Below are 114,007 nucleotides of genomic sequence, written 5' to 3' on the forward strand. Positions count from 1 at the left end.
CGTCAGCGCGACGGCCAGTGCCGAGCCGCCGATCGCGAGTCCCATCCAGGTGTCACCCATGCCTCCTCCGGAATGCGAGGCCGGTGCGGCGCGCGTGCCGCGACGCAGTGGCCGGAGCGCGGGCGCACACGGCCCGCCGCATGCGCGGCGAACCTGCGTCCGTGATCGGTCACCGCGCGCCTGGCGCGCCGCCCCGGCGCTGGATACAGCGGGAGCACGGCCCGGACACGCGCGAACGCCGCCCGGGCCGCCGCGCGTCAGTGCATGTGCTGCCCGCCGTTGATCGCGATGTTCGAGCCCGTCACGAAGCCGGCCTCCTCCGAGCACAGAAACGCGATCAGCGCCGCGACTTCCTCGGGTTGACCGAGCCGTCCCACCGGAATCTGCGGGAGGATCTTCGTATCGAGGATGTCCTGCGGGATCGCCGTCACCATTTTCGTCGCGAGATAGCCCGGCGATACCGTATTCACCGTCACGCCCTTGCGCGCGATCTCGAGCGCGAGCGATTTCGTGAAGCCGTGCATGCCGGCCTTCGCGGCCGCGTAGTTGGTCTGGCCGACCGAGCCCTTCGAGCCGTTCACCGACGCGATGTTGACGATGCGTCCCCAGCCGCGCTCCACCATCCCGTCGCAAACCGGCTTCGTCATGTTGAACACGGAATCGAGGTTGGTGCGAATCACCGCATCCCAGTTGACCTTGTCGAGCTTGCGCAGCGTCATGTCGCGCGTGATGCCCGCGTTGTTCACCAGGATGTCGACCGGGCCGACGTCCCGGACGATCTTCTCGATGCACTGCTGGCACGAATCGTGATCGGCCACGTCCACCGGATACGCGTGGAATTCGCGGCCGGCCGCGTGCATCTCGGTAAGCCAGCGATCGGCACCGGTATTGTTCGGCGAATACGTGACGACGACCCGGTGCCCGGCATCGTTCAACCGGATGCTGATCGCTTCGCCGAGACCGCCCATCCCACCTGTCACAACTGCAATTCGCTTAGTCATCCTATGAGTTACCGACAAAAAAAGTAGTCAATGTTGCGGGGCGACGGCATGGCACATGCTGCCACCCCACCGCTGCGATGCGCTGGCGCCCGCAACGCAGGCACGGCGCACCGGAACATCACGCATGTTGTCGACTGCTTGTTCTGCGCGAAGATTGCTGAGCACGCGTGCGGTACTGGCCGGCGCCGCACGCGTGCTATATCGTCAGACCCGGCTCAACCGCGTTCGACCGCGAGCGCGACGCCCATCCCGCCGCCGATGCACAGCGACGCCAGCCCGCGCTTCGCGTCGCGCTTGACCATCTCGTGCAGCAATGTCACCAGGATCCGGCAGCCCGATGCGCCGATCGGGTGACCGATCGCGATCGCCCCGCCGTTCACGTTCACCTTCGACGTGTCCCAGCCCATCTGCTTGTGCACCGCCAGCGCCTGCGCCGCGAATGCCTCGTTGATTTCCATCAGGTCCAGGTCGCCCGGCGTCCACCCCGCACGCTCCAGGCAGCGGCGCGATGCCGGCACCGGACCCATGCCCATCACGCTCGGATCCACGCCCGCGTTCGCGTACGCCTTGATCCGCGCAAGCGGCGTCAGCCCGAGCGCCGCCGCCTTCTGCGCCGACATCACCAGCACCGCCGCCGCCCCGTCGTTCAGCCCCGACGCGTTCGCCGCCGTCACCGAGCCATCCTTCGAGAACGCCGGCTTCAGCCCCGCCAGCGATTCCGCCGTCACGCCGTGGCGCACGAACTCGTCGGTCGCGAACTGCAGCGGCTCGCCCTTGCGTTGCGGAATCGACACCGGCACGATCTCCGCGTCGAAGCGGCCGGCCTTTTGCGCAGCTTCCGCCTTGTTCTGCGACAGCGCCGCGAATGCGTCCTGCTCCTCGCGCGTGATCCCGTATTCCTTCGCGACGTTCTCCGCCGTGATGCCCATGTGGTACTGGTTGTACACGTCCCACAGGCCGTCGACGATCATCGTGTCGACCAGCTTCGCATCGCCCATCCGGAATCCGTCGCGCGAGCCCGGCAGCACGTGCGGCGCCGCGCTCATGTTCTCCTGGCCGCCCGCGATCACGATGTCCGCGTCGCCCGCCATGATCGCGTTCGCCGCCAGCATCACGGCCTTCAGGCCCGAGCCGCACACCTTGTTGATCGTCATGCCCGGCACCGCGTTCGGCAGGCCGGCCTTGATCAGCGACTGCCGCGCCGGGTTCTGCCCCGAGCCCGCCGCCAGCACCTGCCCCATGATCACTTCGCTCACCTGCTCGGGCTTCACGCCCGAACGCTCCAGCACCGCGCGAATCACCGTCGCGCCCAGCTCCGGTGCCGCGATCTTCGCGAGCGAGCCGCCGAATTTGCCGACTGCGGTTCGCGCGGCCGATACGATCACTACGTCCGTCATGTTCTCTTCCTGCATTGAAATCAGTGGGTCGATCCGTATTGCGGGCCGGTTCGGCGCGGCGGCCGACGACGGCGCGTGAGCGCCGCGCGGCCAGCGATGCGGCCGCGCGTTCACGCGCTCATGCGCGCCGCGCATCCGGCCGCCCCGACCGTGTCCGGGCACGCAGCGACGAGCCGGAGGTACACCGAACGCCACGCGGCACACGCGGCAGCCGGCGCCCGCCGGCGCCGCTCAATCAGTGTCGCGCCTGCGCGCGACACGCGCTCATGCAGCCGATTCGCGTGAAGCGGCGTCCTTGCGAGCGGCGGCGGCGGTCTGCTTGGCACCGCGTGCCGTCGTTTCGCTGACCGCGTCGAAGCCACTTTGCGCGGCCTCGATCGCCTGCCCCGTCGCGGCACGCACGGAGTCGGCCGCGGCCGTCGCCGTGGACAGCGCCGAATTCAGCGCGGCGACCACTGCGCCCGAGCCCGCCGGCGCATGCTTCGTCAGTTCGCCGACCACTTCCTTCACGCGCTTGTCGTTCTGCTCGTACTGAGCCTGGGCAACCTTCGCCCACTCGGCCTGCGTCGACACCGCAATATCGAACAGATGGCGACCGTATGCGACGGCCTTGCCTGCGGCTTCCTGCGGTGCGGCGACTTGCTGCGCGAAGCCCGCAGCCGGGTTGTTCGCGCTGAACGCGTTCTTCAGCTTGTCCTCGTATTCCTCGAGCGCCGTCTTGGCCGCTTGCAGGTTCAGTTCGACGACTGCTTCGAAACCATTAATGGCCGGACGGGCAATCGCGAACCACGCGGCGATTCCGGACTGGTAATCGGCAGCGAATTTTTCGGGGGCAAATACGGACATCGGGCACGCTCCTGTTGGCAATGCGAGAGACGACGTAAAGAAAATGGAAGCCGGATCGAGGGTCCGCCTCCTTATTCACAACCCGCAGATGCTATTGACTGCGATCAGTTGAGGATGGCCATTTTAGAGGGATTAATTGTCAATAAAGTTGCATTAATACTAGGTAAAAACCCTTATCAGTCGAAATGACCGCGCCACGATGGCGTTTTCAGCCAATGGGGCCGCGTCGCAACGCCTTGCCCGGAAAAGGTTTTTACTTTTTTACAGCATAACCGACGCGGCCAGCCGCAACATTTACCCCGTCATTATTCCCGTTATTAGAAAAAGGGTAACCATTGAGGATGGACTGCTTTTCCGATGTAATCGTTTTTCCAGATTTACTGTGAAATCGTTACCGGGATTATTAATGACGATTTCAATAATCAGAACAATTGCCGGACGCGATCACGGCGATCTCACCCGATCAATTCGCGATGCAGCGCACGAAACTCCTGCGCGAGTTTGTGCGCCGGCTCGAGATGGATCACCGGCGTCGACTGCTGATGCGACTCGCGGATCTTCACCGACGCCGACAGCCGCGACGCCAGTACCGGAAGCCCTTCCTCGACGAGTTCGTCGACCAGGCGCTGCGGCAGGCTCGCGCGTGGCTGGAACTGGTTGATGACGATCCCTTCGATCTCGAGTGCCGCATTGTGGTCCTGCTGGATTTCCTTCACGTTCTCGAGCAGCGTGTACAGCGCGCGGCGCGAGAAATCGTCGCAGTCGAACGGAATCAGGCAGCGTTCGACCGCGATCAGCGCCGAGCGTGTGTAGAAGTTCAGCGCGGGCGGCGTGTCGATGTAGACGGCATCGTAGGTGTCGAGCTCGTTGAGCGCGTCGCGCAGCTTGTAGATCTTGTAGCGCGACTCGAGCTTGCCGTGCAGCGTGTCGAGGTCCGGATGCGCGGGCATCACGTCGAGCCCGTCGAACGGCGTCGGATGGATGAACGATGCGACGTCGACCGGCCGGAAGTTGAACGTCAGCGCGGTCTCGAAGAATTCCGCGACGCCGGGGTGGGCGTCGCTCGCGCGGTCGCCGAGCAGGTAGCGTGTGGAATTCGCTTGCGCGTCGAGGTCGATGACAAGCGTGCGCAGCCCTTCGCTCGCGCTGATCGCCGCCAGGTTGCAGACGATCGTCGATTTGCCCACACCGCCCTTCTGGTTGAATACGACCCGCCGCATGGTGTCTCCTTCGATCGAAACGTCGAAAGAACGAGCTTAGCCGGTCAATCGTGGCGACCGCGTGACATGCATCAGATAGTGGGCACAGGTCCTGACACATGACGATCCGGGCACGCTCGATCGCCACGGTAGGTCCTGGCCGACACGAATGCCGACGCGCGGCCCGCCTGCCAGGTTCGCGGGCGGCGCCATGCCGGCGTCGATCCTGCAGAACAGCCCGTCGAGCCGCGGGGCGATGAGTCGTGGGCGCACCAGCCACGGCCCCCCCGGAGCGCGGGCGCAAACGGAAAAAAGCCCGAAGGTCCGTGCCAAGCGGCTGGCTTGACTCGGACATTCGGGCCCATTCCGGTGCGGGATGCCGACGTTCCGTCAGAACGGGATATCGTCGTCCATCTCGTCGAAACCGCCGCCTGCCGGCGCGCTCGGACGGCTCTGACCACCGCCTGCACCGCCGCGCGGCGCGCCGCCGGCACGGCCGCCGCCACCACCGCCGCGCTCCATCTGTTCGCCGCCGCGGCCGCCGCCACCACCGTAGCCGCCGCCATAACCGCCTTCGTCACCGCCGCCACCGCCGCCGCCCGAACCGCCGCGGCCGCCGAGCATCTGCATCTGGTCTGCGACGATTTCGGTCGAATAGCGATCCTGGCCGTCCTGGCCCTGCCACTTGCGCGTGCGGATACGGCCTTCGATATAGACCGACGAACCCTTCTTCAGGTATTCGCTGACGATTTCGGCGAGACGGCCGAAAAACGCGACGCGGTGCCACTCGGTCATTTCCTTGAAATCGCCGCTTGCCTTGTCCTTGTAGCGATCGGTCGTCGCGAGACGGATGTTCGCAACCGCGTCGCCGCTCGGCAGGTAACGGACTTCAGGATCGGCGCCGAGATTGCCGACGAGGATGACCTTGTTGACGGATGCCATGTGTTTCTCCAGTAAATTCGATGCCGGGCCGCCCGCGAATGTCGTCGGAGCAGCCCGCCGGGCAAGCCGGCGAGCGCCGCCGGTTGCCTGCCCGAAAAGAGGGTTCAGGCCTTGCGCGGCGGCGCTTTCATGCTGGCCGCGATTATAAGCCACGCTGCCACGAGCCCGGAGCACGCATAGAAAACGGTGTTCGCGCCGCCGTGCTTCAGCAGCCAGCCGCCCGCGATGCCGCCGAGCGCGAGCCCGATCGATTGCGTGGTGTTGTAGACGCCCGTGGCCGCGCCCTTGCGCGAACCGGGCGCGAGCTTCGACACGAGCGACGGCTGCGATGCTTCCAGGATGTTGAAGCCGAGGAAGTACACGAACAGGATCGCCGCCACAATCAGGATGGTATGCGGTGCGCTGCCGAGCAACAATTGACCAATCAGGATAGCCAGAATGCCGCCGAGCAGCACCGGCTTCATCTTGCCCCGTTTTTCCGCGACGATGATCGCCGGGACCATCATCACGAACGCGAGCCCCATCACCGGCAGGTAGACCTTCCAGTGCGCGGCGACCGGCAACCCGCCGTCGACCAGCAGGCGCGGCACGACGAGGAACAGCGCCGTCTGTGTCGCATGCAGCACCAGCACGCCGAAGTTCAGGCGCAGCAGCTCGCCGTTGTGCAGCACCTCGCCGAACGGCGCCGGCACGTGCACGGGCTTCGCCGCATCGGGCACGATCCACATCACGACGCCGATCGCGAGGATCGACAGCACGCCGACGATCGCGAACAGCCCGCTCATCCCGACCCAGTGGAACACGATCGGCGCGCCGACGATCGCGACCGCGAACGACACGCCGATCGAGCCGCCGACCATCGCCATTGCCTTCGTGCGGTTCTGCTCGGAGGTCAGGTCGGCAATGAACGCGAGCACCGCGGACGACACGGCGCCCATGCCCTGGATCACGCGGCCGACGATGATCCACGTGATGTCGTGCGCGAACGCGGCGACGAAGCTGCCGAGCGCGAAGATCAGGAGGCCGGTGGCGATCACGGGCTTGCGGCCGAACTTGTCGGACGCCCACCCGTAGAAGATGTACAGCAGCGACTGCGTGACGCCGTAGGCCCCGAGCGCGATGCCGACGAGCAGCACGTTGTCGCCGCCCGGGATGGTTTTCGCATAGACCGAGAACACCGGCATGATCATGAACAGGCCGAGCATGCGCAGCGCGAAGATCGCCGCGAGCGACGTGGTCGCGCGCAGTTCGGGCGCGCTCATGCGGGAAGACGTGGCGGACGGATTGGACATCGGGAATGAATTTCGAATGATCGGAATGTCCGCCCGGCGGCGGGCGGCGGAAGATCAGGGCCACCGGCCCGGCAGGCCTGGCTGGCAGGTTCCGGAACCGCTTTCCGGGACGTCTCGCAGGCTGCCTGCGGGCCGCCTCGAGCCGTGCGGCGCGGCCGCTTCCCCGGCGTGGACACCGCCTTGCTGCCAGCTGCTGCAAAGGCTGGGGCCCCCAACGACGGCCTCGAAAAGCCGTTATAGTAGCAGGTTTGGTTCCCTCCATTTTCGCCAGGTTCATGGAACAGATCCGTATCCGTGGGGCACGCACCCACAACCTGAAAAACGTCAATCTCGACCTGCCGCGCCACAAGCTGATCGTGATTACCGGGTTGTCCGGGTCGGGCAAGTCGTCGCTCGCGTTCGACACCCTTTATGCCGAAGGCCAGCGCCGCTACGTCGAAAGCCTGTCCGCGTATGCCCGCCAGTTCCTGCAACTGATGGAGAAACCCGACGTCGACCTGATCGAGGGCCTGTCGCCCGCGATCTCGATCGAGCAGAAGGCGACGTCCCACAACCCGCGTTCGACCGTCGGCACGGTCACCGAAATCCACGACTACCTGCGACTTTTGTTCGCACGTGTCGGCACGCCGTATTGCCCCGACCACGACATCCCGCTCGAGGCGCAGAGCGTGTCGCAGATGGTCGACGCGGCGCTCGCGCTGCCCGAGGAAACCAAGCTGATGATCCTCGCGCCCGTCGTCGCGAACCGCAAGGGCGAGCACGCAGAGCTGTTCGAGGACATGCAGGCGCAGGGTTTCGTCCGCTTTCGCGTGCGCTCGGGCGGCGGCACCGCGAACGAGGGCGTCGCGAAGATCTTCGAGGTCGAGTCGCTGCCGAAGCTCAAGAAGAACGACAAGCACACGATCGACGTCGTCGTCGACCGGCTGAAGGTACGCCCGGACATGAAGCAGCGGCTCGCCGAATCGTTCGAGACCGCGCTGCGCCTCGCCGACGGCCGTGCGATCGCGCTGGAGATGGACACCGACCGCGAGCACCTGTTCAGCTCGAAGTTCGCGTGCCCGATCTGCTCGTACTCGCTGCAGGAGCTCGAGCCGCGCCTGTTCTCGTTCAACAACCCGATGGGCGCGTGCCCGGAATGCGACGGCCTCGGCCAGATCACGTTCTTCGATCCGAAGCGGGTCGTCGCGCACCCGTCGCTGTCGCTCGCGGCCGGCGCCGTGAAGGGCTGGGACCGCCGCAACCAGTTCTACTTCCAGATGCTGCAGAGTCTGGCGGCGTTCTACGAATTCGACATCGACGCCGCGTTCGAGGACCTGCCGGAGAAGATTCGCAAGGTGCTGCTGTTCGGCTCGGGCAAGCAGACGATCCCGTTCTCGTACATCAACGAGCGCGGCCGCACGACGATCCGCGAGCACGTGTTCGAAGGGATCATCCCGAACCTGGAGCGCCGCTACCGCGAAACCGATTCGGTCGCGGTGCGCGAGGAACTCGCGAAATACCAGAACAACCAGCCGTGCCCGTCGTGCGACGGCACGCGGCTGCGCCGCGAGGCGCGCCACGTGCGGGTCGGCACCGGCGACTACGCGCGCGGCATCTATGAGATCAGCGGCTGGCCGCTGCGCGACGCGCTCGGCTATTTCGACGGCCTGTCGCTCGACGGCGCGAAACGCGAGATCGCCGACAAGGTGATCAAGGAAATCGTCGCGCGCCTGACCTTCCTGAACAACGTCGGCCTCGACTACCTGTCGCTCGAGCGCAGCGCCGAAACGCTGTCGGGCGGCGAGGCGCAGCGGATCCGGCTCGCATCGCAGATCGGCTCGGGCCTGACCGGCGTGATGTACGTGCTCGACGAGCCGTCGATCGGCCTGCACCAGCGCGACAACGACCGCCTGATCGCGACGCTCAAGCATCTGCGCGACCTCGGCAACTCGGTGATCGTCGTCGAACACGACGAGGACATGATCCGCACGGCCGACTACGTCGTCGACATGGGCCCCGGCGCGGGCGAGCACGGCGGCGTGGTGGTCGCCGAAGGCACGCCGAAGCAGGTGCAGTCGAATCCGCAGTCGCTGACGGGCCAGTATCTGGTCGGCAAGCGCACGATCGAGTATCCGGACGAGCGCATCGCCCCCGATCCGGAGCGGATGCTGCGCATCGTCGACGCGCACGGCAACAACCTGAAGCACGTCGATCTCGAGCTGCCGGTCGGCCTGTTGACCTGCATCACCGGCGTGTCGGGTTCCGGCAAGTCGACGCTGATCAACGACACGCTGTACCACGCGGTCGCGCGCCACCTGTACGGCTCGTCGGCCGAGCCCGCGCCGCATGAGGCGATCGAAGGCCTCGAGCACTTCGACAAGGTGATCAACGTCGACCAGTCGCCGATCGGCCGCACGCCGCGCTCGAACCCGGCCACCTATACCGGCCTGTTCACGCCGATCCGCGAGCTGTTCTCGGGTGTGCCGACCGCGAAGGAGCGCGGCTACGATCCGGGCCGCTTCTCGTTCAACGTGAAGGGCGGCCGCTGCGAGTCGTGCCAGGGCGACGGCGTGCTGAAGGTCGAGATGCACTTCCTGCCGGACGTCTACGTGCCGTGCGACGTATGCCACGGCAAGCGCTACAACCGCGAAACGCTCGAAGTGCAGTACAAGGGCAAGAACATCAGCGAAGTGCTCGACATGACGGTCGAGCACGCGTACGAATTCTTCAGCGCGGTGCCGGTTATCGCCCGCAAGCTGAAGACGCTGCTCGACGTCGGCCTCGGCTACATCCGCCTCGGCCAGTCGGCCACGACGCTGTCGGGCGGCGAGGCGCAGCGCGTGAAGCTGTCGCTGGAGCTGTCGAAGCGCGACACAGGCCGCACGCTGTACATCCTCGACGAGCCGACCACCGGCCTGCACTTCCACGACATCGCGCTGCTGCTCGAAGTGATCCACCGGCTGCGCGACCAGGGCAACACCGTCGTGATCATCGAGCACAACCTCGACGTCATCAAGACGGCCGACTGGGTGATCGACCTCGGCCCCGAAGGTGGTGCCGGCGGTGGCCAAATCATCGCGCAGGGCACGCCCGAGCAAATCGCGAAGACCAAGGCGAGCTTCACCGGCAAGTATCTCGCGCCGCTGCTCAAGCGTCCGACCCGCAAGGCGGCGGCCGGCTGACACTTTCCGTTCCCGCGCGCGGCTGCCAGCCGCGCGCGTCCGGCGCCCGCGGCGGCGGCGGCCTCATCGTTTTCCCTTCTGCGGTTTTCCCTTCTGCGTATACACCACGAGCCAAACAGCCCCGTGGCGGACCATAATGGCAGCTATACTTTACGGTCGTAAGGTTCGCCGTCCGCACCAATCCGGTGCGGCACCGGGCGGCCGCCGTCCTGCCGCCCACCGCGCGGCGCGACACACGAACGACAGGAATCCACGATGGAGAAGCAACAAGAGTCGCGCGACGCGCAGAACCGCGAGCCGCACCTGCGCAGCGTGCGGCTGACGAGCGACTTCAGCCTGCCGAAGTTGTCGGCGATCGAGGTCGCCAGCTATCTGTTCGCCCTCGTCGCAATGGTGCTCGTCATCGAACTCAAGCTGCTGGGCGGGCTGCTGGCCGGCATGCTGGTCTATCAGCTGATCCACACGATCGCGCCTGTAATCGAACGCCACACCACGAGCATGCGCGCGCGCTGGGTCGCCGTCGTGCTGCTGTCGGTCGCGATCGTCGGCGGGCTCACCGGCCTGACGATCGGCATCATCGAGCACTTCGAGCACACGGTACCGAACCTGCAGAGCCTGCTCGACCAGCTGATGCAGATCGTCGAGCAGACCCGCGCACGCACGCCGTCCTGGATCGCGAGCGTGCTGCCGGTCGACGTCGAACAGATGAAGGCCAAGGCGGCGCTGCTGATGCACTCGCACATGGACCAGCTCCAGCAAGGCGGCAAGAGCGTCGCGCGCGGCTTCGGCCACGTGCTGTTCGGGATGATCATCGGCGCGATGATCGCGATCGGCGTCGAGCACGGCAAGGTGCGCCGGCCGCTGTCGACCGCGCTCGTCACGCGCGTGTCGCGCTTCGCCGAATCGTTCCGCCGGATCGTGTTCGCGCAGATCAAGATCTCGGCGATCAACGCCGCGTTCACCGGCATCTACCTGCTCGTCGCGCTGCCGATCTTCCACCAGCGGCTGCCGCTATCGAAGACGCTCGTGCTCGTCACGTTCATCGTCGGCCTGCTGCCGGTGATCGGCAACCTGATCTCGAACACGCTGATCGTCGCGGTGTCGCTGTCGGTCAGCATGGGCACCGCGATCGCATCGCTCGCGTTCCTCATCGTGATCCACAAGTTCGAATACTTCCTGAACGCGAAGATCATCGGTGGCCAAATCGAGTCGCGCGCATGGGAGCTGCTGCTCGCAATGCTGATCATGGAAGCCGCATTCGGGCTGCCGGGCGTGATCGCAGCGCCGATCTTCTATGCGTACCTGAAGCGCGAGCTGTACATGCTGCGGCTGATCTGACGACCACGCCGTCCGCGTCGCCCATCACTCAATAAAAAACGCCGCGTCTCGTGAAGAGCGCGGCGTTTTCGTTTGCGGCAATCGCCGATCAGCGGAACACGACTGTCTTGGTGCCGTTCAGCACGATCCGGTGCTCGACGTGCCACTTCACGGCGCGCGCGAGCGTCACGCACTCGACGTCGCGGCCGATCGCGGTGAGCTGGTCGGGCGTCATGCTGTGGTCGACGCGCTCGACTTCCTGCTCGATGATCGGACCTTCGTCGAGATCGGTCGTCACGTAGTGCGCAGTCGCGCCGATCAGCTTCACGCCGCGGTCAAACGCCTGGTAGTACGGCTTCGCGCCCTTGAAGCTCGGCAGGAACGAATGGTGGATGTTGATCGCCCGGCCGGCGAGCTGCTCGCACATGTTCGGCGACAGGATCTGCATGTAGCGCGCGAGCACGACGAGATCGGCCTGGTGTTCGTCGATCACTTCGAGCACGCGCGCTTCTTGCGCGGCCTTCGCCGCATCGGACGAACCGCCGACGAGCGGGAAGTGATGGAACGGGATGTTGTAGCTTGCGGCGAGCTGGTAGAACTCCTTGTGGTTCGATACGATCGCCGGGATCTCGATCGGCAGCTGGCCGGTGCGGTAGCGGAACAGCAGGTCGTTCAGGCAGTGGCCGATCTTCGACACCATGATCACGACGCGCGGCTTCACGGCCGCGTCGTGCATCTCCCAGCGCATCGCGAACTGCTCGGCGAGCGGCGCGAATTCGTGGCGAAGCGTGTCGAGCGCCGACGCGGCATCCGCGCCGCCGCCGTCCTGCACGAAGTGCACGCGCATGAAGAACTCGCCGGTGCGGCTGTCGCCGAACTGCGCCGAATCGAGGATGTTGTTGGCGCGTTCGAACAGGAAACCCGAGACCGCGTGGACGATGCCGTGCCGGTCGGGGCACGACAGTTTCAAGATAAAGCTGTGATCGGTCGGCATGACCGCTACTCCCTTCGTTTCGGTATTCGTCAAATAGGCCGTTCGTCCGGCCGCGCTCGAGCGCCGGCCCGGACCGGCATGCTGCGCGTCACGCGGCCGGCGCGAACAGCGCGTCGATGCCCGCCGCGTCGGCCGCCGAAAGCCAGCGATGGCGCAGCAGCGTGTCGAGCATCGCGAGGCTCGCGTCCATCGTCGCGCGGCCTTCGCGCAGCCAGCCGATCACCTCGGGCACGCCGGCCAGCAGGTGCTCGGCCACTTCGCCGTCCTGGTTGTGCGGCGCGAAGTCGCGCGGCAGCGGCAGGTCGTACACGAAGATCAGTTCGGACTGCGTGCCTTCCGGCAGCGAGCACAGCACCTGCACAGTCCGGCCCGCGATCGCGCGCGCCGCCAGTTCGGCCGGCATGCCGGCCTCTTCCCAGCATTCCTTCGTGAGCGTCTCGTGAACGCCCAGGCCCCAGCCGATGCCGCCCGCGACGACGTTGTCGAGCATGCCGGGATCGGTGGCCTTGGTCGCGCTGCGGCGGCCGAGCCACATCCGCGGCACGACCGGCTCGCCCGGCGCAACCGCATATTCTACGATGCCGTTCAGGTGCACCGCGTAGGTCTGCGTACCGAAGAAGCGCGACGCGGCGCGTTCGATATACGCGAGCGGCGGATCGTCGAAGCGGTTGCGGATCGCGTAGATCTCGTCGCGCCAGCCCGGAATCGCGCCTTCGGCCGCCAGCGCGCCGATCGCGCTCGCGAGGGCCATGCTGCGCGCGTCGACCGTGTCGTAACGCGCCGACAGCACGACGCGCGCGTCGGTCAGCTCGAACACGTCCGGCCAACGGGCGAGCTTCACGACGTCCTGGCGGCGCACCCAGCCGACCGGCTCGCCGGCGATCTCGAAACGCAGGTGCGCGGCCGGATCGAAGCGGCGCGCGGCCGCGATGCACGGAAAGGTCATCGGGCTCAGTCCTTTAGTGCGACGCGGATGCCGATCGCGATGAAGGTCGCGCCGGCGATCCGGTCGAGCCACACGCCGGCCTTCGGGCGGCGCTTCAGCCATGTGCCGATGGCACCCGCGCCGACGCCGAACAGCGAGAACACCACGGCCGTCTGCAACATGAACAGCGCGCCGAGCTCGAACATCTGCAGCGTCACGCCCTGCACGCCGTGCGGATCGACGAACTGCGGCAGGAACACGACGAAGAACAGCGTGACCTTTGGGTTCATCAGGTTGCCGATCACGCTCTGCCGGAAGATCGCGCCAAGCGGCTGCGGCGGCCGCTCGTGCGCGTTCGCGAGCCCGTGGCTGCGCAACGCCTTGATGCCGATCCAAACGAGGTACGCGGCGCCCGCGAGTTTCAGCGTCTGGAACGCGACGGGCGACGAGCGCAGCACGGCCGCGACGCCGAGCGCCGCGAGCGTCGTATGGAACAGGATCCCGGCCGTGAAGCCAAGCGCGGCCACGAAGCCGGCCGCACGGCCCTGCGAGATGCCGCGCGCGAGCACCTGCAGGTTGTCCGGCCCCGGCGCGAACGTGATCGCGACCGACGTGGCGAGAAACAGCATGAAGTTGGGCATCGTGACCTCGCGGCGTGGGCCGGCGTCCAGTGGTTCAGTGGCCGGCGAACTCGGTGACGGTATAGACGGGCAGCCCCGCGTTGCGCAGCAGCGTCGAGCCGCCAAGATCGGGCAGATCGATGATCGCCGCGCCTTCGACGACGACCGCGCCGAGCCGCTGCAGCAGGTTGCGCCCCGCCATCATCGTGCCGCCGGTCGCGATCAGGTCGTCCATGATGATCACGCGGTCGCCGGGGCGGCACGCGTCTTCGTGGATCTCGACGGTCGCGCTGCCGTATTCGAGGTCGTACGACTCCGAGCACGTCTTGTACGGCAGCTTGCCGACCTTGCGGATCGGCACGAAGCCGACGCTCAGCTCGTACGCGACGATCGGCGCGATGATGAAGCCGCGCGCATCGAGCCCCGCGACGTAGTCGAGCTTCGCATCGACATAGCGTTCGACGAACAGGTCGACGAGGATGCGCAGCGCCTTCGGACTCTGCAGCAGCGTCGTGATGTCGCGGAACATCACGCCCGGCTGCGGCCAGTCGGGCACGGTGCGGATCTGGTTGTGGATGAAGGCGACCGGATCGAGCGGTGCGCCCGACGACGAATGCGGCATGAAACTCTCCGAAAAAAACGGTGCGCGAAGATCGGGCACCGTTTCAAGTAAATACGGGTCGGGTTATCGAATCGCGACTCAGGCGACCGCGGCCGGCGGCTCGCGCCGATGCCGCGACAGCCGCTCCTCCGCGAGCGCGAGCGCTTCGGGCAGCCCGCGCAGCACGACGATGTCGCTTGCGCGCAGCTTGGTCTGCGGATCGGGTTCGACGCCGCGGATCCCGTGCCGGCGGATCGCCGTGACTTCCAGCCCGAGCGCATACAGCCCGAGTTCTTCCAGCGAGCGCCCGACCGCGTCCGCGCGCGCATCGACCGGCACCGATTGTAGCCGCACCTGCTCGTGATCGTCGTCGTCCGCATCGTCCGCGCCGCGGAAATAGCCGCGCAGCAGGCTGTAGCGCTCGTCGCGCATCTCCTCGACGCGCCGCACGACCTTGCGCATCGGCACGCCGACCAGCACCAGCGTGTGCGACGCGAGCATCAGGCTGCCCTCGACGATCTCCGGAATCACCTCGGTCGCGCCGGCCGCCAGCAGCTTCTCGAGATCGGCGTCGTCGACCGTGCGGACGATCGCCGGCAGCGTCGGCTCCAGTTCGTGCACGTGGTGCAGCACGCGCAGCGCGGACGGCGTGTTCGCGTACGTGATCGCGACGGCTGCCGCGCGATGGATGCCGGCCGCGAGCAGCGACTCGCGGCGCGCCGCGTCGCCGAACACGACCGACTCGCCGGCCGTCGCGGCCGCGCTCACGCGATCGGGGTCGAGGTCCAGCGCGACGTACGAAATGCCTTCCTGCTCGAGCATGCGCGCCAGGTTCTGCCCCGCGCGGCCGTAGCCGCAGATGATCACGTGGCCGCGCTGCTTGAGGCTTTGCGTCGCGATCCGGGTCATCTGCAGCGACTGCTGCATCCATTCCGTGGACGACAGCCGCATCACGATCCGGTCGGCGTTCTGGATCAGGAACGGCGCGGCGAGCATCGACAGCAGCATCGACGCGAGGATCGCCTGCAGCAGCGTCGAATCGACGAGATGCCGATCGAGGATCAGGTTCAGCAGCACGAAGCCGAATTCGCCGGCCTGCGCGAGGCCGATGCCGGTGCGCATCGCGACGCCCGGCGTCGCGCCGAACAGCCGCGCGAGCCCCGCGATCATCGTCCCCTTGAACAGGATCTGCCCGACGAAGAAGCCGAGCACGAGCAACGGGTGCTCCCAGATCACGCGCGGATCGAGCAGCATCCCCGTCGTCACGAAGAACAGGCCGAGCAGCACGTCGCGGAACGGCTTGATGTCCTCTTCCACCTGGTGGCGGAACGGCGTCTCGGAGATCAGCATCCCCGCGATGAACGCGCCCAGCGCGAGCGACAGGCCGAAGCGGTCGGTAATGAACGCGGCGCCGAGCGTGACCAGCAGCAGGTTCAGCACGAACAGCTCCTGCGAGCGGCGCCGCGCGACGACGTTGAGCCAGCGCGTCATGAAGCGCTGCCCGACGATCAGCAGCAGCGCCAGCGCGATCACGATCTTGACCGCCGCGAAACCCAGCGTGAGCGCGAGGTCCTTCGACGACTCGGCGCCGAACGCGGCGATCACGATCAGCAGCGGCACCACGGCCAGATCCTGGAACAGCAGCACGCCGAAGATGTTGCGGCCGTGCGCCGTCTCGATCTCGAGCCGCTCGGCGAGCATCTTCGACACGATCGCCGTCGACGACATCGCGAGCGCGCCGCCGAGCGCGATGCAGCCCTGCCACGTGATGTGCACCCAGCGCTCGAACAGCAGACCAAGCGCGAGCGCGAGCACGAGCGTCGCGACCACCTGCAGGAGGCCCAGCCCGAACACGAGCCGCTGCATCGCCCTCAGCTTCGCGAGCGAGAATTCGAGGCCGATCGAGAACATCAGGAACACCACGCCGAATTCCGCGAGATGCTCGGCCCGCTCCAGATCCGCGGCGACGCCGAACGCGTGCGGGCCGACCAGGATGCCGACGGTCAGGTAGCCGAGCATCGGCGGCAGGTTCAACGAGCGAAATACGACGACGCCCACCACCGAGGCCAGCAGCAGCAGCAGGGTCATTTCGAGCGGGGAAATCACGGGCGAAGCGTCCTCGTTCGTCGGTGCCACGGCAATGCGGGCGCGGGTGGTGGCGGTGGGCAAGCGACATCGGACAAGTCCGAAGGCGCGGCGCGGCGAACAAACGCCTTTGCTATACTCCGCGCATGATAGCGAAAATCAATGATGATCGGGCGCTCGCGCTCGCCCGCGACGTGCTCGACATCGAGGCGGACGCCGTGCGCGCGCTGCGCGACCAGCTCGACGGCGACTTCGTCCAGGCCGTCGCGCTGCTGCTCGGCTGCCGCGGCCGCGTCGTGGTATCCGGCATCGGCAAATCGGGGCATATCGCCCGCAAGATCGCGGCCACGCTCGCGAGCACCGGCACCCCGGCCTTCTTCGTCCACCCGGCCGAGGCCAGCCACGGCGACCTCGGCATGGTCACGTCGGACGACGTCTTCATCGGCATCTCCTATTCCGGCGAGTCGGAAGAACTCGTCGCGATCCTGCCGCTCGTGAAGCGGATCGGCGCGAAGCTGATCGCGATCACGGGCCGTGCGGAATCGAGCCTCGGCACGCTCGCCGACGTGAACCTGAACGCCGCGGTCTCGAAGGAAGCCTGCCCGCTGAACCTCGCCCCCACCGCGAGCACGACCGCCGCGCTCGCGCTCGGCGACGCGCTCGCCGTCGCGGTGCTCGACGCGCGCGGCTTCGGCTCCGAGGATTTCGCGCGCTCGCATCCGGGCGGCGCGCTCGGCCGGCGCCTGCTCACCCACGTGCGCGACGTGATGCGCTCGGGCGACGACATTCCGCGCGTCGGGCTCGACGCGACGCTGTCGGACGCGCTGTTCCAGATCACCGCGAAGCGGCTGGGCATGACCGCCGTGGTCAACGCCGACGGCCGCGTGGCCGGCATCTTCACCGACGGCGACCTGCGCCGCGTGCTCGCACGCGACGGCGATTTCCGCACGCTGCCGATCGTCGACGTGATGACGCGCGAACCGCGGACGATCGGCCCCGATCATCTCGCGGTCGAGGCTGTGGAACTGATGGAGCGCCACCGGATCAACCAGATGCTGGTGGTCGATGCCGACGGCGTGCTGATCGGCGCGCTGAACATGCACGACCTGTTTTCGAAGAAGGTGATCTGATGAGCGCAGCGTTGACTGCGGCCGAACGCGCGAGCCGCGTGAAGCTGATGATTTTCGACGTCGACGGCGTGCTGACCGACGGCGGCCTGCTGTTTACCGCCGCCGGCGACGCGATGAAGTCGTTCAATTCGCTCGATGGCCACGGTGTGAAGCTGCTCGGCGAGGCAGGCATCGCGACCGCGATCATCACCGGCCGCCGCTCGGAAATCGTCGCGGCGCGCGCGAAGGAAATGAAGATCGCGCATCTGTTCCAGGGCGTCGAGAACAAGCTCGCCGTGTTCGGCGACCTGATCGCGTCGCTCGGCATCACCGCCGACGCCTGCGGCTACATGGGCGACGACTGGCCCGACCTGCCGGTGATGCTCCGCTGCGGCTTCGCGACGGCACCGGCCAACGCGCATCCCGAGGTGATCGCCCGCGCACACTGGGTGGCCGAGGCCCGCGGCGGCCATGGCGCGGTGCGCGAAGCCTGCGACGCGATCCTGCGCGCGCAGCGCCGCTACGACGCGCTGCTCGCCGCCGCCTGCGGAGCCTGACGAATGAACACGCATTTCCGCTGGACCCAGCTGCTGCCGCTCGTCGCGGTCGCCGCGCTCGCGGGCATCACGTGGTGGCTGCTGCAGGCAACGCTGCCGCCGCCCGGCGAGGGAACCGTGCAGCCGAAGCGCCACACGCCCGACTATTTCGCGGACAACTTCTCGGTCACCGAGCTCGACCAGACGGGCACGACGCAGTATCGGCTGACGGCCGCGAAGCTGGTCCATTACGAAGACACCGAAAACAGCGACCTGACCGATCCGGCCATGCGCGCATTCCAGCCCGGCAAGCCGGTCGTGACGACCACCGCGAAGCGCGGCACCGTCAACGGCGACGTGTCCATCGTCGATTTGTACGACGACGCGCGCATCCTGCGCGTGGCCGGCGGCGGCGATCCGCAGATGCAGGCCGATTCCCAGCATTTCCGGATCTTCGTCAATGACGATGTGATCCAGACCGAAAAGCCGGTTAAACTTCAGCGCGGCCTGTCGCTCGTCAACGCGACCGACGGCATGAAGTACAACAACGTCACCCGGGTCATCGAGCTTTACGGCAACGTGCGCGGCACGATCGCCGCGGCGGACACGTCCGGCGGCTCGAAAGGTCAATCCAGGTGACGCATCCCTCACGTGACTGCATGAACGAACCGTTCCCTCGACAGAATTCCGGCGGCGCTGCGCGCGCCGTCCGCGCCGCGCTCGCCGCGACGCTCGTGGCGCTCCCGCTCGTCGGGCTGGCGCCGCTCGCCCATGCCGAGAAGGCCGACCAGAACAAGCCGATCAACGTCGAGGCGGACAACCTGACCTATGACGACCTGAAGCAGGTGACGGTCGCGACCGGCAACGTCGTGATCACGAAAGGCACGATCATCATCAAAGGCGACCGCGTCGAAGTGCGCCAGGATCCCGAAGGCTATCAGTACGCGACGTCGTTCGGCAGCGGCAAGAAGCACGCGACGTTCCGCCAGAAGCGCGAAGGTCTCGACGAATACATCGACGGCGACGCCGAGCGCATCGACTACGACGGCAAGCAGGACCTCACGACGCTGACGACCGCCGCGACCGTGCGCCGCCTGCAGGGCACCTCGACGATCGCCGACACCGTGCACGGCAGCGTGATCACGTACGACGGCCAGCGCGACTTCTACACCGCGAAGGGCGGCAAGGACGTCGCCGCGCCGGGCAACCCGAATGGCCGCGTGCGCGCGATGCTGTCGCCGAAGAACGGCGGCCCCGGGCAGCTGAACGGCGCGCCGGCGAAGCTGTCGCCGTCGACCACGATCCAGGGAGCGCCGGGCCAATGAACGCGCTTCCGAACCGCCAGCCGGCCGGCACGACGAGCTCGCTCGTCGTCCGCAACCTGAAGAAACGCTACGGCTCGCGCACGGTCGTCAAGGACGTGTCGCTCGACGTGAAGAGCGGCGAAGTCGTCGGCCTGCTCGGCCCGAACGGCGCCGGCAAGACGACGTCGTTCTACATGATCGTCGGCCTCGTGCCGACGGATGCAGGCGAGATCTCGCTGAACGGCAGCTCGATCAGCCTGCTGCCGATCCACAAGCGTGCGTCGCTCGGCCTGTCGTACCTGCCGCAGGAAGCGTCGGTGTTCCGCAAGCTGACCGTCGAGGAAAACATCCGCGCGGTGCTCGAACTGCAGCATGGCGAAGACGGCAAGCGGCTGTCGAAGGACGCCATCGCGTCGCGCACCGAGGCGCTGCTCGACGAGTTGCAGATCGGCCACCTGCGCGAAAACCCGGCGCTGTCGCTGTCGGGCGGCGAACGCCGTCGCGTCGAAATCGCGCGCGCGCTGGCGACCAACCCGAACTTCATCCTGCTCGACGAACCGTTCGCCGGCGTCGACCCGATCGCGGTGCTCGAGATCCAGAAGATCGTCAAGTTCCTGAAGCAGCGCAACATCGGCGTGTTGATTACCGATCACAACGTCCGCGAAACGCTCGGCATCTGCGACCACGCATACATCATCAGCGACGGTTCGGTGCTCGCCGCCGGCGCGCCGAGCGAAATCATCGAAAACGAAAGCGTGCGCCGCGTGTACCTCGGCGAACACTTCCGCATGTAACTCCCCGTGGCTGGCCGGCGCCCGGCATCGCCGGGCGGGGCCGAGCCCGCGTACGCCGCACGGCGGCCCCCTGCCTGCGGCCGTGCGCCGCGCCGCGCGTAATCGCGGATGGCTCAAGGCGCCTGGGTCGTGGCAAACTGCCGGTATGACTCCCTCTCTGCCATGAAAGCCAGCCTTCAACTCCGCCTGTCGCAACACCTGGCACTGACACCGCAACTGCAGCAGTCGATCCGGCTCCTGCAGCTGTCGACGCTCGAACTGCAGCAGGAAGTCGCGATGGCCGTCGCGCAGAATCCGCTGCTCGAGAACGATGACGAATGGATCGCGAGCCCGCTGCGTGTCGCGGCGGACGGATCGCTGATCGCGCAGACGCCTCCCGGCCAGAACACCGAGCCGGGCGCCGCGAACGGCAGCAGCCAGTCGGGCGATCGCGCCGAGCGCGACGAGCCGGCCGCCGCCGACGAATACGACAGCTACGCATCGGGCGACGCCGGCGACGGCCCGCAATGGAATCTCGACGAGTTCGGCCGCTCGAGCGGCGCATCGGACGACGACGACCTCCCGCCGCTGCAGGTGCAGGAAGCCGCGACGTCGCTGCGCGACCACCTGTCCGCGCAATTGCGCGTCACGCAGGCCGGCCCGCGAGATCGCGCGCTCGTGATGTTCCTGATCGAATCGCTCGACGACGACGGCTACCTGACCGCCTCCCTCGACGAAGTCCTCGCCGATCTGCCGCCCGAGCTGGAAGTCGACTGCGACGAACTGAACGCGGCGCTCGCGCTGCTGCACAGCTTCGACCCGGCGGGGGTCGGGGCCCGCTCGGCGTCCGAATGCCTGAAGCTGCAGTTGCTGCGCCTCGATCCGTCCCCCACTCGCACGCTCGCGCTGGAGATCGTGTCGCAGCATCTCGAACTGCTCGCCGCCCGCGACTTCACGCGGTTGCGCAAGCATCTGAAGGCGAGCGACGACGCGCTGCGCGATGCGCATGCGCTGATCCGTTCGCTGGAGCCGTTCCCCGGCGCCGCGTACGGCAAGGCCGAGGCCGACTACGTCGTGCCCGACATCATCGTGAAGAAGGCCGGCCAGGGCTGGCTCGCGGAACTCAATCCGGAAGTGATGCCGCGCCTGCGGATCAACAACCTGTACGCGAACATCCTGCGCAACAGCCGCGGCGATCCGTCGGCCGGATCGTTGAAACAGCAGCTCCAGGAAGCACGCTGGCTGATCAAGAACATCCAGCAGCGATTCGACACGATCCTGCGTGTCGCGCAGGCTATTGTCGAGCGTCAGAAGAATTTCTTTGCGCACGGTGAAATTGCCATGCGCCCCTTGGTTTTGCGGGAAATAGCTGATACGCTGGGCCTACACGAGTCGACTGTCAGCCGTGTGACAACTGGCAAGTACATGCTGACCCCGTTCGGGACGCTTGAATTTAAGTACTTCTTCGGATCACACGTTTCGACCGACACCGGAGGCGCCGCATCGTCGACCGCCATCCGAGCCCTGATCAAGCAACTGATAGGAGCTGAAGACCCAAAATCGCCACTTTCGGACAGCCGCATTGCCGAGCTGCTGGCAGAACAGGGATTCGTGGTCGCGCGCCGCACGGTTGCCAAGTATCGCGAAGCCCTCAAGATCCCGGCAGTGAATCTGCGCAAGTCTCTTTAAGCCTGCTGCCTGCCCGGCGGCAGGCGTGTTCCGGCCACCGCGCATACGGGGAACAGGCCGGGCGACTTGTCCGCGAATTTGCCGCGACCTGCGGCAGGAGCAAGTCGACCGGAGCGCCGCCTCGATGCGGCCGGGTGGTCACTCGCTTGGAGAAGCACTATGAACCTGAAGATCAGTGGACATCATCTCGAAGTCACGCCTGCAATTCGCGAATACGTGATCACCAAGCTGGACCGGGTGCTACGGCATAGCGATCAGGTGATCGATGGCACTGTGATCCTCTCGGTCGACAATCACAAGGAAAAGGACAAGCAGCAGCGCGCGGAAATCAATCTGCATCTGAAGGGCAAGGACATCTTCGTCGAAAGCGCGAACGGCAACCTGTACGCTGCGATCGATCTGCTGATCGACAAGCTGGATCGCCAGGTCGTCAAGCACATGGAGCGTCTGCAGACCCATGCGCACGACCCGATCAAGCTGCAGCCGTCGATCGACCAGATCGAACTGCCGCCGCAATAACGTTCACCGCAATACACACGCCGCCCGGTTCGCCGGGCGTTTTTTTTGTGTCCGAGCGGCAGTGGTGCGACCGGTCCGTCCATGCCACGCCACGCACGCGGCTGTGCTCTATAATGTTCCGGTTATCGCCGGGGGGCGTTGGGTGCTGTAGCTGCTGCCTTGCAGGTTTCCGATGCCTAACGCCTTGATATCGCCGAACATGGAAAATCAGTCTGCCGCCGCAAGGAGACCCCAGGCCGCCCAATCGCCTGCCAACATGAATCGCCTAGCCAAAATCCTGCCCATAGAGAACGTCGTCATCGACCTCTCCGTCACCAGCAAGAAACGCGTCTTCGAACAAGCCGGGCTGATCTTCGAGAATCAGAACGGCATCGCCCGCAGCACCGTCACGGACAACCTGTTCGCGCGCGAGCGCCTCGGCTCGACCGGGCTCGGCGAAGGCGTCGCGATTCCGCACGGGCGCATCAAGGGGCTCAAGCACCCGCTCGCCGCGTTCGTGCGGCTGGCCGACGCGATCCCGTTCGAAGCCCCCGACGGCCAGCCCGTCGGTCTCCTGATTTTCCTGCTCGTCCCCGAGCAAGCCACCCAGCAGCACCTCGAGATCCTGTCGGAAATCGCGCAACTACTGTCCGATCGCGATGCGCGCGAGCGTCTGCACAACGAAACGGATATCGCCGAGTTGCATCGCCTGCTCACTCAGTGGCAACCTTGAGTTGATCCGGGCGGAATTTTTCCGGTACGACGCGGCACGCGCCGCCGTCCAGGGCCGCCCGGCATGGCGACGTCCGTCGCCGCACGCCTGCACACCGGCCCATTGGAGTGACGAGAGTCATGGATACGTCCAGCATCAACGCCCAGAGCATCTTCGACGACAACGCGGCCACGCTGAAGCTGAGCTGGCTGACGGGGCATGAAGGCTGGGAGCGCGGGTTTTCGGCCGACACCGTCGGCAACGCAACGTCGAGCGCCGACCTCGTCGGCCACCTGAACCTGATCCACCCGAACCGGATCCAGGTGCTTGGCGAAGCCGAAATCGACTACTACCAGCGGCAAACCGACGAAGACCGTTCGCGCCACATGGCCGAGCTGATTGCCCTCGAGCCGCCGTTCCTCGTCGTCGCAGGCGGCGCCGCGGCGCCGCCCGAACTCGTGCTGCGCTGCACGCGCTCGTCCACGCCGCTGTTCACGACGCCGATGTCGGCCGCGGCCGTCATCGACAGCCTGCGACTCTACATGTCGCGCATCCTCGCGCCGCGCGCGACGCTGCACGGCGTGTTCCTCGACATCCTCGGGATGGGCGTGCTGCTCACCGGCGACTCCGGGCTCGGCAAGAGCGAACTCGGCCTCGAACTCATCAGCCGCGGCCACGGCCTCGTCGCCGACGACGCCGTCGACTTCGTCCGACTTGGCCCCGATTTCGTCGAAGGACGCTGCCCGCCGCTGCTGCAGAACCTGCTCGAAGTGCGCGGCCTCGGCCTGCTCGACATCAAGACGATCTTTGGTGAAACCGCGGTGCGCCGGAAAATGAAGCTGAAGCTGATCGTCCAGCTCGTGCGCCGCCCGGACGGCGAATTCCAGCGGCTGCCGCTGGAAAGCCAGACGGTCGACGTGCTCGGCCTGCCGATCAGCAAGGTCACGATCCAGGTGGCGGCCGGCCGCAACCTCGCGGTGCTCGTCGAGGCGGCCGTGCGGAACACGATCCTGCAGTTGCGCGGAATCGACACGTTGCGCGACTTCATGGATCGGCAACGGCTCGCGATGCAGGATCCCGACAGTCAGTTCCCCGGCAAGCTCGTGTAACGCCTCCGTGCCGGCCTCGCAGCGCCGACGCGTCGAGCCGGTGCTATGATGAAACGTCAGGATTCTCTGCTTCCCATGCGCATCGTCCTCATCACCGGCATCTCCGGCTCAGGCAAGTCCGTCGCGCTGAACGCGCTCGAAGACGCAGGCTACTACTGCGTCGACAACCTGCCGCCGCACGTGCTTCCCGAACTCGCCCGCTACCTGGCCGACGGCGGCCAGCACCGGCTCGCGGTCGCGATCGACGCGCGTTCGAGCGCGTCGCTGGACGAAATGCCCGGCCTGATCCGCGCGCTGTCGCTCGAGCACGATGTCCGCGTGCTGTTCCTCAACGCGAGCACGCAGGCGCTGATCCAGCGCTTCTCCGAAACGCGCCGGCGCCACCCCCTGTCCGGCTCGCCGTCGCATGACGCGAACGTCGGGCTGCTGTCGTCGCTCGAGGAAGCGATCGAGCGCGAACGCGAACTGGTCGCACCGCTCGCCGAATTCGGCCACCAGATCGATACCAGCACGCTGCGCGCGAACGTGCTGCGCACGTGGGTCAAGCGCTTCATCGAACAGAAGAACAACGACCTGATGGTGATGTTCGAGTCGTTCGGCTTCAAGCGCGGCGTGCCGCTCGATGCCGACCTGATGTTCGACGTGCGCGCGCTGCCGAACCCGTACTACGACCATGAGCTGCGCCCGCTCACCGGGCTGGACCAGCCGGTCATCGCCTTTCTCGACGCACTGCCGATCGTCCATCAGATGATCGACGACATCCATGCGTTCCTGACGAAATGGCTGCCGCACTTTCGCGAAGACAACCGCAGCTACCTGACCGTCGCCATCGGCTGCACGGGCGGTCAGCATCGCTCGGTGTTCATCGCGGAAACGCTCGCCGCGCGCCTCGCGCACGATGCGAACGTAATCGTGCGGCATCGTGACGCGCCCGTGGATGTCGACGCGTCGTCGCGGCTCGTCACCGAGGTCGAACGACCTTAGCGACACCGCCCTCTTGCCGGTGCGCCATGTCCACGCTATCGACCACCCTGATCGACCTGCCGCTGTTTCCGCTGCATACGGTGCTGTTCCCCGGTGGCTGGCTGCCGCTCAAGGTGTTCGAGGCGCGCTATCTCGACATGGCGCGCGCATGCCTGCGCGACGATGCGCCGTTCGGCGTGTGCCTGTTGAAGAGCGGCCCCGAAGTCGCGCAGGACGGTGCCGTGTCGGTGCCCGAGACGATCGGCTGCATGGCACGCATCACCGAGTGCGACACCGGCGAATTCGGCATGCTGTACCTGCAGGCGATCGGCACGCAGCGATTCGAGCTGCTGTCTTATCGCGTCGAAGGCAATGGACTGCTGGTCGGGATCGCGGAGCCGCTGCCCGACGACATCCCGCTCGAAGGCGAACAGGCGCTCGCGCAATTCGGCTCATGCGCGGAGGTGCTCGAGCGCATCATCGAGGCACTGAAGAAATCCGAACCGGACAAGATGCCGTTCGCCGAACCGTTTCGCCTCGACGACCCGAGCTGGGTTTCGAACCGCCTCGCTGAACTGCTGCCGCTCGACCTGCGTGCACGGCAGAAACTGATGGAATTTCCGGACGTCGGCGCGCGGATCGATGCCGTGCACCACGTGCTCGACCGGCATGGATGGCTGTAAGCCACGGCCGCCGACGCGCATCGCGGCGGCGTCGCCGAGCGAATCATCCCCGCGGGCAAGGTGAGCGCGACGATCCGGCGCTTCCGTGAGCGCGGTCCGCACCGCGCCCATCCCCTTTCTTCCTTCTTTACAGCAGCGGCCCGCTCAACGCATCGAGCAGCTTGCGCACGGGCGCCGGCACGCCGTACGCATCGAGCGCCGCTAGCGGCACCCACGCCGTCTCGGCATCCTGCGCGTGCGCGAGCGGCAGCTTGCCGGTCGCCACATCACTCAGCCGCGGCTCGATCTCGAGCCGGAAATGCGTGAACGTGTGCGTGAACGGCGCAAGCGGCACCGGGCCGCCACCGCCGAAGCCGCGAGCGAGTTCTGCGAGTGCCGCGTCGCCGTCTGCCTGCGGCAGGCACCACAGGCCGCCCCAGATGCCGGCCGGCGGACGCCGTTCGAGCAGCACGGCGTCGCCGTCGCGCAGCACGAGCATCCAGGTCCTGCGCGTCGGCACGGCCTTCTTCGGCCGCGCGGCAGGCAGTTCGCGCTGCCGGCCCGTCGATTGCGCGACGCAGTCGCCCGCGAACGGGCAGCGCGCGCAATCCGGCTTGCCGCGCACGCAAAGCGTCGCGCCGAGATCCATCAGTCCCTGCGTATAGGCACTCACGTCGGCCGCGTTCGCGGCATCCGGCAGCAGCGACTCCGCAAGCGCCCACATGTCGTTCTCGACGCGCTTCTCGCCCGGAAAACCTTCGACGCCGAACACCCGCGCCAGCACGCGCTTCACGTTGCCGTCGAGAATCGTCGCGCGCGCCCCGTACGCGAACGATGCGATCGCCGCGGCCGTCGAACGGCCGATGCCCGGCAGTTCGGCGAGCGCTTCCGGCGTCGACGGAAACACGCCGCCATGCTCGGCGACGACGACCTGTGCGCAGCGATGCAGGTTGCGGGCGCGCGAGTAGTAGCCGAGCCCGGCCCATAGCGCCATCACGTCGTCGGACGGCGCGGCCGCGAGCGCGGCGACGTCGGGAAAGCGCTCGAGAAAGCGCGCGTAATACGGGACGACGGTCGAGACCTGCGTCTGCTGCAGCATGATTTCCGACAGCCAGATCCAGTAAGGATCGCGGGTGTTCTGCCACGGCAGGTCGTGGCGGCCGTGCACGCGCTGCCAGGCAATCAGGCGCGTGGCGAACGTGCGATGCAGCGGGGTGACGGGGAACGGAGCGGGAGCAATGCGGGGCGGCTTCAAGTGTTCGAATCTTTGGAAAGAGGTTGCAGCGCGCGACTCAACGCTGGCAGGTCGGGCAGAAATAGGTCGAGCGCTGCCCCTGCACGATCTGGCGGATCGGCGTGCCACATGTGCGGCAAGGCAGCCCCGCCCGGTCATAGACGAAGCAGTCGAGCTGGAAATAGCCGCTTTCGCCGTTACTGCCGACGAAATCGCGCAGCGTGCTGCCGCCGCGCTCGATCGCGTCGGCGAGGGTCCCGCGCACCGCGTCGGCCAGCCGCTCGTAGCGCGGCAGCGACACCTTGCCGGCGGCGGTCGTCGGTCGGATGCCCGCGCGAAACAGGCTCTCCGACGCATAGATGTTGCCGACGCCGACGACCATGTCGCCGGCGAGCAGCGCCTGCTTGACCGACACCGTGCGGCCGCGCGTGCGCGCGTGCAGCAGCGCACCGGTGAACGCCGGCGAGAACGGCTCGACGCCGAGGCTCGCGAGCAGCGGATGCGCATGCACGTCACCCGCCTCGCGCGGGTGCCACAGCACCGCGCCGAAACGGCGCGGATCGCGGAACCGCAGCACGAATTCGTCGAAGATCCAGTCGATGTGATCGTGTTTCGCGGCGACCGGCACGCCGGCCGCAGGCAGCACGCGCAGCGTGCCCGTCATCCCGAGATGGACGATGAACCAGCCCGCGTCGACCTCGAACAGCAGATACTTGCCGCGACGCTCGACGGCGAGCACCTCGCGCGCGCGCAATTGCTCGGCGAGCCCCGCCGGCACGGGCCAGCGCAGCATCGCGGTACGGACGTCGACACGCTCGACGCGGCGGCCCGCGACAAAGGGCTCGATGCCCCGGCGCGTGACTTCGACTTCTGGCAACTCTGGCATGTTCTGCGGGTCTTAAGCTGGATTCACGATCGTGCGTGTATTGTAGCGAGCGCGTTACAATCGGTTGAAACATCGAACGGATTTCCATGACCCTGCCCTCGAAGCTGCTTCTGAAGCGCCCCGCCGCCGTGCGCGGCGCCCGCGCCTTCCCGGTCCGCCGTGCGCTCGGCGCCGCGCTGTTCGCCGCGTGGACCCTCACCGCCTTCCCGGCTCACGCGCAGGATCCGGCATCGGACGACGCGGAGCCGCAGGGCGCGTTCGAGCACGTTATGCCGGACGAAAAGAAGGATCTCCCCGGTGTCCCGCTGACGAGCCAGATCGTCTACCAGGTGCTGGCCGCCGAGGTTGCGCTCCAGCGCAACCAACCGGCGCCGGCCTACCAGACCTACCTCGCGCTCGCCCGCGACACGCGCGATCCGCGCATGGCGCAGCGTGCGACCGAGATCGCGCTCGGTGCGCAAAGCCCGGCCGATGCGCTGTCCGCGGCCAATCTGTGGCGCCAGTACGCGCCCGATTCGAACCGTGCATCGCAAGTCGACGCCGCGCTGCTCGTGCTTGCCGGCAAGCCGGCCGACGCACAGCCGATGCTCGCGCGCGAACTGGCCCGCGCGACCGGCGAAACGCGCGGCCCCGCGATCCTCGCGCTGCAGGCACTGCTGGTGCGCGGCGCCGACCGCGTCGGCGGTCTCGCGGTGCTGAAGGACATGCTGAAGAACGACATGAACCGCCCCGAGGCGCAACTCGCGATCGCGCGGCAGCAACTCGCGGTCGACGACAAGGAAGGCGCCGCGCAGTCGCTGAAGCAGGCGCTGCAGATCCGCCCCGACTATCTGCCCGCGGCGCTGATGCTGTCGCAGATGGGGCCCGCCGAGCGCGCGACCGGCATCGCGTCGTTCGAGAAATATGTTCAGCAGAATCCGAAGTCGCGCGATGCGCGCCTCGCGCTGTCGCAGCTCTATCTCGCCGACGACCGCCTCGACGACGCGCAGAAGCAGTTCGAGACGATGCGCAAGCTCGACTCGAAGGATCCGACACCGCTGATGGCGCTCGCGCTGATCAAGATCCAGCAGAAAAAGCTCGACGACGCGAGCGCGTACCTGAAACAGTACGTACAACTCGGCGACAAGCAGCCGAACCTCGACGTCGGCCAGGGCTACATCTACCTCGCGCAGATCTCGATCGAGCAGGGTAACGACGCGCAGGCATCGCAATGGCTCGACAAGGTCGACCAGACGAGCCAGCACTACCTGCCCGCCCAGATCACGCGTGCGCAGCTGCTGCAGAAACAGGGCAAGACCGACGAGGCGCGCAAGGTGCTCGACAATCTGCCGATCAGCGATCCGCGCGATGCGGCCGTGGTCGCACGCACGGATGCATCGATCCTGTTCACCGCGAAGCGCTATTCGGAAGCCGAGGCTCGGCTCGCGCAGGCGGTCCAGGATTTTCCGGACGATCCCGACCTGCGCTACGACTACGCAATGGCGGCCGAGAAGACCGGCCACTACGCGGCGATGGAAAAGCAGCTGCGCGAGCTGATCCGCACGCAGCCCGACAATCCGCAGGCGTACAACGCGCTCGGCTATTCGCTGGCCGATCGCAACCAGCGCCTGCCCGAGGCCAGCAAGCTGATCGACAAGGCACTGTCGCTCGCGCCGAACGACGCCTACATCATGGACAGCCTCGGCTGGGTGAAGTACCGGATGGGCGACACGGCCGGCGCGGCGAAAGTGCTGCGGCGCGCGTACGAGCTGCAGCCGAACGCCGAGATCGGCGCGCACCTCGGCGAAGTGCTGTGGAAGAGCGGCGCGCAGGACGACGCGCGCATCGCGTGGCGTGCCGCGCAGAAGCTCGAACCCGACAACGACACGCTCGTGCAGACGCTCAAGCGCCTGCAGGTCAACGGCCTGTGATGCGGATGTTCCCGATGCTTTCCCCGTCTTCCCGCGCGCTGCGCACGTTGGCCGCGGCCGGCGCCGCGCTCGCGCTCGTCGGTTGCGCGAGCACGCCGCCTTCGGCGAATACGCCGTCGGGCGCCGTGCTGCAGACGGCCGCGACACACGCGTACCACGGCCGCTTCGCGGTGCAGTACAGCGACCGCCTCGGCCGACCGCAGAACGTGTACGGCAACTTCGACTGGCAGGAACACGGCGATGACGTATCGCTCGAACTGCGCAGCCCGCTCGGCCAGACGCTCGCAGTCGTGAAATCGACGCCGCAGGCCGCATCGCTCGAACTGCCGAACCGCCAGCCGCAATACGCGACGGACGTCGGCGAACTGATGCAGAACGCGCTTGGCTTCTCGCTGCCGCTGGCCGGTCTGCGCTATTGGCTGCTGCCGACGCCCGCGCCCGCAACGCCGGCGCAGACGGTGCGCGACCCGGCGGACACGACGCACGTCAAGCAGATCCGCCAGGACGGCTGGACGATCGACTATCTCGCCTACGCGGACGCACCGGCCACCGGCGTCAAACGCGTCAACCTCGTGCGCGCGACGCCGCCGCTCGACATCAAGCTCGTGCTCGACCAGTAAGCACGTGAACCTAGCCCCGACATACGCATGACCGATTCGACCCGCTCGCTGCGCAACTGCCTTGCGCCCGCGAAACTCAACCTGTTCCTGCACATCACCGGCCGTCGACCGAACGGCTATCACGATCTGCAGAGCGTGTTCCAGCTGCTGAACTGGGGCGATACGCTGCACTTCACGCTGCGCGACGACGGTCGCGTCGCACGCGTCACAGACGTGCCGGGCGTGCCCGAGGAAAGCGATCTCGTCGTGCGCGCGGCCAACCTGTTGAAAACGCACACGGGCACCACGGCCGGCGTCGACATCGAGATCGACAAGCGCCTGCCGATGGGCGCGGGCCTCGGCGGCGGCAGCTCCGACGCGGCGACGACGCTGCTCGCGCTGAATCGTCTGTGGCAACTCGATCTGCCGCGCGCGGAACTGCAGTCGCTCGCAGTGAAACTCGGCGCGGACGTCCCGTTTTTTGTTTTTGGAAAAAATGCATTCGCCGAGGGTATCGGAGAAGAATTAGCTGAGGTAGAATTGCCGACTCGCTGGTTCTTGGTCGTGACGCCGCGAGTTCATGTCCCCACCGCTGAAATTTTTTCAGACGAGTTGTTGACAAGAGATACGAAGCGAGTCACAATTACGGACTTTCTTGCACAGCAAAGCAGCGATGCGGGATGGCCAGACAGCTTCGGCCGAAACGACATGCAGCAAGTTGTGACAAGTAAGTACGCGGAAGTTGCGCAGGTGGTCAAATGGTTGTATAATATGACCCCCGCGAGGATGACCGGCTCCGGAGCAAGCGTGTTTGCAGCGTTTCATAGCAGGCACGAGGCAGAAGCGGCGCAAGCCAAGCTGCCCACCGGTTGGAACGGTGCAGTTGCCGAGAGCCTGAACGAGCATCCGCTCTTCGCTTTCGCGTCATGAAGTTTTGCTTTATCGGATGGCCTACGAGTCCGGTAAAGTTATCAGTTGAGTGTAGGGGAGTCGCCAAGTTGGTCAAGGCACCGGATTTTGATTCCGGCATGCGAGGGTTCGAGTCCTTCCTCCCCTGCCAAAAATTTTCCCGCATTTCCCGCCTAAGCCTGAAGCAGGTGCACGATGAGCAGCCACAGCCATGATGGCTTGATGGTCTTTACTGGCAACGCGAATCCCGCGCTCGCCCAGGAAGTCGTCAATATCCTTGGAATCCCCCTCGGCAAAGCAATGGTCAGCCGTTTCTCCGACGGCGAGATCCAGGTCGAGATCCAGGAAAACGTGCGCGGCAAGGACGTCTTCGTCCTGCAATCCACGTGCGCGCCGACGAACGACAACCTGATGGAACTGATGATCATGGTCGACGCGCTCAAGCGCGCGTCCGCCGGCCGGATCACTGCTGCCATCCCCTACTTCGGCTATGCCCGCCAGGACCGTCGCCCGCGTTCGGCGCGCGTCGCGATCTCGGCGAAGGTCATCGCGAACATGCTGGAAATCGCCGGCGTCGAGCGGATCATCACGATGGATCTGCACGCCGACCAGATTCAAGGCTTCTTCGACATCCCGGTCGACAACATCTACGCAACGCCGATCCTGCTGGGCGACCTGCGCAAGCAGAACTACTCGGATCTGCTCGTCGTGTCGCCGGACGTCGGCGGCGTGGTCCGTGCCCGGGCACTTGCGAAGCAGCTCAACTGCGATCTCGCGATCATCGACAAGCGTCGCCCGAAGGCGAACGTCGCCGAAGTGATGAACATCATCGGTGAAGTCGAAGGCCGCACCTGCGTGATCATGGACGACATGGTCGATACGGCCGGCACGCTCTGCAAGGCAGCGCAAGTGCTGAAGGATCGCGGTGCGAAGCAGGTGTTCGCGTACGCGACGCACCCGGTTCTGTCGGGCGGCGCCGCCGAGCGTATCGCCGCGTCGGCACTCGACGAGCTGGTCGTCACCGATACGATCCCGCTGTCGGCCGAATCGCTGGCCTGCTCGAAGATCCGCTCGCTGACGAGCGCGAGCCTGCTGGCCGAAACGTTCTCGCGCATTCGCCGCGGCGATTCGGTGATGTCGCTGTTCGCGGAATCCTGATCGCGGAACGACACGATATAGCATGCGCGGAAAGCGAAGCGGCAACGCTTCGCTTTTTGCACAATCGGACGGGATAGACGAAACCCCGTCCGTTTCATCGGGGGCCGCCATTTCGCCGGCCCCGTTTTACTGCCTGGTCGCGGGCAGCTAATGGAGAATCACATGAAAGTCGTCGCTTTCGAGCGCCAACAGCAAGGTACGGGTGCGAGCCGCCGCCTGCGCAACGCCGGTAAGACCACGGGTATCGTCTACGGTGGCGAAGCAGCCCCGCAAAAGATCGAACTGGATCACAACGCGCTGTGGCATGCACTGAAGAAGGAAGCCTTCCACTCGTCGATCCTCGACCTGGAAATCGCTGGCCAGTCGCAACAGGTTCTGCTGCGCGACGTGCAATACCACCCGTTCAAGCAACTCGTGCTGCACGTGGACTTCCAGCGCGTCGACGCGAAGAAGAAGCTGCACACGAAGGTGCCGCTGCACTTCCTGAACGCTGAAGTCAGCCCGGCAGTGAAGCTGTCGAGCGCAGTCGTCTCGCACGTCACGACGGAAATCGAAGTCGAGTGCCTGCCGTCGGCTCTGCCGGAGTTCCTCGAAGTCGATCTGTCGAAGATCGAAGCAGGTCAGTCGCTGCACGCGAAGGACATCGCACTGCCGAAGGGCGTGACGCTGGTCGCGCACGTCGACGCGGAAAACCCGGTTGTCGCATCGGCGACGGTCCCGGCTGGCGCCGTGTCGGACGCAGCAGGCGAAGGCGAAACGCCGGCTGCCTAAGCGGCCGCCTACGCGCCCGTTCGATCCGTTTCAAGAAACGGTCGACCCAACCCGCCGCGGCTTGCCCGGCGGGTTTTTCTTTTTTGCGCCCAGGCGGGCGCTGCCGCCTACGAAACGTCATGATCAAACTGATCGTCGGCCTCGGCAATCCCGGGGCGGAATACACCGCGACGCGCCACAACGCCGGCTTCTGGCTGATCGACCAGCTCGCCCGCGAAGCCGGCGCGACGCTGCGCGACGAGCGCCGCTTCCATGGCTTCTACGCGAAAGCGCGCCTGCACGGCGAGGAAGTCCACCTGCTCGAGCCGCAAACCTACATGAACCGCTCCGGCCAGTCGGTCGTCGCGCTCGCGAGTTTCTTCAAGATCCTGCCCGACCAGATCCTCGTCGCACACGACGAACTCGATCTGCCGCCCGGCACGGTGAAGCTGAAGCTCGGCGGTGGCAGCGGCGGCCACAACGGCCTGAAGGACATCACCGCGCATCTGGCGTCGCAGCAGTATTGGCGCCTGCGCATCGGCATCGGCCATCCGCGCGACCTGATCCCGGAAGGCGCGCGCGCCGGTGCGAAGCCCGACGTCGCGAACTTCGTGCTGAAGCCGCCGCGCCGCGAGGAGCAGGACGTGATCGACGCATCGATCGAGCGCGCGCTCGCCGTGATGCCGATGGTCGTCAAGGGCGAACTCGACCGCGCGACGATGCAGCTGCATCGCAACTGAATCCGCACCGCACCGGCATGGTGCAACGTGCCGTCCGGCGACGCCGGGCGGCGTCTGCGTCGTGCGCAATCGCGCACCGCAACGTCCACATGCGGTAATCTGGTCGCTTTTGCCCGTCAGGAGCCAAGCGGTGAGCCGTTACTGGAGCGACGTCGTTCAGCAACTCGTGCCTTACGTGCCGGGCGAACAGCCCGCGCTCGCACATCCCGTCAAGCTGAACACCAACGAGAATCCCTATCCGCCTTCGCCGCGTGTCGTCGCGGCGATCACACGCGAACTCGGCGACACCGGCGACACGCTGCGCCGCTATCCCGACCCGCTCGCGCGCGCACTGCGCGAGACGGTCGCGGCCCATCATCGCATCAAGCCCGAACAGGTCTTCGTCGGCAACGGCTCCGACGAGGTGCTCGCGCACGCATTCCAGGCACTGCTCAAACATGACCGGCCGCTGCGCTTTCCCGACATCTCGTACAGCTTCTACCCGACCTACGCGCGCCTGTACGGCGTAGACACCGCGGTCGTGCCGCTCGCGGACGACTTCTCGATCCGGGTCGAAGACTATCTCGACGATGCCGGCGGCGTGCTGTTTCCGAACCCGAACGCGCCGACCGGGCGCGCGCTGCCGCTCGCGGACATCGAACGCATCGCGGCCGCAAACCCGTCGTCGGTCGTGTTGATCGACGAGGCGTACGTCGATTTCGGCGCGCAATCCGCGATCACGCTGATCGACCGCTATCCGAACCTGCTCGTCGTGCACACGACGTCGAAGGCGCGCTCGCTGGCGGGCATGCGCGTCGGCTTCGCGTTTGGTGATTCGGCGTTGATCGATGCCTTGAATCGCGTGAAGGACAGCTTCAATTCCTATCCGCTCGACCGGCTCGCGCAGGTCGCCGCGCAGGCGGCATACGAAGACGCCGACTACTTCGATGCAACCTGCCGGCGCGTGATCGACAGCCGTACGCGGCTCATGCACGCGCTCGAGTCACTCGGTTTCGACGTCGTGCCGTCGGCCGCGAACTTCGTGTTCGCGCGCCATCCCGCGCACGATGCGGGCACGATCGCGGCAAAGCTGAAGGATCGGGAAATTTTCGTACGGCACTTCCGGGCGCCGCGCATCGATCAGCATTTGCGCATCACCGTCGGCACCGACGCCGAATGCGACGCGCTCGTCGCGGCATTGCGCGACCTGATCGGCTGAAGCAAAGGGGGAAGGTGAAGTGGAACCGGCGCCACGCGGCGCCGGCCGGGCAATTCGTGATGTCGCGGCGATACACGCGCGACACCGAACGGTCACTGCGCGTCGTCGCCCTTCGCGGCGGTCAACGCGTGATACTTCGCCATCAACTGCGCGTGCGATTCTTCATGCTGCGGATCGCGCGGAATGCATTCGACCGGACACACCTGCTGGCACTGCGGCTCGTCGAAATGGCCGACGCACTCGGTGCACTTGTTCGGGTCGATCACGTAGATATCCGGGCCCATCGAAATCGCGCCGTTCGGGCACTCGGGCTCGCACACGTCGCAATTGATGCACTCGTCGGTAATCATCAAAGACATACTGATCTCACTTCTTCAGGCCATCGGCCGGCTTCGCAACGCAACCGGCCGACGCCGCGTCACGCGGCCGGGCCTCCCATCGCGGCGACTTTCTCGGTCAGCCACTTCTCGACGGACGGGAACACGAACTTGCTGACATCGCCGCCCAACTGCGCGATTTCGCGCACGATCGTCCCCGAAATGAACTGATACTGGTCGGACGGTGTCATGAACATCGTCTCGACGTCGGGCAGCAGATAGCGATTCATCCCCGCCATCTGGAACTCATATTCGAAATCGGACACGGCACGCAGGCCGCGCACGATCACGCGCGCGTCGTTGGTGCGGACGAAGTCCTTCAACAGGCCCTTGAAACCCATCACCTTTACGTTCGGATAATGGCCGAGCACCTCGTTCGCAATCTTCAGACGTTCTTCCAGCGAGAAAAACGGCTTCTTCGCGCGGCTGTCGGCCACACCGACCACCAGCGTATCAAAAATGCTCGACGCACGCCGCACGAGGTCTTCGTGCCCGCGCGTCAGCGGATCGAACGTACCGGGATACACGGCGACTACCATGTCGCTCCTCCTGTCATCACGCAAACGGGGTGGCAGCCGTGCGATGCACACGCCGCTGCCGAGATGGGCATGCGTCGCCTTTGCGGCGCGCCGCCTCGTATGGAACGCGCATTATTCATCATTTTCGCGCCGCAGCAAATGATAGTGAACCGCACCCGCCTTGCCGTGCTTCACCACCTGCCAACCGGCCAGCGCTTCGTGCGCGGCCGGGTCGAGCTCCGCGCCCGTCTCGACGTACAGCGCGCCATCCGGCGCGACGAGCGGCGCTGCCAGCTCGATCGCGCGATCGAGCACGGCCGGCTCACCAAACGGCGGATCCAGGAACACGACGTCGAACGCGCCCGGGGTCAGCCCGGCTGCGAGCCGCAGCGCGTCGGCTTCCGCGACCTCGACCGCGCGTGCGCCGAGCTTGTCCTTGATCGCGCGCAGTTGCTGCGCCGCGCGCGGGTGGCGCTCGACCATCACGACGCTCGTCGCGCCGCGCGACGCGGCCTCGAAACCGAGCGCGCCGGTGCCCGCGAACAGGTCGAGGCAGCGCCGGCCGTCGAGATCCTGGCCGAGCCAGTTGAACAGCGTCTCGCGTACGCGATCGGGCGTCGGCCGCAGGCCGTCGAGATCGAGCACGGCGAGCGGCGTGCGCTTCCAGTCACCGCCGATGATGCGGATCGTGTGCGGCTTGCCGCGGCCAGGGGTGGCCGTCGGGCGGCCGGAAGAGGAACGGGACATACGGAATATCGACAACGGGGGGACCGGGTGCGCAGGAGGGCGCACCGCCAAACAGGCGCACGTTACCACAGCGGCGGCACCGGCTGACGCGAGTGCGTCGCCGCACTGATAAAATGCACGGTTTCGGCCGCCGTGCGCACGCACGACGGCCCCTTCGGCGCTCCGCCCTGGCGGCGCCCGCCCTCTTCCCGACGTCAGACCATGTTCAGCTTCTTCAAACGATTCAAGAAAACGCAGGAGCCCGACTCCGCGGAATCGAAATCGATCGATGCGCCGCAACCGGACGAACCGTCCGCCGCGCCCGCCGCCGACGCGCGCCAGGCGATGGAAGCGCCGCAAGCCCCCGCGCAACCGCAGCCGGCCGCGCCGGCCGTCGTGATGACGGTCACGCCGACCAACGACGGCAGCGACGAAGTCGTCGAAGCGGTCGAGATCGTCCCGCCGCCGACGCAGGACGCCGCCGCGAAGAAATCGTGGCTCGCGCGCCTGAAGTCCGGGCTCGCGAAGACGGGCTCGAGCATCACCGGCGTGTTCGTCAATACGAAGATCGACGAGGATCTGTACGAGGAGCTCGAAACCGCGCTGCTGATGTCCGACGCCGGTGTCGATGCGACCGAGTACCTGCTCGGCGCGCTGCGCGAGAAGGTGCGCGCGGGCCGGCTGACCGATCCGCAGCAGGTAAAGGGCGCGCTGCACGACCTGCTCGTCGAGCTGCTGAAGCCGCTCGAGAAATCGCTGATGCTTGGCCGCGCGCAGCCGCTCGTGATGATGATCACGGGTGTGAACGGCGCGGGCAAGACCACCAGCATCGGCAAGCTCGCGAAGCACCTGCAAAGCTTCGACCAGTCGGTGCTGCTGGCCGCGGGCGACACGTTCCGCGCGGCCGCGCGCGAACAGTTGGCCGTCTGGGGTGAGCGCAACAACGTGACGGTCGTCCAGCAGGAAAGCGGCGACCCGGCCGCGGTGATCTTCGATGCGGTCAGCGCCGCGCGCGCGCGCAGGATCGACGTGATGATGGCCGACACCGCCGGCCGCCTGCCGACGCAGCTGCACCTGATGGAAGAGCTGAAGAAGGTGAAACGCGTGATCTCGAAGGCGCACGATGGCGCACCGCATGAGGTGCTGCTCGTGATCGACGCGAACACGGGCCAGAACGCGCTCACGCAGGTGAAGGCATTCGACGATGCGCTCGGCCTCACGGGCCTGATCGTCACGAAGCTCGACGGCACTGCGAAGGGCGGCATTCTCGCCGCGATCGCGCGGCAGCGCCCGGTGCCCGTCTACTTCATCGGCGTCGGCGAGAAGGTCGAGGACCTGCAGCCGTTCAGCGCAGTGGAATTCGCGGACGCGCTGCTCGGCTGAACGCAGCCGGCCCGCACCGCAACGGGGCGCCTTCTGGCGCCCTTTTTCATGCGTGTCCGGAAGCCGTCAGCCGGCGGCTGCCTGCGACACGACGTCATTCGGCATCGGGCTGCACGCCGGGCTCGGCGGCCTTGAACGCGTCGAGCGTCGACGCATGATCGGCGATCCGCTGGATCGTCGGAAAGCGCGTCGTGTCGATCGAGAAACGGTTCGCGTTGAACACCTGCGGCACGATGCAGATATCGGCGAGCGTCGGCGTGTCGCCGAAGCACAGCTTGCCGGTGCGCGGATCGTTCGCGAGGCGCGTCTCGAGCGATGCGAAACCTGCCTCGATCCAGTGCCTGTACCAGTCGTTCTTCGCTTCCTCGGACACCTTCAGCGTGTGCTTCAGGTATTTGAGCACGCGCAGGTTGTTGAGCGGATGGATCTCGCACGCGATCTGCAGCGCGATCGCCCGCACGTATGCGCGGTCGACCGGCTGCGTCGGCAACAGTGCCGGTTCGGGATGCGTTTCCTCGAGATATTCGATGATCGCGAGCGATTGCTGCAGCGTGGCGTCGCCGTCGATCAGCGACGGCACGACCGCATCCGGATTCACCGCGCGGTAGGCGTCCTTCAATTGCTCGCCGCCGTCGCGCAGCATGTGCACGGGAACCGTGTCGTACGGTAGCTGCTTCAGGTTCAGGGCGATCCGCACGCGGTACGACGCGGAACTGCGGAAATAGCTGTAGAGCTTCATGGGATGTCTCTCTGTGTCGTATTCGGTCGGCATCGGCGTGCGCGGCGCACGCGGCCCCGCCGGGAACCCGAGTTTAGCGCGCCGCGCCGCGTCGGCGCGCGCGGCTTACTTTGGCGAGCCGCGCCCGTGCGATACTCGGGGCATTCCTCACCGCTCACCGCGCGACCCGATGCCGCCCGCCCGCCCCACGCCCCGATGACCGCTCCCCACGACTCCGCAGCCTCGCCGTTCCCTTGCGCCCGCTTCATCAAGGAAATCGGCCGCGGCCCGCACGGCGCACGCGCGCTGTCCGCCGAAGACACGTTCGAGCTCTATCGCGCGATGCTCGACGCGCGCGTGTCGGACGTCGAACTCGGCGCGATCCTGATCGCCTATCGGCTGAAGGGTGAAAGCGCCGACGAACTGGCCGCGATGCTCGCCGCCGCACAGGCGTCGTTCGAACCCGTGCACGTGCAGGACGCCGCATTCCGCCCGGTGTCGATCCCGAGCTACAACGGCGCGCGCAAGCAGCCGAACCTGGTGCCGCTGCTCGCGTTGCTTCTCGCGCGTGAAGGCGTGCCGGTGCTCGTGCACGGCGTCGAGCGCGATCCGGGCCGCGTGACGAGCGCGGAGATCTTCTCTGCGCTGTCGATCGCGCCGTCGACATCGCACGACGCGATCGAGGACACGCTCGCGGAACGCCGCGTCGCGTTCGCGCCCATCGATGCGCTGGCGCCGCGCATCGCGCGTCTGCTGTCGCTGCGCGGCGTGCTCGGCGTGCGCAACTCGACGCACACGCTCGTGAAGATCCTGCAACCGTTCGCGCCGGCCGGGCTGCGGCTCGTCAACTACACGCATCCGCCGTACCGCGACAGCCTCGCGCAACTGTTCCGCGATCATCCGGACGCCGCACTCGGCGGCGCGCTGCTCGCGCGCGGCACCGAAGGCGAAGCGGTGGCCGACACGCGGCGCCAGGTGCAGGTCGACTGGCTGCACGACGGCGTGTGCGACACGCTGATCGAGCCCGAGCGCTCGTCGAGCGACGCGCCGCCCGTCGCGCTGCCCGAATCGCGCGACGCGGCAACCACAGCCGCGTGGACGGATGCCGTGCTGCGCGGTGAAATTCCAGTACCCGACACGCTTGCGCGGCAGGTCGCGACGATCGTGCGGATCGCCCGGCTCGCACCGTGATCGTGCATCCCGGCCCGGCACGCTGCCGCGTCGGGCTTTGAACCGACCATTTGACACGCGCACGCATCCTGGCATAGAGTTGTCGCCATGCGTTCCTTTCCGAACACCCTCCGAATTACCTCCGGCCGCCTAGCGCGGTCGCTATCGCTACGACTAGCCTAAGGCTGTCTTAGCGCCGTGTGCTGTCCGCACGGTCCCTCCCAGCAGTTCCTCGCAGCACCCTTCTCGCAGTTTTTGCAACCCGAAGTCGTCAGCATTCGTCCGTCTATCCGTCGGCCGATTCGCGAAGATCATCCGCATCCGCAGCGCGTTTGCCGCGCCACGGTGCGAGGCAGCGCCACCCGTCGCCCATGCCGCCCGTCTTCGCTCGCGACTTGAGACCCGAGGTCCAGAAGATGAAGCGCAACCCGCAAGACAAGTACCGTCCGTTCGAACCCGTCCGCATCAATGGCCGCCGCTGGCCGACCCGCACCATCGAGCGTGCGCCGGTCTGGATGAGCACCGACCTGCGCGACGGCAACCAGTCGCTGATCGAGCCGATGAGCATCGAACAGAAGCTGGAATTCTTCGACATGCTGGTCGCGATCGGTTTCAAGGAGATCGAAGTCGGTTTTCCGTCGGCGTCGCAAACCGACTTCGATTTCGTCCGCAAGCTGATCGACGACAAGCGCATTCCCGACGACGTGACGATCGAAGTGCTCGTGCAGTCGCGCGAAGACCTGATCGCGCGCACCTTTGATGCGCTCGAAGGCGTGCCGCGCGCGATCGTGCACCTGTATAACGCGATCTGCCCGTCGTTCCGGCGCATCGTGTTCGGGATGTCGAAGGACGACGTGAAGGCGCTTGCCGTCGAGGGTACGCGACTCATCAAGGAACACGCGGCGGCCCGCCCGGACACGCACTGGACCTACCAGTACTCGCCGGAAACCTTCAGCATGACCGAGCTGACGTTCGCGCGCGAAGTGTGCGATGCGGTCGCACAGGCGTGGCGGCCGACCCGCGATCACAAGATGATCGTCAACCTGCCGGCGACCGTCGAGGCCGCGAGCCCGAACGTGTTCGCCGACCAGATCGAGTGGATGGACCGCAACCTCGCCTATCGTGACAGCATCGTGCTGTCCGTGCATCCGCACAACGATCGCGGCACCGCGGTCGCTGCCGCCGAACTCGCACTGCTCGCGGGCGCCGATCGCATCGAAGGCTGTCTGTTCGGCAACGGCGAGCGCACCGGCAACGTCGATCTCGTCACGCTCGCGCTGAATCTCTATACGCAGGGCATCGATCCGGGCCTCGATTTCTCCGACATCGACGCGGTGCGCCGCGTGGTCGAGCGCTGCAACCAGATTCCGGTGCATCCGCGCCATCCGTACGCGGGCGACCTCGTGTTCACCGCGTTCTCGGGCTCGCACCAGGATGCGATCCGCAAGGGCTTCGCGCAGCAGCGCCCCGACGCGGTGTGGGAAGTGCCGTACCTGCCCATCGACCCGGCCGACCTCGGCCGCAGCTATGACGCGGTCATTCGCGTGAACAGCCAGTCCGGCAAGGGCGGCGCGACGTTCCTGCTCGAACGCGGGATGGGCTTCACGCCGACGCGGCGCGTGCAGATCGAATTCAGCCACGCGGTGCAGACGCTCGCCGATGCATCCGGTGAGGAAGTGACCGGCGACGCGATCTGCGCGCTGTTCGCCCGCGAATTCTTCGAGACCGACGGCCCGGCCGCGCGCCACGGCGACGCCGCACGCTGGCAGAACCGCGACATCGCGGGCACGCCGCCCACCGGTGCGTCACCCGAAGACATCGTGCAACGTACCGCCGCGGCCTTCGCGACGGCGGCCGGCGCGACGATCGACGTCGCCTCGTGCGAACACACGCGCACGACGGATGGGCGAATCGCCGTATCGGTCGGCTGCCGGGTCGGCGATGCGCCGCTGCGGCACGGCGTCGGAGTGCATGCCGACGCGGCGAGCGCCGCGCTCGATGCGGTCGTCAGCGCGATCAACCGCTCGGCCTGGCAGTGCGCCGACCGCCGTGCGGCGGCCTGACCGGCAGGTTTTCGTTTCCCGGTTCTAACGTCAGCGAGCGGTGCGTGACCGCTCGTGCGCCGCGCAATCCGCGCCGCACGGGCAATAAAAAAGCGGCCCAGGAGGCCGCTTCGGTCGGGACATGAAAAGGAGCGCGACGCGCGCTCATGTCTCGGTCGCGCACCGCGTCGCCTGCCACGCCAGCAGGCGCCACTGCCCCTGCTCATGGGTATGGACGGCGGTATAGGCGATCGGAAATACCAGCCCGCCGTTGTTCGTTTCCATCTCGATCAGCGCGCGCCCGGTGACGACGCAGGTTGCGTCGCCGACGGGCAGCAGGTCTTGCGACTGGATTTCGATCTGGCGATAGCGACGGCGGCCAGCGACGATGGCGTCGATGAACTGCTGCTTGGTTTCGCGTTTGCCGTTGGTGTGCACGAAGAACACTTTGTCCGACAATTGCGCGTCGAGCGCCTCGCCGTCCCCGTCGACCATCGCCCGGAACCGATCGCGCTCGAGTGCGCGAATCGCATCGACCACCTTCGCCATCGCCTGACTCCTCGGCAACGCGCCCGCCGTGCGCGGGCGTGCGGATCAGAAGTTGTACTGCACGTAGAACTGGTGGAAATTTATACCAGGATTCGGCTCTTTGATACCCGCGTTAGACACATGTTGAAAACGGTAGCCGAGCTGGTACTGTTGCCGTTCTCCGAACTGGGCACCGACACCGACGACGTCCACGAACTGGAACGACGTCGCCAGCGACAGCTTGTTGGAGATCGTCGGGGAAGTCAGGAAGCGGATGCCGGCACCGGCCTCGACGAACGGACGCACCTGGCCGGCGCTCTTGATGAAGCGGAACATCGGCGTCGCACCGAATTCGCCGATGTTGCCGTGAACATTGCCGCCCGTGTGCCAGTAGCTGGCGTGGCCTTCCATCACGAACGCGAAGTGCCAGCCGCCGATTTCCCACCAGTTCCAGCCCGGGTCCCACACGACGCCGAGATCGGCCTTGTCGATCCCGTGGCGATCCGAAAACCCGCCGCCCGCCTGGATTCCCCATCGATCCGCGAACGCGGCACCCGATCCGCCCAGCAGCGACGCCGCCAGCAGCGCATGCAGCGCCAGCCGACTACGGGACCGGCAATTCTTCTTATTGTTCATCAGACACTCCAACTTTGTGGGTTGAATGGGGCCTTGCCGCAACGGCCGGGCCCGAGCGAACTGAATGGTATGGTAAAGGACTTTTCGGATCGGCATCACGAAGCGAAATTGTTTGCTTCCAAAACTACAAAAATCGAAATCGTCTACCGATTACTATCAGAAACAACAGCTTACGGAACTTCCTCCAGCCAGCCCTGTCGCAAATTAGACTATCGATTCGACAAGTTCGATAGAGCATGGGGAACTTGGATGCCCGCGCCCCCTCTAAGGAATTAGCACTCGGATTACGGGAGTGCTAAGATGGACCCCGGAATCTCATCCGAGATCAAGGGTTTGTCCCTGATTCCAAAGGAGTTTTTTAGTGAGCCACGCCCTGACCCTTCCGAACACGCTGAGCCCGACGCCGGCCAAGGCCGAATCGGCAGGCTCGCTGGCGCTCGCGACTCAATCGATGTTGCCGGGCCAGCTTGGCAACATCGACGCGTATATCCAGGCCGTCAACCGGATCCCGCTCCTGACCGCCGAAGAGGAACGCCAGTACGCGACCGAATTCCGCGAAGACAACAACCTCGACTCGGCACGCCGCCTCGTGCTGTCGCACCTGCGCCTGGTCGTGTCGATCGCGCGCAACTATCTTGGCTACGGCCTGCCGCACGGCGATCTGATCCAGGAAGGCAACATCGGCCTGATGAAGGCTGTGAAGCGTTTCGACCCGGCGCAAAATGTGCGCCTGGTGTCGTATGCGATCCACTGGATCAAGGCCGAGATCCACGAATACATCCTGCGCAACTGGCGGATGGTGAAGGTCGCGACGACGAAGGCGCAGCGCAAGCTGTTCTTCAACCTGCGCAGCCACAAGAAGAGCATGCAGGCGATGACGCCCGAGGAAATCGACGGCCTCGCGCAGGAACTCAACGTCAAGCGCGAAGACGTGACCGAGATGGAAACGCGTCTGTCGGGCGGTGACATCGCGCTCGAAGGCCAGGTGGAAGACGGCGAGGAGTCGTACGCGCCGATCGCCTACCTGGCCGATTCGCACAACGAGCCTACCGCCGTGCTCGCCGCGCGTCAGCGCGACATGCTGCAGACGGACGGCATTGCACAGGCGCTCGAGGCGCTCGATGCGCGCAGCCGCCGGATCATCGAGGCGCGCTGGCTGAACGTCGACGACGACGGTTCGGGCGGCTCGACGCTGCACGATCTCGCGGCCGAGTTCGGCGTATCGGCGGAACGCATCCGCCAGATCGAAGCGAGCGCCATGAAGAAGATGCGCACGGCACTCGCCGAGTACGCCTGACTTCGCGATTTAGAGCGCTTCACCCAAAACCGCTGCCCGACCGGCAGCGGTTTTTTTTCGTCTGTCGTTTGGCTTCGATCATCTCTTATTAATCGACCTTATTGATCGGGTATCGCGCGAATTCCGGCCCCTTCCGCACAACCTTGATCTGCCTCAAGTTTCGACACGCGCTTCGCGACGGTCTGCCGCAGCGCAGCACTCGGCATCGGAAAGCCGGCATTTTAAAATTGGCATGTCGGCTTAAAAGGATTAAAACAGCTTAACTGCCGTCATAAATCCGACGTAGAGTCGCCCCAAAACCGATGTAAATCGATTCAGGATAATCGCCTTGATCTCGATCAATAAAGAGCCTGTGCCGCCTCCCCCGCAGGCCGCCGGCAGGATCGGCTGGCGCGCGCGCATTGCAGCGTGGGCCCGCGGACCAACCCTCGCCCGCGACATCACGCTGGTGCTGATCGTCAAGCTGATTCTCTTGATGTCGCTCAAATACGCATTCTTCAATCATCCGCAGGCTAAGCACATGTCGCTGCCGCCTGCCGCCGTCGCCGAGAAGCTGCTCTCGGTCCCGGCGCCTGCATCCACCGAGGGAGACCACCATGATAAGTAGCGAAGTCGTCGATCTGTCACGTCTGCAGTTCGGCATCACGGCGCTCTACCACTTCCTGTTCGTGCCACTGACGCTCGGGCTGTCCTGGCTGCTCGTCATCATGGAAGCCGTCTACGTGATGACCGGCAAGCAGGTCTACAAGGACATGACCCAGTTCTGGGGCAAGTTGTTCGGCATCAACTTTGCGATGGGCGTGACGACCGGCATCACGCTCGAATTCCAGTTCGGCACGAACTGGTCGTACTACTCGCACTACGTCGGCGACATCTTCGGTGTGCCGCTCGCGGTCGAAGGCCTGATGGCGTTCTTCCTCGAATCGACGTTCGTCGGCCTGTTCTTCTTCGGCTGGAACCGACTGTCGAAGGTCAAGCACCTGATCGTCACGTTCCTCGTCGCGCTGGGCTCGAACCTGTCCGCGCTTTGGATCCTCGTCGCGAACGGCTGGATGAACAATCCGGTCGGCGCAGAGTTCAACTACCAGACGATGCGCATGGAGATGACAAGCCTGTTCGACGTGCTGTTCAACCCGGTCGCCCAGGTGAAGTTCGTGCACACGGTATCGGCCGGCTACGTGTCGGCGGCGATGTTCGTGCTCGGCGTGTCGTCGTGGTATCTGCTGAAGAAACGCGACGTCGACTTCGCGCTGCGCTCGTTCGCGGTCGCGGCCGGCTTCGGCCTCGCGGCGACGCTCTGCGTGATCGTGCTCGGCGACGAATCGGGCTATACGACCGGCGAAGTGCAGAAGATGAAGCTCGCCGCGATCGAGTCCGAATGGGAAACGCAGCCGGCACCGGCATCGTTCACGCTGATCGGCATCCCGAACCAGGAAGAGCAGCGCACCGACTACGCGATCAAGATCCCGTACGCGCTCGGCCTGATCGCGACGCGCTCGATCGACGAACCGGTGATCGGCCTGCGCGAGCTCGCGAAGCACAGCGAGGAGCATATCCAGAGCGGGATGGTGGCCTACGGCGCACTGCAGAAGATCAAGCAGGGCGACACGAGCGAGGCGACCCGCGCATTGTTCGACCAGCACAAGCAGTATCTCGGCTACGGGCTGATGCTCAAGCAGTTCACGCCGAACGTGACCGACGCGACGCCCGACCAGATCAAGGCCGCCGCGAAGAAGACGATCCCGCCGGTCGCGCCCGTGTTCTTCTCGTTCCGGATCATGGTCGCCCTCGGCTTCCTGTTCGTCGCGACGTTCGTTGCCGCGTTCTGGTTCTGCGCGCGCCGCGAACTGCTGCAGGACAACCGCCGCTGGTTCCTGCGCTATGCGTTGTGGGCGATCCCGCTGCCGTGGATCGCGATCGAATTCGGCTGGATCGTCGCCGAGCTCGGCCGCCAGCCGTGGACGATCGCCGGCGTGCTGCCGACGCACCTGTCCGCGTCGAGCCTGCAGCCGAGCGACCTGTACCTGAGTCTCGCCGGCTTCGTCCTGTTCTATACCGCGCTGTTCGTCATCGAAATCAAGCTGATGTTCAAGTACGCGCGCCTCGGCCCGTCGTCGCTGCATACCGGCCGCTATCACCACGAACTCGCCGCAGCCAGCGAGCGTGCCGCGGTTTGAGCACGCATCCGCAACGGAACAAGGAATCGCTATGGACTACGCAACTCTCAAGCTGATCTGGTGGCTGCTCGTCGGCGTGCTGCTGATCGGCTTCGCCGTCACCGACGGCTTCGACATGGGCGCGACCGCGCTGCTGCCGTTCCTCGGCAAGACCGACGAGGAACGCCGCATCATCGTCAACACGGTCGGCGCGACATGGGAAGGCAACCAGGTGTGGCTGATCACGGCCGGCGGCGCAATGTTCGCCGCCTGGCCGCTCGTCTATGCCGCATCGTTCTCCGGCTTCTACTTCGCGATGCTGCTCGTGCTGTTCGCGCTGTTCTTCCGGCCGGTCGGCTTCGACTATCGCAGCAAGCGGCCCGACCCGCGCTGGCGCGCAGGCTGGGACTGGGGCCTGTTCGTCGGCGGCTTCGTGCCGGCGCTGGTGTTCGGCGTCGCGTTCGGCAACCTGCTGCAAGGCGTGCCGTTCAAGTTCGACAGCGACCTGCGCGTGACCTACTACGGCGGCTTCTGGGCGCTGCTGAACCCGTTCGCGCTGCTCTGCGGGCTCGTCAGCCTCACGATGCTGGTCGCGCACGGCGCCGCGTTCATCAAGATGAAGACCGACGGCGTGATCGCACGCCGCGCGTCGATCGCGCTGCGCGTGTCGGCGCTCCTCGCGGTCGTGCTGTTCGTGCTGGCCGGCGTGCTGATCGCGTCGACCATCGGCGGCTTCCACATCACGCACGCCGCGCCGACCGACACGGTAGCGAACCCGCTGCTCAAGGACGTCGCCGCCGGCTCGGGCCTCTGGCTCGCGAATTACGGCGAGTATCCGTGGATGATGGCGGCACCGGTCGTCGGGATCGCGGGCGGCCTGCTCGCGCTGCTGCTCGCCGGCTCGAAGCAGGAAAAGACGGCGTTCTTCTGCACCGGCCTGATGATCGCCGGCGTGATCCTGACCGCGGGCTTCTCGATGTTCCCGTTCATCATGCCGTCGTCGCTCGACCCGCGCAGCAGCCTGACCGTGTGGGATTCGACATCGAGCCACATGACGCTGCAGGTGATGCTGTTCGCGGTGATCGTGTTCCTGCCGATCGTCCTGCTCTATACGGGCTGGGTGTATCGCGTGATGCGCGGCAAGGTCACGCATCAATCGCTCGAAGAGAACAAGCACTCGATGTACTGAACCCGGCCGGGGCGCCCACGCGCCCCTCGCCCACCGTTTCACAAGGAGTCGGATCATGTGGTATTTCAGCTGGATTCTCGGTATCGGCGTCGCGCTGTCGTTCGGCATCGTCAACGCGATGTGGCTCGAAGCACGGCAGAAGCCGCAGGAAGCGCCGGTGCGCGTACGCCGCGACTGACCGCGCGCGGTAGGCGGCTCGCACCGCCCCTGCCGTCCGAAACGAACCTCGCATCACGCGAGGTTTTTTTTCGTCCCTGCCATCGGCGCACCCGCGATTCCTCGATGCCAATTTAGCGCCAGATTGATACCACTTGAATACCAATCAAAGGTTTCATAAGATCGTTGGACACGGTCGCCGACAGGCCGAATTCATCTGGTGGGGGAGACATGCGAATCCCTTGTGTGGTGCGCGCTCGCGCGCCGAATTGCCACGCGTGTGCGGCAGCGACCGCTGTTGCGATCGTGCGCGGTCGGTCGAGCGCGGCCTGCCGCGGCCGCATCGTTGCCGCGCCGATTGCCGTGCGCAGCCGATGAGCACGCGTACGCCGCCCTGCCGATCCGATCGGCACGCATGCCCGCCTCCCGTTCCGTAACGCACGCCCCGCGTGCCGAATGCGCGCGGTGCGGCCGCATCGCTCCGTGCGCGGGTATCTCCCGCAGCTCCATTGAAAGACCCGATCGCAGCGACGTCGCTTCCACGACGCCGCTACGCCCATTTTTTCTCAGGAGTTCGAATGAAAAGCACGTTTCCTTCCCTGTTGACCGGCTTGCTGATCGCCGCTCTGCTACCCGCAGCGAGTTGTGCCGAGCCTGCTCGGATGTCCGCTGGAGCGAGCGCTGGCGCGGCCCGGCCGGCCACGCAGCCAGCCGACCTTGCGACGCTGCTGTCGAACGGCCTCGCGCTGCGCGTCGCCGTCGACAACAACCACGCGGCCGCGGCCGGCGTGCCGTGCGCCGATCTCGGCGCCGACGGGGCGGCCTGCGCGGCCGGCCGCCTGATCCTGCAGAACCGCGGTCATCAGACGATCGCCGACGGCGGCTGGAAGCTGTACCTGCACAGCATCCGCCGGCTGCTGCGGATCGATCGCCCGGGCTTCGCGCTGCGGCGGCTCACCGGCGACCTGTACGAGCTGACGCCGCAGCCGGGCTCGATGCGGCTTGCACCCGGCGAACGCATCGAACTGCCGTTCGTCGCCGAATACTGGCTGATGCGCTACAGCGACGTGATTCCGCGCCCGTATGTCGTCGTCGACGGCGCACCGCCCGCCGTGCTCCGCTACAACGACACCGACGACGAGCTCCGCTATGTCGAATCGCTGCCGGCCGACGCGCAGAACAATTCGACCGGCAACGCGCCGCCCGTGGCGGCACGCCCCGACGCGAGCCGCGCACTGCCGAGCGTGAAGCGCGAACAGCCGCTGCCCGGCACGCTGGACCTGCGCGGTGTCGAGCTTGCGCTGCCGGACCTGCCGGATGCGCAGGTCGCGGCGCTGCGCGAACGTGCGGCGACGCTCGGGCTCGATGGCGCGCGCGTGCCGGTCCGCGGCGCAGTCGCACCGCGCCGGCTGCCGGCCGACATCGCGGTGCCGGGCGGGTACCGGCTCGCAATCGGGCCGCGCGGCGTGCTGATCGAAGGCTACGATCGCGCGGGCCTCTACTACGGCGTGCAGACATTCTATTCGCTCGCGCCCGCTGGCGGCGGCCCGATCCCGTCGATGCTCGTCGAGGATGCGCCGCGCTTCACGCATCGCGGAATGCACGTCGACCTCGCGCGCAACTTCAAGCACACGGCGACGCTGCGCCGCCTGATCGACCAGATGAGCGCGTACAAGCTGAATCGCCTGCACCTGCATCTGTCCGATGACGAAGGCTGGCGCATCGAGATACCCGGCCTGCCCGAGCTGACCGAAATCGGCTCGCGCCGCTGTCACGATCCGAGCGAGACGCGCTGCCTGCTGCCGCAACTCGGCTCGGGGCCGGACAACCGCTCAGGCGGCGGCTATCTGACGCGCGACGACTACGTGGCGCTCGTTCGCTACGCAGCTGCCCGGTTCGTCACGATCATCCCCGAGATCGACATGCCCGCACACGCGCGCGCGGCCGTCGTGACGATGGAGGCGCGCTACCGGCGGCTGCATGCGGCCGGCCGCGAGCAGGAAGCGAACGCCTACCGGCTGCTCGATCCGCAGGACACGACGAACCTGACGACGGTGCAGTTCTACGACCGGCGCAGCGACCTGAACCCGTGCGTGCCGGGCGCGCTCAATTTCGCGTCGAAGGTGATCCGCGAGATCGCGGCAATGCATGCGGACGCGCAGGCGCCGCTGCATACCTGGCACTACGGCGGCGACGAAGCGAAGAACATCTTCCTCGGCGCGGGCTTCCAGCCGCTGAACGGCACCGACCCGAACAAGGGGCGCATCGATGTCGCCGCGCAGGACAAGCCGTGGGCGCGTTCACCCGCGTGCACGGCGCTGCTCCAGCGCGGCGAGATCAAGTCGACCGACGAGTTGCCGACGCGTTTCGCGAAACAGGTGAGCGCGGCGGTCGCCGCGAACGGGATCGACACGATGGCCGCGTGGCAGGACGGCATCAAGCATGCAAACGGGCCGCAGGACTTCAGCACGCGTCACGTGATGGTGTCGCTGTGGGACACGATCTTCTGGGGCGCGTCGGACAGCGCGCGCGACCTGAGCAGCAAGGGCTACCTGACGGTGCTCGCGCTGCCCGACTACCTGTACTTCGACTTCCCGTACACGCTCAATCCGCGCGAGCGCGGCTACTACTGGGGCTCGCACGCGACGGACGAGTACAAGGTGTTCTCGTTCGCGCCCGAGAACCTGCCGCAGAACGCGGAAGTGATGGGCGATCGTGACGGCAACGCGTTCGAGGTGACCGGCACGGGCCCCGCGCCGCGTATCGAAGGCATGCAGGGGCAAGCGTGGGGCGAGGTGATGCGCAACGACACGTTCCTCGAATACATGGTCTATCCGCGGCTGCTCGCGCTCGCCGAACGCGCGTGGCACCGGGCCGAGTGGGAGCTGCCGTATGCGGCCGGCGTGCGGTTCAAGCGCGGCGACACGCATCACGTCGACCTGGCCGCGCTGCAGCGCGACTGGGCTGGCTTCGCGACGCTGCTCACGCAGCGCGAATTGCCGAAGCTCGACCGGGCCGGCATCGGCTACCGGAAGCCGACCTTCACGTTGACGAACCCGTGAACGATTGAGCGGTTGCCGATCCACGCAAGCGGTGCGCGTTGCGGACGAATGCACGCACACCCGCCCGCCCAAGAAAAAACGGCTTGCGACGCGTCGCAAGCCGTTTTCGCTTTACCGACCGGCGGCGCGGACCCGCCATGCGGATCGGGCCTGCCTCATCGCATCGTGCCGGATCAGGCCGGTTGCGCGGCCGCCCCGCCGCCCGTCGACGTCAGGCGCGCGCCGAGCTGTTCGGCATAGCGTGCCGCCGCATTGCCGCAGACGATGTGGAACGTGTCCGGCGACACCCATGCGACATCGAGCGCGCCGAGTCGATCGCGATCGACCGCCGATGCGTCACGCACGACGACGCGCAGGCGCGTGGTCGCGATCGCGTCGAGCGAGGCGACGTTGGTCGCCCCGCCGAACACCGCGAGCCAGCGCAGCGGATCGGGATCGAGCGGACCGGCCGCCGCACCGGTGACAGGCTGAGCTGCGGCGGCCGTGGCCGTCACGGCGGCACCGGTCGCGCCGCTGCCGATCGCCGAGCGCATCTCGTCGGCGATGATGTCGGCCTCCGGCCCGATGATCACCTGCACGCTATTGCCGCCCCGCTTGAGCACGCCGCGCGCGCCGATCGACTTCAGCTCCGGCTCCGACACCTTCTCCGGATCGACGACGGTCAGGCGCAGGCGCGTCGTGCAGGCGTCCACGACGGTCAGGTTGCCGGCGCCGCCGAGCGCGGCGATGTAGCGTTGCGCACGTGGTGCTGCCGCCGCGGCGCCAGCCGCCGGCGCGACGAAGCCGCCCGATGCGTACGACTCGGCCGCCGCATCGGCCGAGGCCGGCTCGCGGCCCGGCGTCGCCATGTTGAACTTGCGGATGAAGAAGCGGAACAGCCCGTAATACGCGATGCCGTATGCGATACCGAGCGGCACCGCGATCCAGCCCTTCGTCGACAGCCCGTAGTTCAGCACGTAGTCGATCGCGCCGGCCGAGAACGTGAAGCCGAGCTTCACGCCAAGGATCTGGCAGATCGCGAGCGACAGCCCCGTGAGCACCGCGTGGATCACGTACAGCACCGGCGCGAGGAACATGAAGCTGAATTCGATCGGCTCGGTCACGCCGGTGAGGAACGACGTGAGCGCCATCGAGAACAGCAGGCCGCCGACCATCGCGCGGCGCTCCTTCGGCGCTTCGTGCAGCATCGCGAGACACGCGGCCGGCAGGCCGAACATCATGATCGGAAAGAAGCCCGCCATGAAGGTGCCCGCGGTCGGGTCGCCCGCAAAGAAGCGGTGCAGGTCGCCGTGCACGAGCTCGCCGCCGGCCGGCGGCGTGAAGTTGCCGAATACGAACCACGCGAGCGAGTTGATGATGTGGTGCAGGCCTGTGACGAGCAGCAGGCGGTTCAGGAAGCCGAACACGAACGCACCGATCGCGCCCGCCGTCGTCAGCCACTGGCCGGCCGCGTCGATCGCATGCTGGATCGGCTGCCACACGTAACCGAACACGATGCCGAGTATCACGCACGCGAGCCCGGTGATGATCGGCACGAACCGCTTGCCGCCGAAGAACGCGAGGTAGTCGGGCAGCTTGATGTCCTTGTAGCGGTTGTACAGCAGGCCCGCGACCACGCCCGCGATGATCCCGGACAGCACGCCCATGTTCAGCTTGGGATCGATGTCCTTCATGATCGCGGTTTCGATCAGGTAACCGATCGCGCCCGCGAGTGCCGCCACGCCGTTGTTGTCCTTCGCGAAACCAACCGCCACGCCGATCGCGAACAGAAGCGGCAGGTTGTCGAAGATCGCGCCGCCGGCGTCGGCGATCATCTTGATGTTGAACACGTCCGGCTGTCCGAGCCGCAGCAGGATGCCGGCGACCGGCAACACCGCGATCGGCAGCATCAGCGCCCGGCCCAGGCCCTGTATCTTCAGAAACGGATTCCCGTCCATTCAGTCCTCCAATCCATGTCTCGTCGTTAATCGTCGTTGACCTAATTGCTTGCGTGGTGAAACGCTCGCGCGCCCGCCGTCGACGTTCAGTCGAGCGGCCAGACCTCGCGGCTTGCTGCCCTTACCGCCTGTGCCGAGTCGAGTGCGAGCAGATCCTGCGCACGCTGGCGACACAGCTGGTAATCGAGACGGCGCACGCGCGCCTTGATGCCCGGCACCGACACCGGATCGACCGACAGTTCGGTCACGCCGAGGCCGACGAGGATCGGCACCGCGAGCGGATCGCCGCCGAGCGCGCCGCACACGCCGACCCACTTGCCGTGCTTCGCCGCGCCGCGCACCGCGATGTCGATCAGGCGCAGCACGGCCGGATGCAGGCCGTCGGACTGCGCGGCGAGATCGGCCTGGCAGCGGTCCATCGCGAGCGTGTATTGCGTCAGGTCGTTGGTGCCGACCGACAGGAAATCCGCGTGCTGCGCGAGCTGGTCGGCGAGCAGCGCCGCCGACGGCACTTCGATCATCACGCCGACCTCGATCGGCTCGGTGCGCCCCTGCGCACGCGCGAATTCGTCGATACGCGCGCGCAGCCGCACGAGCTCGCCCGCATCCGTCACCATCGGCAGCAGGATCCGCACCGCGCCGAACGGCTTCACCGCGAGCAGGCCCTGCAGCTGATCGTCGAGCAGATCCGGGCGCACCTGCGCGAGGCGAATGCCGCGCAGGCCGAGCGCCGGATTCGGTTCGGGCGGCAGCGTCAGATAGTCGACTTCCTTGTCGGCGCCGACATCGAGCGTGCGAATGATCGCGGTGCGGCCCTGCAGCGCGTCGACGATCGACTGGTAGCTCTGCTGGTGCTCGACGACGCTCGGCGCGGCCTGGCGGTGGATGAACATCAGCTCGGTGCGCAGCAGGCCGACCGCATCCGCGCCGTTGTCGACCGCGGTGTTCGCGTCGTCGAGCGTCGCGATGTTCGCGGCGACCTCGATCGCGCGGCCGTCGGTGGTCGCGGCGGCGGCGCCGGCCATCTGCCGGTTCGCTTCGCGCACGCCATCCAGGCGCTGGCGTTCGTGGCGCGCGCGTTCGACGTCGAGCGCGGTCGGCGCGTGTTCGAGACGGCCCGCGCTCGCATCGACGACGACCTGCGTGCCGTCCGGAATCGCGTACAGCGCATCGCCGACCGCGACGAGCGCCGGAATGCCGAGCTGGCGCGCGATGATCGCCGCATGCGACGTCGCGCCGCCGCGCGCCATCACGAGCGCGGTCACGCGCTGGCGGTCGAGCGACGACAGGTCCGACGGCGTGAACTCCTCGGCGGCGAGCACGGCTTCGTCGGGCAACGTGCGCGTCGCGCCGCTCGTGTGGCCGAGCGCGCGCAGCACGCGCTTCTCGATGTCGCGGAGATCCGCCGCGCGCTCGGCAAGCAGTGCGTCGTCGAGCTTCGACAGCGTGTCGATCTGCGCGCGGATCGTCGCGCGCCATGCGAAGCCCGCGCTCTTGCCGAGGCTGATCTGGTCGCGCGCCGCATCGACCAGCGTCGGGTCTTCGAGCAAAACGCGATGCACCGCGAAGATCCCCGCCTCGCCGACCGCGCCGCGCGCCGATGCGTTGCGCACCGTTTCGCCGAGTTCGGCGTCGACCGCCGTCAGCGCCTGGTCGAGCCGGCGGCTTTCCGACGCGGGCGTGCCGGTCGCCTGTTCGGGCGGCACGATGTCCGCATCGTCGAGACGCACCAGCGTGCCGACCGCGATGCCGGGTGCCGCGCACACGCCCGCGAGCGTGTTCGGATCGAGTGTTGCGCCGGGATTGCGCACGATCGGCTGCGGTGCGGGCGACTTCAGCCGTGCCGGCTTTTCCTCGACCTCGCCATGCGCTTCGCGCAGCAGCTCACGCTCGATCGCATCGACGGCTTGCTGCGCGTGCGCACCGCGGCCGACCAGTTCGATCGTCGCGCCTTCGCCGGCGCCGAGGCCGAGCAGGCCGACCACGCTTGCGATCGACGCCTTGCGGCCGTCGAAATGCACGTCGACATGGGCGTCGAGCCCGTGCGCGGCTTCGCGCGCCCGCGCGGCCGGGCGCGCATGCAGGCCACCGGGCTGCGTCAGCACGACCTCGCGGCGCACTTCATTCATCGCCGCCTCGCCGGTCTGCGCCGCCTGCACGGCGGCGTCGCCCTTGACGCGCAGCGTCAGCAGCGGCGTCTCGCCGGCCGTCGCGAAACCGCTCGCGCGCTCGACGACGTCGAACGCGTCGGAGTTCGCGATCGCGATCACCGAGACCAGCGAATGCGCGCTGCGCGCGACCGCGTCCTGGTCGAACTCGATCAGCAAATCGCCCGCCGCGACACGCGCGCCGGCTTCGACGCGCGCGGCGAAGCCCTGCCCGTTCAGCTCGACGGTGTCGATGCCGATGTGCAGCAGCACTTCCGCGCCTTGCGGCGTCGTGATCGTCACGGCATGACCGGTGCGCGCGAGATGCGACACGACGCCGGCGCACGGCGCGACGAGCCGGCCCGCGAGCGGATCGATGCCGATGCCGTCGCCGAACATCCCGCCGGAGAACACCGGATCGGGCACATCGGCCAGCGCGACGATCGGCCCGGTCAAGGGACTGAGCAGGACGATCTGATCATGGGTGGAACTCTTCAACTGGGACTCCTCGGCGCGTCTCATCGGCTGTCTCGGCTATCAGTGCGTTTCGGTGACTTTGTTCAGATGGCGCGGCGTGTCGGGATTGCGGCCGCGCGCGGCGGCGAGATCCGCCGCCATCACGTAGAACGAAAGAATGGCGGCGATCGGATCGAGCGCCGAATGGGCGGACCGCGCGAGCGGCAAGGTCGCGCCGGGCGTGCCGGCGGGCGCCGCGAGCAGCACGGCCGCGCCACGTGCGCGCATGTCCTGCGCGAGCTGCAGCAGCCCGGCCTGCTCCGGCCCCGGCAGCGCGAACACGAGCAGCGGATAGTCGCGATCGATCAGCTCCATCGGGCCGTGACGGACTTCGGCGCTCGAGAATGCCTCCGCCTGGATGCCGGAGGTTTCCTTCAGTTTCAGCGCGGCTTCCTGCGCGATCGCAAGCCCGAGCCCGCGGCCGATCACGATCATCCGCTCGATGCCCGCGAGCGCGGCGACTGCCGGCGACCAGTCGAGCCGGCCGGCCTGCGCGAGCACGTCGGGCAGGCCGCGCAATGCCGTCAGCAGCGTGGTGTCGCGCTGCCAGTGCGCGACGATCTGCGCGGACAGCGACAGCATCGCGATGTAGCTCTTGGTCGCGGCAACCGACAGTTCGGGGCCGGCCATGAGCGGCAGCTGGTGCTCGCACGCGTCGGCGAGCGGCGACGGCAGCACGTTGACGGCGGCGACGGTGCGCGCGCCGGCTTCGCGCAGCGCGGCCATCGTGTTCACGAGATCGGGGCTCTTGCCCGACTGGGAAAACGCGATCGCAAGCTGGTCCTGCACCTTCAGCGGCGCTTGCTGCAGCGTCGCGACCGACATCGGCAGCGACGCGACGGGCACGCCGAGGCGGCTCATCGTCAGGCTCGCGAAATAGCTGGCGGCGTGATCCGAGCTGCCGCGCGCGACCGTCAGCGCGACGGCCGGCGGATGATCGAGCAATTGGCCGGCGAGCGCTTCGACGCGCGTGGTGTCGGCGAGTTGCGCGGCGACGACCTGGGCGGACTCGCGCGCTTCCTTAAGCATATTCGACAATCGATTCTCCTTCGACGTAAGTCGCGGTGAGGTTCAGGTCGCGATCGAACACGGCGAGGTCGGCCCACGCGCCGCGCTCGAGGCGGCCGCGGTCGGCGATGCCGAGGTAATCGGCCGCGTAGCGCGACATCCGGTTCGACACGTCGGCGATCGGCAGGCCGAGCGACACGAGGTTGCGCAACGCCTGGTCCATCGTCAGCGTGGAACCGGCAAGCGTGCCGTCGGCAAGCCGCACGCCGCCGAGGCACTTGGTCACGTGCTGGCTGCCGAGCCGGTATTCGCCGTCGGGCATGCCGGTGGCGGACGTGCTGTCGGTCACGACATACAGGCGCGGAATCGCGCGCAGCGCAGCACGAATTGCGCCCGGGTGCACGTGCAGCAGGTCGGGGATGATTTCCGCGTATTCGGCATGCGCGAGTGCGGCGCCCACCAGCCCCGGGTTGCGGTGATGCAGCGGCGACATCGCGTTGAACAGATGCGTGAAGCCGCACGCGCCGTGCTTGAGCGCGGCGACGGCATCGTCGTAGGTCGCGAGCGAGTGGCCGAGCTGCACGCGCACGCCGCGCGCGGCCATCTCGCCGATGATCTCGATGTGGCCGGCGATTTCCGGCGCGAGCGTGACGACGCGGATCGGCGCGATCGACAGGTACTTCAGCACTTCGTCGAGCACGGCCGACACGGCCGCGTCCGGCTGCGCGCCGAGCTTGCCGGGGTTGATGTACGGCCCCTCGAGATGCACGCCGAGCACGCGCGCGCCGCCGGGCGTGCGGGTGCGCGCGACGGTGCCGAGATTCGCGACGACCTGCATCAGTTCGTCGCGCGGCGCGGTCATCGTCGTCGCGAGCAGGCTCGTCGTGCCGAATTGCGCGTGCGTGCGCGCGATCGTCTCGATCGCGTCGCCGCCTTCCATCACGTCGGCGCCGCCGCCGCCGTGCACGTGCAGGTCGATGAAGCCGGGGAGGATGTACGGCGCGTCGTTCTTCGCGGGATCGGCGGGCGTGCCGTCGAGCGTGGTGATGCGGCCGTTCTCGCTGTCGAGCGAGCCGTGAATCCAGCCGTCGGGGGTCAGGATGTTTCCAGTCAGCATGACGTTTCTCTTGATGATCTGGTGACGCGGACATCCGCGTCGCGATTTGCAAATCCGTTGTGCTTCGGTGCGCTCCGCTGCGCGTGGCGCGCGGGCAGTCTCGCGCGTCAGCGTTTCAGTTCGGCGACGAAGTCGTAATAGTCGTCGCGGCAATACGTTTCGGACACTTCGATCGCACGCTGATCGGCACCGTAGCCGATGCGCGTGATCACGAGCAGGGCCGAGCCCGGCTTCACCGACATCCACTTCGCGATCTCGTGCGTCGCGTTCGCCGCGCGAAAATGCTGCAGCGCGCGCACGACGGTCATCCCGCGCGCGTCGAGGTATTCGTACAACGACGCGCCGAGCGCCTGCGGATCAGGCACCACCGCAGCCGGCAGCGTCGAATGCTCGACGGCCATCACGATGCCGTCCGCGCGGCGCAGCCGCTCGAGCCGCGCGACCGTCGCGCCTGGCGCGAGGCCGAGACGCGTGATCTCGTCGCGGCTCGCGGTGCGCAGCGTGCGCGACAGCCACACCGAATCGGGCACGAACCCGCGCTGCTGCATCTTCGCGGTGAAGCCGACGAGACGCGACAGCGGATCGGCAACGCGCGGCGTGATGAAGCTGCCTGCCCCGCGCGCCCGCTTGATCAGCCCCTGCTCGACCAGCAGCGCGAGCGCACGGCGGGCCGTGATCCGCGATACGCCGACCGACCCCGACAGCAGCCGCTCCGACGGCAGCGCCTCGCCGGCCCGCCACTCGCCGGCGTGAATCGCGCTCGCCAGGTTGCGGGCGAGCTGCAGATACAGCGGCGTGTCGTCGAGGGGATCGGGCGCCAGTTCGGGCCAGCCGGTTTCCATGTGCCTCCGGGTGTCGGACGACGATCTCGGACCGTCGAAAGTGAACGCATTATATAACCACCATAATACCAGTCAACGAACTGGTATTAGCGACGCGAAAATCGCCGCGAGCCTTGCCTGGCAAGTGTTTTAGTTCCAACAAACCCTTTGTTTACAATGCGATGCGAGATAGGGATTTACCCGGATTGGTATGCAAGGGGACAGTTCCCGTGCCGGATTTGCCAGGTTTGAGAAGCGGGAAACGATACCGGAATAGAACCAGTTCGACCGACTGGTATGCATCCGGCGTCAACGCGCGGGGCGGCATGCCGGCGGCGTGTCAGCGTGTCGCCGCGCCGCGTCAGTGGAACTCGCGGCTCGACGTGCGCAGGCCGCCGAGCAACGGCGTCAGATCCTCGAAATGCTGCGCGACGAGGTGCCTCACGTCGCTGACGACCTGCCACACGCCCGATGCCGCGAGCAGTCGCGAATCGAGCGTTTCGCGGCGCTGCCGCGCGAGCAGCTCGGGCCGCACGATCACGTTCACGCAGCCCGTCTCGTCCTCGAGCGTCATGAACATCACGCCCTTCGCGGTACCCGGCATCTGCCGCGCGATCACGAGCCCGCATGCGCGCGCGAGCCGGCCGTCGGGGCGATCGCGCAACTCGGCCGCGGACGACAGCCGCTGCGCGCGCAGCGCGGGCCGCAGCAGCGCGACCGGGTGGCGGTTCAGCGTGAGGCCGGTGGTGTGATAGTCGGCGAGGATGTCGTCGGCTTCCGACGGCGCGCCGAGCACCGGCTGCTCCGTTTCGTCGATCGGCGCGGCGGCGAGCAGGTCGCGCTCCGGTGCCGCGGCGACGGCCTGCCACAATGCATCGCGACGATGGCCGGCGAGCGTCGCGAGCGCGTTCGCGGCGGCGAGCGCTTCGAGATCGCGCCGTTCGAGCTGCGCACGGCGCGCGAGCGCATCGACGTTCTCGAACGGGCCGGCCGCGCGCGCGACCTCGATGCGCCGCGCGGCGGCCTCGCCGAGGCCGCGCACGAGCGACAGGCCGAGCCGCACCGCGGGCTGGCCGTGCGGCGGCGGCTGGCCGGGCAGCGCTTCGAGCGACGCTTCCCAGCCGCTTCGCGTGACGTCGGCCGGGAAGACCTTCACGCCGTGGCGCTTCGCGTCCTGCACGAGCTGCGCGGGTGCGTAGAAGCCCATCGGCTGGCTGTTCAGCAGCGATGCGACGAAGATCGCGGGTTCGTGGCATTTGAGCCAGCTGCTCGCGTAAGCGAGTTTCGCGAAGCTGGCCGCGTGGCTCTCGGGGAAGCCGTATTCGCCAAAGCCCTTGATCTGCTCGAAGATCTGCTCGGCGAATTCGCGCGTGTAGCCGCGTTCGAGCATGCCGTCGATGATCTTGTCGTGATACTTCTCGAGATTGCCCTTGCGCTTCCACGCGGCCATCGCGCGGCGCAGTTCGTCGGCCTCGCCGGGCGTGAAGCCCGCCGCGACGATCGCGATCTGCATCACCTGTTCCTGGAAGATCGGCACGCCGAGCGTGCGAACGAGCACTTCCTTGAGCGCCTCGCTCGGATACGTGACTTCGCCCTCCTCCTCGCCGGCCACGATCCTGCGCCGCTTCAGATACGGATGCACGGCGCCGCCCTGGATCGGCCCGGGCCGCACGATCGACACCTGGACGACGAGATCGTAGTAGTTGCGCGGCCTCAGCCGCGGCAGCATCGACATCTGCGCACGCGATTCGATCTGGAACACGCCGACCGTATCGGCGCGACAGATCATGTCGTAGGTTGGTTCGTCATCCTGCGGAATATGCTTCAGCGTGAACGGCTGGCCGTCTTCCTGCGGCCCGCGCCACGCGGTGCGCATGTCGAACGCGCGATGCAGCGCCGACAGCATGCCGAGCGCGAGCACGTCGACCTTCATCAGCCCGAGCGCCTCGAGATCGTCCTTGTCCCACTGGATCACGCGGCGCCCGTCCATCGCCGCGTTCTCGACCGGCACGAGCCGCGTGAGCTTGCCGCGGCTGATCACGAAGCCGCCCGAATGCTGCGACAGGTGGCGCGGAAAGTTGAGCAAGCGCCCCGCGAGTTCGGCCCATGTGCGAATGATCGGCGTGGCCGGATCGAGCCCGGTCGATGCGAATTGCTGCAGCAGGTCGCGGCTGCCGTCGAACCAGCGATGCCCCTTCGCGACACGGTCGACCAGCATCGGATCGACGCCGAGCGCCTTGCCGGTTTCGCGCAGCACGCCGCGCGGACGATACGTCGAAACGGCCGCCGCGAGTGCGGCGCGCTCCTTGCCGTATTTTTCGTAGATATGCTGAATGACCTCTTCCCGGCGCTGATGCTCGAAGTCGACGTCGATGTCTGGCGGCTCGCCGCGCTCCTCGCTGATGAAGCGCTCGAACAGCATCGTGCTCTGGTCGGGATCGACCTCGGTGATGCCGAGGCAGTAGCAGACGACCGAGTTCGCGGCCGAGCCGCGGCCCTGGCACAGGATGTTCTGGCTGCGCGCGTATTTGACGATGTCGTAGACGGTCAGGAAGAACGGTTCGTAGCTCAGCCGCTCGATCAGGCCCAGTTCATGGCGGATCTGCTTCTCGACCTTCTCCGGAATGCCTTGCGGATAACGCACGGCCGCGCCCGCGAAGGTTTCCTGTTCCAGATAGCGCGTCGGCGTCAGCCCCTGCGGCACGATTTCGTCGGGATACTCGTAGCGCAGCGAGCCGAGGTCGAAATCGCACGCGTCAAGAATCGCGCAGGTCTCCGCGATCTCGTCCTGCGCGTACAACTGTCCGATCCGCTGCCGCGAACGCAGGTGCTGCTCCGCATTGGGCGCCAGCGCATACCCGCACTCGGCAACCGGCATCCCGACCCGGATCGCCGTCATCACGTCCTGCAATGCCTTGCACGAGCGCCGGTGCATCGTCACGTCGCCGAGCGCGACGATGCGCACGCCGCGCCGCTCGCCGGCCGCGCGAATCTCCTCGCGCTGCGCACCATCGAGCGCGCGCTGCAACTGCACGAGCCCGAGCCGCGCACGTTCGCCGAAGGTCGCGCGAAACCATGCGACTTGCGCATCGAGCACATCCGCACGCACCGGATACGCAGGCACGAGAATCGCGAAGCAGTCGGACATGCCGCGCAGGTGCGCAAACTCCGCGGGCGGCGCCGACAGCATCCGCGACGTCAACGTGTAGGTGCCCTTCGGCGCGGCCATCCGCCGCCACGAGATCAGCTCGGAAAGATTGCCGTAACCCTCGCGGTTCTGCGCGAGCAGCACGAGGCCGAATGCGCCGGGCCCCGGATCGTGGCCCGGTGCGGCGTCATCCGGCGTGACTTCGAAATACGAACCGATGACGAGCGGCAGCCCGTGCGCCTGTGCCGCGACATGCATGCGCGGCGCGCCGGCGAGCGAGCATTCGTCGGTGATCGCGATCCCGCGATAGCCGAGTTCGGCCGCGCGCTCGACCAGTTCGTCCGCATGCGACGCGCCATGCAGGAACGAAAAGTTCGAGCGGCAGAACAACTCCGCGTAATCGGGCAGCCAGCTGAATTGCGCAACCATCGCCGCTCACCCAAACAAGCCGTGCAGGAACCAGCGCGGCCCGGCCTGGCTTCCCGAGCGCTCCAGGAACACCCAGTAGCACGCACCGACCTCGTCCTGGGCAACGTAGTAATCGCGCGCGATCAATTGCCCGTCGAACCATCCGGCTTCGATCCGCTCGGCCGACGACATCATCCTGAGCGGCGTATGGAACACCGGCCGGTTCTCGCGCATCAGGAGCGGCTGCGGCTCGGCCAGCAGCCACGCGGGACGCGGCGGCACGGCAGGCGGCCCGCCGGCCGGCTTGCCCGCTTGCGCATCGAGCGGCAGCCAGCGGTTCGCGGCCTCCGGACGGTGATCGGCGACGGGCGCCGCGCGCAGCACGTTCTCCGCGCCGAGCCGCGCGGCCAGCAGTTCGAACAGCCGCGCGCGCGTCTCTTTCGTGCCGCCCGGCTCAGGGAAAAGATCGTCGGCCGGTGGCGCAACCGATTCGACGCGCGTGGCCTTCAGTCGCACCGCGATCACCGCGGCCGGCAATTCGACGCGCGCGAGCCGCTCGCCGAGCAGCCGCATGAAGTGCGTCTCGTCGCGCACGGGTGCGGCGAACGCGAGTTCGAGCGGTGTCGGCGGCACGGCCTGACGGCCGCGCTCGTGCTCGAGATCGAACGTCATCGCGGCCAGCGACAGCTGCCGCGCGGCCAGCCATCCGCAGAGCTGCACGACGAGCCGCCGCGCGGCGAACAGCACGGCTTCCGCGTATTCGACGCGCTCCGGCAATTCGAGCCGCACGTCGAACACGGGCGGCACCGCCATCCATGCAAGCAGCTCGACCGCATCGCCGTACGCGCGATCGAGCGCGGCGAGCAACGCCGGACCGCAGCGGCGCTGCAGCCCCGCGCGCGGCAGGCCGCGCAAATCGGCGAGCGTGCGGCAGCCGAGGCCGTCGAACCAGCCCGCATACGGGCGCGCGTCGGGCAACAGCACACACGGCAGACGATCGAGCGTACGGACGAGCGAAGCAGGCCTGGCCACACGGCGCCGGATGCGCGCACGTGCCGACGTACGCGCGAGCAGCCACGCGCCGCGCCCGGTCGGCGCGGCGGACAGGCGCGCCGCATAGCCGAGCGCCGCGAGCGTCGCGCGCACCTGGCGGCACAGCGACGGCAAGCCGCCGAACAGGCGCAGGCTCGGGCCGACGTCGACGATCAGCGTCGCTTCGTCGTCGAGCGCGACGCACGGCGAGAAGCGCAGCAACGCGAGCGCGACCGCGCGCAGCGCATCGACCTCGCGGGCGGGATCGCGTTCGACGAGCCGCGTGTCGGGCGCGAGCGTCAGCACGCCGCCGCGCTTCATGCCCGCGCGCACGCCCTGCCGGCGCGCGCGCGCATCGGCAATCAGCACGACACCTTGCTCGAGCACCGCGCAGCCTGCGTTGCCTGCGTCGTCCGCCGAGCCGTCAGACGGCGGCGGGGCGCACACGTCGAGCGGCAGGCGCGGCAGATGGATGCCGAGCAAGACGCGCATAGCGGCTCTCCACGATGGGCGACGGCAAATCGAGCGCGAGCGGCTCGCTGCGCGCGGGCCCGCGACGCTTGACGATGTCGAGCGACACGCCGCCCGGGACCGGATGCAGCGCGACGCGCAGCACGGCCGGCGACGGCTGCCGTGCGGCCGACAACGGGCGCAGCATCACGAACAGCGTGTCGCCGGTGCGCGCGGCCGCGAGATGCAGGCGCCGCAGCGCATCGGGCCGCGCGTCCTGCCAGAGCAGCAGCGCGCCGCAGCAGCCTGCCTTGAGCGCCTGCTCGGCGGCCCACAATGCATCCGTGCGGCTGCCGGTGCGCAGCCACAGCAGTGCGTCGGCCGGCACGCCGAGACCGGCGAGCGCGGTCGCATGCGGTGACTGAGGCGGCGCGACGAGTGCGAGCGGACGCCGCGCGCTGACGGTGCGCGCGAGCGCGGGCGCGAGCAGCCGCATCTCGCCGCAGCCCGGCTGCGCGGCCAGCAGTTCGACGAGCCCGCCGACCGGCCAGCCGCCGCCCGGCAACTCGGCGGACAGCGGCGCGAAACCCGTATCGATCGTGCGCGAACCGCCGCGCGCGAGCTGCGAGCCGCGCCAGAGCGACGGATGAAGGGATTCGGGAGAAATGGAGGATGCGAGCATGACGCCACCCACAACTGTATGGATATACAGTATATGGCAATGCGCGTGCGTCGCACAGTCCCGAGGCGAAACGGGGTTTTCGTCAGAGGAAAAACGACGGGAAAATCGGTGCGTCCGTCATGTTACGCCGCACCGGAGCGGGCAGGCCGGATCGCGTCGCCCGGACCCGCTCCATCGTCATCCGGCCCGAATCGCCAGGCCGACACGCCGCCGCCCGGCAGGCGAGCCGGCACGATGCAACACCCCGCACCGCGCCGGCCCGCCCGGCGCGCGTCAGCCGAGCAGCAGCGCGTCGTCGTCGAGCTGCTCGTGCCGCACCTTCTCGAACATCTGCAGCAGGTCCGGCACATCGAGCCCGCGGCGCTGGTCGCCCGACACGTCGAGCACGACCTGCCCCTGGTGCAGCATCACCGTGCGGTCGCCGTAGTCGAGCGCCTGCCGCATGCTGTGCGTGACCATCATCGTCGTCAGCTTGCTCTCGGCGACGATGCGCGCGGTCAGCTCCAGCACGAACGCGGCCGTCTTCGGGTCGAGCGCGGCCGTGTGCTCGTCGAGCAGCAGGATCCGCGACGGCCGCAGCGACGCCATCAACAGGCTCACCGCCTGCCGCTGGCCGCCCGACAGCAGCCCGATCCGGTCGGTCAGCCGATTCTCCAGCCCGAGGTTCAGCAGACGCAGCTTGTCGCGGAACAGCTCGCGCGACGGCCGGTCGAGCGCCGCGCGAAAGCCGCGCCGGACGCCGCGCGCCATCGCGAGCGCCATGTTCTCTTCGATCGTCAGCGCCTCGCAGGTGCCGGCCATCGGATCCTGGAACACGCGCGCGACCAGGTGCGCACGGTCCCACGCGGGCTGGCGCGTGACGTCCGCGCCGTCGATCGCGATGCGTCCCGAATCGACGCGCTGGTCGCCGCTGACTGCATTGAGGAAGGTCGACTTGCCGGCGCCGTTCGAGCCGATCACCGCGACGAACTGGCCGTCGGGAATCTCGAGCGACAGCCCGCGCAGCGCACGCGTCTCGATCGGCGTGCCGGGATTGAACGTGAGCTTCAGGTCTTGTGCGGACAGCATGTCATGCCCCTCCGTTCTTGCGCGCGAACAGCTTCTTGCGCGTCGCCGGCAGCACCAGCGCGATCGTGACGAGCGCGGCCGTCACGAGGTTCAGGTCCTGCGCCTTCAGGCCGATGAATTCGCTGTTCAGCGCCAGCGCGATGAAGAAGCGGTAGACGATCGCGCCGAGCACGACGGCGAGCGTCGTCAGCACGAGCCGGCGCGCGGGCAGCAGCGTCTCGCCGATGATCACCGCGGCCAGCCCGATGACGATCGTGCCGATCCCCATCGAGATGTCGGCGCCGCCCTGCGTCTGCGCGAACAGCGCACCGGCGAGCGCGACGAGCGCGTTCGACAGCGCCATCCCGGCGAGCGTCGCGCGACCCGTCGCGATGCCCTGCGCGCGTGCCATCCGCGGATTCGCGCCGGTCGCGCGCATCGCGAGGCCGAGCTGCGACGAGAAGAACCAGTCGAGGCCGAGCTTCGCGACCACCACGACGATCGCGAGCAGCGCCGGGCGCAGCACGTAGTCGGGCATCCAGTCGGGCTGCAGCACGGTGAAGATCGTCGGCTCGGTGATGAGCGGCACGTTCGGGCGGCCCATGATCCGCAGGTTCACCGAGTAGAGCGCGATCATCATCAGGATGCTGGCGAGCAGGTCCATGATCTTCAGGCGCACGTTGAGCCAGCCGGTGACGAAGCCGGCCAGCGCGCCCGCGACGATCGCGAGCACCGTCGACGTGAACGGGTCGTGGCCGGCGGAGATCAGCGTCGCGGCGACGGCGCCGCCGAGCGGAAAGCTGCCGTCGACGGTCAGGTCGGGGAAGTTGAGGATGCGGAATGAAATCAGCACCCCGAGGGCGACGAGACTGAAGATCAGGCCGATCTCCAGCGCGCCCAGAAACGAGAACAGAGACATGATGGGGAAATCCTGTTGCTTCCCGGCCTCGCGTGTACGGCCGGGCGAAGCGGACGGGCGGCCCCGGGTGGGAGCCGCCCGTCCGATGGTTTCGTTCAGGCCCGGATCGGGCCTGCAAGCGCGGCGGGCGGACCGCGGCTTACTTGATGACCGTCTTCGCTTCCTTGAGCAGATCCGGCGACAGCGTCACGCCCTGCTTCGCGGCCGCACCCGTGTTCGCGAACAATTCGAGGTTGCTGCTCGTTTCCGATGCGATCGCGCCCGGCTTCTCGCCCTTCAGGATGCGCGCGACGACCTTGCCGGTCTGCCGGCCGAGATCGCCGTAGTTGATGCCGAGCGCCGCGATGCCGCCACGCTTCACGCTGTCGGTGTCGCCGGCGACGAGCGGAATCTTCGCTTCGTTCGCGACCTTCACGAGCGCTTCGTACGCGGACACGACGTTGTTGTCGGTGTTCGTGTAGATCACGTCGACCTTGCCGATCAGGCTCTTCGCGGCCGGGCCGATGTCGACGGTGCGCGGCGCGGCCGCTTCCTTCAGCGTCATCCCCTGCTTCCCGAGGATCTCCTTGAGCTCCTTCACGACCACGACCGAGTTGGCCTCGCCCGGGTTGTAGACCATGCCGACCGTCTTCGCCTTCGGCACGACGCGCTTGATCAGCGCGACCTGGCGATCGAGCGGCAGCTTGTCGGACACGCCCGTCACATTGGTGCCCGACGGGCCCCAGCCCTTCACGAGCTGCGCGGCAACCGGATCGGTCACGCCCGAATAGACGACCGGCACGCTCTTGGTCGATGCGACGACCGCCTGCGCGGCCGGCGTCGCGATCGCGACGATCACGTCGGGCTGGTCGCCGACGAACTTGCGCGCGATCTGCGCGGCCGTGCCCGTGTTGCCCTGCGCGCTCTGGTATTCCCACTTGAGCTTGTCGTCGCCGTAGCCTTGCGCCTTCAGTTCGGCGCGCACGCCGTCGCGGATCGCATCGAGCGCCGGGTGGTCGACGATCGACAGCACCTTGACCGTCTGTGCGTGCGCGGCGCCTGCCAGCGCGAATGCGGCGACGCCGGCCGTGATCGAACGGATCGCGAAAATCTTGAAACGCTTCATGGGTGAGTCTCCCCCGTATTTGTGTCGGTTCTGGATGATGGATTCCCGCCGCCGTCATGCAGGTGCCGATGCGCGCGCAGCCGGGTGACGGCTCGGGCGGCAGCGGCCCCGCGCGGGCCCCGGGAAGGCGCGGCGGCGAACGCACGAGGATACCATTTCCGCAGACCACCGCCTGACTCCACGCTTTCGGGCGGCCGGCCGCCCCACGCGCCGCCGCGCCGCCGCGAAACGCTCGGGAAGCCCGGCCGGCGCCGCTCCGCGCCGCCGCGCCGCCGCGGCGCGCAACGCGTCAGCCGCGTTCACAGCTTTACGTTATGCTGTCCGCCGACCCAATCCACACGATCGGAGAGCACATGAAACGGGGGATCCGTGCAATCGCGTGCGCGGCCGTCGCGCTGGCGCTGCCAGGCGCGGCATTCGCGCTGACCGACGGCAGCGCGCAATACGACGACTGCATGCTGGGCGCGCTGCGCGAGAGCCGCAACAGCGCGGCCGCGCAACTGATCCAGCGCTCGTGCGACGCGCTGTACCGCAACAACGCGATGCTGCTGCCGCGCGAGCGGCGCTACCACGAGTGCGTCGTGCAGTCGCTGCCGGGCGTGCGCGACAACTACGCGATCCAGCAGATCATGGCGATCTGCTCGCGGCGCGGCGAGATGTGAGCCGACGCCGAACACCAGACGCCGCGCGGTTGCATGCGCGACGCGCCAATGAAAAAGGGCCTGCACGATGCAGGCCCTTTCGTTTCAGCGGTCCGACCGGTGAGTGGCGTTCAGAACGACGCGACCATCGAGCCCTTGAACTGCTTCTTGATGAATTCCTTCACTTCCGGCGACTGGTACGCCTTGACCAGCTTCTTCACCCACGGCTGATCCTTGTCCTTCGCGCGCACGGCGATCAGGTTCGCATACGGGCTCGTCAGCGATTCGAGCGCGATCGCGTCCTTGGTCGGCTGCAGGTTCGCGGCGAGCGCGTAGTTCGTGTTGATCACGGCGGCGTCGACGTCCGACAGCACGCGCGGCAGTTGCGCGGCGTCGAGTTCGGAAATCTTCAGCTTCTTCGGGTTCTCGGCGATGTCGAGCACCGTCGCGTTATTGCCGCCCGTGCCGGCGCCGGCCTTCAGCTTGATCACGCCTTGCGTCTGCAGCAGCAGCAGCGCGCGGTTCTCGTTCGACGGATCATTCGGCACCGCGAGCTTCGCGCCTTGCGGCAGGTCCTTCAGCGCCTTGAACTTCTTCGAATACACGCCGATCGGCGAGATGTAGGTCAGGCCCGCGCTGACGATCTTGTAGCCGCGCTGCTTCACCTGGCTGTCGAGGTAGGGCTGGTGCTGGAAGCTGTTCGCGTCGAGGTCGCCCGCATCGAGCGCCGCGTTCGGCTGCACGTAGTCGTTGAACTCGATGACCTTCACGTTCAGGCCTTCCTTCTCCTTCGCGACCTTCTGCACGACCTGCCACACTTCCGCATCCGGGCCGGCGACCGTGCCGACCTTGATGACCTTGTCCTCGGCGTGCGCGGCGGCCGACAGCGTCAGCGCGGCACCAGTGGCCAGCACGGAAAATACCTTCAGGAGACTGCGACGCTTCATCTGTTTCTCGCTTTCTTGCTAACTGAAAATGGGGCGCGATACGGGTATCCCCGGACTCGCAGGAAGGGGCAAATGGTGTCACAGGATCGGCCGGAAGTGAAATACATCCCGCTCATATGGGTATGCACCGCGGCAGTGCCGGCGGGAGATGCGCGATTCGTCCGTTAGTTGCGTTCAGTGCGCACGGGCGCTGCCATCGGGCACCTGGAACGCGCCGATCGCGTCGCGCAGCCGGCCGGCCTGCTCCTGCAACGACGCGGCGGCTGCAGCGGCCTCCTCGACGAGCGCCGCGTTCTGCTGCGTGACCTGATCCATCTGCGTGACCGCGCGCCCGACCTGCGTGATGCCGCTCGCCTGCTCTTCGGACGCCGCCGCGATCTCGCCCATGATGTCGGTCACGCGCGCGACCGCCTGCAGGATCTCGCCCATCGTCGTGCCGGCCTGGCCGACCAGCGTCGAGCCGTTGCGCACGCGCTCGACCGAATCGACGATCAGTTCGCGGATCTCCTTCGCGGCCGTCGCGCTGCGCTGCGCGAGCGAACGCACCTCGCCCGCGACCACCGCGAAGCCGCGCCCCTGCTCGCCGGCGCGCGCGGCCTCGACCGCCGCGTTCAACGCGAGGATGTTGGTCTGGAACGCGATGCCCTCGATCACGCCGATGATGTCGGCGATCTTGCGCGAGCTGTCGTCGATCTCGCCCATCGTGCCGATCACGCGACTGACGACGTCGTTGCCGGCCCGCGCGATCTCCGATGCATTGTTCGCGAGCCCGCTCGCCTGCCGCGCATTATCGGCGTTCTGCTTCACCGTCGCGGTCAGCTGCTCCATGCTCGCGGCCGTTTCCTCGAGCGACGCGGCCTGCTCCTCCGTGCGTTGCGACAGGTCATCGTTGCCGGACGCGATCTCGCGACTCGCCGATGCGATCGACTCGGCCGACTGACGGATCCCGCCGATCGTCGCCTGCAGGCGCGCCTGCATGTCGCGCATCGCCGCCATCATGCTCGTGTCGTCGCCCGCACGCACCGGCACCGGCCGCGTGAGATCGCCCTGCGCGATGCGCGTTGCCAGCGCGGCCGCTTCGTCCGGCTCGCCGCCGAGGCTGCCGCGCACGTTGCGGATGATCACGAGCATCGCCGCGCTGATCACGAAGCCGATCACGAACACGACCGCGAGGTGGCCGAACAGCGTCCGGTAGTAGACGGTATCGATGTCCTTCAGGAACACGCCGCTCGAGATGTTCCAGTCCCACGGCGCGAAGCGCGTGACGTAGCTGATCTTCGGCACCGCGGTCTCGCTGTGCGGCAGCCGCCCGCGATATTCGGCGAAGCCGCTGCCGGTCGCTTTCGCGGCGTTCAGGATCGTGACGAACAGCGGCTTGCCGTCCGGATCGAGATAGTCGCCGACCTGCGTGCCGACCAGTTTCGGCAGCGTCGGATGCATCAGCACGACGGGTTTCGAATCCATCACGAACACATAGCCCGACTCGCCGTAGCGCATCGCCGCCAGGCTCGCGAGCGCGTCGCGCTTCGCGTCGGCCTCGGGCAGCGTGCCGCTCTGCGCGAGCGCGTGATACGCGTTGACGATGCCGGCCGCCGACTCGACCAGGTTGGCGATGCCTGCCTTGCGTTCGGCGAGCATCGTCGCGCGCGTCTCGTATGCGCTCCATGCGCCGACGCCGAGCAAGCCGATCCATACCAGCGCAAGCGCGAGCCACAGCTTGCGATTCAAACTCATTCTGCTCATCTGCGTGCCTCGTTGTGAAAGTCGATGCCCGCGATGCGCGCGAACGGCCGGTCGCGCGCAAACGGTTGCCCCCGTATTTACGGCAGCGAGACTTACAACTTGAATACACGCACGACGGCCGGCACGACACGAAGCGGCCGCTGTGCTAAAAAGACCGGCTGACCGGCACACGACGCGCCGGCGACATTCCAGGGCCATCCATGTACGTCATCGACATCCACTACAACGCGTCGCTCGAGCGCATCGACGATGCACTCGAACGCCACCGTGCGTATCTGCAGCCGCTGTTCGAGCGCGGCATCTTCATCGCGGCGGGGCCGAAGGTGCCGCGCGAAGGCGGCGTGATCCTCGCGGCCCGCATCGACCGCGACGAACTGGACGCCATCCTCGAGACCGATCCGTTCGTGACCGAAGGGCTCGCGACGTACCGCGTGACGGAATTCCGGATCACGCGTGCCGCGCAGGGCTTCAACGTGCCGGCACTCCCGTAACGCGCACCGGCGCGCGAATGTGCGCCCGCACGCCGCCTCGCGAGGAGGCGGCGAATGCCGATCGAGGGGAAACAGGAGGAATGCGTGACGGCGCGTCGCGGCCGTCACGCGTTTCGCCGGGCGAACGCCCGGACGAACATGCGGCGAGCGCCGCTCAGTCGACCAGCAGCTTCAGGTCGTGCACCCACGGGCCGGGGCCCTGGCCGTCGCGCACGAACAGGCGCAGCTTGCCGTCGCGATCGAACACGTAGCTCGCGGCCGTGTGATCCATCGTGTAGCTGCCGGGCGTCTTGCCGGGCACCTTCGCGTAGTACACGCGGAAATCCTTCGTGACCTTCTTGAGCTGCGCTTCGTCGGCCGGCCGCAGGCCGATGAACGACGGGTTGAACGCAGGCACGTACTGGCCGAGCAGCGCGGGCGTGTCGCGCTCCGGATCGACGGTGACGAACAGCACCTGCACGCGCTTCGCGGCATCGGGCCCGAGCTGCTTCAGTGCTTCGGACAATTCGGCCATCGTCGTCGGACAGACGTCCGGACAGTGCGTATAGCCGAAGAACATCACGACCGCACGGCCCTTGAAATCGGCGAGCGTGCGCACCTTGCCCGTCGTGTCGGGCAGCGAGAAATCGCTGCCGAACTGCGTGTTGCCGGTGATGTCGAGATTCTGGAATTTCGGCGCGTTGTCGCAGCCGGCGAGCAGCACGGCTGCCGCGAATGCGCACGCGAGCATCCAGCCTTGGCGCGCGCGGCGCCCGAACCATGAATGGAGCATTGCGTTCAAACCGTGCGGTTACACGCCGAGCAGCGGGCGTGCATAGTGATCGACGAGCAGCGCGGCGAACAGCAGCGACAGATAGACGATCGAATAACGGAAAGCCTTGCGGGCGAGTGCGTCCGAATAGTCGCGATAGATCTTCCACGCATACGCGAGGAACACCGCGCCGAGCAGCACCGCGCTCGTCAGGTAGACGGCGCCGCTCATCCCCGAGATGAACGGCATCAGCGCGACCGCGAACAGGATCACCGTGTACAGCAGGATGTGCAGCCGCGTGTACTTCTCGCCGTGCGTGACGGGCAGCATCGGCAGCCCCGCGTTCTCGTAGTCCTTGCGGCGATAGAGCGCGAGCACCCAGAAATGCGGCGGCGTCCATACGAAGATGATGAGAACGAGGATCCATGCGTCGCCCGGTACCGCGCCGGTGACCGCTGCCCAGCCGAGCGCCGGCGGCATCGCGCCCGACGCGCCGCCGATCACGATGTTCTGCGGCGTCATCGGCTTCAGCAGCAGCGTGTAGATCACCGCGTAGCCGACGAACGTCGCGATCGTCAGCCACATCGTCAGCGGGTTCGTGAACGTATAGAGCGTCCATGCGCCGATGCTGCCGAGCACGGCCGAGAACAGCAGGATCTGCGGCGTCGTGATCTCGCCGCGCGCGGACGGGCGCCATGCGGTGCGCCGCATCATCGCGTCGATCTTCTGTTCGACGAGGCAATTGATCGCGAACGCGGCGCCCGCCAGCAGCCAGATGCCGACGGTGCCGCCAATCAGCACATGCCACGGCACCATGCCCGGCGTCGCGAGAAACATGCCGATCACCGCACAGAACACCGCGAGCTGCGTGACACGCGGCTTCGTCAGCGCCATGTACTGCGAGAACCGGCTACCGGGCGATTGGGAAAGGGTGCTTTGCATGGGGACGGTCACGCCGGGGCGGCGTCGCGCGCGGGCTGCGCGACACGGCCGGGGCGGCTTGAAAGGATGCGAAAGTTTAACATGACGACGAGCAGCAGCAGGATCGCGGCGCCGCCGTTGTGCGCGACGGCGACCGGCAGCGGCCACTGCAGCACGATGTTGGTCAGGCCCGTCAGGAACTGCAGCAGGACCACCAGCAGCACGCCGTTCGCGGGCCGGCGCAGCGACTCGAAGCGGCGCATTTTCAGCGCGAACGCAGCCAGGTACGCGACGACGACGAATGCGAACGTGCGGTGGGTCCAGTGGATCGCGACCAGCGCGTCCTGCGTGATCGCGTCGCCATCCTTCGTCATGCCGAGCGCGCGCCACAGATGGAAGCCCTGTCCGAAGTTCATCGGCGGAATCCACTGGCCGTTGCAGGTGGGGAAGTCGGTACACGCGAGCACCGCGTAGTTGGTGCTCACCCAGCCGCCGAGCGCGATCTGCACGACCAGCAGCGCGAGCGCCGCGAGCGCGGCCGCGCGGTAGCGGCCGGCCTCCGGGTCATGCGACGGCAGCGGGGTCTGCCGCGCCGCGAGCCAGCCGAGCGTGCCGAGCAGCGTGAGACCGAGCAGCAGATGGGTCGTGACGATCACCGGTTGCAGCTTCATCGTGACCGTCCACGCGCCGAACACACCCTGCACGACGATCAGCAGCAAGAGGCTCGTCGGCCACCACGGCGACACGTGGAGTGGGCGGCGGCGCAGCCGTGCGGACCATGCAATCACGACCTGCGCGATGATCAGCACGCCGATCGCCATCGCGAAATAGCGGTGAATCATCTCGATCCAGGCCTTCGTCATGCTGACGGGGCCGGTCGGCATCGCCTGGTGCGCGGCCGTGATCGCGGCATGCGCGATGAACGGCGACGACGTGCCGTAGCAGCCGGGCCAGTCAGGGCAGCCGAGGCCCGAATCGGTCAACCGAGTGAAGCCGCCGAACATCACGAGGTCGAGGGTCAGGAACGTGGTGATCCACACCAGCTTGCGGAACTTGTCGTCGTCGGCCTTCACCCACACGTACGACAGCGGCAGCAGCGCGATGCAGAGGCCGATCAGGCCGAGTTGCAGTAGATACGACATCGAATGGTTGCCTCGTCGTCTCGCCTTAGCCGATGCTCGACCACTTCAGCAGTTTCGTGACGTCCGTCTTGATCTTGCTGGGGTTCGGATTCTTCGGGAAACGCATCATCAGGTTGCCGTTCGGATCGACCATGTAGATGTGGTCGCGGTCCTTCGTGCCGGCGTCGGCCGGCAGCCACGCGGCAACCGCCGCCGGATCGGCGACGAGCCGACGCGTGTCCGGGTAGGCCTCCAGCACCTTGGGCGGTACCGCGCCCGCATCGCTGCGCAGCCATACCATCGTGATCCGGTGCCGCTCACCCGCCTGCGTGACGCGGATCTGGCGCATGAAGTAGAGCTTTTGCGCGCAGGCGTCGTCGCACGCGCTGCGGTCGGTCATCACGAACAGCCACACGCCGCGCAGCGACGACAGCGGCACCGTCTTGCCGGTTTCGTCGGTCACCTGCAGGTCGGCCGGGATCGGCCGCTGCGGCTCGATCAGCGTGCCGTAGTTGGTCGAACCGCCCTTCGGCTTGATCACGTAATAAGTGAAGTAAGACGCGATGATGGGTGCTGCGCACACGAGACCCAGCAGCACGAGCATCCAGCGGCCGCGTTTGCGGACCGCGGGCGAGATCGGCGTTGCGGCCGGACCCTGACGGGAAGATTGCATGGACAAATCAGACCTCTCGAAACGAACCCGCGGCGCCTGCGCCGCGTCCTGCCATGGTGCTCACGCGCCGGCCGATTTCTTCGCCGCACGCCGCGCGGCGTACAGGCCGAAACCGAGCGCCGCCGCCGCCATGGCCCACCACTGAAACATGTAACCGTAATTGCGCTCGACGCCGGTCGTCGCCGCCGGCCAGTCGCGCACGAGCTTGTCGCCGTCGTCGCTCGTCTGCTGGATCACGAACGGCTGCAGCGGCAGCCCCGTTTCCTTCGCATACGCGGCGACGTCCAGGTTCTGCCGGATCTTCTGGTGCGCGGCCGAGCCGCCTTCGCCAAGCTCGAATGCGCGTGACGCATCGGCGCGCGCGATGCCTTCGATCTCGATGTCGCCGTCCGGCGTCGAAAAGGGCTCGATCGCCGTGCGATCGGCGATGTTTCGCGGCAGCCAGCCGCGGTTCACCAGCACGACGCCGCCGTCCGTGAGTTTAAACGGCATCACGACGTAAAAACCCGGCTGGTCGTTATACGGCCGATTGTCGAGGAACACCGCTTGCTCCGGCAGGAAGCGCCCTCTGGCCCGCACGCGGTGGAACTCGATCGACGCGAGCGGAATCGGCTGCGCACCGACGTCGACGGGCACCGCATGCTCGTAGCGCACGATGCTCGCCTGCAGCGCTTCCTTCTGGTGCGCACGGTCGCGCTGCCAGAACCCGAGGCGAATCGTAACCGCGACGACGGCGAGTATCAGCAGCGCAGGCAGCCAGCGGATCTTCATCGGGCCACCCGCCGGGCGCATTCGCGAAAACGAAGTGCGATAATTATCCTCTTCCTTTCGAATTGCCGTCGTCCGGTTCGTGTCATGCACATCCTCGTTCCCATCGCCTTCGTCCTCATCGTCGCCAGCATGGGCTCGGCGCTCTACTTCATGATGCAAGACCGCGGCCATACGAAACGCATGGTGTGGTCGCTCGCCACCCGCGTCGGGCTGTCGATCTCGCTGTTCCTGTTCATCCTGTTCGCGAACTGGATGGGCTGGATTCATTCGACCGGCCTGCCGATCGGGCGTTGATGCATTCGTGCCGGCGGTCGCGGCACCCGCTGTAACCATCGCGACCGCTGTGACATTTCGCCGCACAACGGCGCCACCAAGCAAAAGCGCCGCCTGACTGAGTCGCGGCGGCGCCGGGCTGGCGTTGGGCGCAGGCAGCCAGCCGCTGCCCCGTCCCCGCCAAAGAAAACGGCCCGCGCATCGCTGCGCGGGCCGTTCCTGCATTTACAGCCAGTAGACGACGACGTACAGGCCGAGCCAGACGACGTCGACGAAGTGCCAGTACCACGCGGCGCCTTCGAATGCGAAGTGGTGATCCGGCTTGAAGTGGCCGCGGATCATCCGCACCAGCACCACCGCGAGCATCGTGCCGCCGAGGAACACGTGGAAGCCGTGGAAGCCCGTCAGCAGGAAGAACGTCGAGCCGTACACGCCCGAGTTCAGCGTCAGGTTCAGTTCGTTGTACGCGTGGTAGTACTCGAAGCCCTGCATGAACAGGAAGCAGACACCGAGCACGAGCGTCGCGGCCAGCCAGGCGATCGCCTTGTTGCGGTGATCGTCGCGCAGCGCGTGGTGCGACACCGTCAGCGTCGCACCCGACGCCAGCAGGAATGCGGTGTTCAGCGTCGGGACCGGCCACGGGCCCATCGTCTTGAAGTGACCGGCGAGCGCGGCGGGGCCTTCGTTCGGCCACACGGCGGAGAAGTCCGGCCAGATCAGCTTGTAGTCGAGGCTGCCGAGCTGGTGCAGCGCGATTTCACGCGCATAGAACAGCGCGCCGAAGAATGCGCCGAAGAACATGACTTCGGAGAAGATGAACCAGCTCATGCTCCAGCGGTACGACTTGTCGACGTTCTTGCCGTAATGACCGCCTTCCGACTCGGTAATCGCGTCGCCGAACCAGTGATACAGCGTGAAGAGCAACCACAGCAGGCCAAGCAGCGCCGTATACGGAGCCCAGTCGTGACCGTTGATCCACAGCGCCACCGACGCGAGCATGACCAGCAGGCCGATGGCCGCGCTGATCGGATGCTGCGACGGATGCGGCACGAAATAGTACGGGGTCTGGTTTTGACCGCTCATGCTTGATTCTCCACTTCAGTCCAATTTGTGTACCGGAAACCGCTCCGGCTTTATTTCTTGCACGGCGCGTGCCGCCGCCGCTCTTTCCCGCACGCGGCGCCCGGGCGCCACGCACTGCATTCTTTCGTGGCCGCGGGCCTCAACCCACCACCGCGCGCACGATCAGGATCAGCACGCCGATGAACATACCGGCCGCGATCAACGCGACGATCAGCACGTGCAGCGGATTGAGCTGCGTCGCATCGGCCTCCAGGTCGCGCCGCTTGCGCACCCCGAAGAACGACCACAACACTGCTCGCAACGCCTGGCCGAACGTCCCGCTCCGCTTGGTCTCTGTCACCGCCCCGTCTCCGTCATGCGTCCGGCTTCGCCGCGCCCTGCGCCGCCGTCTTGCGCGGCGCCGGCGCCGGCGCAGCCGGCGTGTTCAGCTCGAAAAACGTGTACGACAGCGTGATCGTCTTCACGTCCTTCGGCAGCTTCGGATCGATCACGAACACCACCGGCATCTTGCGCGACTCGTTCGCCGCCAGCGTCTGTTGCGTGAAGCAAAAACACTCGATCTTCTTGAAAAATTCCGTCGCCTGCTTCGGCGCGTAGCTCGGAATCGCCTGCGCCACCATCGGCCGGCCCTGCCCGTTGGTCACGTCGTACACGATCGTCGTCAGCTCGCCCGGATGCACGTCGAGGCTGTTGTGCTCCGGCTTGAACCCGAGCGGGCCGCGCGCATTCGCATCGAACTCGACCGACACCGTGCGGCTGTAGTCGACCTGCGAGTTCTTCGCCTCGCGTTCGCTGACATCGCGCTGCACCAGGTTGTTGATGCCGGTGATCTGGCAAATCGCGCGATACATCGGAATCAGCGCGAAGCCGAAGCCGAACATCAGTGCGGCCACGACGAAGAGCTTCATCAGCATCGAACGATTGAACGCGCGATCGACGGCGCCCTCTTCCGGCTTCGACATACGACTACTTCCTCGCTACTGCGTCAGTTACTGCATCAGTGAGTGGACAGCCACCACTGCTTGATCACGACACCCACAAAGAAAACGGCGGCGATGACGAGCAGGATGAGGCCGAGCCGCTTGTTGCCCGCGCGAATCTGCTCGGGCGTTCGTCTTTCTTGTGGATTCCGGTTCATCTGGTACTTCGCTGAAACTTCGGTTCGGCGCCCGCCGCGCCTGCCTGCGAGGCAGGCAGCGGCGGAACGCTGGGTGAAACTTATTCGACGTGCGGCGGTTGCTCGAACGTGTGGAAGGGAGCCGGGCTCGGCACCGTCCACTCGAGGCCCGTCGCGCCATCCCACGGCTTGTCCGACGCCTTTTCCAGCTCGCCGCCGCCACGGTAGGCCGGCAGCGCGACCGCGAACAGGAAGTACACCTGCGCGAGGCCGAAGCCGAATGCGCCGATCGTCGCCACCTGGTTGAAGTCCGTGAACTGCGCCGGGTAGTCCGCATAGCGGCGCGGCATGCCCGCGAGACCGACGAAGTGCATCGGGAAGAACGTCAGGTTGAAGAAGATCATCGACGCCCAGAAGTGGATCTTGCCGCGCGTCTCGTTGTACATCCAGCCCGTCCACTTCGGCGCCCAGTAGTACCAGCCCGCGAACAGCGCGAACAGCGAACCGGCCACCAGCACGTAGTGGAAGTGCGCCACCACGAAATAGGTGCCGTGATACTGGATGTCGAGCGGCGCCATCGCCAGCATCAGGCCCGTCAGGCCGCCGAACGTGAACACGAACAGGAAGCCGATCGCGAACAGCATCGGGGTCTCGAACGTCATCGAGCCGCGCCACATCGTTGCGAGCCAGTTGAACACCTTCACGCCCGTCGGCACCGCGATCAGCATCGTCGCGTACATGAAGAACAGCTGACCGGTAACCGGCATGCCCGTTGCGAACATGTGGTGCGCCCAGACCATGAACGACAGGATCGCGATCGATGCCGTCGCATACACCATCGAGCTATAGCCGAACAGCGTCTTGCGTGCGAACGCCGGGATCACCTGCGACACGATCCCGAACGCCGGCAGAATCATGATGTACACCTCGGGGTGGCCGAAGAACCAGAAGATGTGCTGGTACATCACCGGATCGCCGCCGCCTGCCGCGTTGAAGAACGACGTGCCGAAGTGGCGGTCGAACAGCACCATCGTGATCGCGCCCGCCAGAACCGGCATCACGGCGATCAGCAGGTACGCGGTGATCAGCCAGGTCCATGCGAACATCGGCATCTTCATCAGCGTCATGCCCGGTGCGCGCATGTTCAGGATCGTCACGACGATGTTGATCCCGCCCATGATCGACGAAGCGCCCATGATGTGGACCGCGAAGATCGCGAAGTCCATGCCCGGGCCCATCTGCGTCGACAACGGTGCGTACAGCGTCCAGCCGGCGGCCGTCGCGCCGCCCGGCGCGAAGAACGAACCGACCAGCAGCACGGCCGCGACCGGCAGCAGCCAGAAGCTGAAGTTGTTCATCCGCGCGAACGCCATGTCGGACGCGCCGATCTGCAGCGGAATCATCCAGTTCGCGAAGCCGACGAACGCCGGCATGATCGCGCCGAACACCATGATCAGGCCATGCATCGTCGTGAGTTCGTTGAAGAACTCCGGACGCATGATCTGCAGGCCCGGCTCGAACAGCTCGGCACGGATGCCGAGTGCCATCACGCCGCCCGACAGGAACATGATGAACGAGAACAGCAGGTACAGCGTACCGATGTCCTTGTGGTTGGTGGCGAACAACCAGCGCCGCCAGCCGTGCGGGGCTTCGTGCGCGTGGTCGTCGTGCGCGTGGTCCGCGGCTACGTCGTGCCCGATGCTAGACATGAAAATCTCCTAATGCGAATACGTCGACTAACTCAGCGACACGTCAAGCCGCCGGCCCGATCTCGACCCGCCGGGCTTCCTTGGCGTCAGCCCCGCCCGTGATCGTTTCCGGCTTTTTGAGAATGATGTGGTCTTCCGCCACGCCTGCTGCCTTCAGCGCGTCGCGCACGGCCTGTGCGCGATGCTTGGCGAGTTCGGCGTTCGCGTCGGCCGAGCCCGTCTTGTCGGTGAAACCCGACAGCGCGAGCTTCGCGTCCGGATGCGCCTTCGCATAGTCGGCCGCTGCGGCGATCGCCGCCTTCGCGTCGACCGGCAGCACGCTCTTGCCCGTCTCGAAGTAGATCGTCGACAGTGCAGCCGATGCCGACGCTGCCGCCGGCTCCGCACCCGACGCGGCTTGCGCCGGTGCCGAGGCCGCCTCGGCCGGGGCCGCCGCGCCTGCCGCGTCTTCCGGCATCTTGCCGTTGCGCGCATCAGCCACTTGCTTCGGCTGCAGCAGGTCGTTCTTGTGGTTGCCCCACGAATTGCGCTCGTACGTGATGACCGATGCGATATCGAGGTCCGACAGCGATGCCCACGACGGCATTGCACCCTTGCCGTGCAGCACGCGCTCGACGTGACCGGCGATCGGGCCGTTCACGATCTGGCTGCCGTCCATCGCCGGGAAGGCGCCGAGGCCCTTGCCGTTCACCTGGTGGCAGGCCGCGCAGTTCGCCTTGTAGACTTCCTCGCCGTGCGCGACGAGTTCGGCCATCGTGTAAACCTTGTTCGGATCGACCGACGCGCTCGCCAGCTTGGCCTTCTGCGCGCTCACCCATTTCGCGTAGTCGTCGTCCGACAGCACTTCGACCACGACCGGCATGAACGCGTGTTCCTTGCCGCACAGTTCGGTACAGAAGCCGCGGAACGTGCCGACCTTGTCGGCCTTGAACCACGTATCGCGCACGAAGCCGGGGATCGCATCCTGCTTCACGCCGAACGCGGGCACGTACCACGAGTGAACGACGTCGTTCGCGGTCGTGATGATGCGGATCTTCTTGTTGACCGGCACGACGAGCGGGTTGTCGACTTCCTGCAGGTACGTCTCGGTGATCGGCTTCTTGCCCATCACTTCGTCACGCGGGGTGCTGAGCGTCGACAGGAAGCTGATGCCCTCGCCCGGGCCCTTCACGTAGTCGTAGCCCCACTTCCACTGGTAGCCGGTGACCTTGATCGTGAGATCGGCGTTGGTCGTGTCCTTCATCGCGACGACGGCCTTCGTGGCCGGCAGTGCCATCAGCACGACGATGATGAACGGCACGATCGTCCAGATGATTTCGACGGTCGTGCTTTCATGGAAATTGGCGGCCTTGTGGCCTTTGGATTTGCGGTGCGCGAAGATCGAATAGAACATCACGCCGAACACGCCGACGAAGATCAACGTACACAGGATCAGCATCATCGTGTGGAGATCGTAGAGCTCCTCGGCGATCTTCGTGACCGGCGGCTGAAAGTTGATCTCGTTGACGCGGGGGCCGCCCGGGCTATCACCGACCGCCAGAGCAGCGCCGGCAAAGAGCAATCCGCTGCATGCCAGCACGCCCGTGAGGGCTCGCTTGATTGTTTTCATAGCATCCTTACCCAAAATTTCCATTCAAACCCTCCCCCGTCGCGAGCCGCCGGCCCGTTCCGGCCGATGCCCGCGCTTCGTCAGCCGCAGCGCCTGAGCGACACGCGCAGTTCGTCGGCGAACTGCGCACGCTTGTGCTGCGCGAGATGCTGCCCGATTACGACGGTCTGCCCGCGCGATACCAGTCGAATCGGATCGCGTGGCGTCGCACCCGGCTCGACCCGCACCCAGCGCGGGTTGAATTCGATCTGCGTGAACCGCTCCGCATCCATCCGCTCGATCACGAGCCGGTGCGGAAACAGCCTGATGCGCTCGTAATCGATCGCATGACGGGCATAGACCGCAAACGCGACGCCTACCGCCAGCAATTCGATTCCGGTGAAGGGCATGACGAGCCAGGCCCCCCGCCACATCAGCAATGCCGCGATCACCAGCGAGAAGCCTGCGAGCGACGCGTAAAACAGCACGAACTGGCGCGGCGACACCGAACAGTTGCGTTTCATGAGCCAGTCTTCGAGGACCGGCTCACCGCTCGTCGTCTCCGCCAAAACCCTCGCTGCTTCCATCGCCGCCTCACGCGAATGGCATGCGATGCATGCCTGCATCGGACTCGCCGCCCCGTATTGCGGGGACCCCGGGACGACAAGCTGACGCATTATAGGCGGGTTCAATGGCATCCACAAGCAAGCGGCTATCGGCCCGCGAGCCAAGCGCCACAAGCTTCCCGGCCGTTTTCCACATCAATTCGGCCCCGCTTTGCACGGCTAATTTCAGACATAACAAAACCCCTCTTTACCGCTTTACCGATTCTTCGGACGCCCCTTTCCGATATCTTCGATGCGCACGATCCCGTGCCCTTCGGCGGTCGTGCGCGGCACGGCCTTCCACGCGTGGCCGTAGATCACTTCGAACGTCAGCGGAATCGTGCCGTCCGCGCGCCGGCGCGCTTCCAGCGCGTCGCCGAGCGCCGCGCGAAAGCGCCGCGCCGCACGCTGAGGCACCGCGCGGTCGAACGGATAGGCGCCCCAGCGGCGCACGTCGGCCAGCAGAGACTCGGGGGTCTTGTACGTGACGGTCAGCACTTCCTGGTCCATCACCGGAATCTCGAAGCCGCTCTCGACGAGCATGTCGCCAAGATCGTGCATGTCGACGAAATCGACGACGCGCGCGGCGGGCGGTGCGATGCCGAGCGCCGCTTCGGCGTCCGCGCAGGCCGCGCGCAACTCGCGCAGCGTGTCGGGGCCGAGGGTGCTGAACATCAGCAGGCCGTTTACGCGCAGCACCCGCTGCCATTCGGGGAACACCGTATCGGGACGCGAATGCCAGAGCAGCGCGAGATTCGACCAGATCAGGTCGAACGCGCCGGCCGCGAACGGCAGCATCGAGAAGTCGGCCTGCGCGACGCGCGGGCCGCGCTGGCCCAGTGCCCGGCCGAGCGACGCGGGCAGCCAGCGGCGCCAGCTCGTCTGCTCGACCTCGCGCTGGCCTGCCCGCGCGAGCATCGCGCCGGACAGATCGACACCGAAGACCGGGGCCTCGGGAAAGCGCGCGCGCAGCGCCGGCAGATCGTCGCCCGGACCGCAGCCCGCGTCGAGCACGGCCGCGGGGCTCACCTTGATGTATTCGAGGCGCTCGTTCATCCGCTGCGCGATCTCGCGCGGCAGGAACGCGACCGCGTCGAACGCGGCGGCGCGGCGATCGAAGATCCGCCGCAAACGCCGGGCGTCATTGGCCGGACGGCCGGTTGAAGTCGAAGCTGGGGACATGTCGGGCACACTGGCGAAGAGCCCGAAGTATACTCGCTCGCCTCGCTGCCTTCAGCGAGACGGGGCCGCCAGGAGTGTTCGCGATGGATCGCCGTTTCGCCCCGCGCACGATGCGCGTCGTTTTGTCGCAGGTTCGTGCGCTAGCCGTGCGTGTCGTCGCGCTCGCGTTGCCGAATCGGTGCGCACTGTGCGGCAATTTGTCACATACGGTGATCTGCGGCATCTGCGACGCCGCCTACTGGAACGAAGCGCGGCTGCGCTGCGACGTCTGCGCGATGCCGCTGGGCGTCAGACAGCCGCCGCCGTGCGGAGCCCGCGGCCGGCACGGCGGCGTGGATTCCGCGTCCGCATACCGGTGCGACGCATGTCGCGCGACGCCGCCGCCGTTCGACGCGACGCTCGCGCTCGCCGATTACCGCGCCCCGCTCGACGAGCTCGCGCGCGGCCTGAAGTTTCATGCGCGGCTCGCGCTGGGTGCGGAATTCGCGGCCCGGCTCGCGCAGCGGGTCGACGACACGGACGCGATGCGCGCCACCGGCGGCTTCGACGTGATCGCGCCGGTGCCGCTGTCGCGCGGACGGCTCGTCGCGCGCGGCTACAACCAGGCATGGGCGATCGCGCGGCCGCTCGCACGCCGGCTCGGCGTGCGAGCCGACGCGGCGCTGCTTGCACGCGTGACCGAAACCGCGCCGCAGTCGCGGCTTGACCGGCGTGCGCGGCGCGACAACGTGCAGGCAGCGTTCTCGGTGGCGGGCGACCTCACCGGCCGGCACGTGGCGCTCGTCGACGACGTGATGACGTCCGGTGCGACGCTCGCGGCCGCCGCGATTGCATTGAAGGCGGCGGGTGCCGCGCGCGTGACGAATCTGGTTGCGCTGCGCACCGCCAGGGATTAATTAATTAGAGAGGCCAGCCGCCCGCACGCGGCGGCGGCCGTCACGAACCGGCCGGCCGGGACGGAATGCACGCAGCTCCGCCCCGGCCGGCCCAGCCAGACCCAACCATGTTCAACGTCGTCCTCGTCGCCCCCGAAATTCCGCCGAACACCGGCAACGTGATCCGCCTGTGCGCCAATACCGGCGCGCGCCTGCATCTGATCGAGCCGCTCGGCTTTCCGCTCGACGACGCGAAGATGCGCCGCGCGGGCCTCGACTATCACGAGTATGCGGAAATGCGCGTGCACGTCGACTGGGACGCGTTCGTCGCCGCCGAAGCACCCGATCCCGCGCGAATGTTCGCGTTCACGACGCGCGGCTCGGGCCGCTTCCACGACCATGCGTTCGTTCCTGGCGACTGGTTCGTGTTCGGCTCCGAGACGCGCGGCCTGCCGGCGGAATTGCTCGAGCGCTTCCCGAACGAACAGCGCGTGCGCCTGCCGATGCGGCCGGGCAACCGCAGCCTGAACCTGTCGAACACCGTGGCCGTGGTCGTGTTCGAGGCGTGGCGCCAGGCCGGTTTCGACGGCGGCGCCTGACGCGCTCGCCCGGCCCGCACCGTGCGGCCGGGCAGCGCTAGTTGCGCGCGAGCCGCGCGCGATACAGGTCGTAGATGTCGGATGAAAAGCACGCGAATACCACGCGTGCGAGGTTCGGCGCCTGCGGCAGCATTTCGGCAACCGTGCCGACGGCGATGTCGACGGCCTCCTCGGCCGGATAGCGATACACGCCGCAGCTGATCGCAGGAAATGCGATCGAGGTTGCCGCAACCTCCTCGGCCAGCTCGATCGCGCGCCGGTAGCATGCCGCGAGCAGCTCGGGCTCGCCGCGCCCGCCGCCGTGCCACACCGGGCCGACCGCATGAATCACGTACCTCGCCGGCAGCCGGTGGCCGCGCGTGAGCTTCGCGTCGCCGGTATCGCAGCCGCCGAGCGTGCGGCACTCGGCCAAGAGGCCCGGGCCGGCCGCGCGATGGATCGCGCCGTCGACCCCGCCCCCGCCGAGCAGCGAACCGTTCGCGGCGTTGACGATCGCGTCGACGTCGAGCGTCGTGATGTCGACGAGTTGCGCATCGAACGTGGTGGAACCGATCTGCAGCATGACACCCTCCCGAAATGCCGGAGACTGTTCAAGCGTAGTGCGCTTTGCCGCCGCACGCGTTGCGCGAGCGCGCCCGGCCGCAAAAATCGATGTGATTCGTCAGTGTTATTCGGCGCGCGCGTCGCGCCGCAGCAGGCCGCTGACCGCATCGCGCGGTGCAACGCCGTCGAACAACACACCGCATACGGCTTCGGTGATCGGCATTTCGATCGCCTGCGCGCGCGCGAGCGCGAGCACGGCCTGCGCGCAGCGCACGCCTTCGGCCACATGGCCGAGCGCGCCGAGGATGTCGTTCAGCGAGCGGCCGGCTGCCAGTTGCAGGCCGACCGTGCGATTGCGCGACAGATCGCCCGTCGCGGTGAGGATCAGGTCGCCGAGGCCCGTGAGGCCCGTGAAGGTTTCCGCACGGCCGCCGAGCGCGACGCCGAGGCGCGACATTTCGGCGAGGCCGCGCGTGACCAGCGCGGCGCGCGCGTTCAGCCCGAGCCCGAGGCCGTCGGAGATGCCGGTCGCGATCGCCAGCACGTTCTTCACCGCGCCGCCGACCTCGACGCCGACCACATCGTCACCCGTATAGATCCGCATCGCGCCGTGATGGAACGCGGCGAGCGTGCGCTCGCGGCATTCGGCGGAGGTGCTTGCGACCGTCAGCGCGACGGGTAGCGCGAGCCCGACCTCGCGGGCGAAGCTCGGCCCCGACAGCACGCCGTTGCTGTGCTGCTCCGGCAACTCGGCCGCGATCACCTGGTGCGGCAGCAGGTGCGTGTCGGCCTCGAAGCCCTTGCAGACCCATACGATGTGCGCAGGCACGCAGCCTGCGTCGCGCATCGCGCCGAACAGCGTGCGCAGCCCGGCCACGGGCGCGGCGATCACGCACAGCGCATCGTCCGCGGCGCCGTGCGCGAGCGCGACGCCGAGATCGGCGTCGTAGCGCAGCGCATCGGGCAGCGCGATGCCGTCCAGATAGCGGGAATTTTCGTGCCGGGCCTGCAGCCCGGCGATCAGCGCGGCGTCGCGCGCCCAGAGAAGCGTATCGTGCCGCGCGGCCAGATGGCCCGCGAGCGCGGTGCCCCAGGCACCGGCGCCGAGAACGGCTACTTTCATACCCAGCACCGGTCCGGAGTAAAACGTCAGTTCAGCGTCGAGCCGTTCGGCGCGCCTGCCGCACCGGCCTGCTGCTGCTGAAGCTGCGCGAGACGCTGCTCGTACAGCGCCTGGAAGTTGATTTCCGCGAGGTGGATCGGCGGGAAGCCCGCACGCGTGATCGCATCGGCGATGTTCGAGCGCAGGTACGGGAACAGGATCGTCGGGCACGCGATGCCGACGAGCGGGTCGAGTTGTTCGTCGGGAATGTTGCGAATGTCGAAAATGCCTGCCTGCTTCGCTTCGATCAGGAACGCGACCTTGTCCTTCACCTTCGCGGTGACGGTACCCGACACGACGACCTCGAACACGCTTTCCGCGAGGCGTTCGGCCTTGACGTCGACTTCGACTTCAACCGACGGCATGTCCTGCTCGAGGAAGATCGCCGGCGAATTCGGCTGCTCGAGCGACATATCCTTCAGGTAGACGCGCTGGATGTTGAAGAACGGTTGGTTTTCGACGTCGGACATGGTGTTTCCCTAAAAGTGGTGACGGGGCGGCCCGGCCTTACGCCGGCCGCCTCGGTTGAATCCTGCGCGCTGGAGCCGCGGCGCGACCGGCGGCCATTCTGCCCTAATCAAGCCGCTTGCAGAAGCGGCAAGAGCCCGCCTTCGCGGTCGAGCTTCGACAGGTCGTCGTAACCGCCGACGTGCGTGTCGCCGATGTAGATCTGCGGCACCGTGCGACGGCCCGTGCGGGTCATCATTTCCTCACGGCGGGCCGGATCGCGGTCGATCAGCACCTTTTCGATCTGCTCGACGCCGCGCAGCTTCAGCAGGCGCTCGGCCTGAATGCAATACGGACACACTTGCGTGCTGTACATCAAAACCTTGCTCACTTCGCCACTCCTTGTTTGACGACCGGCATCCCGGCCTGCTGCCAGGCAGCGACGCCGCCCTCGAGCACGTGCACTTCGGCATAGCCCGCCGCCTCGACCTCGCGCGCAGCCTTCTGCGACTGCTGGCCGTTCTGGCAAACGAGCAGCACGGGGGTGCTCTTGTTCTTCGCGACCTGCGCAATTTTCGCACCGATCTCGCCGGCGGCGATCTGGCGCGCCGACGGCAGGTGGCCGGCGGCAAAGTCGGACGCGGCACGCAGGTCGATCACGACCGCGTTGCGGCGATTGATGAGCTGCGTGGCCTCCGCGGCCGACAGGCCGCCGCGGCCGCGGCGCAGGGCCGGCCATGCGAGCAGGCCGCCGGAAACCACCAGGATCGCGATAAGGGCCAGGTTCGTGTAATTGGTAAAGAACGTCACGGAATGCCGCCGGAAAAAGAGAAATCGGAAAAGGACAATCGCGCCATTATAAAATAACCGTCTTGCGCGATGGCGGACCCGGAACGGGTACCACGCGACGCGCCCCGCTTCCCTATCACTACCGACCGCAAGATCCATGTACAAACTCGTTCTCATCCGCCACGGCGAATCGACGTGGAACAAGGAAAACCGCTTCACCGGCTGGGTCGACGTCGATCTGACCGAACAGGGTCGCAACGAGGCCTACCAGGCCGGCGAATTGCTCAAGGAGGCCGGCTACACGTTCGACATCGCGTACACGTCGGTGCTCAAGCGCGCGATCCGCACGCTGTGGCACGTGCAGGACAAGATGGACCTGATGTATCTGCCGGTCGTCCATTCGTGGCGCCTGAACGAGCGCCACTACGGCGCGCTGTCGGGCCTGAACAAGGCGGAAACGGCCGCCAAGTTCGGCGACGACCAGGTGCTCGTGTGGCGCCGCAGCTACGACACGCCGCCGCCGGCGCTCGAGCCGACCGACGAACGCGCGCCGTTCGGCGACCCGCGCTACGCAAAGGTGCCGCGCGAGCAGCTGCCGCTCACCGAGTGCCTGAAGGACACGGTCGCGCGCGTGCTGCCGCTGTGGAACGAATCGATCGCGCCGGCCGTCCGTGCGGGCAAGCAGGTGCTGATCGCCGCGCACGGCAACTCGCTGCGCGCGCTGATCAAGTACCTCGACGGCATCTCGGACAGCGACATCGTCGGCCTGAACATCCCGAACGGCGTGCCGCTCGTGTATGAACTCGACGAGAACCTGAAGCCGATCCAGCACTACTACCTGGGCGATCAGGACGCGATCGCGAAGGCGCAGGCCGCCGTCGCGAAGCAGGGCAAGGCGGGCTGACACCCGCGATGCCGGGCATGCCGCCGCGCGCGGCCTGTCCGGCCTACCCCGGCGCGCGGCGCGAACCTTCGCGGCCCCGACGCTGTCGAATCCGCTTTCGAATCCGCTGCGCGTGCCGCGGCACCCCGCCGGGAACCAGGGCTCCGGGGCCATTTCGCACCGTTCCACTGAGCAATCGGACGAACAGTTATACTTGTCCGCTACATCCCCGCTACCGCCACGCGCTTCCCGACCGCACCAGACTCTCTATGCGAATGAAATTGAAGAACATCGGCCTGATTGCCGCGGGCCTCGCCACGGGCGTATTCGCCACGCTGCAGGTTTCGGCGTCGGCCGAGCAGACCGCCACGGCGCCGCTTCCCCTCGACCAGCTCCGCCTGTTCGCGGAAGTGTTCGGCCAGATCAAGCGCGAGTACGTCGAGCCGGTCGACGACAAGAAGCTGCTGACGGCGGCGATCAAGGGCATGGTGTCGAGCCTCGACCCGCATTCGTCGTTCCTCGACAAGACCGACTATGACGAACTGCAGGAGCAGACCAAGGGTCGCTTCGCGGGTCTCGGCATCGAGATCTCGCAGGAAGATGGCCTCGTCAAGGTGATCTCCCCGATCGAAGATACCCCCGCGTTCCGCGCCGGCATCCGTCCGGGCGACCTGATCACCCGCATCAACGACAAGCCGGTGCGCGGCATGACGCTCGACAAGGCCGTCAAGCAGATGCGCGGCGAGCCGGGCACCAAGGTCACGCTGACGATCTTCCGCAAGAGCGACGACCGCACGTTCCCGGTCACGGTCACGCGCGCGATCATCCGCGTGCAGAGCGTGAAGATGAAGCTGCTCGACCCGGGCTACGCCTATATCCGGATCACGAGCTTCCAGGAGCGCACGACGCCCGATCTCGCCGCGAAGCTGCAGGACATCGCACGCCAGCAGCCGAATCTGAAGGGCCTGATCCTCGATCTGCGCAACAACGGCGGCGGCCTGCTGCAGAGCGCGGTCGGCGTTGCCGGCGCGTTCCTGCCGCCGGACTCCGTCGTCGTGTCGACCAACGGCCAGATCCCGGATTCGAAGCAGGTCTACCGCGACACCTACGACAACTACCGCCTGCCGTCCTTCGACGGCGATCCGCTGAAGAGCCTGCCGCCGGTCTTCAAGACCGTGCCGATGGTCGTGCTGACGAACGCGTATTCGGCGTCCGCGTCGGAAATCGTCGCCGGCGCGCTGCAGGATTCGAAGCGCGCGCAGATCATGGGCAAGACGACGTTCGGCAAGGGCTCCGTGCAGACGGTCCGTCCGATGACGGCCGACACCGCGCTGCGCCTGACGACGGCCTACTACTACACGCCGAGCGGCCGTTCGATCCAGAACAAGGGCATCACGCCCGACGTGCCGGTCGATCAGTACGCGGACGGCGATCCGGACGACGTGCTCGTGACGCGCGAGGTCGACTACACGAACCACCTCGCGAACACGCAGGATCCGAACGAGAAGAAGGAACAGGAAGAACGCGAACAGCGCCGGATGGACCAGCTGCGCGTCCTCGAGGAGCAGAACGACAAGAAGACGCCGGAGCAGCGCCAGAAGGACCGCGATCGCAAGCCGATCGAGTTCGGCAGCACCGACGACTTCATGATGCAGCAGGCGCTCAACAAGCTCGAAGGCAAGCCGGTGCAGGAATCGAAGTCGCTGCTCGCCGAGAGCACGGCGAAGAGCCCTGCAGCCAAGGCCGCTTCCACCACGAAGGCGTCGGGCGCGAAGGCGGCCGCACCGAAGCCCGCGTCGGCACCGCAGTAAGCGCCGGCCGGTATCCGACGGGCCATCGCGGGAAGACCGCGATGGCCCGTTTTTCATGTGCGTCTAGAATGAATCGATACGCTGGCGCTTGCGCCCCGCTCACGACTTCCCCATGAACGACGATCAACTCCTCCGCTACTCCCGCCACATCCTCGTCGACGAAATCGGCATCGAGGCGCAGCAGCGCTTTCTCGACGCGCATGCGATCGTCGTCGGCGCCGGCGGTCTCGGGTCGCCGGCCGCGATGTATCTCGCGGCGTCCGGGGTCGGCACGATCACGCTCGTCGACGCCGACACGGTCGACCTCACGAATCTGCAGCGGCAGATCCTGCACGTGAGCGCATCGGTCGGGCGCAGCAAGGTCGAATCGGGGCGCGACACGCTCGCGCAGCTGAACCCGGAAGTGACCGTGCACGCGGTCGGGGCGCGCGTCGACGATGCGTGGCTGGACGAACACGTGCCGCAGGCAACCGTCGTGCTCGACTGCACCGACAACTTCGCGACGCGCCATGCGATCAATCGCGCGTGCGTCGCGCACGGCGTGCCGCTCGTGTCGGGCGCCGCGCTGCGCTTCGACGGCCAGATCAGCACGTTCGACTTCCGCGACCCGGCCGCGCCCTGCTATGCGTGCGTGTTTCCGGAAGACCAGCCGTTCGAGGAAGTCGCGTGCGCGACGATGGGCGTGTTCGCGCCGACGGTCGGTATCATCGGCGCGATGCAGGCCGCCGAAGCGCTGCGCGTGATCGGCGCGATCGGCACGACGCTCAACGGCCGTCTGATGATGCTCGATTCGCTGCGGATGGAATGGACGACGATGAAGATCGCGCGCCAGGCCGACTGCCCCGTGTGCCAGGGCCGGCACTGACGCGCGCGGGATGCATGCGCCGGGCGGCGCATGCGTGACGTTTCACAACCTTCGCGACGATTCCGCCGCGCGCCCCCTGCCGCCAGGGCCTAGGCAGCCGCGTCCGCGCGCGGTTCGGCGACTGACAGGCGCTTGAGCGCCGCCTGCACTTCCTCCGGCTCGAATGCGGCCAGCACGTCGGCCGTGGGCTTCTCGAGCGCCTTCAGGTGTGCACGCAGGATCTCTTGCTTCACGACCAGCAGCTGGCTCGGATGCATCGAGAACTCGGTGAGGCCCATCCCGAGCAACAGGCGCGTAAGCGTCGGATCGCCCGCCATCTCCCCGCACACCGACACCGACACCCCTGCCCGCTTCGCTTCACGCAGCGTATAGGCGATCAGGTGTAGCACCGCCGGATGCAGCGGGTCGTACAGGTGCGCGACCGCATTGTCCGCGCGGTCGATCGCCAGCGTGTACTGGATCAGGTCGTTCGTGCCGATCGACAGGAAATCGAAGCGCTTCAGGAACAGCGGCAATGCGATCGCCGCGGCCGGAATCTCGATCATCGCGCCGATGCGCACGTTCGGATCGTACGCGAGCCCCGCGTCGTCGAGCTGGCGCTTCGCCTCGCGGATCAGGTCGAGCGTCTGGTCGATCTCCTGCGCGTGCGCAAGCATCGGGATCAGGATCTTCACCTGCCCGAACGCGGACGCGCGCAGGATCGCGCGCAGCTGCGTGAGGAACATCTGCGGCTCGGACAGGCTCCAGCGGATCGCACGCAGGCCGAGCGCCGGGTTCGGCGCCGTCTCGTAACCTTCGTCGAGCGCCTCGAGCGGCTTGTCCGCGCCGACGTCGATCGTTCGGATCGTCACCGGCATGCCCTTCATCCACTCGACCGCGCGCTTGTACGCGGCGAACTGCTCCTCCTCCTCGGGCATCTCCTTCTGATGCATGAACAGGAACTCGGAGCGGAACAGCCCGACGCCGACCGCGCCGGCCTCGACCGCCGCCTTCGCATCGTCGGGAAGCTCGATGTTCGCGTACAGCTCGATCTTCGTGCCGCACAGGGTTTGCGTCGGCGAGAACTTCAGGCGCTGCAGCTTGCGTTGCTCGAGCAGCTTTTCGGACTGCCGGTACGAATATTCCTCGAGGACGATCGGCGCGGGATCGACGATCACGATCCCCTGGTCGCCGTCGACGATGATCAGGTCGTCCTGCCGGATCAGCGAGCTCGCATGCTGGACGCCGACCGCCGCCGGAATGCCGAGGCTGCGCGCGACGATCGCCGTGTGCGACGTGCGGCCGCCGAGATCGGTAACGAACGCCTGGAACGACTGCGACTTGAACTGCATCATGTCGGCCGGCGCGATGTCGTGCGCGACGACGATCATCTCGTTCTGGCCGTGCGCGGCCGCGCGATCGAGCGCCTGCGATGCCGACGGCGCACCGGCGAGCGCTTTCAGCACGCGCTCGACCACCTGCTCGATGTCGGCCTTGCGCTCACGCAGGTATTCGTCCTCGATGTCGTCGAAGTGGCGCGTGAGCAACTCGAGCTGCTCGGTCAGCGCCCATTCGACGTTGTAGCGTCGCGTGCGGATCAGGTCGATGGTTTCCTGCACGAGCATCGCGTCGCTCAGGATCATCGCGTGGACGTCGATGAACGCGCCCACTTCGGTCGGGGTGTCGTCGGTCAGGTCGGCGCGCAGCGCCTCGAGTTCGTGATGCACGACCTCGCGCGCCGTGCGGAAGCGCTCGACTTCGGCGTCGATCTGGTTCGCCTCGACCAGGTAATGGGCGACGTCGAGCGCCGCCGGCGCGATCAGATACGCTCGCCCGATCGCGATACCACGTGAGACGGGAATGCCATGCAGCGTGAAGGACACGCGCACCTCCTCTGTACATGTAAAGCCGCGGCACACTGCTGCGATGCGCTTATGACCCCGGTTAGCGATTATAAATTCCGTACCTCCATGCTGACTGCGTGCAGCGCAACATTGTGATTTCCGCATCAATGCGGCGGACGAAAAAAATGCCGCGACGAACGCGGCATTCTGCTTCGAAACGACAACGATCCCGCGCGGGGATCACTGACCTTCGCCGAACTTGTCCGCGATCAGCTTGAGCAGCGCATCCATCGCCTCGCGTTCGTCGGGACCTTCGGTCTCGATCGTCACGGTGCTGCCGATGCCCGCGGCGAGCATCATCACGCCCATGATGCTCTTCGCGTTGATCTTGCGTCCGTTGCGTGTCATCCAGACTTCCGACTGGAAGTTGCCGGCCAGTTGCGTAAGCTTGGCCGATGCGCGCGCATGGAGCCCCAATTTGTTGACGATGGTGGTTTCTTGTTGAAGCATGATTCTCGGTCGGATCGGTCGAGGCCGCCGGCGACGGGCGGCGGCGGGTCAGTCTAAAACGGAAAACGGGGGCGGTCAGTGCGATTCGGTGCGCGGTTGCGGCTCGGGCGGAATCGGCGCGCACTGGCCGCAGCCGGTTTCCGACGGCGGCGGCGGCGTGCCGGCCGACACCTCGTGGACGCCCTTCGCGCCGCCGGACAGCGCCTTGTCGACGAGCTTGTCGAGCGGCACGGTACGGTAGCAGACGGCCCGCACCAGCATCGGCAGGTTCACGCCCGCCAGCACGCGCACGTTGTCGAGCTTCGCGAGCTGGCCTGCGATGTTCGCGGGCGTCGCGCCGTACATGTCGGTCAGCACGACGACGCCGTTCTCTTCCCTGAGCCGCGCGAGCTCCGCATGTGCGAACGCCATCACCTGGGCGGGATCGCTGTCCGCCAGCACGTCGATGCAGCCGATGCGCGCGGGCACGCCGCCGTAGATATGCGCGATGCAGTCCCGCAGCGCGGTGGCGAGCGGGGCGTGCGCGATGATCAGAATCCCGGCCATGTCAGACTGCCCCCGGCCGCCCCTGGCGGGCCGACGCCCCGCAGCGGGGCAACGAGCGTAGCGAGTGAGGGAATCGTTTCATGTTCAGCCTTGCAACGGTTTCGGCCCGACCGCCGGGCCTTCGGCCCGCTGGTCGCGGCACCGGGCGAGCGGGCATTGTAGCAGGCCGGTCGAACCGCTCCGGCGACGGGGGACCTGCGCGGCCGCCGCCGGGCTTGCGCGGGAAGCGGGCTATGCAGCCGCCCGCTCCAGCGCGTCGATGAACATCGCGGCGACGTCGAAACCCGTCTGCTCCATGATTTCGCGGAAGCACGTCGGGCTCGTCACGTTCACCTCGGTCAGCCAGTCGCCGATCGCGTCGAGCCCGACCAGCAGCAGCCCGCGCGCGGCGAGCACCGGCCCCAGCGTCTCGGCGATTTCGCGGTCGCGCGGCGTCAGCGGCTGCGCGACGCCGAGCCCGCCCGCGGCGAGATTGCCGCGCACTTCGCTGCCCTGCGGAATCCGCGCGAGCGAATACGGCACCGGCTCGCCCGCGATCAGCAGAATGCGTTTGTCGCCGGCCGTGATCTCGGGAATGAACTTCTGGATCATCAGCGAGCGCGTGCCGTCGTGGCCGAGCATCTCGATGATCGCGCCGAGATTCATCCCGTCGGCCTTCACGCGGAACACACCCATCCCGCCCATGCCGTCGAGCGGCTTCACGATCACGTCGCCATGCTCGGCGTGAAACGCACGCAGGCGCGCGGCGTCGCGCGTGACGAGCGTCGGCGCGACGAACTGCGGAAACTCGCCGATCGCGAGCTTCTCCGAGTGATCGCGGATCGACTGGGGCTTGTTGAACACGCGTGCGCCCGCACGTTCGGCAAGCTCGAGCATCCAGGTGGCCGTCACGTACTCCATGTCGAACGGCGGATCCTTGCGCATCAGCACCGCGCCGAACGACGTCAGCTGACGCGATTCGTGCGCGGCCGCCTCGAACCACGGATGACGATGCAGATCGGCCGTGTCGCCGACGATCGTCACGCGCTGCACGTCCGCCTCGACGCCCGAGCCCGTCCACGCGAGCTGATGCGGCTGGCATGCATACACCGCATGCCCGCGCCGCGCGGCTTCCGCCATCATCGCGTAGGTCGAATCCTTGTAGATCTTGAAGCGCTCGAGCGGGTCGGCGATAAAGAGAATGTCCATGCGGGTCCTGTACGTAGCGAAGCCGTTACACCTGGATGGCTTCGGGATCGGTCTTTTCCAGTTCGATCGACGACGCGATCAGCGACAGGCGCGCGACGACGCCGTACATGTAGAAACGGTTCGGCGGCGCGGCGCCCGGCTTGGCTCCTGCATCCGGCAGCGCGGTGTGCTCGAAGCCGAGCGGCACGTAGTGCATGCCGGGCGCGTTCAGGTTCTGGTCGCGCTCGCGGCCGCCGTGCGTGCGGTAGAAACCGCCGACCACGTAGCGGTCGATCATGTACACGACCGGCTCCGCGACTTCGTCGCCGACGCGCTCGAACGTATAGACGCCTTCCTGCACGATCACGTCGCGCACCGCAAGGCCGGCCTTCGACTCGGCCATCTGCGCGCGCTCGGCCTTCGACATGCGGCCGATCTCGGCCGCGTCGTGCACGGTCATCACGCCGCGCCCTGCCGTGCCCGCGTCGGCCTTCACGACGACGTACGGCTTTTCGCTGATCCCGTATTCGCGATACTTGCGTGCGATTTTCTTCAGCACGCCGTCGATCGCGTCGGCGAGCGCCTGCTCGCCTTCATGGCCCTGCCAGTCGACGCCTTCGACGTGCGCGAAATACGGATTCACCATCCACGGATCGACGCCGACCATCTTCGCGAACTTCTTCGCGACGTCGTCGTAGCACGAAAAATGCGTCGACTTGCGACGCACGGCCCAGCCCGCGTGCAGCGGCGGCAGCAGGTACTGCTCGTGCAGGTTTTCCAGCACGGCGGGAATGCCGGCCGACAGGTCGTTGTTCAGCAGGATCGAGCACGGATCGAAATTCTTCAGGCCGAGCCGGCGCTGCGAACGCTCGAGCGGCTCGAGCACGATCTTCTGGCCGTCGGCCAGCGTGATCGGCGTCATGTCGGTGATGCTCGGGTCGAGCGAGCCGAAGCGTACGTTCAGGCCGGCCTGACGCATGATCGTCGCGAGCCGCGCGACGTTTTCGAGGTAGAACGCGTTGCGGGTCGGCAGCTCGGGAATCACGAGCAGGTTCTTCGCGTCCGGGCAGATCTTCTCGATCGCGGCCATCGCGGCCTGGACGGCGAGCGGCAGCACTTCGGACGGCAGATTGTTGAACGCGCCGGGGAACAGGTTCGCGTCGACGGGCGCCAGCTTGAAACCGGCGTTGCGCAGGTCCACCGAACAATAGAACGGCGGGGTGTGTTCCTGCCATTCGAGCCTGAACCAGCGTTCGATCGCCGGCGTCGCGTCGAGGATCTTCTGCTCGAGCTCAAGCAGCGGACCGTTCAACGCGGTAACGAGGTGGGGAACCATGAATCACTCGCGAGCGGGAGAATGAAGATTGTAGAGCAATTGCCTTGCCCATTTGGGGATTGTTCCCGGCTTCACAAGGATTTGGAGGAAGTTTTCGGCTATTGACCCGATAGCGTGAAGGGTTATGCGCTACGGCAGCACGCGACAGGAGAAAAAAAGCCCGCCGGGTGGGCGGGCCGAAGTCGCTGCGCTCATTCGGGGCGGGCGCCGTCTGAGCGGCGACCCGCCGTCATCCGTACGACTTATTCGACGTGCTCGCCGTGCAGCACCACGTCGAGGCCTTCGCGCTCTTCCTCTTCGGTCACGCGCAGGCCGATCGTCAGGTCGATCAGCTTCAGCAGCACGAAGCTCAGCACGCCGCTGTACACCAGCGTGATCAGCACGCCCTTCGCCTGCAGCAGCAGGCTGCCGTCGGCGCCGCCGATGTCCTTGACCGCGAACACGCCCGTCAGCAGCGCGCCGAGAATCCCGCCCACGCCGTGCACGCCGAACGCATCGAGCGAATCGTCGTAGCCGAGCTTCGACTTGAGCCACGTCGCCGACCAGAAGCACACGACGCCTGCCGCGATGCCGATCACGAGCGCGCCCGTCACGCCGACGAAGCCGGCGGCCGGGGTGATCGCGACGAGGCCCGCGACCGCGCCCGACACGATGCCGAGCACCGACGGCTTGCCGTGCGAGATCCATTCGGCAAACATCCAGCCGAGCGCCGCGCACGCCGTCGCGACTTGCGTCGTCAGCATCGCGAAGCCGGCACGGCCGTCGGCCGCGACCGCGGAACCCGCGTTGAAGCCGAACCAGCCGACCCACAGCATCGAGCCGCCGATCATCGTCAGCACGAGGTTGTGCGGCGCCATCGATTCACGGCCGAAGCCGACGCGCTTGCCGAGCATCAGGCACGACACGAGGCCCGCGATACCGGCGTTGATGTGCACCACCGTGCCGCCCGCGAAGTCGAGCACGCCGTCCGACGACAGCCAGCCGGTCGGCTCCCACACCATATGCGCGATCGGCACATAGACGATCAGCGACCAGAGCGTCATGAACACGAGCATCGCCGAGAACTTCATCCGGTCGGCGAACGCGCCGCAAATCAGCGCCGGCGTGATGATCGCGAAGGTCATCTGGTAGACGAAGTAGACGGACTCCGGAATCGTCGTCGCCAGGTGGCTGACGGTCAGCGTGGTCGCCTTGTCGCCCTTCACGTAGGTCATCCCGTGCAGGAACGCGCGCGACAGCCCGCCGATGAAGCCGTTGCCCGGCGTGAACGCGAGGCTGTAGCCGACCACCGTCCACAGCACCGTGATCACCGCGGTGATCGCGAAGCTCTGCATCACGGTCGCGAGCACGTTCTTCTTGCGGACCATGCCCGCGTAGAACAGCGCGAGGCCGGGAATCGTCATGAACAGCACGAGCGCGGTGGACGTCAGCATCCACGCGGTGTCGCCGGCGCTGATCTTCGACGAATCGACGGAGAACGGCTCGGTCGGCGCGGCGGGTGCGGCCGGCGCGGACGCCGCGGCGGCGGCCGCTGCGTCGGAGGCGGCGCCCGAAGCGGGTGCGGCGGCGGCGGGCGCCGATGCGTCCGTGGCGGCCGGCGCCGAAGCGGCCGGTGCGGCGGCGGCCGACGCATCGGACGCGGTTGCGGCGGGCGCGGACGCAGCGGCGGCGGAAGCCGCGTCGTCGGCGAGCGCGGGGCCGACACCGGCCGCGATCAGCGAGCCGGCCATCAGCAGGGACATCAGAAGTTTGCGCATCTCGGGTTTCCTCTTGTCGCTTGTCTTTGTCTGTTACAGCGCGTCTGCGCCGGTCTCCCCGGTCCGGATCCGGATCACTTGCTCGATCGGCGTGACGAAGATCTTCCCGTCGCCGATCTTGCCGGTGCGGGCGGCCCGCTCGATCGCCTCGACCGCCTGATCGACGAGATCGTCGGACACGGCTGCCTCGATCTTCATCTTGGGCAGGAAATCGACCACGTATTCGGCGCCCCGGTACAGCTCGGTATGCCCCTTCTGGCGCCCGAAGCCCTTCACCTCCGTGACCGTGATGCCCGAGACGCCGAGCGCTGAGAGCGCTTCGCGCGTCTCATCGAGCTTGAACGGCTTGATGATTGCGGTAATGAGTTTCATGAAGTCCTCTCGCTGGGTGGTCCCGTCGAATTGGTTGGAATGGTGTGACGCTCTCCTCTCAGCAACTCGCATGCCATGTGCGTGCGAACACCGCCTCGAACGGCTCCCGAACAGGGTCGCATCGAATGCTGAAAGGTGCGAAAGCCCGGCCGAATGGCCAACATGGCCCGGTTTGCTGGCGCGCCGAAAGGATCGTTGCTAGAGTGCACGCACGTCCCGGCTTGCCGGGCCATTCACCCATGCGGGCGCCATGCCCGGAAATCGCGCCGCGGGCGCACCATTTCCGGTCATGCGTGCATCATGGGCACGTATGCAACGGAAGATGCACATTTTTTGTGCAAGGAAGGGAAATCTCATGAAGCAACCCAGCGATGTTTTCAACGACCTGCAGTCGCGCGTCAGCGACCTGCTGAAAAACTCGCCGGCCAAGGACGTCGAGCGCAACGTGAAGGCCATGTTGTCGCAAGGCTTCTCGAAGCTCGATCTCGTCACGCGCGAGGAGTTCGACACGCAGGCACAGGTGCTCGCCCGCACTCGCGTGCGTCTCGAGGAACTCGAGAAGCGCGTCGCGGAACTCGAGCAGAAGCTCGCAGCGTCCCAGGCCTGACGCCCTACCCGGCCAACTGGTCCGGGCGCGGGCCGCCTCGTGCGGCCCGCGCCCGCCACCCGGAAATCAGCCAGTCAGCAAGCCGTTCCGTCGCGCTTCGCTGTTCCTCGCTCTCGGCAGTTCGTCGTTCCCCGCAGTTCGTCGTTCCTCGTTCTTTCCCGCGCCACGCCGGCAGCGCGCACCGATTCCTCCGATTCCCGCGGCATGCGGCCCCGAACGGCCGTTGCCCGCACGATTCACCTACAGGAGCCTCGCCATGTCGCTCGCCGTGGTGCGCAGTCGCGCGCCGGCGGCCGGCCGCGCGCCGGACGTCACCGTCGAAGTTCATCTTGCCAACGGGTGCCGTCGTTCTCGATCGTCGGCCTGCCCGATCTCGAAGTCCGCGAAAGCCGCGAGCGCGTGCGCGCCGCACTGCAGAACTGCGGATTCGACTTCCCCGTCAGGCGCATCACCGTCAATCTCGCACCGGCCGACCTTCCAAAGGAATCGGGCCGCTTCGACCTGCCGATCGCGCTCGGCATTCTCGCCGCGAACGGCCAGCTCCCGGCCGATACGCTGAACGGCCGCGAATTCGCGGGCGAGCTGTCGCTGACCGGCGCGCTGCGGCCAATGCGCGGCGCGTTCGCGATGGCGTGCGGCGCGGCGCGCGACTGGCGCGCGGGCCATGCCGGAGCGCACTTCGATCCCGATCTCGGCTCCATTCCGGGTTCCGGCGGCCATTCCGGCGTCGATTGCGTCGCGATATCCGGCGTGACAGCCGTGTCGCGACCGCCCGAGCTGTACCTGCCACTCGACAGCGCGGCCGAGGCAGCGCTGGTGCCGGGCGTCACCGTGTTCGGCGCGCCCGACCTCCCTGCGCTATGCGCGCACCTGTCCGGCGCGCCGGACGCCCGGCTCGCGCCAGTCGCGGCGCCTTGCCTCGACGGCCTGCCGGCGCCGGCCGCGCCCGATCTCGCGGACGTCGTCGGCCAGCGCGGCGCGCGGCGCGCGCTCGAAGTCGCGGCCGCAGGCGGCCACCACATGCTGATGATCGGGCCGCCCGGCGCCGGCAAGTCGATGCTCGCCGCGCGGCTGCCCGGCCTCCTGCCGCCGCTGACCGACGACGAAGCGCTGACGTCGGCCGCGCTCCTTTCCGCGAGCCGCATCGGCTTCTCGCCCTCGCAGTGGCGGCGGCGCCCGTTCCGCTCGCCGCACCATTCGTCGAGCGCCGCCGCGCTGGTCGGCGGCCGCAACCCGCCTCAGCCGGGCGAAATCACGCTCGCGCACCTCGGTGTGCTGTTTCTCGACGAGTTGCCGGAATTCGACCGGCACGTGCTGGAAATGCTGCGCGAACCGCTGGAAGCGGGCCGCATCACGATCTCGCGCGCGGCGCAGCAGGCCGACTTCCCCGCTGCGTGCCAGCTGATCGCTGCGATGAATCCGTGTCCGTGCGGCTGGCACGGCGATCCGTCCGGGCGCTGCCGCTGCACGCCGGATGCCGCCACGCGCTACCTGCGCAAGCTGTCGGGCCCGTTGCTCGACCGGATCGACATCCAGATCGACCTGCCCGCGCTGTCGCCGGCCGAACTCGCGTCACGCGCGACGGCACCGGGCGAGCCGAGCGCAGCCGTCGCCGCACGGGTCGCCCACGCGCGTGCGTTGCAACTCGATCGGCAGGGCAAGACCAATCACATGCTGAGCGGCCGCGAGACCGACGACCTGTGCCGGCCGACCGACGATGGCGAGCGGCTGCTGCGCGAGGCCGGCGAGCGCTTCGGCTGGTCGGCGCGCGCGTATTTCCGTGTGCTGAAGGTCGCACGCACCATCGCCGACCTGGCCGGCGACCCGTTGCCGACCGCAGCGCAAATCGCCGAAGCGATCCGCTACCGGCGTGCGCTCACGGCGCTGTGAACGCCTTTGGAGGACAAAATACGGCTGTCAAGACTTGACTTATGCACAATTTCACGAACCCTGGACCCGGTTATCCTGCGCGGGCACCCTCTTGTCGCGAAATTCATATCCCTTTGTTTTTATTGACTTTTCCAAAAGGGAGCGTGGGCTGCCAAATACGCGGGAAGGCCGTCCGGCGCGGCTTTGCGGGAGATTCGGCCAACTTTTCAACAAAGTTATCCACATGCGCTGTGGATAGCCGAAAAATCCCCGCAAAATCCGGCGATTAGCGTCGAAAGCTGCGAATGAACTTTCAATTGCCACGGGGAGTCTGAGCGCCCTCGCCGGCCGCTGTCAGTCAAGTTTGAACGAGCCGAAAAACTGATCGAGCTGCTCCTGCGCGAGCGGCCGGTCGGCGATCGCGACGGCCTGGTATGCGTGCCGGCCCCGCGCCACGAGCCGCGCGACGATCGTCTTGTGCGAATGGTCGCCGCCGCTGGCAGCGCCCGCGATTCGCAGTTCGAGCCCGTTCACCGCGCCGCCGGCCGCGAGCGGCACCGGCACCGAGGCCGTCTGCGGCACACCTTCGAGATTGCGCGACAACCCGGACCGCAGAAACTCGAGCGCGGCGCCGCGCGTCTCGTCGCGGTCGTCGGGCAGCGTCAGCGTGCCGACCGCGAACACCGCTCCGTCGACGTGCGCAGCCTGCATCCGCATCGGCATCGACGCGCCGCCGACTGCCACCGGCTGGTCCTCGACGGTAGGCTTCGCCGGCAGGTCGATCGTGTAGCCGGCGTCGTTGTGCAGCGTACGCCAGTCATATGATGGCGAGCACGCGGCCAGCGCAGCGCTCACGCACGCGAGCGCCGCGACATGTCGCAGCGGACGAAAAAGGGGGCGCAACGAATCGGTGACTTCCTTCGGCATGACGGTGATGGGGACAGGCAAAACGCCCATTATCCGCCGAAGCCGACATCCGGTATGCGTGGCGGCCGCCGGTGCGTGCGCCGCATTCGCGCTAAAATGAGCGCCGAATTTCGACGTCCTTTGCATCGATCCGCGTCATCGACCGACTCCGAGAGCACCGCAGATGAACACCACGCCTCCCGCCCAGCGCCGCACCGGCCCCGCCCGCTATATCGCCGCGGCCGTCGTCGTCGCGGCCATCGCCGTTGCCGGCTTCTTCGCGTTCAACGGCAAGTCCACCGTGCCGGACGCCACGTTCACGCTGCTGTCGGGCCAGAAGGTATCGACGGCCGGCGACCTGAAGGGCAAGGTCTACCTCGTGAATTTCTGGGCGACCAGCTGCGCGACCTGCATGCAGGAAATGCCGCAGATGGTCGATACCTACAATCGCTTCAAGGGCCAGGGACTGGAATTCGTCGCGGTCGCGATGAACTACGATCCGCCGATGTACGTCGCGAACTATGCGCAGACGCGCCAGCTGCCGTTCAAGGTCGCACTCGACGACGGCAGCGTCGCGAAGCAGTTCGGCAACGTGCAGCTCACGCCGACGACCTTCGTCGTCGACAAGGACGGCAAGATCCTGAAGCGCTACGTCGGCGCCCCGCAATTCGCGGAACTCGACGCGCTCCTCAAGAAGGCGCTCGACGGCAACGCGGCCTGAGCGCCAAACGGCAAGACTCGCGGGGTCGCTCACAGCACCCCGCTCCGCTCCACGGACCGCCCGACCGGCAAGCCCGGTTCCGCGGTCCGTCTGTTTTTCAGCGCTCGGTTTCGCCTTTCGCCGACAGCCCGTAGCGCTTCATCTTCTCGTACAGCGTCGCCTTGCCGACATGCAGCCGGTCGGCCGTCGCGGCGACCGCGCCACCCGTCTGGTTCAGCGCCTCGGCGATCACCGCGCGCTCGAACTGCTCGATGCGCTCCTTCAGCGTCTGGTCGCTCTCGGCATCGTCGCCGCCCGCACCGGCTTCCTGCGGCATGTCGGCGACGCCGAGCACGAACCGGTCGGCCGCATTGCGCAACTCGCGCACGTTGCCGGGCCAGTCGCGCTGCATCAGGCTCGCGCGCTGCCGGTCGGTCAGCACGGGGGCCGGCCGCCCGTAGCGCACGGCCGCGTCGAGCATGAAGTGCTCGAACAGCGGCACGATGTCCTCGCGGCGCTCGGCGAGCGGCGGCAGCGCGATCGTCACGACGTTGAGCCGGTACAGCAGGTCGCGCCGGAACGTGCCGGCCGCAACGAGCTCGCTCATGTCGCCTTTCGCGGCCGCGACGACCCGGCAGTTCACGCGGATCGGCTGGTTCGAGCCGAGCCGCTCGAGCACGCCGTCCTGCAGCACGCGCAAGAGCTTCACCTGCAGCGCGAGCGGCATGCTTTCGATTTCGTCGAGGAACAGCGTGCCGCCGGATGCGTATTCGAGCTTGCCGACGCGACGCTTCGCGGCGCCGGTGAATGCGCCGGGCTCGTAGCCGAACATCTCCGACTCGAACATCGGCTCCGGCAGCGCGCCGCAGTTCACCGCGATGAACGGCTTGTCGCGACGCGGCGACAGCTCGTGCAGGCTGCGCGCGATCAGCTCCTTGCCGGCGCCCGTGTCGCCGTTGATCAGCACCGAGGCGTCGGTGGGCGCGACGTTCGCGATCAGCTTGCGCACCTGTTCGATCGCCGGGCTGCGGCCGATGATGCGCGGCGCGACGATGTTCTGCCCGGCCAGCTCACGACGCAGCGCGTGGTTCTCGAGCACGAGCTCGCGCCGCTCGAGCGCGCGCCGCACGGTCTCGATCAGCCGCTCGGCCGCGAACGGCTTTTCGATGAAGTCGTAAGCGCCGTCGCGCATCGCCTGCACGGCCATCGAGATGTCGCCGTGGCCCGTGACGAGGATCACCGGCACGTCGGGCACGCGCTCGCGGCACTGCGCGAGCAGGTCGAGCCCGCTCGCACCGGGCAGCCGGATGTCGCTGACGATCGCGCCGGCAGTTTCCGCGACGATCGCCTTGTCGGCCGCCTCGGCCGATTCGAACCCGACGACGTCGAACCCCGCGAGCTGGAGGCTCTGCACGCTCGCCCGGCGAACGAGCGCATCGTCTTCGATATAGATCACTTGCAGCCGGTTGGCCATCTTGGTCACTTGCTCCTGACAGGCCGCGCGGCGCTGGTGCGCGCGGCTCTCGTTGATGCCGGTCGTGCGGCGAACGGACCCTAGTGCGAGCCCGCCGGCTCGGACACCGAGTCCGGATGATGCGTGCGCGCGCGCCGCAGCGTCAAGACGAACAGCGCGCCGCCGGACGGTGCATTGCGCGCGGTCAGCGCGCCGCCCGCGTCGCTCGCGATCGACGACGAGATCGCGAGGCCCAGCCCGAGCCCGCGCCCCATTTCCTTGGTCGTGAAGAACGGTTCGAACAGACGCGGCAGCAAGTCGGGCGCGATGCCCGGGCCGTTGTCGCGCACCTCGACCGCGAGCGTCGCGACCGACACCGCGATCGTCACTTCGATCGCCGGCGACGCGACGCCCGCGACCGCGTCGAGCGCGTTGCCGAGCAGGTTGATCAGCACCTGTTCGAGGCGCAGATCCTCGCAGCGGGCGACGAGCTCCGGATAGTCGCATGCGAGATCGAGCGGTGCGTCCCGCGCGGGCGACACGGTCGCATCCTGCAGCGTCAGCGTGAGCGCGACACCGCTCAGCCGGTCGCCGAGCAGCGACAGCACGCTGCGCAGCGCGCGCACGACAAGCGCCTGTTCGTTGCGCGGCTTCGCGCGGCCGACGAACAGCTTCAGCTGGTTGGTGATCTTGCCCATCCGCTCGGTCAGCGCCGCGATCGCTTCGAGGTTCTCGCGTGCGGCCGCCTGCTCGCCGCGGTCGAGCAGCACGCGCGTGTTGTCCGAGAAGCTGCGCAGCGCCGCGAGCGGCTGGTTCAGTTCATGCGTGATGCCGGCCGCCATCTGGCCCAGCGCGGCGAGCTTGCTCGCCTGGATCAGCTCGTCGTGCGCGGCGCGCAATTCCTGTTCCGCGCGGATCCGGTCGCCGACTTCCTTCTGCAATTGCTCGTTCGCCTCCGACAGGTCGGCCGTGCGCTCCTCGACGCGCCGGTTCAGCTCCGCATACGCCTGCTGCAACAGCGCGCGGCCGCGAATCATCTCGCGCACGCGTGCACGGCGCATGCGCCAGTAGAACGCGAGCAACGCGACCGACACGAAGCCGAAGCCGGTGACGATCGTCGCGTTGCGCGCGTCGGCGTCGATGGGCGCGATCGGCGCGAGCGTCACCAGCAGCCAGTCGGGTTCGCCGATCCGCCGCTTGCTGGCGAGGAAGCGCGGCGCGCGCAGGCCGGGGCCGAGCCGCACGATCTCCGCGTCGGCGTCGAGCACCTGCTCGACGCGCAGCGGCAGCGGCGTGACGGGTTGCTGCGCGTACTGGCGCGTCTCGTAGATCGACGCGGCGACGGGCCCCGTCAACGGATGCAGCGTGTGGTATTTCCACGCGGGCACGGACGACAGGAACACGACGCCGTGATCGTCCGCGACGACGAGCGGCTCGGACGCGTCGGCGCCCTGGAACCATTCGAGATTGAGCTTCACGACGACGACGCCCGCGATCCTGCCGTCGCGCCACACCGGCTGCGAGATGTAGTAGCCGGGATCGCGCGAGATCGTGCCGATCCCGAAGAAGCGGCCGACCCGGCCGCCCATCGCATCGATGAAATACGGGCGAAACTGGTATCCGGTCCCGACGAAGCTGTCGGGCGCGCGCCAGTTGCTGGCGGCGACGCACAGGCCGTCCGCGCCGATCACGTAGGTGACGGTCGCGTGCGCGTGTTCGTTGAGGTCTTCGAGATAGCGGTTCGCGCGCGCGGTGAAATCGGCGCGCTTCGGCTCGGCGAGCAGGTCCTGCACGTACGGGTGGCTGCCGAGCAGATAAGGCAGCGACTCGTAGCGGTCGAGCGTGCTCTTGAGCGCATTGGTGGTGCGGTCGACGCGCACCGCGGCGTTGCGCTGCAGCTCCGCGACGCCGCGCCGCCACGTGATGGTCCACGTCAGCGCGCACGCCGCCGCGAGCGCGGCGGCAAGCACGACGAGGATGAGCAGGCGGCGCTTCACGGACGTGACTTCCTGGCGATGCGGATCGCCTATTGTGTCATAGGGCTCCGCACCGCTGCCGCGTTCGCCCGGGCCGCCGCGCGGCGCGCCGCCCGCGAGCGGCGCCGCCGCCTGCTCCTTCATGACGTCAGACGCCGGCCGTCTCGGTCGTCGTGACCTCGCCGCCGCCCTTCAGCGCCTGGCGCAGCTTGTTGCGGTCGAGCTCCTTCTCCCAGGCCGACACGACGACGGTCGCGACGCCGTTGCCGACGATGTTGGTCAGCGCGCGGCATTCGCTCATGAAGCGATCGATGCCGAGGATCAGCACCATGCCCGACAGCGGGATCGTCGGCACGACGGCGAGCGTCGCGGCGAGCGTGATGAAGCCCGCGCCCGTGACGCCGCTCGCGCCCTTCGACGTCAGCATCGCGACCGCGAGCAGCGTGAGCTGTTGCATCCACGTCAGTTCGATGTTGGTCGCCTGCGCGATGAACAGCACGGCCATCGTCATGTAGATGTTGGTGCCGTCGAGGTTGAACGAGTAGCCGGTCGGCACGACGAGGCCCACCACCGAGCGCGAGCAGCCGGCCTTCTCGAGCTTTTCCATCAGCTGCGGCAGCGCGGCTTCCGACGAGCTCGTGCCGAGCACGATCAGCAGCTCTTCCTTGATGTACGACACGAAGCGGATGATCGAGAAGCCCGTCGCGCGCGCGATCGCGCCGAGCACGACCAGCACGAACACGACCGAGGTCAGGTAGAACGTGCCGATCAGCTTGAGCAGCGGCACCAGCGAGCCGACGCCGTACTTGCCGATCGTGAACGCCATCGCGCCGAACGCGCCGATCGGCGCCAGCTTCGTGACGATGTGCACGATGCCGAACAGCACGCGCGTGAGGCCGTCGATGAAGTCGGTGACGACCTTGCCGCGTTCGCCGAGGTGCGCGAGCACGCTGCCGAACAGCAGCGCGATCAGCAGGATCTGCAGGATTTCGCCCTGCGCGAACGCATCGACCATCGTGTTCGGGATGATGTGCATCAGGAAATCGACCGTCGACTGCCCGTGCGCCTTCGCCGCGTACGATGCGACGGCCTTGCCGTCGAGCGTCGCCGGATCGATGTTGAAGCCGACGCCCGGACGCAGGATGTGCGTGGCCGCGAGGCCGAGCAGCAGCGCGAAGGTCGACACGATCTCGAAGTACAGCAGCGCCTTGCCGCCGACGCGGCCGACCTTCTTCATGTCCTCCATGCCGGCGATGCCGGTGACGACCGTGCAGAAGATGATCGGTCCGATCACCATCTTGATCAGCTTGATGAAGCCGTCGCCGAGCGGTTTCATGTCGGTGGCGAGCGCCGGATAGTAGTGGCCGAGGATCACGCCGACGATGATGGCGAAGATCACCTGCACATAGAGCACTTTGTAGAAGGGTTTCTTCTTCACGATGGTTCCTGCTGAAGTAGATGAGCCGGTGGAAACGGCGTCACGCGCGCGGACGAATGCCCAGGGGAAAAGTCACTCGCCCGCGCGGCTGCCGTGCCGCAACAAGCGATGCCTCAGGACGTCCGGAGGGGATGGAAGGCAGTGGTCATCGATTGTCTCCTTGGTTTAATAGTCGGGCCGGGGGATGGCCGTGCTTTTCATATTGCAAGGTCGATGCCAGGTTTCCGGAATCCCTCAAGCCGTTGTTTTCATTGTATTTCTCATAATGCGGCAAGCAAGGAAATCCGGGATTCCGGATTTCCGGAAAATATCCGTCCGGCGATCCGGACGGATCGGTCATTTCATCTGACGAATCAGTGCTGCACGGCCTCACCGGCCAGCACGCCCGTCTGCGCGTAGAACTCCTGCCGCGCGAAAGCCTCGCGCTCGCGCCGCGCGCGCTCGCCGCGGTCCGCGAGCGAGCCGACGACGATCCCGACGAACGCGAGCGGCACCGACACGAGCGCCGGGTTGTCGAGAAACACCGGCGCATGCGCGTGGTGCAGCACGTCGACCCACACCGACTTCGACAGCACCGTGAGCGCCACCGCCGACGCGAGGCCCAGGCCGCCGCCGAGCACCGCGCCGCGCGTCGTCATCCCGCGCCAGAAGATCGACATCGCGAGCACCGGGAAATTCGCGCTGGCCGCCACCGCCGCGACGAGGCCGACCATGAACGCCACGTTGACGTGCTCGAACAGGATCGACAGCGCGATCGCGACGGCGGACAGCCCGATCGTTGCCGCGCGCGAGATGCGCATCTCCAGCCGCTCGTCGGGCTTGCCGCGCGCCCACATCTGCGCGTACAGGTCGTGCGAGATCGTGGTCGCGCCGGCGAGCGTCAGCCCGGCGACCACCGCGAGGATCGTCGCGAACGTGACGGCCGCGATGAAACCGTAGAACCAGTTGCCGCCGACCGCCTGCGCGAGCTTCACCGCGACCATGTTCGAGCCGCCGAGCAGGTCGTGCGTGAGGTTGAAGGTGCCGTTCGCGCCGAGCCGGAAAAATTCCGGATGCTGCGCGAGCAGCACGATCGCCGAGAAGCCGATCACGAACGTGAGCAGGTAGAAGTAGCCGATGAAGCCGGTCGCGTAGAGCACCGACTTGCGCGCCTCCTTCGCGTTCGGCACCGTGAAGAAGCGCATCAGGATGTGCGGGAAGCCGGCCGTGCCGAACATCAGCGCGATGCCGAGCGACAGCGCGTTGGCCGGATCGCGGATCAGCTTGCCGGGCCCCATGATCGACAGCGCGCCCGGATGCACGGCCACCGCGCGGCGGAACATCTCGTCGACGCTGAAGCCGAACTCGCCCAGCGCGAGCAACGCGAGCAGCGTCGCACCGCACAGCAGCAGCACGGCCTTGATCACCTGCACCCAGGTGGTCGCGGTCATCCCGCCGAAGAACACGTACACGACCATCAGCACGCCGACGATCAGCTCGGCCGTGCCGTACGACAGCCCGAACAGCAGCTGGATCAGCTTGCCCGCGCCGACCATCTGCACGACCAGGTACAGCACGACGATCGTCAGCGCGTTCGCGGACGTCAGCAGCCGGATCGGTCGTTGCGCGAAGCGGTACGCGACGACGTCGACGAACGTGAACTTGCCGAGGTTGCGCAGTGGCTCGGCGATCAGGAACATCACGAACGGCCAGCCGACGAGGAAGCCGATCGAGTAGATCAGTCCGTCGAAGCCAAACATGAACACCATCCCCGACAGCCCCAGGAACGACGCGGCCGACATGTAGTCGCCCGCGATCGCGAGCCCGTTCTGCAGCCCGGTGATGCCGCCGCCGGCCGTGTAGAAGTCGCGCGTCGAGCGCGTGCGGCGAGCGGCCCAGCGCGTGAGCGCGAGCGTCGCGAACACGAACGCGAAGAACATCGCGATCGCGACCGGGTTCAGCTCGACCTTGTCGGGCATTGGCCCCGCGACGGCGCTCGCGCGCGCGGTGGAGGAAACGAGAACGGCCAGCGCGCCGAGCGCGCTCGAGATGCGTCGCATGTCGGCCTCCGTCACGAACGTTGCAGGATCGCGTCGACGCGGCGGTCGAACGCACGATTCGCGCGCAGCACGTAGCACGCGGTCAGGCCGATCGCGACCAGGATGATCGCGACGCCCGCGACGATCCCGACCGTGGTGGTCGCGCCGCGGTACAGCGGCGTGGCCAGCACCTGCGGGGCAAGCGCGACGAGCAGGATGAAGCCGTAGTAGGTGGCGATCATCAGCGCCGTCAGCGTGAAGCTGAAGCGGCGCCGCGCACGCACGAGCTGCTGGTAGTCACGGCGCGCCGTGACCGATTCGATGACGCAATGCTCCATGGTGTCTCCAATGTCCCCTCGTCGTTCGCGAGGCGTGTCTTATGGATGGTCGGCGCGCATCGACTGCTCCGCCCGCGCCGCGGCGGCAATACATGAAACGCGTTACACGACGCGGTCCGCGCGCAGTTGCGTCAGCGCGTCGGGCGACAGTCCGAGCCAGCTGCCGAGCACGTCGTCCGTATCGGCGCCGAGCACCGGCGGCGCACCGCGCACCGGCAGCCGCGCGCCGTCGAAGCGGTATGGCGGTGCGAGCACGTCGACGCCGCCCGCGACCGGATGCGGCTGCCGTGTGACGAGCCCCGCGCGGGTCGCGCGCTCCGACGTGAGCGCGTCGTGCAGGCCGAGCACCTCGCCGCACGGAATGCCAGCATCGGCGAGTGCCGCGAGCAGCATCGCGCGCGGCCGCCGCGCGAGTTCGCTGCGAATTTCCGGCAGCAGCGCGGCGCGGTTCTCCGAGCGGCCGAGATTGGTCCGGTAGCGGTCGTCCGCGGCGAGGTCGGGCCGCTCGATCGCATCGCAAAAACGCGCGAACTGCATGTTGTTGCCGACCGTGATCACGAGCGGGCCGTCGGCCGCGTCGAACACGCCGTACGGCACGATCGACGGATGCGCGTTGCCGTAGCGCGGCGGATCCTCGCCCATCAGCAACGCATCGAGCCCGTAATACGCGGTGATCATCAGCCCGCAGTCGAACAGCGCCATCTCGATGCGCCGTCCGCGCCCGGTCGTATGGCGCTCGTACAACGCGGCGAGGATCGCCTGCGCCGAATACATGCCGGTGAACAGGTCGACCGCCGCGACGCCGAACTTCAGCGGCGGCTGGCCGGCCTCGCCGTTCAGCGCCATCAGCCCGGCCTCACCCTGGACGACGAGATCGTAGCCTGGCCGTGCGGCCTCGGGGCCCGAGCGGTCGTAGCCGGAAATCGCGCAATGCACGAGCCGGGGATTCAATTCGGCCAGCGCGTCGTAGCCGAGGCCCAGCTTCTCGGCGCCGCCGAACTTGAAGTTGTGGATCAGCACGTCGGCCTGCGCGGCCAGCTCGCGGGCGATGCGCTGCCCTTCCTCGGTCTGCAGGTCGACGCAGATCGACCGCTTGCTGCGGTTCACGCTGTTGAAGTAGGTCGTCTCGGTCTCGCCGATCCGCAGCCCCCAGTCGCGCGTGTCGTCGCCGCGCGCCGGATGCTCGACCTTGATCACGTCCGCGCCGAAATCGGCGAGCACCATCGCGCTCCACGGGCCCGCGAGCACGCGCGAGAAATCGAGCACCTTCACGCCGGCCAGCGGCAATGCGCGCGGGTCGTTCGTCATCCTTGTCTCCTCCATTCGCGTCGTATGCGTTTACTGTTTCGACAGCGCGATGTAGCGCGCGAGATGATGATCCTCGTCGCCGAGCTGGTGATCGATCATCACGAGCCGCTTCGCGTAATGCGACAGCGGCAGCTCCCACGTCATCCCGATCCCGCCGTGCAGCTGGATGCTTTCCTCGGCGACGAGCGTGCCGATCCGGCCGATGCTGTATTTCGCCGCGGCGAGCGCGCGCTCGCGCGCGACGCGCGGCGCATCGAGCTGCGCGGCCGCGTTGATCACCGCCGAGCGCGCCTGCTCCACTTCCAGCAGCAGGTCGGCCATCCGGTGCTGCAACGCCTGGAAGCTGCCGATCGGCAGCCCGAACTGTTTGCGCGTGCGCAGGTAGTCGAGCGTCGCGTCCTTCGCGACGTCCATCGCGCCGAGCGCCTGCGCCGACAGCGCGAGCAGCCCGTAGCCGAGCACATGTTCGAGCAGTATGGCGCCGGCTTCTCCGTCATCAGAATCCGGCGCGCCGAGCGCGGCATCGGCCGGCAACACGACGCGCGCGAAGCGCACTTCTGCCGCGCGGCCGCCGTCGATCTTCCGGTAGTCGCGCAGCGACACGCCCGGTGCGTCGGCCGGCACGACGAACAGGCCGATGCCGGCCGCGTCGTCGTCATCGCCGGACACACGCGCACTGACGACGAAGAACGCCGCCTGCGCGCCTTGGTCGACGACGCCCTTCGCACCGGTCAGCACCCAGCCGCCGGCAGTGCGCTCGGCGCGCGTGCGCACCGTCGTCAATTCGTAGTGCGAGCCCGGTTCGTCGTGCGCGAACGCGGCGCTCGCGCTGCCGTCGATCAGCGCGGCGAGCTTGTCGCGATGCGCGTCGCCGCCGGCGAGCGAAAGCGCGCGCCCTGCGAGCAGCGCACCGAGGAACGGCTCGACGACGAGCCCGCGCCCGAGACATTCGAACACCACGGCGATGTCGAAACCCGTGCCGCCAAAGCCGCCGTCGGCTTCGGGAAACAGCGCGCCGATCGCGCCAAGTTCGGCGAAGCGCCGCCACATCGCGCGATCGAATCCGTCGGCCGACTGGGCGATGCGGTCGCGCACGGGGAACGCATACCGTTCGGCGATGAACCGGTTCAACGTGTCCGCCAGCATCCGGCGGTCTTCTGTGTGCTGGAAATCCATCGTCGCGTCCTCGTTACAGCCCGAGCATCATCTTTGCGATGATGTTCTTCTGGATCTCGTTCGAGCCGCCGAAGATCGACAGCTTGCGGTTGTTGAAATACTGCTGCGCGGCGCTCGCGGCCCCCTCCGGGCCGAGCGGCTCGCCGTCGTGATCGGCGTCGAGCGCCTCCTCGACGAACGGCTGCGCGTATGGCCCCATCGCGCGGCGCATCAGCGCGGTGATCTCCTGGCGGATCTGCGTGCCGCGAATCTTCAGCATCGAGCTCTCCGCGCCCGGCACGCCGCCGCCCGCGACGGCGGCCAGCACGCGCAGGTTGGTCGTGCGCATGTTCTCGAGCTCGATCTCGACGCGCGCAACGCGCGCCGCGAAGAACGGATCGTCCGCGAGCGGCCGGCCGTTCTTCGTGACCTTCGCGGCGACCGTGCGCAGCCGCTCGAGCGCGGCCGTCGAGAAGCCGATCCCGGCGATGTTGGTGCGCTCGTACGTGAGCAGGTATTTCGCGTAGGTCCAGCCGCGATTCTCTTCGCCGACCAGGTTCTCCACAGGCACGCGCACGTCGGTGAAGAACACCTCGTTCACCTCGTGCTCGCCGTCGAGCGTGATGATCGGGCGCACTTCGACGCCCGGCGTCGTCATGTCGATCAGCAGGAAGCTGATGCCCTCCTGCTTGCGCACGTCGGTCGCGGTGCGCACGAGGCAGAAGATCATGTTCGCGTAGTGGCCGAGCGTGGTCCATGTCTTCTGGCCGTTCACGACATAGTGGTCGCCGTCGCGCACCGCGCTCGTCTTCACCGACGCGAGGTCGGAACCGGCGCCCGGTTCCGAATAGCCCTGGCACCACCAGTCGGTGCCGTCGAGAATGCGCGGCAGCCAGTGGCGCTTCTGCGCGTCGCTGCCGTACTTGATCAGCACGGGCCCGAGCATGTTCACGCCGAACGGCACGATGCGCGGCGCGCCCGCGAGCGCGCATTCGTTGTCGAACAGAAATTTCTGCGCGACGCTCCAGCCGGGGCCGCCGTACTCGCGCGGCCAGTGGCTCGCGAGCCAGCCGCGCGCATTGAGGATCGCGTGCCATTCGCGCATGTCGTCGCGCGTCAGATGCAGGCCGCCCTTTACCTTGCGCGCGATGCGCGCGGGCAGTTCGGCGGCGAGAAAGCGCTGCACTTCCGTGCGGAACGCCTCCTCTTCGGGTGTGAAATTGAGGTCCATCGTAAGTCCGTTGCGAATGCGGTGGGCGTTCAGTCGATATGGTTCAGGCTCGCGAAATCCGCGCCGCGCTCGACCAGCTCGACGATCAGCGGCGACGGCTTCCAGAACAGCGGATCCTCCTTCGCGAACGCGCGGATGTCGGCGAGCACGTTCGCGAGGCCGACCGTATCCGCGTAGTGCATCGGGCCGCCGCGATAGCGCGGGAAGCCGTAGCCGTACAGGAACACCGCGTCGACGTCGAGCGGGCGCAGCGCGATCTTCTCGTGCACGACGTTCGCGCCTTCGTTGATCATCGCCGCGAGGTAGCGGCGCATGATCTCGTCGTCGGTGAACGTGCGCGGCGTGATGCCCTTCTTCGCGCGCTCGTCGGCGACGATCGCCTCGACTTCCGGGTCCGGCGTGCCGGCGCGCGCGCCGTCGGGATACAGGTAGTAGCCGCGCGCGGTCTTCTGCCCGAACCAGCCGCGCTCGCACAGCCGGTCGGAAATTTCCA

Annotated in this window: 108 protein-coding genes, 1 tRNA gene and 1 pseudogene (2 of these 110 only partly in view); 41 read left to right on the plus strand and 69 right to left on the minus strand. The window is 67.1% G+C overall.

Going from position 1 to position 114,007, the window contains the following annotated elements:
- The 8 genes and pseudogenes from WI26_RS13375 to WI26_RS13405 all read right to left on the minus strand — a co-directional run.
- A protein-coding gene (locus WI26_RS13375) for a hypothetical protein (RefSeq protein ID WP_069226159.1) crosses the window boundary here: on the minus strand, positions 1–60 show its 5' portion. 141 nt of this gene lie to the left of the window's left edge; the window shows 60 of its 201 coding nt (coding positions 1–60); its start codon is at positions 58–60; the stop codon falls past the left edge of the window.
- Positions 61–257: 197 nt separating this feature from the next.
- Positions 258–1,001 (minus strand): acetoacetyl-CoA reductase, encoded by a 744-nt coding sequence (gene phbB / locus WI26_RS13380; RefSeq protein WP_059465803.1) that lies wholly within the window; start codon positions 999–1,001, stop codon positions 258–260.
- Between the two features lie 215 nt (positions 1,002–1,216).
- The gene (locus WI26_RS13385) at positions 1,217–2,398 is read right to left on the minus strand and encodes an acetyl-CoA C-acetyltransferase (protein WP_069226423.1); all 1,182 of its coding nucleotides are present in this window, start codon (positions 2,396–2,398) and stop codon (positions 1,217–1,219) included.
- Positions 2,399–2,662: 264 nt separating this feature from the next.
- Positions 2,663–3,244 (minus strand): TIGR01841 family phasin, encoded by a 582-nt coding sequence (gene phaP, locus WI26_RS13390; RefSeq protein WP_069226160.1) that lies wholly within the window; start codon positions 3,242–3,244, stop codon positions 2,663–2,665.
- A gap of 455 nt (positions 3,245–3,699) precedes the next feature.
- On the minus strand, positions 3,700–4,464 hold the full coding sequence (locus WI26_RS13395; RefSeq protein ID WP_069226161.1) for a ParA family protein: 765 nt from the start codon (positions 4,462–4,464) through the stop codon (positions 3,700–3,702).
- A 71-nt stretch (positions 4,465–4,535) separates the two neighbouring features.
- Positions 4,536–4,677, minus strand: a pseudogene (locus tag WI26_RS33320) (DNA-3-methyladenine glycosylase); the annotation flags it as partial.
- 156 nt (positions 4,678–4,833) lie between these two features.
- On the minus strand, positions 4,834–5,385 hold the full coding sequence (locus WI26_RS13400) for a single-stranded DNA-binding protein (protein ID WP_069226162.1): 552 nt from the start codon (positions 5,383–5,385) through the stop codon (positions 4,834–4,836).
- Between the two features lie 104 nt (positions 5,386–5,489).
- A complete protein-coding gene (locus tag WI26_RS13405) occupies positions 5,490–6,677 on the minus strand; it encodes an MFS transporter (protein WP_069226163.1) in 1,188 nt (395 codons plus the stop codon).
- Positions 6,678–6,952: 275 nt separating this feature from the next.
- Between WI26_RS13405 and uvrA the strand changes: the two genes are divergently transcribed.
- Together uvrA and WI26_RS13415 are read left to right on the plus strand one after the other, a co-directional pair.
- Positions 6,953–9,838 carry an excinuclease ABC subunit UvrA gene (gene uvrA / locus WI26_RS13410; protein ID WP_059464498.1) on the plus strand — a complete coding sequence of 962 codons (2,886 nt, stop codon included), beginning with the start codon at positions 6,953–6,955 and terminating at the stop codon, positions 9,836–9,838.
- 255 nt (positions 9,839–10,093) lie between these two features.
- The gene (locus WI26_RS13415) at positions 10,094–11,176 is read left to right on the plus strand and encodes an AI-2E family transporter (protein ID WP_069226164.1); all 1,083 of its coding nucleotides are present in this window, start codon (positions 10,094–10,096) and stop codon (positions 11,174–11,176) included.
- Positions 11,177–11,264: 88 nt separating this feature from the next.
- Here WI26_RS13415 and purU read toward each other — a convergent pair whose 3' ends face one another.
- The 5 genes from purU to WI26_RS13440 form a co-directional block, all read right to left on the minus strand.
- A complete protein-coding gene (gene purU, locus WI26_RS13420) occupies positions 11,265–12,149 on the minus strand; it encodes a formyltetrahydrofolate deformylase (protein ID WP_059464496.1) in 885 nt (294 codons plus the stop codon).
- 88 nt (positions 12,150–12,237) lie between these two features.
- Positions 12,238–13,095, minus strand: coding sequence for an NUDIX hydrolase (locus tag WI26_RS13425; protein ID WP_069226165.1), 858 nt, complete (start codon positions 13,093–13,095; stop codon positions 12,238–12,240).
- A 5-nt stretch (positions 13,096–13,100) separates the two neighbouring features.
- A complete protein-coding gene (locus tag WI26_RS13430; protein ID WP_059464494.1) occupies positions 13,101–13,715 on the minus strand; it encodes a LysE family translocator in 615 nt (204 codons plus the stop codon).
- A 34-nt stretch (positions 13,716–13,749) separates the two neighbouring features.
- Positions 13,750–14,316, minus strand: a complete 567-nt coding sequence (locus WI26_RS13435) for an adenine phosphoribosyltransferase (RefSeq protein ID WP_059464493.1) — start codon at positions 14,314–14,316, stop codon at positions 13,750–13,752.
- Positions 14,317–14,394: 78 nt separating this feature from the next.
- Entirely contained in the window at positions 14,395–16,401 is a 2,007-nt protein-coding gene (locus WI26_RS13440; protein WP_059595649.1) for a monovalent cation:proton antiporter family protein, read from the minus strand.
- A gap of 125 nt (positions 16,402–16,526) precedes the next feature.
- Here WI26_RS13440 and kdsD point away from each other — a divergent pair, with 125 nt between their 5' ends.
- From kdsD to WI26_RS13495, 11 genes are all read left to right on the plus strand, one after another.
- Complete coding sequence (gene kdsD, locus WI26_RS13445) at positions 16,527–17,510, plus strand: arabinose 5-phosphate isomerase KdsD (protein WP_069226166.1); 984 nt, start codon at positions 16,527–16,529, stop codon at positions 17,508–17,510.
- Positions 17,510–18,046 (plus strand): KdsC family phosphatase, encoded by a 537-nt coding sequence (locus WI26_RS13450; protein ID WP_069226167.1) that lies wholly within the window; start codon positions 17,510–17,512, stop codon positions 18,044–18,046. Before kdsD ends, WI26_RS13450 begins: the two co-directional genes overlap by 1 nt.
- Before the next feature lie 3 nt (positions 18,047–18,049).
- Positions 18,050–18,664 (plus strand): LPS export ABC transporter periplasmic protein LptC, encoded by a 615-nt coding sequence (gene lptC, locus WI26_RS13455; protein ID WP_059464490.1) that lies wholly within the window; start codon positions 18,050–18,052, stop codon positions 18,662–18,664.
- A gap of 20 nt (positions 18,665–18,684) precedes the next feature.
- Positions 18,685–19,350 (plus strand): lipopolysaccharide transport periplasmic protein LptA, encoded by a 666-nt coding sequence (lptA, locus tag WI26_RS13460; protein WP_059464489.1) that lies wholly within the window; start codon positions 18,685–18,687, stop codon positions 19,348–19,350.
- Positions 19,347–20,123, plus strand: a complete 777-nt coding sequence (gene lptB / locus WI26_RS13465) for an LPS export ABC transporter ATP-binding protein (protein WP_044847462.1) — start codon at positions 19,347–19,349, stop codon at positions 20,121–20,123. The genes lptA and lptB overlap by 4 nt, the downstream gene beginning before the upstream one ends.
- A 162-nt stretch (positions 20,124–20,285) precedes the next feature.
- A complete protein-coding gene (locus WI26_RS13470; RefSeq protein ID WP_059511932.1) occupies positions 20,286–21,791 on the plus strand; it encodes an RNA polymerase factor sigma-54 in 1,506 nt (501 codons plus the stop codon).
- A 159-nt stretch (positions 21,792–21,950) separates the two neighbouring features.
- On the plus strand, positions 21,951–22,310 hold the full coding sequence (gene hpf / locus WI26_RS13475; RefSeq protein WP_006477786.1) for a ribosome hibernation-promoting factor, HPF/YfiA family: 360 nt from the start codon (positions 21,951–21,953) through the stop codon (positions 22,308–22,310).
- Positions 22,311–22,509: 199 nt separating this feature from the next.
- Positions 22,510–23,022, plus strand: a complete 513-nt coding sequence (locus WI26_RS13480) for a PTS sugar transporter subunit IIA (protein WP_059451610.1) — start codon at positions 22,510–22,512, stop codon at positions 23,020–23,022.
- A 119-nt stretch (positions 23,023–23,141) separates the two neighbouring features.
- Positions 23,142–24,110: an HPr(Ser) kinase/phosphatase gene (gene hprK / locus WI26_RS13485; protein WP_006483133.1), complete on the plus strand. Its 969-nt coding sequence runs from the start codon at positions 23,142–23,144 to the stop codon at positions 24,108–24,110.
- A 75-nt stretch (positions 24,111–24,185) separates the two neighbouring features.
- The gene (rapZ, locus tag WI26_RS13490; protein ID WP_059541313.1) at positions 24,186–25,094 is read left to right on the plus strand and encodes an RNase adapter RapZ; all 909 of its coding nucleotides are present in this window, start codon (positions 24,186–24,188) and stop codon (positions 25,092–25,094) included.
- A gap of 26 nt (positions 25,095–25,120) precedes the next feature.
- Positions 25,121–25,756, plus strand: a complete 636-nt coding sequence (locus tag WI26_RS13495) for an LON peptidase substrate-binding domain-containing protein (RefSeq protein WP_059541310.1) — start codon at positions 25,121–25,123, stop codon at positions 25,754–25,756.
- A 127-nt stretch (positions 25,757–25,883) separates the two neighbouring features.
- On the opposite strand, the gene mutY is transcribed toward WI26_RS13495, so the two are convergent.
- Positions 25,884–26,990, minus strand: coding sequence for an A/G-specific adenine glycosylase (mutY, locus tag WI26_RS13500; RefSeq protein WP_069226168.1), 1,107 nt, complete (start codon positions 26,988–26,990; stop codon positions 25,884–25,886).
- Between the two features lie 37 nt (positions 26,991–27,027).
- Complete coding sequence (mutM, locus tag WI26_RS13505; protein ID WP_069226169.1) at positions 27,028–27,855, minus strand: bifunctional DNA-formamidopyrimidine glycosylase/DNA-(apurinic or apyrimidinic site) lyase; 828 nt, start codon at positions 27,853–27,855, stop codon at positions 27,028–27,030.
- Between the two features lie 86 nt (positions 27,856–27,941).
- Here mutM and WI26_RS13510 point away from each other — a divergent pair, with 86 nt between their 5' ends.
- The 8 genes from WI26_RS13510 (at position 27,942) to hisC (ending at position 35,119) form a co-directional block, all read left to right on the plus strand.
- A complete protein-coding gene (locus WI26_RS13510; protein WP_069226170.1) occupies positions 27,942–29,765 on the plus strand; it encodes a tetratricopeptide repeat protein in 1,824 nt (607 codons plus the stop codon).
- Entirely contained in the window at positions 29,765–30,385 is a 621-nt protein-coding gene (gene lolB / locus WI26_RS13515; RefSeq protein WP_069226171.1) for a lipoprotein insertase outer membrane protein LolB, read from the plus strand. The genes WI26_RS13510 and lolB overlap by 1 nt, the downstream gene beginning before the upstream one ends.
- 27 nt (positions 30,386–30,412) lie before the next feature.
- Positions 30,413–31,294, plus strand: coding sequence for a 4-(cytidine 5'-diphospho)-2-C-methyl-D-erythritol kinase (gene ispE / locus WI26_RS13520; protein ID WP_069226172.1), 882 nt, complete (start codon positions 30,413–30,415; stop codon positions 31,292–31,294).
- Between the two features lie 53 nt (positions 31,295–31,347).
- Positions 31,348–31,424, plus strand: a tRNA-Gln gene (locus WI26_RS13525).
- A gap of 44 nt (positions 31,425–31,468) precedes the next feature.
- The gene (locus tag WI26_RS13530) at positions 31,469–32,431 is read left to right on the plus strand and encodes a ribose-phosphate pyrophosphokinase (protein WP_040142028.1); all 963 of its coding nucleotides are present in this window, start codon (positions 31,469–31,471) and stop codon (positions 32,429–32,431) included.
- A gap of 162 nt (positions 32,432–32,593) precedes the next feature.
- Positions 32,594–33,202 (plus strand): 50S ribosomal protein L25/general stress protein Ctc, encoded by a 609-nt coding sequence (locus tag WI26_RS13535; protein WP_059464503.1) that lies wholly within the window; start codon positions 32,594–32,596, stop codon positions 33,200–33,202.
- A gap of 119 nt (positions 33,203–33,321) precedes the next feature.
- Positions 33,322–33,921: an aminoacyl-tRNA hydrolase gene (gene pth / locus WI26_RS13540; protein ID WP_069226173.1), complete on the plus strand. Its 600-nt coding sequence runs from the start codon at positions 33,322–33,324 to the stop codon at positions 33,919–33,921.
- 130 nt (positions 33,922–34,051) lie between these two features.
- On the plus strand, positions 34,052–35,119 hold the full coding sequence (gene hisC / locus WI26_RS13545) for a histidinol-phosphate transaminase (RefSeq protein ID WP_069226174.1): 1,068 nt from the start codon (positions 34,052–34,054) through the stop codon (positions 35,117–35,119).
- A 92-nt stretch (positions 35,120–35,211) separates the two neighbouring features.
- Here the strand turns inward: hisC and WI26_RS13550 are convergent, their stop codons facing one another.
- The 3 genes from WI26_RS13550 to rsmD form a co-directional block, all read right to left on the minus strand.
- Positions 35,212–35,478, minus strand: coding sequence for a YfhL family 4Fe-4S dicluster ferredoxin (locus tag WI26_RS13550; RefSeq protein ID WP_059598842.1), 267 nt, complete (start codon positions 35,476–35,478; stop codon positions 35,212–35,214).
- 59 nt (positions 35,479–35,537) lie between these two features.
- Entirely contained in the window at positions 35,538–36,035 is a 498-nt protein-coding gene (coaD, locus tag WI26_RS13555; RefSeq protein WP_059451465.1) for a pantetheine-phosphate adenylyltransferase, read from the minus strand.
- 111 nt (positions 36,036–36,146) lie between these two features.
- The gene (gene rsmD, locus WI26_RS13560; protein ID WP_069226175.1) at positions 36,147–36,761 is read right to left on the minus strand and encodes a 16S rRNA (guanine(966)-N(2))-methyltransferase RsmD; all 615 of its coding nucleotides are present in this window, start codon (positions 36,759–36,761) and stop codon (positions 36,147–36,149) included.
- A gap of 201 nt (positions 36,762–36,962) precedes the next feature.
- Between rsmD and ftsY the strand changes: the two genes are divergently transcribed.
- On the plus strand, positions 36,963–38,123 hold the full coding sequence (gene ftsY, locus WI26_RS13565) for a signal recognition particle-docking protein FtsY (RefSeq protein WP_069226176.1): 1,161 nt from the start codon (positions 36,963–36,965) through the stop codon (positions 38,121–38,123).
- 94 nt (positions 38,124–38,217) lie between these two features.
- Here the strand turns inward: ftsY and maiA are convergent, their stop codons facing one another.
- Positions 38,218–38,862 (minus strand): maleylacetoacetate isomerase, encoded by a 645-nt coding sequence (maiA, locus tag WI26_RS13570; RefSeq protein ID WP_059595633.1) that lies wholly within the window; start codon positions 38,860–38,862, stop codon positions 38,218–38,220.
- A gap of 195 nt (positions 38,863–39,057) precedes the next feature.
- On the opposite strand from maiA, the gene ybiB reads away from it, so the two are divergent.
- Positions 39,058–40,032: a DNA-binding protein YbiB gene (ybiB, locus tag WI26_RS13575; protein WP_059464476.1), complete on the plus strand. Its 975-nt coding sequence runs from the start codon at positions 39,058–39,060 to the stop codon at positions 40,030–40,032.
- A gap of 395 nt (positions 40,033–40,427) precedes the next feature.
- Entirely contained in the window at positions 40,428–42,074 is a 1,647-nt protein-coding gene (leuA, locus tag WI26_RS13580) for a 2-isopropylmalate synthase (protein ID WP_069226177.1), read from the plus strand.
- Positions 42,075–42,218: 144 nt separating this feature from the next.
- On the opposite strand, the gene WI26_RS13585 is transcribed toward leuA, so the two are convergent.
- Complete coding sequence (locus WI26_RS13585) at positions 42,219–42,602, minus strand: nuclear transport factor 2 family protein (protein WP_059464474.1); 384 nt, start codon at positions 42,600–42,602, stop codon at positions 42,219–42,221.
- A 45-nt stretch (positions 42,603–42,647) separates the two neighbouring features.
- Positions 42,648–43,217: an acyloxyacyl hydrolase gene (locus WI26_RS13590; protein WP_059595630.1), complete on the minus strand. Its 570-nt coding sequence runs from the start codon at positions 43,215–43,217 to the stop codon at positions 42,648–42,650.
- A gap of 361 nt (positions 43,218–43,578) precedes the next feature.
- Between WI26_RS13590 and rpoH the strand changes: the two genes are divergently transcribed.
- The 6 genes from rpoH (at position 43,579) to WI26_RS13620 (ending at position 51,077) form a co-directional block, all read left to right on the plus strand.
- Entirely contained in the window at positions 43,579–44,514 is a 936-nt protein-coding gene (gene rpoH / locus WI26_RS13595) for an RNA polymerase sigma factor RpoH (RefSeq protein ID WP_059464472.1), read from the plus strand.
- 328 nt (positions 44,515–44,842) lie between these two features.
- Positions 44,843–45,121, plus strand: a complete 279-nt coding sequence (gene cydP, locus WI26_RS13600; protein ID WP_069226178.1) for a cytochrome oxidase putative small subunit CydP — start codon at positions 44,843–44,845, stop codon at positions 45,119–45,121.
- Positions 45,111–46,691, plus strand: coding sequence for a cytochrome ubiquinol oxidase subunit I (locus tag WI26_RS13605; protein ID WP_069226179.1), 1,581 nt, complete (start codon positions 45,111–45,113; stop codon positions 46,689–46,691). Before cydP ends, WI26_RS13605 begins: the two co-directional genes overlap by 11 nt.
- Before the next feature lie 31 nt (positions 46,692–46,722).
- A complete protein-coding gene (cydB, locus tag WI26_RS13610) occupies positions 46,723–47,859 on the plus strand; it encodes a cytochrome d ubiquinol oxidase subunit II (protein ID WP_059464469.1) in 1,137 nt (378 codons plus the stop codon).
- Between the two features lie 55 nt (positions 47,860–47,914).
- Positions 47,915–48,037 (plus strand): cytochrome bd-I oxidase subunit CydX, encoded by a 123-nt coding sequence (gene cydX, locus WI26_RS13615; RefSeq protein ID WP_069226180.1) that lies wholly within the window; start codon positions 47,915–47,917, stop codon positions 48,035–48,037.
- 556 nt (positions 48,038–48,593) lie between these two features.
- Positions 48,594–51,077, plus strand: a complete 2,484-nt coding sequence (locus WI26_RS13620) for a family 20 glycosylhydrolase (protein WP_069226181.1) — start codon at positions 48,594–48,596, stop codon at positions 51,075–51,077.
- Positions 51,078–51,250: 173 nt separating this feature from the next.
- Here the strand turns inward: WI26_RS13620 and nagE are convergent, their stop codons facing one another.
- The 11 genes from nagE to WI26_RS13675 all read right to left on the minus strand — a co-directional run bounded on the left by nagE (position 51,251) and on the right by WI26_RS13675 (position 67,414).
- Positions 51,251–53,014, minus strand: a complete 1,764-nt coding sequence (gene nagE, locus WI26_RS13625) for an N-acetylglucosamine-specific PTS transporter subunit IIBC (RefSeq protein ID WP_059464467.1) — start codon at positions 53,012–53,014, stop codon at positions 51,251–51,253.
- An 86-nt stretch (positions 53,015–53,100) separates the two neighbouring features.
- Positions 53,101–55,683: a phosphoenolpyruvate--protein phosphotransferase gene (gene ptsP, locus WI26_RS13630; protein ID WP_069226182.1), complete on the minus strand. Its 2,583-nt coding sequence runs from the start codon at positions 55,681–55,683 to the stop codon at positions 53,101–53,103.
- A 15-nt stretch (positions 55,684–55,698) separates the two neighbouring features.
- Entirely contained in the window at positions 55,699–56,706 is a 1,008-nt protein-coding gene (locus WI26_RS13635; protein ID WP_069226183.1) for an SIS domain-containing protein, read from the minus strand.
- A complete protein-coding gene (gene nagA, locus WI26_RS13640) occupies positions 56,699–57,802 on the minus strand; it encodes an N-acetylglucosamine-6-phosphate deacetylase (protein WP_059464464.1) in 1,104 nt (367 codons plus the stop codon). Before nagA ends, WI26_RS13635 begins: the two co-directional genes overlap by 8 nt.
- Positions 57,803–57,909: 107 nt before the next feature.
- Positions 57,910–58,644 (minus strand): GntR family transcriptional regulator, encoded by a 735-nt coding sequence (locus tag WI26_RS13645; RefSeq protein WP_069226184.1) that lies wholly within the window; start codon positions 58,642–58,644, stop codon positions 57,910–57,912.
- 340 nt (positions 58,645–58,984) lie between these two features.
- Positions 58,985–62,200 carry an error-prone DNA polymerase gene (locus WI26_RS13650; RefSeq protein WP_069226185.1) on the minus strand — a complete coding sequence of 1,072 codons (3,216 nt, stop codon included), beginning with the start codon at positions 62,198–62,200 and terminating at the stop codon, positions 58,985–58,987.
- 6 nt (positions 62,201–62,206) lie between these two features.
- On the minus strand, positions 62,207–63,703 hold the full coding sequence (locus WI26_RS13655; protein ID WP_069226186.1) for a Y-family DNA polymerase: 1,497 nt from the start codon (positions 63,701–63,703) through the stop codon (positions 62,207–62,209).
- On the minus strand, positions 63,636–64,343 hold the full coding sequence (imuA, locus tag WI26_RS13660) for a translesion DNA synthesis-associated protein ImuA (RefSeq protein WP_060188770.1): 708 nt from the start codon (positions 64,341–64,343) through the stop codon (positions 63,636–63,638). Before imuA ends, WI26_RS13655 begins: the two co-directional genes overlap by 68 nt.
- Before the next feature lie 273 nt (positions 64,344–64,616).
- Positions 64,617–65,411 (minus strand): ABC transporter ATP-binding protein, encoded by a 795-nt coding sequence (locus tag WI26_RS13665; protein ID WP_069226187.1) that lies wholly within the window; start codon positions 65,409–65,411, stop codon positions 64,617–64,619.
- 1 nt (position 65,412) lies between these two features.
- Positions 65,413–66,309 carry an ABC transporter permease gene (locus WI26_RS13670; protein WP_059599879.1) on the minus strand — a complete coding sequence of 299 codons (897 nt, stop codon included), beginning with the start codon at positions 66,307–66,309 and terminating at the stop codon, positions 65,413–65,415.
- 139 nt (positions 66,310–66,448) lie between these two features.
- A complete protein-coding gene (locus tag WI26_RS13675; protein WP_069226188.1) occupies positions 66,449–67,414 on the minus strand; it encodes an ABC transporter substrate-binding protein in 966 nt (321 codons plus the stop codon).
- A 353-nt stretch (positions 67,415–67,767) separates the two neighbouring features.
- Here WI26_RS13675 and WI26_RS13680 point away from each other — a divergent pair, with 353 nt between their 5' ends.
- Positions 67,768–68,076, plus strand: coding sequence for a VF_A0006 family four-cysteine protein (locus WI26_RS13680; RefSeq protein WP_059451489.1), 309 nt, complete (start codon positions 67,768–67,770; stop codon positions 68,074–68,076).
- Between the two features lie 110 nt (positions 68,077–68,186).
- On the opposite strand, the gene WI26_RS13685 is transcribed toward WI26_RS13680, so the two are convergent.
- On the minus strand, positions 68,187–69,002 hold the full coding sequence (locus tag WI26_RS13685) for a MetQ/NlpA family ABC transporter substrate-binding protein (RefSeq protein ID WP_059464457.1): 816 nt from the start codon (positions 69,000–69,002) through the stop codon (positions 68,187–68,189).
- Between the two features lie 174 nt (positions 69,003–69,176).
- The gene (locus WI26_RS13690) at positions 69,177–70,745 is read right to left on the minus strand and encodes a methyl-accepting chemotaxis protein (protein ID WP_069226189.1); all 1,569 of its coding nucleotides are present in this window, start codon (positions 70,743–70,745) and stop codon (positions 69,177–69,179) included.
- Between the two features lie 200 nt (positions 70,746–70,945).
- Between WI26_RS13690 and WI26_RS13695 the strand changes: the two genes are divergently transcribed.
- Positions 70,946–71,236, plus strand: coding sequence for a YciI family protein (locus tag WI26_RS13695; RefSeq protein WP_044848209.1), 291 nt, complete (start codon positions 70,946–70,948; stop codon positions 71,234–71,236).
- 154 nt (positions 71,237–71,390) lie between these two features.
- Here WI26_RS13695 and WI26_RS13700 read toward each other — a convergent pair whose 3' ends face one another.
- The 5 genes from WI26_RS13700 to WI26_RS13720 are packed head-to-tail and all read right to left on the minus strand — an operon-like array spanning position 71,391 to position 75,473.
- Positions 71,391–72,008 (minus strand): SCO family protein, encoded by a 618-nt coding sequence (locus WI26_RS13700; RefSeq protein ID WP_069226190.1) that lies wholly within the window; start codon positions 72,006–72,008, stop codon positions 71,391–71,393.
- 18 nt (positions 72,009–72,026) lie between these two features.
- Complete coding sequence (gene cyoE, locus WI26_RS13705; RefSeq protein ID WP_059464454.1) at positions 72,027–72,929, minus strand: heme o synthase; 903 nt, start codon at positions 72,927–72,929, stop codon at positions 72,027–72,029.
- An 8-nt stretch (positions 72,930–72,937) separates the two neighbouring features.
- On the minus strand, positions 72,938–74,050 hold the full coding sequence (locus WI26_RS13710) for a COX15/CtaA family protein (protein ID WP_060188766.1): 1,113 nt from the start codon (positions 74,048–74,050) through the stop codon (positions 72,938–72,940).
- A 25-nt stretch (positions 74,051–74,075) separates the two neighbouring features.
- Positions 74,076–74,702 carry an SCO family protein gene (locus tag WI26_RS13715; RefSeq protein ID WP_069226191.1) on the minus strand — a complete coding sequence of 209 codons (627 nt, stop codon included), beginning with the start codon at positions 74,700–74,702 and terminating at the stop codon, positions 74,076–74,078.
- A gap of 60 nt (positions 74,703–74,762) precedes the next feature.
- Positions 74,763–75,473, minus strand: a complete 711-nt coding sequence (locus tag WI26_RS13720; RefSeq protein WP_059464451.1) for an SURF1 family protein — start codon at positions 75,471–75,473, stop codon at positions 74,763–74,765.
- Between the two features lie 84 nt (positions 75,474–75,557).
- Here WI26_RS13720 and WI26_RS13725 point away from each other — a divergent pair, with 84 nt between their 5' ends.
- Positions 75,558–75,767: a twin transmembrane helix small protein gene (locus WI26_RS13725; protein ID WP_044848213.1), complete on the plus strand. Its 210-nt coding sequence runs from the start codon at positions 75,558–75,560 to the stop codon at positions 75,765–75,767.
- Between the two features lie 204 nt (positions 75,768–75,971).
- Here WI26_RS13725 and WI26_RS13730 read toward each other — a convergent pair whose 3' ends face one another.
- From WI26_RS13730 to WI26_RS13760, 8 genes are all read right to left on the minus strand, one after another.
- Complete coding sequence (locus WI26_RS13730; protein WP_069226192.1) at positions 75,972–76,829, minus strand: cytochrome c oxidase subunit 3; 858 nt, start codon at positions 76,827–76,829, stop codon at positions 75,972–75,974.
- Between the two features lie 139 nt (positions 76,830–76,968).
- Positions 76,969–77,169, minus strand: a complete 201-nt coding sequence (locus tag WI26_RS13735; protein ID WP_059451499.1) for a DUF2970 domain-containing protein — start codon at positions 77,167–77,169, stop codon at positions 76,969–76,971.
- A 13-nt stretch (positions 77,170–77,182) separates the two neighbouring features.
- Positions 77,183–77,791: a cytochrome c oxidase assembly protein gene (locus tag WI26_RS13740; protein WP_059595618.1), complete on the minus strand. Its 609-nt coding sequence runs from the start codon at positions 77,789–77,791 to the stop codon at positions 77,183–77,185.
- 35 nt (positions 77,792–77,826) lie between these two features.
- Positions 77,827–77,967, minus strand: a complete 141-nt coding sequence (locus tag WI26_RS32705; protein ID WP_006760728.1) for a cytochrome oxidase small assembly protein — start codon at positions 77,965–77,967, stop codon at positions 77,827–77,829.
- Positions 77,968–78,047: 80 nt separating this feature from the next.
- Positions 78,048–79,655, minus strand: coding sequence for a cytochrome c oxidase subunit I (gene ctaD, locus WI26_RS13745; protein ID WP_059451501.1), 1,608 nt, complete (start codon positions 79,653–79,655; stop codon positions 78,048–78,050).
- Positions 79,656–79,698: 43 nt separating this feature from the next.
- On the minus strand, positions 79,699–81,288 hold the full coding sequence (gene coxB / locus WI26_RS13750) for a cytochrome c oxidase subunit II (protein WP_069226193.1): 1,590 nt from the start codon (positions 81,286–81,288) through the stop codon (positions 79,699–79,701).
- A 56-nt stretch (positions 81,289–81,344) separates the two neighbouring features.
- Positions 81,345–81,869: a DUF2244 domain-containing protein gene (locus WI26_RS13755; protein ID WP_059464446.1), complete on the minus strand. Its 525-nt coding sequence runs from the start codon at positions 81,867–81,869 to the stop codon at positions 81,345–81,347.
- Between the two features lie 195 nt (positions 81,870–82,064).
- Positions 82,065–83,030 (minus strand): methyltransferase domain-containing protein, encoded by a 966-nt coding sequence (locus WI26_RS13760; protein WP_069226194.1) that lies wholly within the window; start codon positions 83,028–83,030, stop codon positions 82,065–82,067.
- 83 nt (positions 83,031–83,113) lie between these two features.
- Between WI26_RS13760 and WI26_RS13765 the strand changes: the two genes are divergently transcribed.
- Together WI26_RS13765 and trmL are read left to right on the plus strand one after the other, a co-directional pair.
- Positions 83,114–83,926: a ComF family protein gene (locus WI26_RS13765; RefSeq protein ID WP_069226195.1), complete on the plus strand. Its 813-nt coding sequence runs from the start codon at positions 83,114–83,116 to the stop codon at positions 83,924–83,926.
- A gap of 107 nt (positions 83,927–84,033) precedes the next feature.
- The gene (gene trmL / locus WI26_RS13770) at positions 84,034–84,504 is read left to right on the plus strand and encodes a tRNA (uridine(34)/cytosine(34)/5-carboxymethylaminomethyluridine(34)-2'-O)-methyltransferase TrmL (protein ID WP_069226196.1); all 471 of its coding nucleotides are present in this window, start codon (positions 84,034–84,036) and stop codon (positions 84,502–84,504) included.
- 37 nt (positions 84,505–84,541) lie between these two features.
- On the opposite strand, the gene WI26_RS13775 is transcribed toward trmL, so the two are convergent.
- From WI26_RS13775 to WI26_RS13795, 5 genes are all read right to left on the minus strand, one after another.
- A complete protein-coding gene (locus WI26_RS13775) occupies positions 84,542–85,066 on the minus strand; it encodes an O-acetyl-ADP-ribose deacetylase (protein ID WP_059511911.1) in 525 nt (174 codons plus the stop codon).
- Positions 85,067–85,171: 105 nt separating this feature from the next.
- Positions 85,172–86,170 (minus strand): NAD(P)H-dependent glycerol-3-phosphate dehydrogenase, encoded by a 999-nt coding sequence (locus WI26_RS13780; protein WP_059511910.1) that lies wholly within the window; start codon positions 86,168–86,170, stop codon positions 85,172–85,174.
- A 26-nt stretch (positions 86,171–86,196) separates the two neighbouring features.
- The gene (gene secB, locus WI26_RS13785; RefSeq protein ID WP_017334323.1) at positions 86,197–86,679 is read right to left on the minus strand and encodes a protein-export chaperone SecB; all 483 of its coding nucleotides are present in this window, start codon (positions 86,677–86,679) and stop codon (positions 86,197–86,199) included.
- 107 nt (positions 86,680–86,786) lie between these two features.
- Positions 86,787–87,047 carry a glutaredoxin 3 gene (gene grxC, locus WI26_RS13790; protein WP_012364773.1) on the minus strand — a complete coding sequence of 87 codons (261 nt, stop codon included), beginning with the start codon at positions 87,045–87,047 and terminating at the stop codon, positions 86,787–86,789.
- On the minus strand, positions 87,044–87,466 hold the full coding sequence (locus WI26_RS13795) for a rhodanese-like domain-containing protein (RefSeq protein WP_059464439.1): 423 nt from the start codon (positions 87,464–87,466) through the stop codon (positions 87,044–87,046). The genes grxC and WI26_RS13795 overlap by 4 nt, the downstream gene beginning before the upstream one ends.
- 136 nt (positions 87,467–87,602) lie before the next feature.
- On the opposite strand from WI26_RS13795, the gene gpmA reads away from it, so the two are divergent.
- The 3 genes from gpmA (at position 87,603) to WI26_RS13810 (ending at position 91,004) form a co-directional block, all read left to right on the plus strand.
- Positions 87,603–88,349 carry a 2,3-diphosphoglycerate-dependent phosphoglycerate mutase gene (gpmA, locus tag WI26_RS13800; protein ID WP_059453989.1) on the plus strand — a complete coding sequence of 249 codons (747 nt, stop codon included), beginning with the start codon at positions 87,603–87,605 and terminating at the stop codon, positions 88,347–88,349.
- Positions 88,350–88,597: 248 nt separating this feature from the next.
- Positions 88,598–90,139: a S41 family peptidase gene (locus WI26_RS13805; protein WP_059464438.1), complete on the plus strand. Its 1,542-nt coding sequence runs from the start codon at positions 88,598–88,600 to the stop codon at positions 90,137–90,139.
- Positions 90,140–90,251: 112 nt separating this feature from the next.
- A complete protein-coding gene (locus WI26_RS13810) occupies positions 90,252–91,004 on the plus strand; it encodes a HesA/MoeB/ThiF family protein (RefSeq protein WP_069226197.1) in 753 nt (250 codons plus the stop codon).
- Positions 91,005–91,093: 89 nt separating this feature from the next.
- Here the strand turns inward: WI26_RS13810 and ptsP (WI26_RS13815) are convergent, their stop codons facing one another.
- The 7 genes from ptsP (WI26_RS13815) to WI26_RS13845 all read right to left on the minus strand — a co-directional run bounded on the left by ptsP (WI26_RS13815) (position 91,094) and on the right by WI26_RS13845 (position 98,515).
- Positions 91,094–92,866: a phosphoenolpyruvate--protein phosphotransferase gene (gene ptsP, locus WI26_RS13815; protein WP_059464502.1), complete on the minus strand. Its 1,773-nt coding sequence runs from the start codon at positions 92,864–92,866 to the stop codon at positions 91,094–91,096.
- 201 nt (positions 92,867–93,067) lie between these two features.
- Positions 93,068–93,337 carry an HPr family phosphocarrier protein gene (locus tag WI26_RS13820; protein WP_006477716.1) on the minus strand — a complete coding sequence of 90 codons (270 nt, stop codon included), beginning with the start codon at positions 93,335–93,337 and terminating at the stop codon, positions 93,068–93,070.
- Positions 93,338–93,412: 75 nt separating this feature from the next.
- Entirely contained in the window at positions 93,413–93,883 is a 471-nt protein-coding gene (locus WI26_RS13825) for a PTS sugar transporter subunit IIA (RefSeq protein WP_059451516.1), read from the minus strand.
- Between the two features lie 231 nt (positions 93,884–94,114).
- Positions 94,115–95,071 (minus strand): glutathione synthase, encoded by a 957-nt coding sequence (gene gshB / locus WI26_RS13830; RefSeq protein ID WP_059464435.1) that lies wholly within the window; start codon positions 95,069–95,071, stop codon positions 94,115–94,117.
- A 25-nt stretch (positions 95,072–95,096) separates the two neighbouring features.
- On the minus strand, positions 95,097–96,386 hold the full coding sequence (gene gshA / locus WI26_RS13835; RefSeq protein WP_059451518.1) for a glutamate--cysteine ligase: 1,290 nt from the start codon (positions 96,384–96,386) through the stop codon (positions 95,097–95,099).
- 242 nt (positions 96,387–96,628) lie between these two features.
- Entirely contained in the window at positions 96,629–98,143 is a 1,515-nt protein-coding gene (locus tag WI26_RS13840) for an ammonium transporter (RefSeq protein ID WP_069226198.1), read from the minus strand.
- Positions 98,144–98,176: 33 nt separating this feature from the next.
- On the minus strand, positions 98,177–98,515 hold the full coding sequence (locus WI26_RS13845; protein ID WP_006398175.1) for a P-II family nitrogen regulator: 339 nt from the start codon (positions 98,513–98,515) through the stop codon (positions 98,177–98,179).
- Positions 98,516–98,870: 355 nt separating this feature from the next.
- Between WI26_RS13845 and WI26_RS13850 the strand changes: the two genes are divergently transcribed.
- Entirely contained in the window at positions 98,871–99,122 is a 252-nt protein-coding gene (locus tag WI26_RS13850; protein ID WP_006398174.1) for an accessory factor UbiK family protein, read from the plus strand.
- 339 nt (positions 99,123–99,461) lie between these two features.
- Entirely contained in the window at positions 99,462–101,012 is a 1,551-nt protein-coding gene (locus WI26_RS13855; RefSeq protein WP_420480778.1) for a YifB family Mg chelatase-like AAA ATPase, read from the plus strand.
- Positions 101,013–101,345: 333 nt separating this feature from the next.
- Here WI26_RS13855 and WI26_RS13860 read toward each other — a convergent pair whose 3' ends face one another.
- The gene (locus WI26_RS13860) at positions 101,346–101,918 is read right to left on the minus strand and encodes a hypothetical protein (protein WP_059511907.1); all 573 of its coding nucleotides are present in this window, start codon (positions 101,916–101,918) and stop codon (positions 101,346–101,348) included.
- 163 nt (positions 101,919–102,081) lie between these two features.
- Between WI26_RS13860 and WI26_RS13865 the strand changes: the two genes are divergently transcribed.
- Positions 102,082–102,618, plus strand: coding sequence for a peroxiredoxin family protein (locus WI26_RS13865; protein ID WP_059465915.1), 537 nt, complete (start codon positions 102,082–102,084; stop codon positions 102,616–102,618).
- A gap of 97 nt (positions 102,619–102,715) precedes the next feature.
- Here the strand turns inward: WI26_RS13865 and WI26_RS13870 are convergent, their stop codons facing one another.
- From WI26_RS13870 to WI26_RS13910, 9 genes are all read right to left on the minus strand, one after another.
- Positions 102,716–104,071, minus strand: a complete 1,356-nt coding sequence (locus WI26_RS13870; RefSeq protein ID WP_059465914.1) for a sigma-54-dependent transcriptional regulator — start codon at positions 104,069–104,071, stop codon at positions 102,716–102,718.
- 80 nt (positions 104,072–104,151) lie between these two features.
- Complete coding sequence (locus WI26_RS13875) at positions 104,152–106,170, minus strand: sensor histidine kinase (RefSeq protein ID WP_059541233.1); 2,019 nt, start codon at positions 106,168–106,170, stop codon at positions 104,152–104,154.
- 4 nt (positions 106,171–106,174) lie between these two features.
- Positions 106,175–107,464: a dicarboxylate/amino acid:cation symporter gene (locus WI26_RS13880; RefSeq protein ID WP_059465912.1), complete on the minus strand. Its 1,290-nt coding sequence runs from the start codon at positions 107,462–107,464 to the stop codon at positions 106,175–106,177.
- A 353-nt stretch (positions 107,465–107,817) separates the two neighbouring features.
- On the minus strand, positions 107,818–109,503 hold the full coding sequence (gene actP, locus WI26_RS13885) for a cation/acetate symporter ActP (protein WP_069226424.1): 1,686 nt from the start codon (positions 109,501–109,503) through the stop codon (positions 107,818–107,820).
- 11 nt (positions 109,504–109,514) lie between these two features.
- A complete protein-coding gene (locus WI26_RS13890; RefSeq protein WP_059541232.1) occupies positions 109,515–109,820 on the minus strand; it encodes a DUF485 domain-containing protein in 306 nt (101 codons plus the stop codon).
- 102 nt (positions 109,821–109,922) lie between these two features.
- The gene (locus tag WI26_RS13895) at positions 109,923–111,128 is read right to left on the minus strand and encodes a CaiB/BaiF CoA transferase family protein (protein WP_069226199.1); all 1,206 of its coding nucleotides are present in this window, start codon (positions 111,126–111,128) and stop codon (positions 109,923–109,925) included.
- Positions 111,129–111,158: 30 nt separating this feature from the next.
- On the minus strand, positions 111,159–112,304 hold the full coding sequence (locus tag WI26_RS13900) for an acyl-CoA dehydrogenase family protein (RefSeq protein WP_069226200.1): 1,146 nt from the start codon (positions 112,302–112,304) through the stop codon (positions 111,159–111,161).
- A gap of 13 nt (positions 112,305–112,317) precedes the next feature.
- A complete protein-coding gene (locus WI26_RS13905; RefSeq protein WP_059511903.1) occupies positions 112,318–113,514 on the minus strand; it encodes an acyl-CoA dehydrogenase family protein in 1,197 nt (398 codons plus the stop codon).
- Between the two features lie 29 nt (positions 113,515–113,543).
- Positions 113,544–114,007, minus strand: the 3' portion of a protein-coding gene (locus WI26_RS13910; protein ID WP_069226425.1) for a 3-hydroxyacyl-CoA dehydrogenase NAD-binding domain-containing protein. It continues 1,672 nt past the right edge of the window; the window shows 464 of its 2,136 coding nt (coding positions 1,673–2,136); its start codon lies beyond the right edge, outside the window; its stop codon occupies positions 113,544–113,546.

Origin of the sequence: Burkholderia diffusa, assembly GCF_001718315.1 — a bacterium.
GTDB classification, from domain to species: Bacteria; Pseudomonadota; Gammaproteobacteria; order Burkholderiales; family Burkholderiaceae; genus Burkholderia; species Burkholderia diffusa_B.

Bases quoted from the DNA above. Each gene is read 5' to 3' on its own strand.
- nagA (WP_059464464.1), bottom strand. From the start codon at position 57,802: ATGCTGACTGGAAACATCCTGACCCCCGACGGCTGGATTCACGGCTCG.
- WI26_RS13650 (WP_069226185.1), bottom strand. From the start codon at position 62,200: ATGGTTGCGCAATTCAGCTGGCTGCCCGATTACGCGGAGTTGTTCTGC.
- ctaD (WP_059451501.1), bottom strand. From the start codon at position 79,655: ATGTCTAGCATCGGGCACGACGTAGCCGCGGACCACGCGCACGACGAC.
- rapZ (WP_059541313.1), top strand. From the start codon at position 24,186: ATGCGCATCGTCCTCATCACCGGCATCTCCGGCTCAGGCAAGTCCGTC.
- gpmA (WP_059453989.1), top strand. From the start codon at position 87,603: ATGTACAAACTCGTTCTCATCCGCCACGGCGAATCGACGTGGAACAAG.
- WI26_RS13870 (WP_059465914.1), bottom strand. From the start codon at position 104,071: ATGGCCAACCGGCTGCAAGTGATCTATATCGAAGACGATGCGCTCGTT.
- WI26_RS13620 (WP_069226181.1), top strand. From the start codon at position 48,594: ATGAAAAGCACGTTTCCTTCCCTGTTGACCGGCTTGCTGATCGCCGCT.
- phbB (WP_059465803.1), bottom strand. From the start codon at position 1,001: ATGACTAAGCGAATTGCAGTTGTGACAGGTGGGATGGGCGGTCTCGGC.
- uvrA (WP_059464498.1), top strand. From the start codon at position 6,953: ATGGAACAGATCCGTATCCGTGGGGCACGCACCCACAACCTGAAAAAC.
- maiA (WP_059595633.1), bottom strand. From the start codon at position 38,862: ATGAAGCTCTACAGCTATTTCCGCAGTTCCGCGTCGTACCGCGTGCGG.
- pth (WP_069226173.1), top strand. From the start codon at position 33,322: ATGATCAAACTGATCGTCGGCCTCGGCAATCCCGGGGCGGAATACACC.
- WI26_RS13585 (WP_059464474.1), bottom strand. From the start codon at position 42,602: ATGGCGAAGGTGGTCGATGCGATTCGCGCACTCGAGCGCGATCGGTTC.
- WI26_RS13865 (WP_059465915.1), top strand. From the start codon at position 102,082: ATGAACACCACGCCTCCCGCCCAGCGCCGCACCGGCCCCGCCCGCTAT.
- WI26_RS13765 (WP_069226195.1), top strand. From the start codon at position 83,114: ATGGATCGCCGTTTCGCCCCGCGCACGATGCGCGTCGTTTTGTCGCAG.
- WI26_RS13875 (WP_059541233.1), bottom strand. From the start codon at position 106,170: ATGAAGGAGCAGGCGGCGGCGCCGCTCGCGGGCGGCGCGCCGCGCGGC.
- WI26_RS13845 (WP_006398175.1), bottom strand. From the start codon at position 98,515: ATGAAACTCATTACCGCAATCATCAAGCCGTTCAAGCTCGATGAGACG.
- ptsP (WP_069226182.1), bottom strand. From the start codon at position 55,683: ATGAGACGCGCCGAGGAGTCCCAGTTGAAGAGTTCCACCCATGATCAG.
- actP (WP_069226424.1), bottom strand. From the start codon at position 109,503: ATGCGACGCATCTCGAGCGCGCTCGGCGCGCTGGCCGTTCTCGTTTCC.
- WI26_RS13825 (WP_059451516.1), bottom strand. From the start codon at position 93,883: ATGGCCGGGATTCTGATCATCGCGCACGCCCCGCTCGCCACCGCGCTG.
- cydX (WP_069226180.1), top strand. From the start codon at position 47,915: ATGTGGTATTTCAGCTGGATTCTCGGTATCGGCGTCGCGCTGTCGTTC.
- WI26_RS13670 (WP_059599879.1), bottom strand. From the start codon at position 66,309: ATGTCTCTGTTCTCGTTTCTGGGCGCGCTGGAGATCGGCCTGATCTTC.
- cyoE (WP_059464454.1), bottom strand. From the start codon at position 72,929: ATGCAAAGCACCCTTTCCCAATCGCCCGGTAGCCGGTTCTCGCAGTAC.
- phaP (WP_069226160.1), bottom strand. From the start codon at position 3,244: ATGTCCGTATTTGCCCCCGAAAAATTCGCTGCCGATTACCAGTCCGGA.
- WI26_RS13890 (WP_059541232.1), bottom strand. From the start codon at position 109,820: ATGGAGCATTGCGTCATCGAATCGGTCACGGCGCGCCGTGACTACCAG.
- WI26_RS13385 (WP_069226423.1), bottom strand. From the start codon at position 2,398: ATGACGGACGTAGTGATCGTATCGGCCGCGCGAACCGCAGTCGGCAAA.
- WI26_RS13730 (WP_069226192.1), bottom strand. From the start codon at position 76,829: ATGAGCGGTCAAAACCAGACCCCGTACTATTTCGTGCCGCATCCGTCG.
- rsmD (WP_069226175.1), bottom strand. From the start codon at position 36,761: ATGTCCCGTTCCTCTTCCGGCCGCCCGACGGCCACCCCTGGCCGCGGC.
- WI26_RS13405 (WP_069226163.1), bottom strand. From the start codon at position 6,677: ATGTCCAATCCGTCCGCCACGTCTTCCCGCATGAGCGCGCCCGAACTG.
- coaD (WP_059451465.1), bottom strand. From the start codon at position 36,035: ATGGTAGTCGCCGTGTATCCCGGTACGTTCGATCCGCTGACGCGCGGG.
- WI26_RS13645 (WP_069226184.1), bottom strand. From the start codon at position 58,644: ATGGAAACCGGCTGGCCCGAACTGGCGCCCGATCCCCTCGACGACACG.
- WI26_RS13480 (WP_059451610.1), top strand. From the start codon at position 22,510: ATGGAAAATCAGTCTGCCGCCGCAAGGAGACCCCAGGCCGCCCAATCG.
- lolB (WP_069226171.1), top strand. From the start codon at position 29,765: ATGCGGATGTTCCCGATGCTTTCCCCGTCTTCCCGCGCGCTGCGCACG.
- WI26_RS13780 (WP_059511910.1), bottom strand. From the start codon at position 86,170: ATGAAAGTAGCCGTTCTCGGCGCCGGTGCCTGGGGCACCGCGCTCGCG.
- WI26_RS13415 (WP_069226164.1), top strand. From the start codon at position 10,094: ATGGAGAAGCAACAAGAGTCGCGCGACGCGCAGAACCGCGAGCCGCAC.
- gshA (WP_059451518.1), bottom strand. From the start codon at position 96,386: ATGGTTCCCCACCTCGTTACCGCGTTGAACGGTCCGCTGCTTGAGCTC.
- WI26_RS13470 (WP_059511932.1), top strand. From the start codon at position 20,286: ATGAAAGCCAGCCTTCAACTCCGCCTGTCGCAACACCTGGCACTGACA.
- WI26_RS13530 (WP_040142028.1), top strand. From the start codon at position 31,469: ATGAGCAGCCACAGCCATGATGGCTTGATGGTCTTTACTGGCAACGCG.
- WI26_RS13850 (WP_006398174.1), top strand. From the start codon at position 98,871: ATGAAGCAACCCAGCGATGTTTTCAACGACCTGCAGTCGCGCGTCAGC.
- WI26_RS13710 (WP_060188766.1), bottom strand. From the start codon at position 74,050: ATGTCGTATCTACTGCAACTCGGCCTGATCGGCCTCTGCATCGCGCTG.
- ispE (WP_069226172.1), top strand. From the start codon at position 30,413: ATGACCGATTCGACCCGCTCGCTGCGCAACTGCCTTGCGCCCGCGAAA.
- lptA (WP_059464489.1), top strand. From the start codon at position 18,685: ATGAACGAACCGTTCCCTCGACAGAATTCCGGCGGCGCTGCGCGCGCC.
- WI26_RS32705 (WP_006760728.1), bottom strand. From the start codon at position 77,967: ATGAACCGGAATCCACAAGAAAGACGAACGCCCGAGCAGATTCGCGCG.
- ftsY (WP_069226176.1), top strand. From the start codon at position 36,963: ATGTTCAGCTTCTTCAAACGATTCAAGAAAACGCAGGAGCCCGACTCC.
- WI26_RS13775 (WP_059511911.1), bottom strand. From the start codon at position 85,066: ATGCTGCAGATCGGTTCCACCACGTTCGATGCGCAACTCGTCGACATC.
- WI26_RS13820 (WP_006477716.1), bottom strand. From the start codon at position 93,337: ATGCTTCAACAAGAAACCACCATCGTCAACAAATTGGGGCTCCATGCG.
- WI26_RS13690 (WP_069226189.1), bottom strand. From the start codon at position 70,745: ATGAGCAGAATGAGTTTGAATCGCAAGCTGTGGCTCGCGCTTGCGCTG.
- WI26_RS13655 (WP_069226186.1), bottom strand. From the start codon at position 63,703: ATGCGCGTCTTGCTCGGCATCCATCTGCCGCGCCTGCCGCTCGACGTG.
- WI26_RS13860 (WP_059511907.1), bottom strand. From the start codon at position 101,918: ATGCCGAAGGAAGTCACCGATTCGTTGCGCCCCCTTTTTCGTCCGCTG.
- WI26_RS13725 (WP_044848213.1), top strand. From the start codon at position 75,558: ATGCACATCCTCGTTCCCATCGCCTTCGTCCTCATCGTCGCCAGCATG.
- WI26_RS13755 (WP_059464446.1), bottom strand. From the start codon at position 81,869: ATGCAGGCATGCATCGCATGCCATTCGCGTGAGGCGGCGATGGAAGCA.
- WI26_RS13495 (WP_059541310.1), top strand. From the start codon at position 25,121: ATGTCCACGCTATCGACCACCCTGATCGACCTGCCGCTGTTTCCGCTG.
- WI26_RS13425 (WP_069226165.1), bottom strand. From the start codon at position 13,095: ATGACCTTTCCGTGCATCGCGGCCGCGCGCCGCTTCGATCCGGCCGCG.
- WI26_RS13905 (WP_059511903.1), bottom strand. From the start codon at position 113,514: ATGGACCTCAATTTCACACCCGAAGAGGAGGCGTTCCGCACGGAAGTG.
- ybiB (WP_059464476.1), top strand. From the start codon at position 39,058: ATGACCGCTCCCCACGACTCCGCAGCCTCGCCGTTCCCTTGCGCCCGC.
- cydB (WP_059464469.1), top strand. From the start codon at position 46,723: ATGGACTACGCAACTCTCAAGCTGATCTGGTGGCTGCTCGTCGGCGTG.
- coxB (WP_069226193.1), bottom strand. From the start codon at position 81,288: ATGGAAATTTTGGGTAAGGATGCTATGAAAACAATCAAGCGAGCCCTC.
- WI26_RS13435 (WP_059464493.1), bottom strand. From the start codon at position 14,316: ATGCCGCATTCGTCGTCGGGCGCACCGCTCGATCCGGTCGCCTTCATC.
- WI26_RS13550 (WP_059598842.1), bottom strand. From the start codon at position 35,478: ATGTCTTTGATGATTACCGACGAGTGCATCAATTGCGACGTGTGCGAG.
- hpf (WP_006477786.1), top strand. From the start codon at position 21,951: ATGAACCTGAAGATCAGTGGACATCATCTCGAAGTCACGCCTGCAATT.
- leuA (WP_069226177.1), top strand. From the start codon at position 40,428: ATGAAGCGCAACCCGCAAGACAAGTACCGTCCGTTCGAACCCGTCCGC.
- kdsD (WP_069226166.1), top strand. From the start codon at position 16,527: ATGATAGCGAAAATCAATGATGATCGGGCGCTCGCGCTCGCCCGCGAC.
- WI26_RS13900 (WP_069226200.1), bottom strand. From the start codon at position 112,304: ATGGATTTCCAGCACACAGAAGACCGCCGGATGCTGGCGGACACGTTG.
- WI26_RS13720 (WP_059464451.1), bottom strand. From the start codon at position 75,473: ATGAAGATCCGCTGGCTGCCTGCGCTGCTGATACTCGCCGTCGTCGCG.
- WI26_RS13840 (WP_069226198.1), bottom strand. From the start codon at position 98,143: ATGCGCAAACTTCTGATGTCCCTGCTGATGGCCGGCTCGCTGATCGCG.
- nagE (WP_059464467.1), bottom strand. From the start codon at position 53,014: ATGGACGGGAATCCGTTTCTGAAGATACAGGGCCTGGGCCGGGCGCTG.
- WI26_RS13510 (WP_069226170.1), top strand. From the start codon at position 27,942: ATGACCCTGCCCTCGAAGCTGCTTCTGAAGCGCCCCGCCGCCGTGCGC.
- WI26_RS13680 (WP_059451489.1), top strand. From the start codon at position 67,768: ATGAAACGGGGGATCCGTGCAATCGCGTGCGCGGCCGTCGCGCTGGCG.
- WI26_RS13590 (WP_059595630.1), bottom strand. From the start codon at position 43,217: ATGAACAATAAGAAGAATTGCCGGTCCCGTAGTCGGCTGGCGCTGCAT.
- hprK (WP_006483133.1), top strand. From the start codon at position 23,142: ATGGATACGTCCAGCATCAACGCCCAGAGCATCTTCGACGACAACGCG.
- WI26_RS13635 (WP_069226183.1), bottom strand. From the start codon at position 56,706: ATGCTTAAGGAAGCGCGCGAGTCCGCCCAGGTCGTCGCCGCGCAACTC.
- lptB (WP_044847462.1), top strand. From the start codon at position 19,347: ATGAACGCGCTTCCGAACCGCCAGCCGGCCGGCACGACGAGCTCGCTC.
- WI26_RS13605 (WP_069226179.1), top strand. From the start codon at position 45,111: ATGATAAGTAGCGAAGTCGTCGATCTGTCACGTCTGCAGTTCGGCATC.
- WI26_RS13685 (WP_059464457.1), bottom strand. From the start codon at position 69,002: ATGAAGCGTCGCAGTCTCCTGAAGGTATTTTCCGTGCTGGCCACTGGT.
- WI26_RS13430 (WP_059464494.1), bottom strand. From the start codon at position 13,715: ATGCCCAACTTCATGCTGTTTCTCGCCACGTCGGTCGCGATCACGTTC.
- WI26_RS13760 (WP_069226194.1), bottom strand. From the start codon at position 83,030: ATGTCCCCAGCTTCGACTTCAACCGGCCGTCCGGCCAATGACGCCCGG.
- lptC (WP_059464490.1), top strand. From the start codon at position 18,050: ATGAACACGCATTTCCGCTGGACCCAGCTGCTGCCGCTCGTCGCGGTC.
- mutM (WP_069226169.1), bottom strand. From the start codon at position 27,855: ATGCCAGAGTTGCCAGAAGTCGAAGTCACGCGCCGGGGCATCGAGCCC.
- gshB (WP_059464435.1), bottom strand. From the start codon at position 95,071: ATGGACATTCTCTTTATCGCCGACCCGCTCGAGCGCTTCAAGATCTAC.
- purU (WP_059464496.1), bottom strand. From the start codon at position 12,149: ATGCCGACCGATCACAGCTTTATCTTGAAACTGTCGTGCCCCGACCGG.
- WI26_RS13695 (WP_044848209.1), top strand. From the start codon at position 70,946: ATGTACGTCATCGACATCCACTACAACGCGTCGCTCGAGCGCATCGAC.
- WI26_RS13810 (WP_069226197.1), top strand. From the start codon at position 90,252: ATGAACGACGATCAACTCCTCCGCTACTCCCGCCACATCCTCGTCGAC.
- WI26_RS13715 (WP_069226191.1), bottom strand. From the start codon at position 74,702: ATGCAATCTTCCCGTCAGGGTCCGGCCGCAACGCCGATCTCGCCCGCG.
- WI26_RS13805 (WP_059464438.1), top strand. From the start codon at position 88,598: ATGCGAATGAAATTGAAGAACATCGGCCTGATTGCCGCGGGCCTCGCC.
- WI26_RS13665 (WP_069226187.1), bottom strand. From the start codon at position 65,411: ATGCTGTCCGCACAAGACCTGAAGCTCACGTTCAATCCCGGCACGCCG.
- WI26_RS13535 (WP_059464503.1), top strand. From the start codon at position 32,594: ATGAAAGTCGTCGCTTTCGAGCGCCAACAGCAAGGTACGGGTGCGAGC.
- WI26_RS13700 (WP_069226190.1), bottom strand. From the start codon at position 72,008: ATGCTCCATTCATGGTTCGGGCGCCGCGCGCGCCAAGGCTGGATGCTC.
- WI26_RS13895 (WP_069226199.1), bottom strand. From the start codon at position 111,128: ATGACGAACGACCCGCGCGCATTGCCGCTGGCCGGCGTGAAGGTGCTC.
- WI26_RS13740 (WP_059595618.1), bottom strand. From the start codon at position 77,791: ATGTCGAAGCCGGAAGAGGGCGCCGTCGATCGCGCGTTCAATCGTTCG.
- WI26_RS13400 (WP_069226162.1), bottom strand. From the start codon at position 5,385: ATGGCATCCGTCAACAAGGTCATCCTCGTCGGCAATCTCGGCGCCGAT.
- secB (WP_017334323.1), bottom strand. From the start codon at position 86,679: ATGTCCGACGTCGAAAACCAACCGTTCTTCAACATCCAGCGCGTCTAC.
- WI26_RS13395 (WP_069226161.1), bottom strand. From the start codon at position 4,464: ATGCGGCGGGTCGTATTCAACCAGAAGGGCGGTGTGGGCAAATCGACG.
- trmL (WP_069226196.1), top strand. From the start codon at position 84,034: ATGTTCAACGTCGTCCTCGTCGCCCCCGAAATTCCGCCGAACACCGGC.
- WI26_RS13450 (WP_069226167.1), top strand. From the start codon at position 17,510: ATGAGCGCAGCGTTGACTGCGGCCGAACGCGCGAGCCGCGTGAAGCTG.
- imuA (WP_060188770.1), bottom strand. From the start codon at position 64,343: ATGCTCGCATCCTCCATTTCTCCCGAATCCCTTCATCCGTCGCTCTGG.
- WI26_RS13675 (WP_069226188.1), bottom strand. From the start codon at position 67,414: ATGAAGCGTTTCAAGATTTTCGCGATCCGTTCGATCACGGCCGGCGTC.